Origin of the sequence: Acinetobacter sp. NIPH 2699 (assembly GCF_022549355.1) — a bacterium.
In the GTDB taxonomy this organism is placed as follows: domain Bacteria; phylum Pseudomonadota; class Gammaproteobacteria; order Pseudomonadales; family Moraxellaceae; genus Acinetobacter.
Map to the genome: position 1 here is coordinate 1 of NZ_JAKZGL010000006.1, position 115,343 is coordinate 115,343.

The 115,343-nt window shown below is 40.6% G+C and carries 113 protein-coding genes, 1 tRNA gene, 1 rRNA gene and 1 pseudogene (1 of these 116 running past the window's edge); 77 read left to right on the plus strand and 39 right to left on the minus strand.

Annotated elements, in window-relative coordinates; translation table 11 throughout:
* The 3 genes from rrf to MMP72_RS07740 form a co-directional block, all read left to right on the plus strand.
* Nucleotides 1-90, plus strand: a 5S ribosomal RNA gene (gene rrf, locus MMP72_RS07730); the annotation flags it as partial.
* A 247-nt stretch (nucleotides 91-337) separates the two neighbouring features.
* Nucleotides 338-2,116, plus strand: a complete 1,779-nt coding sequence (locus MMP72_RS07735) for an SLC13 family permease (protein ID WP_241316085.1) — start codon at nucleotides 338-340, stop codon at nucleotides 2,114-2,116.
* A gap of 223 nt (nucleotides 2,117-2,339) precedes the next feature.
* Nucleotides 2,340-3,503 (plus strand): acyl-CoA dehydrogenase family protein, encoded by a 1,164-nt coding sequence (locus tag MMP72_RS07740; protein ID WP_241316087.1) that lies wholly within the window; start codon nucleotides 2,340-2,342, stop codon nucleotides 3,501-3,503.
* A gap of 17 nt (nucleotides 3,504-3,520) precedes the next feature.
* On the opposite strand, the pseudogene MMP72_RS07745 reads toward MMP72_RS07740, so the two are convergent.
* Nucleotides 3,521-3,924, minus strand: a pseudogene (locus MMP72_RS07745) (hypothetical protein).
* Between the two features lie 35 nt (nucleotides 3,925-3,959).
* Nucleotides 3,960-4,559: a TetR/AcrR family transcriptional regulator gene (locus MMP72_RS07750; protein ID WP_241316089.1), complete on the minus strand. Its 600-nt coding sequence runs from the start codon at nucleotides 4,557-4,559 to the stop codon at nucleotides 3,960-3,962.
* Nucleotides 4,560-4,751: 192 nt separating this feature from the next.
* Between MMP72_RS07750 and MMP72_RS07755 the strand changes: the two genes are divergently transcribed.
* The 6 genes from MMP72_RS07755 (at nucleotide 4,752) to MMP72_RS07780 (ending at nucleotide 13,132) form a co-directional block, all read left to right on the plus strand.
* Nucleotides 4,752-6,557: an acyclic terpene utilization AtuA family protein gene (locus MMP72_RS07755; RefSeq protein ID WP_241316091.1), complete on the plus strand. Its 1,806-nt coding sequence runs from the start codon at nucleotides 4,752-4,754 to the stop codon at nucleotides 6,555-6,557.
* A gap of 21 nt (nucleotides 6,558-6,578) precedes the next feature.
* On the plus strand, nucleotides 6,579-7,460 hold the full coding sequence (locus MMP72_RS07760) for an SDR family oxidoreductase (protein WP_241316094.1): 882 nt from the start codon (nucleotides 6,579-6,581) through the stop codon (nucleotides 7,458-7,460).
* Between the two features lie 2 nt (nucleotides 7,461-7,462).
* The gene (locus MMP72_RS07765; protein ID WP_241316096.1) at nucleotides 7,463-9,076 is read left to right on the plus strand and encodes a carboxyl transferase domain-containing protein; all 1,614 of its coding nucleotides are present in this window, start codon (nucleotides 7,463-7,465) and stop codon (nucleotides 9,074-9,076) included.
* A gap of 43 nt (nucleotides 9,077-9,119) precedes the next feature.
* Nucleotides 9,120-10,280, plus strand: coding sequence for an acyl-CoA dehydrogenase family protein (locus tag MMP72_RS07770; RefSeq protein ID WP_241316098.1), 1,161 nt, complete (start codon nucleotides 9,120-9,122; stop codon nucleotides 10,278-10,280).
* 10 nt (nucleotides 10,281-10,290) lie between these two features.
* Nucleotides 10,291-11,118, plus strand: coding sequence for an enoyl-CoA hydratase-related protein (locus MMP72_RS07775; RefSeq protein WP_241316100.1), 828 nt, complete (start codon nucleotides 10,291-10,293; stop codon nucleotides 11,116-11,118).
* A gap of 67 nt (nucleotides 11,119-11,185) precedes the next feature.
* Nucleotides 11,186-13,132 (plus strand): acetyl/propionyl/methylcrotonyl-CoA carboxylase subunit alpha, encoded by a 1,947-nt coding sequence (locus tag MMP72_RS07780; RefSeq protein ID WP_241316102.1) that lies wholly within the window; start codon nucleotides 11,186-11,188, stop codon nucleotides 13,130-13,132.
* Nucleotides 13,133-13,164: 32 nt separating this feature from the next.
* Here MMP72_RS07780 and MMP72_RS07785 read toward each other — a convergent pair whose 3' ends face one another.
* From MMP72_RS07785 to rplM, 12 genes are all read right to left on the minus strand, one after another.
* Nucleotides 13,165-13,632: a hypothetical protein gene (locus MMP72_RS07785; RefSeq protein WP_241316105.1), complete on the minus strand. Its 468-nt coding sequence runs from the start codon at nucleotides 13,630-13,632 to the stop codon at nucleotides 13,165-13,167.
* 124 nt (nucleotides 13,633-13,756) lie between these two features.
* Entirely contained in the window at nucleotides 13,757-14,686 is a 930-nt protein-coding gene (locus MMP72_RS07790) for a lipase chaperone (RefSeq protein WP_241316106.1), read from the minus strand.
* A gap of 15 nt (nucleotides 14,687-14,701) precedes the next feature.
* Entirely contained in the window at nucleotides 14,702-16,048 is a 1,347-nt protein-coding gene (locus MMP72_RS07795) for a sphingomyelin phosphodiesterase (RefSeq protein WP_241316108.1), read from the minus strand.
* Nucleotides 16,049-16,404: 356 nt separating this feature from the next.
* Nucleotides 16,405-16,824, minus strand: a complete 420-nt coding sequence (locus MMP72_RS07800; RefSeq protein ID WP_241316111.1) for a roadblock/LC7 domain-containing protein — start codon at nucleotides 16,822-16,824, stop codon at nucleotides 16,405-16,407.
* A 23-nt stretch (nucleotides 16,825-16,847) separates the two neighbouring features.
* Nucleotides 16,848-17,390: an ATP/GTP-binding protein gene (locus MMP72_RS07805; protein ID WP_241316113.1), complete on the minus strand. Its 543-nt coding sequence runs from the start codon at nucleotides 17,388-17,390 to the stop codon at nucleotides 16,848-16,850.
* A gap of 8 nt (nucleotides 17,391-17,398) precedes the next feature.
* Complete coding sequence (locus MMP72_RS07810; protein WP_241316115.1) at nucleotides 17,399-18,367, minus strand: hypothetical protein; 969 nt, start codon at nucleotides 18,365-18,367, stop codon at nucleotides 17,399-17,401.
* Nucleotides 18,368-18,519: 152 nt separating this feature from the next.
* Nucleotides 18,520-18,879: a roadblock/LC7 domain-containing protein gene (locus MMP72_RS07815; RefSeq protein WP_241316116.1), complete on the minus strand. Its 360-nt coding sequence runs from the start codon at nucleotides 18,877-18,879 to the stop codon at nucleotides 18,520-18,522.
* A gap of 383 nt (nucleotides 18,880-19,262) precedes the next feature.
* A complete protein-coding gene (locus MMP72_RS07820) occupies nucleotides 19,263-19,922 on the minus strand; it encodes a hypothetical protein (RefSeq protein ID WP_241316117.1) in 660 nt (219 codons plus the stop codon).
* Nucleotides 19,923-19,937: 15 nt separating this feature from the next.
* Nucleotides 19,938-20,363 carry a ClpXP protease specificity-enhancing factor gene (locus MMP72_RS07825; RefSeq protein ID WP_241316119.1) on the minus strand — a complete coding sequence of 142 codons (426 nt, stop codon included), beginning with the start codon at nucleotides 20,361-20,363 and terminating at the stop codon, nucleotides 19,938-19,940.
* Between the two features lie 14 nt (nucleotides 20,364-20,377).
* Nucleotides 20,378-21,034 (minus strand): glutathione S-transferase N-terminal domain-containing protein, encoded by a 657-nt coding sequence (locus tag MMP72_RS07830; RefSeq protein ID WP_241316120.1) that lies wholly within the window; start codon nucleotides 21,032-21,034, stop codon nucleotides 20,378-20,380.
* Between the two features lie 133 nt (nucleotides 21,035-21,167).
* On the minus strand, nucleotides 21,168-21,554 hold the full coding sequence (rpsI, locus tag MMP72_RS07835; RefSeq protein ID WP_241316121.1) for a 30S ribosomal protein S9: 387 nt from the start codon (nucleotides 21,552-21,554) through the stop codon (nucleotides 21,168-21,170).
* 12 nt (nucleotides 21,555-21,566) lie between these two features.
* Nucleotides 21,567-21,995, minus strand: coding sequence for a 50S ribosomal protein L13 (gene rplM, locus MMP72_RS07840; protein ID WP_005056027.1), 429 nt, complete (start codon nucleotides 21,993-21,995; stop codon nucleotides 21,567-21,569).
* A 265-nt stretch (nucleotides 21,996-22,260) separates the two neighbouring features.
* Between rplM and MMP72_RS07845 the strand changes: the two genes are divergently transcribed.
* From MMP72_RS07845 to MMP72_RS08020, 36 genes are all read left to right on the plus strand, one after another.
* Nucleotides 22,261-22,899, plus strand: a complete 639-nt coding sequence (locus MMP72_RS07845) for a hypothetical protein (protein WP_241316122.1) — start codon at nucleotides 22,261-22,263, stop codon at nucleotides 22,897-22,899.
* Nucleotides 22,900-22,986: 87 nt separating this feature from the next.
* Complete coding sequence (gene pdxA / locus MMP72_RS07850) at nucleotides 22,987-23,970, plus strand: 4-hydroxythreonine-4-phosphate dehydrogenase PdxA (protein WP_241316123.1); 984 nt, start codon at nucleotides 22,987-22,989, stop codon at nucleotides 23,968-23,970.
* 62 nt (nucleotides 23,971-24,032) lie between these two features.
* Nucleotides 24,033-24,845 (plus strand): 16S rRNA (adenine(1518)-N(6)/adenine(1519)-N(6))-dimethyltransferase RsmA, encoded by an 813-nt coding sequence (rsmA, locus tag MMP72_RS07855; protein WP_241316124.1) that lies wholly within the window; start codon nucleotides 24,033-24,035, stop codon nucleotides 24,843-24,845.
* Nucleotides 24,845-25,684, plus strand: a complete 840-nt coding sequence (locus tag MMP72_RS07860; protein WP_241316125.1) for a symmetrical bis(5'-nucleosyl)-tetraphosphatase — start codon at nucleotides 24,845-24,847, stop codon at nucleotides 25,682-25,684. The genes rsmA and MMP72_RS07860 overlap by 1 nt, the downstream gene beginning before the upstream one ends.
* Nucleotides 25,685-25,846: 162 nt before the next feature.
* Nucleotides 25,847-27,133: a glycosyltransferase family 1 protein gene (locus MMP72_RS07865; RefSeq protein ID WP_241316126.1), complete on the plus strand. Its 1,287-nt coding sequence runs from the start codon at nucleotides 25,847-25,849 to the stop codon at nucleotides 27,131-27,133.
* Nucleotides 27,134-27,154: 21 nt separating this feature from the next.
* Nucleotides 27,155-27,706 carry a phosphatase PAP2 family protein gene (locus tag MMP72_RS07870; protein WP_241316128.1) on the plus strand — a complete coding sequence of 184 codons (552 nt, stop codon included), beginning with the start codon at nucleotides 27,155-27,157 and terminating at the stop codon, nucleotides 27,704-27,706.
* Nucleotides 27,707-27,802: 96 nt separating this feature from the next.
* Complete coding sequence (gene iscX / locus MMP72_RS07875; RefSeq protein ID WP_241316141.1) at nucleotides 27,803-28,003, plus strand: Fe-S cluster assembly protein IscX; 201 nt, start codon at nucleotides 27,803-27,805, stop codon at nucleotides 28,001-28,003.
* A 109-nt stretch (nucleotides 28,004-28,112) separates the two neighbouring features.
* Nucleotides 28,113-28,544: a nucleoside-diphosphate kinase gene (ndk, locus tag MMP72_RS07880; protein WP_241316143.1), complete on the plus strand. Its 432-nt coding sequence runs from the start codon at nucleotides 28,113-28,115 to the stop codon at nucleotides 28,542-28,544.
* A gap of 121 nt (nucleotides 28,545-28,665) precedes the next feature.
* Nucleotides 28,666-29,901, plus strand: coding sequence for a 23S rRNA (adenine(2503)-C(2))-methyltransferase RlmN (gene rlmN, locus MMP72_RS07885; protein ID WP_241316145.1), 1,236 nt, complete (start codon nucleotides 28,666-28,668; stop codon nucleotides 29,899-29,901).
* A 17-nt stretch (nucleotides 29,902-29,918) separates the two neighbouring features.
* The gene (gene pilW / locus MMP72_RS07890; RefSeq protein WP_241316146.1) at nucleotides 29,919-30,719 is read left to right on the plus strand and encodes a type IV pilus biogenesis/stability protein PilW; all 801 of its coding nucleotides are present in this window, start codon (nucleotides 29,919-29,921) and stop codon (nucleotides 30,717-30,719) included.
* Nucleotides 30,710-31,501: a helix-turn-helix domain-containing protein gene (locus MMP72_RS07895; protein ID WP_241316147.1), complete on the plus strand. Its 792-nt coding sequence runs from the start codon at nucleotides 30,710-30,712 to the stop codon at nucleotides 31,499-31,501. The genes pilW and MMP72_RS07895 overlap by 10 nt, the downstream gene beginning before the upstream one ends.
* A 22-nt stretch (nucleotides 31,502-31,523) precedes the next feature.
* Nucleotides 31,524-32,639, plus strand: a complete 1,116-nt coding sequence (ispG, locus tag MMP72_RS07900; protein WP_241316148.1) for a flavodoxin-dependent (E)-4-hydroxy-3-methylbut-2-enyl-diphosphate synthase — start codon at nucleotides 31,524-31,526, stop codon at nucleotides 32,637-32,639.
* A gap of 7 nt (nucleotides 32,640-32,646) precedes the next feature.
* Complete coding sequence (gene hisS / locus MMP72_RS07905) at nucleotides 32,647-33,939, plus strand: histidine--tRNA ligase (protein ID WP_241316149.1); 1,293 nt, start codon at nucleotides 32,647-32,649, stop codon at nucleotides 33,937-33,939.
* Nucleotides 33,940-33,963: 24 nt separating this feature from the next.
* A complete protein-coding gene (locus tag MMP72_RS07910; protein ID WP_241316150.1) occupies nucleotides 33,964-34,662 on the plus strand; it encodes a tetratricopeptide repeat protein in 699 nt (232 codons plus the stop codon).
* Nucleotides 34,662-35,804, plus strand: a complete 1,143-nt coding sequence (bamB, locus tag MMP72_RS07915) for an outer membrane protein assembly factor BamB (protein WP_241316151.1) — start codon at nucleotides 34,662-34,664, stop codon at nucleotides 35,802-35,804. The genes MMP72_RS07910 and bamB overlap by 1 nt, the downstream gene beginning before the upstream one ends.
* Nucleotides 35,805-36,216: 412 nt before the next feature.
* Nucleotides 36,217-37,626, plus strand: a complete 1,410-nt coding sequence (gene der, locus MMP72_RS07920; protein WP_004669600.1) for a ribosome biogenesis GTPase Der — start codon at nucleotides 36,217-36,219, stop codon at nucleotides 37,624-37,626.
* 315 nt (nucleotides 37,627-37,941) lie between these two features.
* Nucleotides 37,942-38,556 (plus strand): beta-ketoacyl synthase chain length factor, encoded by a 615-nt coding sequence (locus MMP72_RS07925; RefSeq protein WP_241316152.1) that lies wholly within the window; start codon nucleotides 37,942-37,944, stop codon nucleotides 38,554-38,556.
* Nucleotides 38,541-39,362 carry a lysophospholipid acyltransferase family protein gene (locus MMP72_RS07930; RefSeq protein WP_241316153.1) on the plus strand — a complete coding sequence of 274 codons (822 nt, stop codon included), beginning with the start codon at nucleotides 38,541-38,543 and terminating at the stop codon, nucleotides 39,360-39,362. Before MMP72_RS07925 ends, MMP72_RS07930 begins: the two co-directional genes overlap by 16 nt.
* Nucleotides 39,346-39,606 (plus strand): phosphopantetheine-binding protein, encoded by a 261-nt coding sequence (locus MMP72_RS07935; RefSeq protein WP_005206340.1) that lies wholly within the window; start codon nucleotides 39,346-39,348, stop codon nucleotides 39,604-39,606. The genes MMP72_RS07930 and MMP72_RS07935 overlap by 17 nt, the downstream gene beginning before the upstream one ends.
* Before the next feature lie 11 nt (nucleotides 39,607-39,617).
* Nucleotides 39,618-39,866: an acyl carrier protein gene (locus MMP72_RS07940; RefSeq protein WP_241316155.1), complete on the plus strand. Its 249-nt coding sequence runs from the start codon at nucleotides 39,618-39,620 to the stop codon at nucleotides 39,864-39,866.
* Nucleotides 39,863-40,414: a septation protein IspZ gene (locus MMP72_RS07945; RefSeq protein WP_241316158.1), complete on the plus strand. Its 552-nt coding sequence runs from the start codon at nucleotides 39,863-39,865 to the stop codon at nucleotides 40,412-40,414. The genes MMP72_RS07940 and MMP72_RS07945 overlap by 4 nt, the downstream gene beginning before the upstream one ends.
* A gap of 6 nt (nucleotides 40,415-40,420) precedes the next feature.
* Nucleotides 40,421-42,088 (plus strand): AMP-binding protein, encoded by a 1,668-nt coding sequence (locus MMP72_RS07950; RefSeq protein WP_241316160.1) that lies wholly within the window; start codon nucleotides 40,421-40,423, stop codon nucleotides 42,086-42,088.
* 10 nt (nucleotides 42,089-42,098) lie between these two features.
* Nucleotides 42,099-42,839, plus strand: a complete 741-nt coding sequence (locus tag MMP72_RS07955) for a glycosyltransferase family 2 protein (protein WP_241316162.1) — start codon at nucleotides 42,099-42,101, stop codon at nucleotides 42,837-42,839.
* A complete protein-coding gene (locus MMP72_RS07960) occupies nucleotides 42,839-43,771 on the plus strand; it encodes an acyltransferase (RefSeq protein ID WP_241316165.1) in 933 nt (310 codons plus the stop codon). Before MMP72_RS07955 ends, MMP72_RS07960 begins: the two co-directional genes overlap by 1 nt.
* Nucleotides 43,772-43,796: 25 nt before the next feature.
* The gene (locus MMP72_RS07965) at nucleotides 43,797-45,338 is read left to right on the plus strand and encodes an aromatic amino acid ammonia-lyase (RefSeq protein WP_241316384.1); all 1,542 of its coding nucleotides are present in this window, start codon (nucleotides 43,797-43,799) and stop codon (nucleotides 45,336-45,338) included.
* A gap of 9 nt (nucleotides 45,339-45,347) precedes the next feature.
* The gene (locus MMP72_RS07970) at nucleotides 45,348-45,776 is read left to right on the plus strand and encodes an acyl-CoA thioesterase (protein ID WP_241316166.1); all 429 of its coding nucleotides are present in this window, start codon (nucleotides 45,348-45,350) and stop codon (nucleotides 45,774-45,776) included.
* 37 nt (nucleotides 45,777-45,813) lie between these two features.
* A complete protein-coding gene (locus MMP72_RS07975; protein ID WP_241316385.1) occupies nucleotides 45,814-46,449 on the plus strand; it encodes an outer membrane lipoprotein carrier protein LolA in 636 nt (211 codons plus the stop codon).
* The gene (locus MMP72_RS07980; protein WP_241316168.1) at nucleotides 46,424-48,733 is read left to right on the plus strand and encodes a hypothetical protein; all 2,310 of its coding nucleotides are present in this window, start codon (nucleotides 46,424-46,426) and stop codon (nucleotides 48,731-48,733) included. Before MMP72_RS07975 ends, MMP72_RS07980 begins: the two co-directional genes overlap by 26 nt.
* Nucleotides 48,734-48,757: 24 nt before the next feature.
* Nucleotides 48,758-50,053, plus strand: a complete 1,296-nt coding sequence (locus MMP72_RS07985) for an NAD(P)/FAD-dependent oxidoreductase (RefSeq protein ID WP_241316170.1) — start codon at nucleotides 48,758-48,760, stop codon at nucleotides 50,051-50,053.
* Nucleotide 50,054: 1 nt separating this feature from the next.
* The gene (locus tag MMP72_RS07990) at nucleotides 50,055-50,609 is read left to right on the plus strand and encodes a DUF3261 domain-containing protein (RefSeq protein WP_241316172.1); all 555 of its coding nucleotides are present in this window, start codon (nucleotides 50,055-50,057) and stop codon (nucleotides 50,607-50,609) included.
* Nucleotides 50,606-51,799, plus strand: coding sequence for a beta-ketoacyl-[acyl-carrier-protein] synthase family protein (locus MMP72_RS07995; protein WP_241316174.1), 1,194 nt, complete (start codon nucleotides 50,606-50,608; stop codon nucleotides 51,797-51,799). Before MMP72_RS07990 ends, MMP72_RS07995 begins: the two co-directional genes overlap by 4 nt.
* On the plus strand, nucleotides 51,800-52,231 hold the full coding sequence (locus MMP72_RS08000; protein WP_241316176.1) for a 3-hydroxylacyl-ACP dehydratase: 432 nt from the start codon (nucleotides 51,800-51,802) through the stop codon (nucleotides 52,229-52,231).
* A gap of 14 nt (nucleotides 52,232-52,245) precedes the next feature.
* The gene (locus MMP72_RS08005; RefSeq protein ID WP_241316178.1) at nucleotides 52,246-52,971 is read left to right on the plus strand and encodes a 3-ketoacyl-ACP reductase FabG2; all 726 of its coding nucleotides are present in this window, start codon (nucleotides 52,246-52,248) and stop codon (nucleotides 52,969-52,971) included.
* A complete protein-coding gene (locus MMP72_RS08010; RefSeq protein ID WP_241316180.1) occupies nucleotides 52,971-54,194 on the plus strand; it encodes a beta-ketoacyl-ACP synthase in 1,224 nt (407 codons plus the stop codon). The genes MMP72_RS08005 and MMP72_RS08010 overlap by 1 nt, the downstream gene beginning before the upstream one ends.
* A gap of 18 nt (nucleotides 54,195-54,212) precedes the next feature.
* Nucleotides 54,213-54,647 carry a hypothetical protein gene (locus tag MMP72_RS08015; protein ID WP_004802690.1) on the plus strand — a complete coding sequence of 145 codons (435 nt, stop codon included), beginning with the start codon at nucleotides 54,213-54,215 and terminating at the stop codon, nucleotides 54,645-54,647.
* Between the two features lie 22 nt (nucleotides 54,648-54,669).
* On the plus strand, nucleotides 54,670-55,323 hold the full coding sequence (locus MMP72_RS08020) for a 4'-phosphopantetheinyl transferase superfamily protein (RefSeq protein WP_241316182.1): 654 nt from the start codon (nucleotides 54,670-54,672) through the stop codon (nucleotides 55,321-55,323).
* Between the two features lie 97 nt (nucleotides 55,324-55,420).
* Here the strand turns inward: MMP72_RS08020 and secF are convergent, their stop codons facing one another.
* The 7 genes from secF to queA form a co-directional block, all read right to left on the minus strand.
* On the minus strand, nucleotides 55,421-56,389 hold the full coding sequence (gene secF / locus MMP72_RS08025) for a protein translocase subunit SecF (RefSeq protein ID WP_241316184.1): 969 nt from the start codon (nucleotides 56,387-56,389) through the stop codon (nucleotides 55,421-55,423).
* Nucleotides 56,390-56,399: 10 nt separating this feature from the next.
* Nucleotides 56,400-58,301 carry a protein translocase subunit SecD gene (secD, locus tag MMP72_RS08030; RefSeq protein WP_241316186.1) on the minus strand — a complete coding sequence of 634 codons (1,902 nt, stop codon included), beginning with the start codon at nucleotides 58,299-58,301 and terminating at the stop codon, nucleotides 56,400-56,402.
* A 51-nt stretch (nucleotides 58,302-58,352) separates the two neighbouring features.
* Entirely contained in the window at nucleotides 58,353-58,682 is a 330-nt protein-coding gene (gene yajC / locus MMP72_RS08035; protein WP_241316188.1) for a preprotein translocase subunit YajC, read from the minus strand.
* 101 nt (nucleotides 58,683-58,783) lie between these two features.
* The gene (tgt, locus tag MMP72_RS08040) at nucleotides 58,784-59,911 is read right to left on the minus strand and encodes a tRNA guanosine(34) transglycosylase Tgt (RefSeq protein ID WP_241316190.1); all 1,128 of its coding nucleotides are present in this window, start codon (nucleotides 59,909-59,911) and stop codon (nucleotides 58,784-58,786) included.
* 129 nt (nucleotides 59,912-60,040) lie between these two features.
* On the minus strand, nucleotides 60,041-60,610 hold the full coding sequence (locus MMP72_RS08045) for a LemA family protein (RefSeq protein WP_241316191.1): 570 nt from the start codon (nucleotides 60,608-60,610) through the stop codon (nucleotides 60,041-60,043).
* 88 nt (nucleotides 60,611-60,698) lie between these two features.
* Nucleotides 60,699-61,727, minus strand: a complete 1,029-nt coding sequence (locus MMP72_RS08050; protein ID WP_241316192.1) for a hypothetical protein — start codon at nucleotides 61,725-61,727, stop codon at nucleotides 60,699-60,701.
* A gap of 175 nt (nucleotides 61,728-61,902) precedes the next feature.
* The gene (gene queA / locus MMP72_RS08055; protein WP_241316194.1) at nucleotides 61,903-62,940 is read right to left on the minus strand and encodes a tRNA preQ1(34) S-adenosylmethionine ribosyltransferase-isomerase QueA; all 1,038 of its coding nucleotides are present in this window, start codon (nucleotides 62,938-62,940) and stop codon (nucleotides 61,903-61,905) included.
* Between the two features lie 180 nt (nucleotides 62,941-63,120).
* On the opposite strand from queA, the gene MMP72_RS08060 reads away from it, so the two are divergent.
* The 15 genes from MMP72_RS08060 to MMP72_RS08130 all read left to right on the plus strand — a co-directional run bounded on the left by MMP72_RS08060 (nucleotide 63,121) and on the right by MMP72_RS08130 (nucleotide 75,539).
* Nucleotides 63,121-63,207, plus strand: a tRNA-Leu gene (locus tag MMP72_RS08060).
* 179 nt (nucleotides 63,208-63,386) lie between these two features.
* Nucleotides 63,387-64,757 (plus strand): integrase arm-type DNA-binding domain-containing protein, encoded by a 1,371-nt coding sequence (locus tag MMP72_RS08065; RefSeq protein WP_241316196.1) that lies wholly within the window; start codon nucleotides 63,387-63,389, stop codon nucleotides 64,755-64,757.
* Nucleotides 64,758-65,338: 581 nt separating this feature from the next.
* On the plus strand, nucleotides 65,339-66,214 hold the full coding sequence (locus MMP72_RS08070; RefSeq protein ID WP_241316198.1) for a hypothetical protein: 876 nt from the start codon (nucleotides 65,339-65,341) through the stop codon (nucleotides 66,212-66,214).
* Between the two features lie 117 nt (nucleotides 66,215-66,331).
* Entirely contained in the window at nucleotides 66,332-66,568 is a 237-nt protein-coding gene (locus MMP72_RS08075; RefSeq protein ID WP_121930650.1) for a transcriptional regulator, read from the plus strand.
* A 15-nt stretch (nucleotides 66,569-66,583) separates the two neighbouring features.
* Entirely contained in the window at nucleotides 66,584-66,901 is a 318-nt protein-coding gene (locus MMP72_RS08080) for an AlpA family phage regulatory protein (protein ID WP_241316200.1), read from the plus strand.
* On the plus strand, nucleotides 66,898-67,545 hold the full coding sequence (locus tag MMP72_RS08085) for a hypothetical protein (RefSeq protein WP_121930648.1): 648 nt from the start codon (nucleotides 66,898-66,900) through the stop codon (nucleotides 67,543-67,545). The genes MMP72_RS08080 and MMP72_RS08085 overlap by 4 nt, the downstream gene beginning before the upstream one ends.
* Nucleotides 67,542-67,880 (plus strand): hypothetical protein, encoded by a 339-nt coding sequence (locus MMP72_RS08090; protein WP_228200051.1) that lies wholly within the window; start codon nucleotides 67,542-67,544, stop codon nucleotides 67,878-67,880. Before MMP72_RS08085 ends, MMP72_RS08090 begins: the two co-directional genes overlap by 4 nt.
* A complete protein-coding gene (locus tag MMP72_RS08095) occupies nucleotides 67,873-68,415 on the plus strand; it encodes a hypothetical protein (protein ID WP_121930647.1) in 543 nt (180 codons plus the stop codon). The genes MMP72_RS08090 and MMP72_RS08095 overlap by 8 nt, the downstream gene beginning before the upstream one ends.
* 4 nt (nucleotides 68,416-68,419) lie before the next feature.
* Nucleotides 68,420-68,755: a CHC2 zinc finger domain-containing protein gene (locus MMP72_RS08100; RefSeq protein ID WP_121930646.1), complete on the plus strand. Its 336-nt coding sequence runs from the start codon at nucleotides 68,420-68,422 to the stop codon at nucleotides 68,753-68,755.
* Nucleotides 68,752-71,289, plus strand: a complete 2,538-nt coding sequence (locus MMP72_RS08105) for a DUF927 domain-containing protein (RefSeq protein ID WP_241316201.1) — start codon at nucleotides 68,752-68,754, stop codon at nucleotides 71,287-71,289. Before MMP72_RS08100 ends, MMP72_RS08105 begins: the two co-directional genes overlap by 4 nt.
* A 62-nt stretch (nucleotides 71,290-71,351) precedes the next feature.
* Nucleotides 71,352-71,999 carry a hypothetical protein gene (locus MMP72_RS08110; protein ID WP_121930644.1) on the plus strand — a complete coding sequence of 216 codons (648 nt, stop codon included), beginning with the start codon at nucleotides 71,352-71,354 and terminating at the stop codon, nucleotides 71,997-71,999.
* Nucleotides 72,000-73,018: 1,019 nt separating this feature from the next.
* Nucleotides 73,019-73,504: a hypothetical protein gene (locus tag MMP72_RS08115; protein WP_241316204.1), complete on the plus strand. Its 486-nt coding sequence runs from the start codon at nucleotides 73,019-73,021 to the stop codon at nucleotides 73,502-73,504.
* A gap of 177 nt (nucleotides 73,505-73,681) precedes the next feature.
* Entirely contained in the window at nucleotides 73,682-74,266 is a 585-nt protein-coding gene (locus MMP72_RS08120) for a recombinase family protein (protein WP_241316205.1), read from the plus strand.
* Between the two features lie 3 nt (nucleotides 74,267-74,269).
* Nucleotides 74,270-74,761: a hypothetical protein gene (locus MMP72_RS08125; RefSeq protein WP_241316207.1), complete on the plus strand. Its 492-nt coding sequence runs from the start codon at nucleotides 74,270-74,272 to the stop codon at nucleotides 74,759-74,761.
* Nucleotides 74,762-75,176: 415 nt separating this feature from the next.
* A complete protein-coding gene (locus MMP72_RS08130; RefSeq protein ID WP_241316209.1) occupies nucleotides 75,177-75,539 on the plus strand; it encodes a hypothetical protein in 363 nt (120 codons plus the stop codon).
* A 15-nt stretch (nucleotides 75,540-75,554) separates the two neighbouring features.
* On the opposite strand, the gene MMP72_RS08135 is transcribed toward MMP72_RS08130, so the two are convergent.
* Nucleotides 75,555-75,704, minus strand: a complete 150-nt coding sequence (locus tag MMP72_RS08135; RefSeq protein WP_241316210.1) for a hypothetical protein — start codon at nucleotides 75,702-75,704, stop codon at nucleotides 75,555-75,557.
* Between the two features lie 165 nt (nucleotides 75,705-75,869).
* Between MMP72_RS08135 and MMP72_RS08140 the strand changes: the two genes are divergently transcribed.
* From MMP72_RS08140 to MMP72_RS08175, 8 genes are all read left to right on the plus strand, one after another.
* Nucleotides 75,870-77,144, plus strand: a complete 1,275-nt coding sequence (locus MMP72_RS08140) for a HAMP domain-containing sensor histidine kinase (RefSeq protein WP_241316212.1) — start codon at nucleotides 75,870-75,872, stop codon at nucleotides 77,142-77,144.
* Between the two features lie 83 nt (nucleotides 77,145-77,227).
* Entirely contained in the window at nucleotides 77,228-79,975 is a 2,748-nt protein-coding gene (gene glnE / locus MMP72_RS08145; protein ID WP_241316214.1) for a bifunctional [glutamate--ammonia ligase]-adenylyl-L-tyrosine phosphorylase/[glutamate--ammonia-ligase] adenylyltransferase, read from the plus strand.
* Nucleotides 79,976-80,000: 25 nt separating this feature from the next.
* Nucleotides 80,001-80,927 (plus strand): branched-chain amino acid transaminase, encoded by a 927-nt coding sequence (locus tag MMP72_RS08150; protein WP_241316216.1) that lies wholly within the window; start codon nucleotides 80,001-80,003, stop codon nucleotides 80,925-80,927.
* A gap of 155 nt (nucleotides 80,928-81,082) precedes the next feature.
* Nucleotides 81,083-82,243, plus strand: a complete 1,161-nt coding sequence (locus MMP72_RS08155; protein WP_241316218.1) for a nucleotide sugar dehydrogenase — start codon at nucleotides 81,083-81,085, stop codon at nucleotides 82,241-82,243.
* Nucleotides 82,244-82,413: 170 nt separating this feature from the next.
* A complete protein-coding gene (locus MMP72_RS08160; RefSeq protein ID WP_241316220.1) occupies nucleotides 82,414-83,169 on the plus strand; it encodes a glycosyltransferase in 756 nt (251 codons plus the stop codon).
* Between the two features lie 26 nt (nucleotides 83,170-83,195).
* The gene (locus MMP72_RS08165; RefSeq protein WP_241316221.1) at nucleotides 83,196-84,191 is read left to right on the plus strand and encodes a Stealth CR1 domain-containing protein; all 996 of its coding nucleotides are present in this window, start codon (nucleotides 83,196-83,198) and stop codon (nucleotides 84,189-84,191) included.
* 15 nt (nucleotides 84,192-84,206) lie between these two features.
* Nucleotides 84,207-84,965, plus strand: coding sequence for a glycosyltransferase family 25 protein (locus MMP72_RS08170; protein WP_241316223.1), 759 nt, complete (start codon nucleotides 84,207-84,209; stop codon nucleotides 84,963-84,965).
* Between the two features lie 76 nt (nucleotides 84,966-85,041).
* Nucleotides 85,042-85,953: a capsular polysaccharide synthesis protein gene (locus tag MMP72_RS08175; protein ID WP_241316225.1), complete on the plus strand. Its 912-nt coding sequence runs from the start codon at nucleotides 85,042-85,044 to the stop codon at nucleotides 85,951-85,953.
* 14 nt (nucleotides 85,954-85,967) lie between these two features.
* Here the strand turns inward: MMP72_RS08175 and MMP72_RS08180 are convergent, their stop codons facing one another.
* The 3 genes from MMP72_RS08180 to MMP72_RS08190 all read right to left on the minus strand — a co-directional run bounded on the left by MMP72_RS08180 (nucleotide 85,968) and on the right by MMP72_RS08190 (nucleotide 89,947).
* Nucleotides 85,968-87,893 (minus strand): acyltransferase family protein, encoded by a 1,926-nt coding sequence (locus tag MMP72_RS08180; RefSeq protein ID WP_241316227.1) that lies wholly within the window; start codon nucleotides 87,891-87,893, stop codon nucleotides 85,968-85,970.
* A gap of 56 nt (nucleotides 87,894-87,949) precedes the next feature.
* Nucleotides 87,950-88,840, minus strand: a complete 891-nt coding sequence (locus tag MMP72_RS08185) for a lipopolysaccharide biosynthesis protein (RefSeq protein WP_241316229.1) — start codon at nucleotides 88,838-88,840, stop codon at nucleotides 87,950-87,952.
* Between the two features lie 198 nt (nucleotides 88,841-89,038).
* Nucleotides 89,039-89,947 (minus strand): glycosyl transferase, encoded by a 909-nt coding sequence (locus MMP72_RS08190; protein WP_241316387.1) that lies wholly within the window; start codon nucleotides 89,945-89,947, stop codon nucleotides 89,039-89,041.
* A gap of 266 nt (nucleotides 89,948-90,213) precedes the next feature.
* Between MMP72_RS08190 and MMP72_RS08195 the strand changes: the two genes are divergently transcribed.
* Nucleotides 90,214-91,050 (plus strand): glycosyltransferase family 25 protein, encoded by an 837-nt coding sequence (locus MMP72_RS08195; RefSeq protein WP_241316231.1) that lies wholly within the window; start codon nucleotides 90,214-90,216, stop codon nucleotides 91,048-91,050.
* An 11-nt stretch (nucleotides 91,051-91,061) separates the two neighbouring features.
* On the opposite strand, the gene MMP72_RS08200 is transcribed toward MMP72_RS08195, so the two are convergent.
* The 4 genes from MMP72_RS08200 to MMP72_RS08215 form a co-directional block, all read right to left on the minus strand.
* The gene (locus MMP72_RS08200) at nucleotides 91,062-91,943 is read right to left on the minus strand and encodes a lysophospholipid acyltransferase family protein (RefSeq protein WP_241316233.1); all 882 of its coding nucleotides are present in this window, start codon (nucleotides 91,941-91,943) and stop codon (nucleotides 91,062-91,064) included.
* A gap of 5 nt (nucleotides 91,944-91,948) precedes the next feature.
* On the minus strand, nucleotides 91,949-92,170 hold the full coding sequence (locus MMP72_RS08205; protein WP_241316235.1) for a hypothetical protein: 222 nt from the start codon (nucleotides 92,168-92,170) through the stop codon (nucleotides 91,949-91,951).
* A gap of 106 nt (nucleotides 92,171-92,276) precedes the next feature.
* Complete coding sequence (gene aspS / locus MMP72_RS08210; RefSeq protein WP_241316236.1) at nucleotides 92,277-94,055, minus strand: aspartate--tRNA ligase; 1,779 nt, start codon at nucleotides 94,053-94,055, stop codon at nucleotides 92,277-92,279.
* Between the two features lie 128 nt (nucleotides 94,056-94,183).
* Entirely contained in the window at nucleotides 94,184-94,951 is a 768-nt protein-coding gene (locus tag MMP72_RS08215; protein ID WP_241316238.1) for a DUF4184 family protein, read from the minus strand.
* Between the two features lie 135 nt (nucleotides 94,952-95,086).
* On the opposite strand from MMP72_RS08215, the gene znuD reads away from it, so the two are divergent.
* Together znuD and MMP72_RS08225 are read left to right on the plus strand one after the other, a co-directional pair.
* On the plus strand, nucleotides 95,087-97,150 hold the full coding sequence (gene znuD / locus MMP72_RS08220; protein WP_241316240.1) for a zinc piracy TonB-dependent receptor ZnuD: 2,064 nt from the start codon (nucleotides 95,087-95,089) through the stop codon (nucleotides 97,148-97,150).
* 117 nt (nucleotides 97,151-97,267) lie between these two features.
* A complete protein-coding gene (locus MMP72_RS08225; protein ID WP_241316242.1) occupies nucleotides 97,268-98,731 on the plus strand; it encodes a phospholipase D family protein in 1,464 nt (487 codons plus the stop codon).
* 35 nt (nucleotides 98,732-98,766) lie between these two features.
* Here MMP72_RS08225 and MMP72_RS08230 read toward each other — a convergent pair whose 3' ends face one another.
* On the minus strand, nucleotides 98,767-99,213 hold the full coding sequence (locus MMP72_RS08230) for a hypothetical protein (protein ID WP_241316244.1): 447 nt from the start codon (nucleotides 99,211-99,213) through the stop codon (nucleotides 98,767-98,769).
* 230 nt (nucleotides 99,214-99,443) lie between these two features.
* Between MMP72_RS08230 and MMP72_RS08235 the strand changes: the two genes are divergently transcribed.
* Nucleotides 99,444-99,935 (plus strand): RcnB family protein, encoded by a 492-nt coding sequence (locus MMP72_RS08235; RefSeq protein WP_241316246.1) that lies wholly within the window; start codon nucleotides 99,444-99,446, stop codon nucleotides 99,933-99,935.
* 152 nt (nucleotides 99,936-100,087) lie between these two features.
* Nucleotides 100,088-100,453: an RcnB family protein gene (locus tag MMP72_RS08240; RefSeq protein WP_241316248.1), complete on the plus strand. Its 366-nt coding sequence runs from the start codon at nucleotides 100,088-100,090 to the stop codon at nucleotides 100,451-100,453.
* A 38-nt stretch (nucleotides 100,454-100,491) separates the two neighbouring features.
* On the opposite strand, the gene MMP72_RS08245 is transcribed toward MMP72_RS08240, so the two are convergent.
* Both MMP72_RS08245 and MMP72_RS08250 read right to left on the minus strand, forming a co-directional pair.
* Nucleotides 100,492-100,989: a phosphate-starvation-inducible PsiE family protein gene (locus tag MMP72_RS08245; protein WP_241316251.1), complete on the minus strand. Its 498-nt coding sequence runs from the start codon at nucleotides 100,987-100,989 to the stop codon at nucleotides 100,492-100,494.
* 204 nt (nucleotides 100,990-101,193) lie between these two features.
* Nucleotides 101,194-101,883, minus strand: coding sequence for a glutathione S-transferase N-terminal domain-containing protein (locus tag MMP72_RS08250; RefSeq protein WP_241316253.1), 690 nt, complete (start codon nucleotides 101,881-101,883; stop codon nucleotides 101,194-101,196).
* 105 nt (nucleotides 101,884-101,988) lie between these two features.
* On the opposite strand from MMP72_RS08250, the gene MMP72_RS08255 reads away from it, so the two are divergent.
* Nucleotides 101,989-102,885 (plus strand): LysR substrate-binding domain-containing protein, encoded by an 897-nt coding sequence (locus MMP72_RS08255; RefSeq protein WP_241316255.1) that lies wholly within the window; start codon nucleotides 101,989-101,991, stop codon nucleotides 102,883-102,885.
* 70 nt (nucleotides 102,886-102,955) lie between these two features.
* On the opposite strand, the gene MMP72_RS08260 is transcribed toward MMP72_RS08255, so the two are convergent.
* The 3 genes from MMP72_RS08260 to MMP72_RS08270 all read right to left on the minus strand — a co-directional run bounded on the left by MMP72_RS08260 (nucleotide 102,956) and on the right by MMP72_RS08270 (nucleotide 107,435).
* Entirely contained in the window at nucleotides 102,956-104,737 is a 1,782-nt protein-coding gene (locus tag MMP72_RS08260; RefSeq protein WP_241316257.1) for an acyl-CoA dehydrogenase C-terminal domain-containing protein, read from the minus strand.
* 160 nt (nucleotides 104,738-104,897) lie between these two features.
* Nucleotides 104,898-106,700: an acyl-CoA dehydrogenase C-terminal domain-containing protein gene (locus tag MMP72_RS08265; protein WP_241316259.1), complete on the minus strand. Its 1,803-nt coding sequence runs from the start codon at nucleotides 106,698-106,700 to the stop codon at nucleotides 104,898-104,900.
* Between the two features lie 327 nt (nucleotides 106,701-107,027).
* The gene (locus tag MMP72_RS08270) at nucleotides 107,028-107,435 is read right to left on the minus strand and encodes a heavy-metal resistance (RefSeq protein ID WP_241316261.1); all 408 of its coding nucleotides are present in this window, start codon (nucleotides 107,433-107,435) and stop codon (nucleotides 107,028-107,030) included.
* 130 nt (nucleotides 107,436-107,565) lie between these two features.
* Between MMP72_RS08270 and baeS the strand changes: the two genes are divergently transcribed.
* From baeS to MMP72_RS08285, 3 genes are all read left to right on the plus strand, one after another.
* Entirely contained in the window at nucleotides 107,566-109,236 is a 1,671-nt protein-coding gene (gene baeS, locus MMP72_RS08275) for a sensor histidine kinase efflux regulator BaeS (protein ID WP_241316262.1), read from the plus strand.
* Between the two features lie 46 nt (nucleotides 109,237-109,282).
* A complete protein-coding gene (locus MMP72_RS08280; protein ID WP_241316264.1) occupies nucleotides 109,283-109,969 on the plus strand; it encodes a response regulator in 687 nt (228 codons plus the stop codon).
* A gap of 154 nt (nucleotides 109,970-110,123) precedes the next feature.
* Nucleotides 110,124-111,242: a LuxR C-terminal-related transcriptional regulator gene (locus MMP72_RS08285; protein WP_241316266.1), complete on the plus strand. Its 1,119-nt coding sequence runs from the start codon at nucleotides 110,124-110,126 to the stop codon at nucleotides 111,240-111,242.
* Nucleotides 111,243-111,410: 168 nt separating this feature from the next.
* Here the strand turns inward: MMP72_RS08285 and MMP72_RS08290 are convergent, their stop codons facing one another.
* The 4 genes from MMP72_RS08290 to MMP72_RS08305 all read right to left on the minus strand — a co-directional run.
* Nucleotides 111,411-111,782, minus strand: a complete 372-nt coding sequence (locus tag MMP72_RS08290) for a hypothetical protein (protein WP_241316268.1) — start codon at nucleotides 111,780-111,782, stop codon at nucleotides 111,411-111,413.
* Between the two features lie 637 nt (nucleotides 111,783-112,419).
* Nucleotides 112,420-113,013 (minus strand): L,D-transpeptidase family protein, encoded by a 594-nt coding sequence (locus MMP72_RS08295; RefSeq protein ID WP_241316270.1) that lies wholly within the window; start codon nucleotides 113,011-113,013, stop codon nucleotides 112,420-112,422.
* 15 nt (nucleotides 113,014-113,028) lie between these two features.
* The gene (locus MMP72_RS08300; protein ID WP_241316272.1) at nucleotides 113,029-114,471 is read right to left on the minus strand and encodes a protein adenylyltransferase SelO family protein; all 1,443 of its coding nucleotides are present in this window, start codon (nucleotides 114,469-114,471) and stop codon (nucleotides 113,029-113,031) included.
* A 169-nt stretch (nucleotides 114,472-114,640) separates the two neighbouring features.
* On the minus strand, nucleotides 114,641-115,343 hold the 3' portion of the coding sequence (locus tag MMP72_RS08305; RefSeq protein WP_241316274.1) for an acyl-CoA desaturase. It continues 467 nt past the right edge of the window; the window shows 703 of its 1,170 coding nt (coding positions 468-1,170); its start codon lies off the right edge, out of view — the gene reads right to left on this strand; it ends in the stop codon at nucleotides 114,641-114,643.

Below are 115,343 nucleotides of genomic sequence, written 5' to 3' on the forward strand. Positions count from 1 at the left end.
CACCTGATCCCTTCCCGAACTCAGAAGTGAAACCTCTTCGCGCTGATGGTAGTGTGGCACTTGCCATGTGAGAGTAAGTCATCGCCAGCTTTTAATTCTAAAACACCCCTTAACTAACGTTAAGGGGTGTTTTTTATCGGCTAAAAGAATGAAAAACAGTCTCATCATCAGATAAATGAAAGAAAAATAAACCACAGGGGTATCACACTCGAAATGGTCAAATGATTTGCTTTTCTATATCTTAAATTTGAATAAGGTTATCACCAATCAAGTTTTGTATATTGCTTTTTCATATATAGACTGCATTTTCTCTTATAACTTGTGGAATAGGTTACAGATGGGTTGGGAAGGTTGGCTATCTTTAGCGCTTACCATTGGTGGGTTACTCACGTTAATATTTTCTCGGTTAGCGCCGCATGTTGTGATGATGACGATTCTCACGATCCTAAGTGTGACAGGGGTTTTGACAGCAACTGAGGCATTAGCAGGATTTAGTAATTCAGGACTAATTACGGTTGCAGCGATGTTTGTCGTGGCAGCAGGGATTTCTAACTCAGGTGGAATTGATCTGTTTGTCAATAAGCTGCTTGGCAGCCCTAAAACTGAACGTATGGCATTATTACGCTTCTTCTTACCAATCGCTCCACTGGCTGCTTTCTTAAATAACACGCCTGTCGTGGCAACCATGATTCCCGCATTAAATACGTGGTCAAAAAAGATCGGGATTTCTCCTTCAAAGTTAATGATTCCACTGAGTTACACTGCAATTTTGGGTGGTACTGTCACTTTGATTGGTACCAGTACCAACTTGGTGGTCAATAGCCAATATCAGGCGATTACGGGAGAAGCAGGATTCGGTTTATTTGATATCACGATTATTGGTTTGCCTGTTGCTTTATTGGGTATGGCTGCAATGTATTGGTTTGCGCCGATTCTTTTACCTGATCGTAAAGAAGAGGGGGTGTTCTCAAATCTGCGTGAATTTACTTTGGAGGTGGTTGTTAGCCCGAATGGTCCATTGGTTGGAAAGTCGGTGACTGCTGCTGGGCTAAGAAATTTAAAACGTGTGTATTTAGTTGAGATTGAGCGCCAACAAACTGTGCTTACTGCCGTTTCATCAGATGAAATCTTATATGGCGATGATCGACTCGTATTTGCTGGTGATACAGAAGCAATTACCGAATTATTAAAAATTAAAGGACTTGAAGCTCTACATAACTTGGATCATAAATCATCCTTGGAAGAACAAAAGTCAGGTCGTTGTTTGGTTGAAGCTGTAGTTTCACCACATTGCGATGCTATCGGAAGTTCAATTCGGGATGATCAGTTCAGAAATCGTTATGGTGCAGTTGTATTGGCTGTTGCTCGTAATGGTGAACGTGTAAAAGGGGGGTTGTCGAATATCAATTTACAAGGTGGCGATACCTTATTGCTAGAAGCACGTCCAGCTTTCGTATCACGTCAGAAATATAATAAAGATTTTTTATTGATTAATGAGCTGGATCATGAACAGCCTAAACATGAAAAAGCTTTATTATCTTGGATCATTTTAATTGTTGCCGTATTGTGTGCTGGTTTTAGTGTTTTATCTATGTTGAATGCGGCCTTGCTTGCAGCAGGAGCAATGCTATTTACAGGTTGTATTTCAGTTCGGCAGGCTGAAAAAAGTTTGGATTTGACCGTCTTAATTACCATTGCCGCTTCTTTTGCTTTAGGTGCTGCTTTATATAAAACAGGTGTGGCAGAAATTCTAGCCAATATGATTGTGCATTTGAGTGCTGGCGATGCAATTCTATTGCTCATTTTAACCTATTGTACTGTATCGATCGTTACTGAGTTTATTACCAACAATGCTGCTGCTTTACTTACCTTGCCTGTCGTTCTCGAAATGACGATGCAAGCAAATTTGAACCCTATTCCTTTTGTGATTGCGGTGATGATGGCAGCATCAGCAAGTTTCGCCACGCCTTTTGGTTATCAAACTAACCTTATGGTTTTAGGGCCTGGTAAGTATCGTCCTATCGACTTCTTGAAAGTGGGTATTCCTATGAATTTATTCATTGGTAGCATCACGATTATGCTGATTATTTGGGTTTTCCCTCTTAATGCAATTTGATACCTTTTAATCTGAAAAAGACCTAAGCACTGCTTCAAAAAGCAGTGCAAGTCAATCGTGTAGAGCCGCCGATCATAGATCCTTACAATCACATTTAAACTAATCTAATTAAAAAAATAACCAATTATTTTGCCAAGCGCTTGCTTGGTTTTGGTGGTTTTGATACCTTAGTGCTCATATAAATATTTAAAAACGATGATCAATAATTGCTAGGAAGCACAGTATGCAACTTAATCCGATGTACTATAATGAACAACATCAAGCCTTTGCTGATAATGTCCGTCGATTTGTGCAAAAAGAAATGGCGCCATTTGTAAATGAATGGGACGAAGCTGAAACTTTTCCAAGAGAACTTTATAAAAAAGCGGCAGAGATTGGCTTACTTGGTCTAGGCTTTGGTGAGGAATATGGTGGTATTCCTGATGCTGATCCATTCTATTCTCTATTGGCTGGTGTCGAAATGGCGAAAGCAGGATCGGGTGGGGTACATATTTCGTTGATGGTACATACCATTGGTGCTCCACCGATTCAGCATTTCGGTAGTGAGGAATTAAAAGCCAAAGTATTGCCAGGTATTATCTCAGGGGAGAAGATTTCTGCTTTAGCCATTACTGAGCCAGGTGGTGGTTCAGATGTAGCAGCTTTACAAACCAAAGCGATTCGTGACGGTGATGATTATATTGTTACTGGTGAGAAGACCTTTATTACCTCTGGTATCCGTGCGGATTACTATACGGTTGCTGTGAGAACTGACCCAACTAAAACTGGGGCTGAAGGTATTTCAATGCTGTTGATTGATGCGCATAGTGACGGTATTACTAAAACGCCATTAAAGAAAATGGGTTGGTGGGCTTCTGATACAGCGCATTTGCATTTTGATCAAGTACGTGTGCCTGCATCGAATTTGCTGGGTAAGGAAAACTCTGGTTTTAAAGTAATTATGAATAACTTTAATATGGAGCGTTTTTTCTTGGGCGTGGTTGCTTATGGTTATGCGCAGGTTTGTTATGAAGAAGCTTTGGATTGGGCACAACAGCGTAAAACGTTTGGTAAACGTTTGATCGATCATCAAGTGGTTCGTCACAAGTTAGTGGATATGGCAACACAATTGACCACAACGCGTGCCTTGCTTGAAGAGACGGCTTGGAAAATGACGCAACCGCAATTACAAGGGGCAGAGTTGGTTGCTCAAATTTCGATGTTGAAGAATGTAGCAACGCGCACCATGCAATTCTGTGCTGATGCTGCCGTACAGACTTTAGGTGGTATGGGCTTTATGCGTGGAACCAAGTCCGAGCGTATTTACCGTGAAGTGAAGGTCAATATGATTGGCGGTGGTGCTGAAGAAATTATGAAGGATTTGATTAGTAAACAGTTGGGTTATTGATCTTTATATGTGGGAGACTATTTTATTGACTCAATCCAATAGTTTCCTTTCCCTTCTGGGTGAACTGCGATATACCAAAGTGATGAATCTTTAGCGTATACGAAAAATTGAAATCCCTGATCCTGCATTTCCTTTTTTGTACCTCGATTTACACTACTTATTTTAATTGGAATTGCGCCATGATCGCTAAAATACTGTAGGTCTGTTGGTGAAAAAGTAAAAGAGCCTTTACCTTTATTCAAGTCTAGATCATTGTTTCAACAATATTTTTTGTGCTTGGTGGTAAAATTGGAGGTAACCAACCTCGTTCAAAAGCATGTTCAGCTTTCGCATGCTGCAAATCTGTAAATTTGGTTGTAACGATATCATCTGCACAACCGAGTATTAGACTGGAAAGTAATATTATAGTTATGCGTTGCATATATTCTGCTCAGGAAACTAAAATGAAATTATTCATTATTTCACTGCCATTTCCCAAATCATTTCAGTTAGTTCATCAATTTTGACTTTTCCTTCTGATCTATACCACGTTACAGACCAAGAAATAGAGCCACCGACTAAACGACGCCAGATAAAAGCATCATGTTTGATCTTGCCTTTAGTACGTAACTTTTCGATGACATCGAGCCAAACTTGCTCATATTCATTGCGCATTTTAAGTAGATATTCTTGTTTTTCTTTAGAAAGGGCAAACCATTCATGTACCAATACAGCCATGGCAGCGCCAGTATCACCAGTAATTGAAATCAGTTCAGCTTTGATTAAATCACGGAGTTGTTGCTCGGGATCATTTGAGCGTTCAGCCGCTTCTTTTAAACGAGCAAAGTTATAAATGATGGTTTGCTCCATCACGGTCGCTAAAATTTCGTCTTTGCTTTTGAAGTGATGGAATAGGCTGCCCGATTGAATGCCAATGAATTCACCGAGCTGGCGGACGGTAGTTTTGTCATAACCCTGTTTATAAAACAAATACGCGGCACCAAGCAGTAAACGTCCACGAGGGCTGTCATCAAAACAAACAATTTTGGGTATTTGTTCAATTGAGGTTGCAATCATGCCAGTCCGTTATCCCGTTAAATCGAAGTGTATTGTAACAAAATTCATTTCATGAATTGTCTTATCTTTTTATAACAAGCATTTGCTTATAAAAGTCCATTTTTGCCAATACAGCATATCATTATGTACTTTACAAACCAAGCACTTGCTTGGTAATGTTGAGGTGTTTCTGAAATAACAATGAGAAAGCTCATGACAAGCGTCAAACAGGATGACCAAAAAGTGGTAAAAATTGGGTGTGCTTCAGGCTTTTGGGGGGATACCAATACCGCGGCTTTCCAATTGGTTCACCTTAGTGATATCAACTATTTAGTTTTTGATTATCTGTCTGAAATTACCATGTCGATCATGGCAAAAGCAATGATGGCTGATCCAAGTCATGGCTATGCATTGGATTTTGTCAGTCGAGTGATGTCTCCTTTAATCAATAAAATTGCTGAGAAAAAAATTAAAGTTATTAGCAATGCAGGTGGTGTCAATCCATTGGCATGTCGTGATGCTTTACAAAAAATCATTGATGAGAAAGGCTTAGATCTTAAAGTTGCAGTGGTACTTGGTGATGATGCTTTGCCAAAACATGCTGAATTATTAAAACAAAATGTGCAGGAAATGTTTAATGGTGAGCCTTTGCCAGATCATGTTGCCAGTAGTAATGCCTATCTCGGTGCAGTCGCGATCCGCGATGCCTTGGACTTGGGTGCGGATATTGTGATTACGGGGCGTGTGGTGGATTCTGCTGTTGTTCTTGCTCCATTATTACATGAGTACAAATGGTCGTTGGATGATTATGACAAGTTGGCACAGGGTTCACTGGCAGGGCATGTGATTGAATGTGGTGCGCAATGTACAGGCGGTAATTTTACCGATTGGCGTTTGGTTGAAGGCTTTGACAATATGGGCTTTCCAATTGTGGAAGTGAGTGCCGATGCATCATTTATTGTCACCAAGCCAAAAGGTACTGGCGGATTAGTTTCGACAGCCACAGTTGCCGAACAGATTGTTTATGAAATTGGTCATCCACAAGCCTATCTTTTACCTGATGTAACGGCTGATTTTAGCCAAGTCCATTTAGAACAAGTAGGTGAAGATCGTGTCAAAGTGATAGGCGCAGTAGGTCGTGCACCAACATCTCAATATAAAGTCAGTGCGACCTATGCTGATGGTTATCGTGTCTTGGTCAGTTTCCTTATTGCTGGACGTGAAGCACCAGCAAAAGCGCAAGTGATTGCGGATGCGATCATCAATAAATGTGAACGCGTTTTAGCATTGCGTTCAGTGCCAGCATTTAGTGAAAAATCAGTCGAAATTCTAGGCATTGAAAGTACTTATGGTGCACATGCCAAAGTCAAAGATAGCCGTGAAGTGGTGGTGAAAATTGCAGTTAAACATATCTTTAAAGAAGCCTGCATGTTCTTTGCATCTGAGATTGCTCAAGCTTCTACAGGGATGGCACCAGCTTTGGCAGGGATTGTGGGTGGTCGCCCTAAAGCATCCTCAGTGGTGAAATTATTTTCGTTCCTAATTGATAAAGATCAAATCAAGGTTGAAGTTGACTTTGCTGGGCAACGTCATCCAGTCGAAATTCCTACAGGACAAGCTGCACAAGATATTGCACTCCACTCCGTCGGTGAAATTGCAACTTATCAAGGTGATGAGATTGAGGTGCCTTTAATTGAAGTTGCACATGCGCGAAGTGGCGATAAGGGCAATCATAGCAATATTGGTGTGATCGCACGTCAAGCGGAATATCTCCCTTGGATTCGTGCCGCCCTAACTGAAGCAAATGTTGCGGAATATATGCAGCATGTTTTAGATCCTGAAAAATCTAAGGTGATTCGTTACGAGTTGCCTGCGATGCATGCATTGAATTTTATGTTGGAGAATGCGCTCGGTGGTGGAGGGATTGCCAGTTTACGTATAGATCCACAAGGTAAGGCATTTGCACAGCAATTATTGGATATGCCTGTGAAAATCCCAGCAAAGTTGTTAGAAAAATAAAGTAAAAGGATGTAGAGCAAAATGAGTTATCAATCAATTTTCAGAACTGATGCATTTGCCGACAAAGTGATTATTGTCACGGGGGGAGGCTCTGGTATTGGGCGCTGTACTGCACATGAGCTGGCATCTTTGGGTGCGCAAGTGGTGATTACGGGACGCAAAATTGAAAAGCTAGAAAAAGTCAGCCAAGAAATTATTGAAGATGGGGGTAAAGTCCATTTCATCGTCTGTGATAACCGTGACGAAGAACAAGTTAAAAATATGATTGCTGAGGTGCTTGAAAAATTCGGCAAGCTGAATGGTCTAGTGAATAACGCGGGTGGTCAGTTTCCTTCTGCACTCGAAAATATTTCTGCCAATGGCTTCGATGCCGTGGTTCGGAATAATTTACATGCGACTTTTTACCTAATGCGTGAAGCCTACAATCAATGGATGGCAAAGCATGGCGGTAGTATTGTCAACATGACCGCAGATATGTGGGGCGGTATGCCAGGTATGGGGCATTCTGGTGCGGCACGTTCAGGCGTGGATAATCTGACCAAAACCGCTTCGGTAGAATGGGGTAAATCAGGCGTACGTGTCAATGCAGTCGCACCGGGTTGGATTATTTCCTCTGGTATGGATAATTACAGCGGTGATTTTGCCAAAGTGATTATTCCAAGTTTAGCCAGTAATGTGCCTTTAAAGCGTATGGGCACTGAGTCTGAAATTTCCTCAGCCATTTGCTACTTACTTTCTGATGCGGCTGCTTTTGTTTCAGGGGTAACTTTACGTATTGATGGGGCTGCCTCACAAGGGACACGGATGTATCCATTGGCAGATGCCAGCAATAATGAAGCATTTAATGGTTTCCATCGTGCGTTTATTCCAGATATTTTTAAAAACCAAGCTGAAGGAGAATAAGGATGACCATTCTCCAATCTGAAATAGCCGTGGGTAGTGAGCAATACCAGCAAAACCGAGAGGCTTTACTCGCTCAGCTTGCCGACGTTCGTGCTGTACAGCAAAAAAGCATTGATAAATCATACGCTGCGAAGCCTAAGTTTGATAAGAAAGGCAAAATCTTGCCGCATGAGCGTGTACGTTTATTGCTTGATGCAGATTCACCATTTGTCGAGCTATGTGGCTTAGTCGGTTACAACATGCATGATGATAAAGATGGTTCCGAAGCTGGTGGGGGCATCATTGCTGGGATCGGTTTTGTAAGTGGGGTACGCGCTTTAGTCTCTGCCAGTAATAGTGCTATTAAAGGTGGCACCATGTCGCCGATGGGCGTTCAGAAAACTTTACGGTTGCAAAAAATTGCGCTTGAACAAAAACTACCGATGGTGACATTGACCGAGAGTGGCGGGGCAAACTTAAATTATGCAGCAGAAGTGTTTACCTATGGCGGGATGACGTTTGCCAATCAAGCACGATTATCTGCAGCAGGAATTCCACAAGTCGCAGTTGTACATGGCAATGCAACCGCTGGTGGTGCATACCAACCGGGTTTGTCTGACTATGTGATTGCCGTACGTAAGCAAACTGAAATGTTGTTGGCAGGTCCACCTTTGTTACTCGCTGCAACTGGTGAAGTGGCAACTGCTGAGGAGCTCGGTGGTGCAGAAATGCATACCCAAGTATCTGGTGTGGCGGAATATTTAGCTGAAAATGATGCCGATGGTATTCGTCTGGCACGAGAAATCTTTGAGCATCTGAATTGGAAAGAACAAAGCACTCGTCCCGATCAAGCGTACAAAGAACCTCGTTATTCAGCAGAAGAGCTGTTAGGCATTATCCCGCAAGATCCAAAACAACCTTTCGATATGAAAGAGATTGTTGCACGCATCATTGATGATTCGGATTTCCTAGAATTTAAACAAGAATACGATGCTTTAACCGTATGTGGCTGGGCAAAAATGGGTGGTATGCATATTGGTATCATTACCAATAATGGCCCGATTACTCCACAAGGTGCGGTCAAGGCTGCGCAGTTTATTCATCTCTGTGAACAGACCCAACGCCCACTTTTATTCTTGCACAATACTACGGGCTTTATGGTCGGAACCGATGCTGAACAAAACGGCATTATTAAACATGGTTCCAAGTTGATTCAGGCTGTTGCCAATGCCACTGTGCCTAAAATTTCGATCATTGTCGCTGGCTCTTATGGGGCAGGTAATTATGCGATGTGTGGGCGTAGTCTTTCACCGCAATTTATTTTTGCATGGCCAAACTCGCATGTTGCGGTCATGGGGGCAGCGCAGGCGGGCAAAGTCTTGCGGATCGTGGCTGAGGGTAAACAGAAAGCTTCAGGCATGGAACCTAATCCGCAGATGCTGGATTTCCTTGAGCAAAGTACCTCGATGAAGTTAGAACAACAATCGACGGCCTTATTCAATACGGCAATGTTGCATGACGACGGCATTATCGACCCACGAGATACCCGTAAAGTATTGATCTTCTTGTTACAGACCATTTATGAAGCACAGCAACGTGAGTTAAATCCAACAAGATTTGGCGTATCACGTTTCTAATTCAACACAAAATTTAGGCAATAAAAATATTTAGGAAAAAACCATGAAATTTACCGCAGAGCATGATGCCTTACGCCGTACCACACGCCAGTTTGTAGAAAATGAATTGAATCCCTTTATTCCTGAGTGGGAAGAAGCAGGGCGTTTCCCAATTCATGATGTATTTAAGAAAATGGGAGATTTGGGTTTATTAGGCATTTGTAAACCTGAAGAAAATGGCGGTTTGGGTTTAGATTATTCTTATAACCTTGTGGTCGCAGAGGAGTTGGGCCGTGCTGCATGTGGCGGTGTGCCGCTTGCGATTGGTGTGCAAACTGATATGGCAACACCTGCGTTGGCTCGCTTTGGTCGTAAAGAACTTCGAGATGAATTTCTCAATCCAGCCATTCTGGGTGAATATGTCGCCGCGATTGCTGTTTCAGAGGTACATGCGGGTTCTGATGTGGCTGCGATTAAAACCACAGCTAAAAAAGACGGTGGTGACTATGTCATCAACGGCAGCAAAATGTGGATTACCAACTCGCTCCAAGCGGATTTCTTTTGTCTACTTGCCAACACTTCGGATGATAAACCGCACGTCAATAAGTCGATGATCATTGTGCCTGCCAAGACAGCAGGGATTAGCTTTTCCGAGCCACTCAATAAGTTGGGCATGCGTTCGACCACGACCGCTCAAGTTTATTTTGACAATGTGCGCGTACCACAGCGTAATCTAGTTGGTGCGGAAGGCATGGGCTTTATGATGCAGATGATGCAGTTCCAAGAAGAACGGATGTGGGCTTGTGCCAATGCAGTCGGTGGTATGGAAAAAGTGATTCAGCAAACCATTGATTATGCGAAAGAGCGGACGACTTTTGGTCAGCCATTGATTAATAACCAGTATGTGCACTTCCGTTTTGCAGAGCTGATGACTGAAGTTGAAGCATTGCGAGCACTGACGAATCAAGCCTGTGAACAACATATTGCAGGGGAAAATGTCACCATGTTGGCATCAATGGCAAAACTCAAAGCAGGGCGTTTAAGCCGTGAAGTAGCAGATAGCTGCCTGCAATATTGGGGGGGGAATGGTTTCATGTGGGATAATCCAGCATCGCAATTGTTCCGTGATGGGCGTTTAGGCTCGATTGGTGGTGGTGCGGATGAGATTATGCTGGGGATCATTTGTAAACTCATGGATATCTTGCCGAAGAAACAGAAGAACTAGGAGAAGAATGATGACACTTTCAGCTTCTCTTGCGCGTTTAGATGTCGATGACAGCATTCAACTTGAACAAGAAGGCAGTATTTTAACGCTTTGGCTGAATCGTCCTGAGAGTCGTAATGCCATGAGTTTAAACATGGTCAATACCATTCAACAGGTCTTTGCGCATATCTCTGATGATGCTTCGATCCGAGCCGTGATTCTGCGCGGTAAAGGCGGTCACTTCTGTGCAGGAGGTGACATTAAGGATATGGCGGCACTTCGTGTAGAAGCTGCCAATGCAGGTAGCTTACAGCCTTATGTTGATTTTAATCGCCGCTTTGGTGCCATGATTGAATATGTGGATCAAGCACCGCAAACTGTGGTGGTCGTGCTTGAGGGTGCAATATTGGGCGGTGGTTTTGGTTTGGCTTGTGTCTCTGATATTGCGATTAGCCGTAATGATGCCCAATTTGGTTTGCCCGAAACGGGACTAGGCATATTGCCTGCGCAAATTGCACCTTTTGTGGTGAAACGTATTGGTTTGACTCAAGCACGTCGTTTGGCATTATTGGGTTTACGTTTTAACGGTGAGGCCGCATTAACGTACGGGGTGGTGCATCAAGTCGCTCAAAATGATGCCGAACTAGAACAACAGCTTGCTGAAACGATCCAACTGATTAAGCGTGCTGCACCATTGGCCTCTCGCGCAACTAAAGCCTTATTACATCGCACTTTAAATGAACCTTTAACTGTACTTTTGGATGATGCTGCACAGCAGTTTGCACAAGCGGTCGGTGGTGCAGAAGGCCAAGAGGGCACGATGGCATTTATTCAAAAACGTTTGCCAAATTGGACGTGAACAGTGAAATAGCAAAGCATCGCTTTGCCACTGTGCAAGCGAAAAGCTATGCTTTGAGGAACATAAAATGAAATTTTCAAAAGTATTAGTGGCCAACCGTGGCGAAATTGCGGTGCGGGTGATGGAAACGGCCAAAGCAATGGGCTATCAAACCGTTGCTGTATATTCCGATGTTGATGCCAATGCCCGACATGTTCAGGTTGCAGACGAAGCTGTGTATATCGGTGCATCTAAAGTTTCAGAATCTTATCTGTCGATTGCCAATATTATTGAAGCCTGTCAAAAGACAGGTGCTGATGCGGTCCATCCAGGATATGGTTTTTTGTCAGAAAATACTGACTTTGCACAAGCCTGCAGTGATCATGGTATTACTTTTATTGGTCCGAATGCCGCAGCAATTCATTTGATGGGTAGCAAGCGATTATCCAAAATTGCCATGATTGAGGCTGGTGTGCCGTGTGTACCGGGTTATGAAGGTGACCAACAGGATATTGAATACCTTGCTGAACAGGCAGAAAAAATCGGTTTCCCTTTAATGGTGAAAGCATCGGCTGGTGGTGGTGGGCGCGGTATGCGTTTGGTACACCAAGCTGTTGACGTATTGGAGGCTTTGAAAACTGCACGTTCTGAAGCTGAAAATGCTTTTGGTTCAGGTGAGCTGATTATTGAAAAAGCGGTCATCGCACCTCGCCATGTTGAGATACAAGTGTTTGGGGATACGCATGGTCATTATGTGTATTTGTTCGAACGTGATTGTTCGATTCAACGCCGTCATCAAAAGGTGGTTGAAGAAGCACCGTGTCCAGTCATGACCCCTGAATTACGCAAAAAAATGGGTGAGGCTGCGGTTGCTGCGGCCAAAGCTTGTGATTACATCGGTGCGGGTACGGTAGAGTTTCTACTTGATCAATCAGGCGAATTTTATTTCTTGGAAATGAACACGCGTTTGCAAGTTGAACACCCCGTGACAGAAATGATTACAGGGCTTGATTTGGTTGAATGGCAATTACGAGTCGCCAATGGTGAAACTTTACCATTACAGCAACATGAACTGACCTTAAATGGTCATGCGATCGAAGTACGTTTGTATGCTGAAGATCCGCGTCAGGATTTTTTACCGCAAACAGGCAAAGTGTTACGTTGGCAACCTGCGGAGTTGCCGAATGTTCGTATTGATCATGGCATGTTGGAGCAAGGTGAAATTAGCCCATTCTATGACCCGATGGTGGCTAAAGTGATTGCCTATGGCAAAACACGTCAGGATGCAATTCGCCTACTGGCAAGAGCGGTCGATGATTGCGTGCTTTTGGGAGTGAATAGTAATAAACAATTCCTGTCTAATTTGTTACGTCATCCGATTATTGTCGCTGGGGATACCAATACCGCATTTATCCAGCAGCATTTTCAGGATGATGTGAGTCTGCATCAGCAAGTGTTAGAGCTTGAGACTTTGGCTGTTGCTGCCGCATTATTTACTCAACAAAATCAGTCCAATCAAGCGTGGCAAACCGGCGTTTCAGTTCCGTTCCCATTAAGATTGAAATATGCTGACCAGCAACTATTGTTGCATGTTCAGTCAAATCATTATCAAGTCACGGTTCAACTATGCGACCAACATGCTACGGTTGATTTGATCGATATTGTTGACGGGACAATTGTCTATCAAGCCAATGGTATACGCCGTAAGCTGAATTATGTTTTGGATCAGAATCAACTGTATTTAGATGCAGGCAATGGCAACATTGTGATTGAAAATAGCACCTATGCAGCGCCTGAAGCCGCAGAGGTTATTGGTGATGGCAAAATCCGTGCACCTATGGATGGTGCAATCGTTAATCTTTTGGTCAATGTCGGTGATATGGTGAGCAAAGGGCAGACCTTATTGGTGTTGGAAGCAATGAAGATTCAGCAACAAATCAAGTCTGATGTTGATGGGGTTGTTGATGAGTTAATTGGCCAAGTCGGACAACAAGTGAAAAAACGGCAATTACTGTTAAATGTTTCGATTGCCTAATCCATATTGAATAAAAAGCTAGGTCAATCGACCTAGCTTTTTAATAAGGCGAATACAGGTGCTAATGAGCCTGTAGTATTTCCTTTTAATTCCTGTATCGCAAATTCTGCTAAAGCTTGTTCATGCGCCAGTAAATATTTTAGAAAATCTTGGGTATCGGCATCTGCATGTTGATTCATGCGTTCAAAGGTCGCCATAAATGGTTTTGTCCCTTGTTTGAGTAAGCGCATCGCGAGTTTCCAAGGGAGCTTTGCCATTACAATACCCGATGCTTTGGCCTGTAGTTTGATATGAGGTCGAATCGAGGCAGTTCTCCCTTGTTCTTTTAAAAACAGTTGGAGTTTTTGCAGTGTTTGGGTTTCCAGTTGCGCCAATATCTGCCATTTGTGTTGTTGGTCAACTGAACGCGAGTACTTGGCTGCATTGAGAAAAATCAATTCACCCAATATTTCCGATTCAAGTGCAATATTGAGATCTTGTTGATAATTTGGATAAGTCATTCCTTTGATTTCCATAAAAATTAAGCGTGATTGTGCAAGGTGAATGTCTGTCTGTGGATCAGTATAAGTAAAAAATCCCAGAGGTGAAATAGTGACCATCCCGATCAATGGGATGGTACTTATTTTATGGGAACATGGTTGATCTTAATGTTTCTAGGCGCTGTTGATACTGTTGCTGCCATTCGGCCTCGGAGAGCTGATTTTTCAACGGTTGCATGTCTTGTTGTAATTGTTGTAATGCTTGCTGGTATTGATTCACTTGTTGCTGTTGTTGTATTTCACGTTGATCTCGACGTTGAATGTCTTGTCGTTCCTGTTCCGTGAGATAACGTTGCTGCAAGATCTGTTTTAAACGTTCAGTCTCGGCAGAATTGTTGTGGTTTTGATTGAGTAATTCAATGGATTGTTCATACAGTCCAATTTTGCTTTGTTGTTGAGTTGCATCTGGATATCGACGTTGCAATTCCTCGAAAGCTTTTAAACGTTGTTCTGCATTCAGATCTTTATTTTGCTTAATCTCTGCATAAGCAAATTTGTAATCCGCATAATTACGCTCTTGCCCAAAACCAAGCATCGCTTCAGCTTTTCCCAGCGTTTGTTCTCTTAATTTCCATAACGCATTGAAACGTTCTTGCGGAGATAAAGAGGTTGAAAGCACTGTACTTTGCATGTGCTGTTCATATTGCGGCATGCGTTTTAATAAATTTTCAACCAAATGCGCAAATTCTTGGTCAGGATAATCTGCCAATGCTTTTGCTAAAGCCGCATTACAGTCTTGTACATGACAATTCGCTTTAAAGTTATTCAAAAATTGAGTGATATTTCCAGGTTGCTTCTGAAGCACTTGTAATTGTCTCAATAAGGATTCTTGAAAAAGCTCATATGTGGTTTTATTCTGCATAGTCTCATCTGTCGAATGCATTGTTGAATCATCAGAGATTGGCATGGTTTGGCTTTGTTGGATTGCAGCGGAAGAGGTGCTGCTCTTCCAAACTACAATCCCGACCAAGACCAATAAAACAATAACGATTGTCAGTAATAGTCTTTTATTCATCCACAGTATTCCGTTTTATGGATTGTAGTTAAAATGTCCCATTACAGGGAAATGGTCAGAAAGATCCCATGTCATAAACAGTGAGTCTGCGGTAGAACGTAAAATACGAACATCATTACGCGATTGAATCGGTTGGCGATGTGTATTTGAAGAAACCACATAATCCAAATATTCAACCGTCGTGCCACCTGAACCTGCGGCACCAGCCAGTTTGTTGATACGAGGATCAAATGTAGATTCGGTATAACCCGTGCTGACGGGTGCAGTCGCGTTCAGATTGGTAAGCATGTCTTGATAATCTTGCGGCCATAACAGCTTGTTGACATTAAAGTCTCCGCCCATCAACACAGCATCAAAACTCGGGATATTTTGTTGGTTGATTAACTGACGAATTTGCTGGAACTGAACTTGGCGTAACGCACGTGCTTCGGTGGTATCAAACGAAGCGGTATGCGTTGAGGTCACATGATATGCTTTACCGTTTTTGATAATTTCGGCATACAACACGCCTTTATCCGCAAAACAATCTGTCCCTGTACAATCTGGATAAATCTGTTGTGCTGTTTTCACAATAGGATAACGACTGACGATCACGAGACCACTATCAAATAAGTTATAACCTGAACCGACTGGGATATGTGTTTGATATGGATATTGTTGTGCCAGTTGATTCAACATCCCTGTACGAGAAGATGCAAATGCTTCTTGCATTAAAATCACATCATAACCATTTAAATGATTTGGAAGTTCTGCCAAACGCTCACTAATTTTACTTGCAACCATGGGTAGAGCGTAAATATTGTATGACAGTACTTTTAATTCATCTGCACTGCTTGAGATCGGTTCTTGGACAGTATTTTGATGGATGGTGTAATGAAAATCATCATAACCGCCTGTATATACTGCTTTAACCGCAGCCTGTGCCGATAAGCCTGCATAAGTGGTATTGATGCGATGAACATTGCGATCAGTATACCAAGGTGATGTAGTAGATGCCGTTTGGATGCCGTGCTTGATGGTACTTCCAGACCAAGTCCCCGTCATCGATTGTTTGAATGTTACTTGTGAGTTTCCACTCGAAACAATCGTATCAAAATTATAAGTCTGTCCAGATTTTAATCCTGAATAACGATTCATGCGCAGCACACGTTTGGTTTCATAAGGCGCAATTTGAGTTGCTTCTTGTGCCCACTGGTTTCCTTGTTCTAATGTTTGACTACCAGTATGGTTGACTTGTATTGATACAGTTTCAGGTGTGGTATTGGTAATGAACACATAAGAATCTGCCAGTGTATCTTGCATGGCAAAAGTACCCATCAGTAGTGTTGTTGCTACACTGAATTTAATATTTTTCAGCCCCATTTAATGTTTCTCCTTGTTGATAGTGCATTGCGTTGATGAATATCTTCAATCAAGCAATCTTGTTGATTTTCATTTTTGAAAATTAGTGTTGTTATTTGTTCGAAAATTATCATAATAAAATTTTGTTGCTAAATCATGTAATTTTTAAACCGTTCGTCTGATTCAGGAAAAAGCAATCTATATAGATGATTTTGAAATAGTCATTCGCTAATATTTTTTTTATTGCTGCGATAAACTTGATGGGAGGTATAGGTTCGAATATGAAAATTTATTATCTATTAATAGATTTTTTACACAAATAAAAAATCTGACAGGGTGATTGTCCCCTGACAGATTGAGTAAGGTAAATGAGAGGATTAAGCTTGATCTGCTGCGCTGATGGTCGCACTGGCTTGTTTGAGGCTATATAGCAATTGCCCTAGAAGAACATCTTTATTGCTTAAAGTCACCATGACCATTGGGTGGTGAGGTGCAGGAATTGACGTAATGATCGCTTTACCATTTTCTGCATCTAAAGTAATACTTTGACATCCTGTGAGTTGGATTTCATTGAGAAAAGCACTGACCATTGCCAGTATTGAACTACTTACCGCTGCGAGTTTGCTACTGTTATATGGATTTTTTTTATAAATTGAAGCAAGCTCAAAACCGTCAGTAGAGCAAAGCATAATATAGTCAATGCCTCGAATATTGATCAAAATGTCATTGGCTTGCGCTTTGGCCAGTTGAATCAGTTCTTTCGGCGCGGTACGTTGTTGGCTGGGAATACTGAACATAATTCTTCTCTTTTATAAAGTGATTAATTGGTAGCTTTTAAATTGACTTCTAGTGCGGCAATAAGTGATTCAATCATGAGTAAGATATGTTCTTGTTTGCGGGCATCTATAAAAAATAGTGGGTATTGATAGTTATTTTGGATTAACCAATCTCGATAGATCGAGGTGGATTGTCCTTTGTTTTCATCGACGTGTGTAATGCCAATGGAGATGTTTTGCGTATAGTCTTTAAATCTATCTAAATAGCCCTCAAGTTCTTCAAGTGGAACTTTACTATTGTGATCCACAAGAAGGACAACGCCTAATGCACCTTGGCAAATAACGGGCCAAATAAAGTCAAAACGAGTTTGTCCCGGTGTGCCATAAAGACCGATTTTGACCCCATCATCCAGTGTGATTTCACCGTAATCAATTCCTACCGTTGTTTCTACTTTATTATGTGCTTGAGTATCGGTATTGAATGCTTCAGTGGCAAGTACGGGAATTTCTGAAAGAGATTTGATCGCTTCAGTTTTTCCTGAACCCATACTTCCTGCGAAAACAATTTTATATTGTTGAAGTATCATATCATTCCTTAAAGACCAAAACGGCGTCTAATCTTGCCGAAAAATTTATTTAAAAAACCGTGTTGTTCTATCGTTTGTTCAGCAGCCTCTGTTTGTAAATAATGACTTTCCGAGGCTGAGACGATGCTGCCGTTGTTCGAAATAATGCAAGCAGCAATAAATTGTTGAACGGCTTGAATCGGTAGTTCTAATTGAGTAGCAACCTGATCAAGCTGAGCGCCTTGGATAAAACAAGCTGAAAGTTGCAGGGCTTTTTTTCGATCATTGTGTTGAGCAGGTTGTGGCCAATAATCTATTTTGTAATATTCATTTTCGTTAGGGGCTAAGCGTTGAAACTCTACAGAATGCCAAAACAGATTCCATAGCCAGTCTTGTAAGTTATATTCAACTTTACGCGACACTTTGGTGAAGTCAGAGGTTGTGGCAAAGTCATAATTAAAACTATGGTTGGTCTGGGTGTGGGTACGTGTGGGTTCTAGCCAAGCAATTTGGCTGCGAGTATCAATAATTGCTAAAGTGCCATGATCATCAAAGAGATGTAGGCGAGCATTTTCAGGATTTAACATATCTGTTAAAAACTTTTGATTGATTGCATCGTGTGTCGAGGCTACCTCGACTGTGGGTTGCTGTAATTGTTGATGAGATAAATAACTCAACAGGCGGAGATGAATCCAATTCTTTAATGCATCGGTGTGTTGGAACGGTAGAAACAGTGTGTTGTGTTGGTCGATGTGACAAGAACCTTGTCCCTTTGAAACTTTTAAACAAGGGAGTTGTTTTTGTTCTAAAATACGTTGGATCCCCTCGGTATCAAAAAAGTTTTCATTTATTAATAATAAGTCTATATTTGGATCGGCAATATTAATCCAATTAATGCCAAATTCGTGAGGTATTGTTTTTCTAAGTTCTAATTTTAATTCATCTGAAACTTTTAAACTTATACCTGAAATTGCGATATTAATGCAATGCCCATTCATAGTATCACTTTAATATTGTTAAATATCGGATTGAGCAATATTAGTCTTTTATAGAAAGACTAATATTAGACCTCTTATATTGTTTTTTTAATTTAGATAAAATAAAAATAAATATAGGAAGTCTAATATATTAAATGTTTTTCTATTGCGAATTAAGCAAAGTCTAACTCTTTCTCAAAAGTTTTGAGTTCGTGACGAGCCATTGCAAGGTTGGATTTACTACGGTCTAGTACAACATAAAGGAATAGATTGCCATTGCTTTCGAGTGGACGAATTAAGTGGTATGCCTTACCAAGGGTAATTAAGATATCTTCGATATCATCATTTAGTTTCAGTGAGTTAGCAACACGGCGTTTTGCCCGTACAACCTCAGTATTACCTGCAGCTGCAAGTTCTAGATCAAGTGAGCCCCCACCTTGTGTTGCCAGCGCTAAGCCACTTTCAGTGTCTACTAGTGCTGCTGCAACGAAACCATCAATGTTTGATAAGCTTTCTAATGAAATTTTAGCCATGATATTATCTCTACTAATACATTCTTGTTTATAAGTTTATATACGCTACTTTTGTTTTAATTGGTTTTCAAAAGTAGTTAATTTCATTATAGGAAACTATTTGATTAAATCAATCATGCTTTAGCCTAATTTAAATAATAGAAATGTTAGTAATTGACAATTTTTGTCAAGTAAACAGATTATAATATTAATTGAGGATTATATTTTGATATAAATGTGATTTCATTCACAGTAATTGGGCGATTTTCTTGTTTTTCTGTATTGTAAATAAATGTAAAAGTAATTTAATTAGAATTTTTAAATTAATAATTAAATTTAATATAAACAAGTATTGAATAGGACAGAGAAAGTTATTAGGCTTTCTCTATCCATGAATTAAATATCTAGATAGAAACTAATTGGCTGTAAGCGCAATATAAAATCATGAGAATAACCAGCGCGACCAAAGGCGCAACAATATAAGACCATGTTGGTGTGGCTGGAGGGGTAACTTCTAATACTGTTTCATCATGCGTATTGGGTTGTGCTTGATGAACCAGTTGATTAAATTCTTGCATGGTTGCTTCAAGAGAGATTTCTTGTTGTTCAACTGGCTTAGAACCTAATAGTTCGGTTAATTGGTTGGTTGACCATACCCAGTCTTCTGCTTGTCCAGATAAATGCTCAATTTGCCCTAACAGTAACTCTGTTAGACCTGCTGGACCAAAACTTCCTGTTTGATCCAATTGTCTTAATTCGGTGAATTGTAACGATAACACCTCAGTGAGACTGGTTTCTAATTCTGATGCGCTGAGTGTTGATTGATTGTGTGCTGAGGTTGTTAGGTGTCGGGTAATTTCTTGGATATACAGTGGATCAGAGCTTTGAACCTCTTGATATAACTTTTGAGAATTTTGTTTCCAAAGGCTGATCAATCGGCCAAGCGCAAGCGCATTGATTTCATCAATATGAAGTTGCTTTTCTTTTTGAGAATATTGAGTAAAAAGTTGTGGTTTTTGAATTTTAATTTGTTCAGAAAAATATTGAACTAAGTCAAATGCCATCAGGGATATCCTCGTTTAATCTAGAATTCTAAGAGAAGGTTTCTTTTTACTTGGTTCAGTTTTTTGCTTTGGTTCATCTATTTGAGCTGTTGTCGTTTCTTGAATGTCGGTATATTCAGAAGGATCGAAGAATAAACCTTGTCCATTTTCTTTTGCATAGATACCCAATACTGCCTGAATGGGTACATAGATTTCTTTTGATACGCCGCCAAATCGAGCAGAAAAATGAATCGCCTCATTGCTGATATTCAGTTGGTGTACCGCATGTGGTGCAAGATTCAAAACTATTTGACCATCTTTCACAAATTGTAGCGGAACATCCGTATGTGGCTGTGTTGCATCGACCAGTAAATAAGGTGTCAGCTGATTATCGCAAATCCATTCATAAATGGCACGAGCAAGATATGGGCGTGTCGGTGTAAAAGTTATTTGCTCAGACATAATTAAAAAACTTATTAAATCGTAGAAATCAATTCATTGTAGCTGTTTTTTTCTTGAGCTGTCATTGATTTAGTGAACGATGGTCGGCTAAAGATACGATGACAATACAAGAAAATAGGTCGGCAGTGCTGTGCAGGCAGTTCAACCCCCATACTTTTTAATCTGAGAAAAATTGGCGCGAGCATACAATCTAAAATGGAAAAGGTTTCAGACATAAAAAACGGAAAATGCTGGAACAAGGGCGTTAAGGAAATAAGGGTATCTCTGAGTTCTTTTTGTGCTTTTTGTTTTTGCTTTGGATCGAGTGTATCGCTATGTCGCAACATCTGATCGGCGAGCTTGAACCAGTCTTGTTCAAAGCGCCAGATATATTGACGCTGTTCGGCTCTGGTCATTGGGGCGTCAGCATATAACTTATTTTGACGGTAGCGATCATCTAAATATTCAGCAATGACATTTGGTGAAAATAACTTTAGATTTTGTTCGATCAGCATGGGGAGTTGATTATACGGATTCAGATCCGCTAAATCTTCATCTTCATGGTCGGTTATGATGAGATGATATTTGATCTGCTTTTCTGCTAATAATAAGCGAATCCAGTGTGAACGGAAATCATCTGCATGACTATAAAGGGTAATGCCCTGAACTGGGGTATTCTCAACCGACGACATATGACAAAGCTAGAGATATAAACGGTTCAGCATACTAAAAAACGCTAGAAAAAGCACCCATGAAATATCATCGTGACTATAAATAAAAAAACCTCGGAGAAATCCGAGGTTTTTTGTCCAATTCGAAAAACGATTAACGTTTAGAGAATTGAGGACGTTTACGCGCTTTACGTAAACCAAGTTTCTTACGTTCGACTTCACGAGCATCACGAGTAACGAAACCAGCTTGACGAAGAGCAGGTTTTAGATCTTCATCAGCAGCGATCAATGCACGAGTAATACCGTGACGGATAGCGCCAGCTTGACCACCAATACCACCACCTTTAACAGTGATGTAAAGGTCGAATTTTTCAGTTACTTCTAAAAGCTCTAAAGGCTGACGCACAACCATACGAGCAGTTTCACGACCGAAATATTGCTCAAGTGTACGGTTGTTAATTACGAGTTTACCTGTACCAGCTGATAAGAAAACACGTGCAGTTGCGGTCTTACGGCGACCTGTACCATAATTAGTAGCCATGTGCTGTATCCCTTAGATGTCCAAAACTTGTGGCTGTTGAGCAGTATGAGGATGCTCAGTACCAGCGTACACTTTCATTTTTTTGATCATTGCATAACCAAGAGGACCTTTTGGTAACATACCTTTAACAGCTTTTTCTAAAACTGCTTCAGGTTTGTGAGCAATTAACTTCTCAAAGTTAGTCTCACGGATACCACCAGGGAAACCAGTATGGCGATAATATTTTTTATCAAGTGCTTTTTTACCAGTCACTTGAACTTGCTCAGCATTGATAACAACGATGTAATCACCAGTGTCAACGTGAGGAGTATAAGACGTTTTATGCTTACCGCGTAAACGACGAGCGATTTCAGTCGCAAGGCGACCTAAAGTTTTGCCAGAAGCATCAACAACATACCAGTCATGTTGAACTTCAGCTGGCTTAGCGCTGAGAGTTTTCATTAAACCACTACCTATTATAGTTGGTTTGGACGGTGAAATCTGTCCAAACAAAAGGAGACGGAATTTTACATGAATTTATAAACACGCACAACAAGAATTCACTCAAGATACTAGAATTTGCTGCAATGTGACTGATTTGGTCAACAACAGGACTTTAATTTTAAGCGCTATTATTTGCCTTGTGGCAAAGATGGGTTTGCCCTATGATTTTATATTAATTAATTGAAATAAATAGAAGTATTAACCTCTTCTTTAGGTGAATTTGATGGAGTTGTCGTTTTCTACAAAAATGATTGTAGTCACAATATTAATCGGTGTTTGTTCAGCGCAGACAAATGCACGGCGACTTTATAAATGGGTAGATCAGAGCAGTGTGACCAATTATTCAGAATTTCAACCTAGAGAGGGAACGTCCAAGAAGCTTGAAGTGCTTGAAAGTCGTGGAACGGGTGGCTATGTTGACCCTGCGATGGCAGTCACTGCTGAAATGAAAGCAATTGAGATTCCTTTGGATCAGACCCATCTTCAAGACCCATCTACAGGTGGGGCTGTATCATCAACTCAACCTCAACCGCCCACCACGCAAACCATTGTGAAGCAAGGCATGCCGACGACGCCATATTTGCCTCCAACTGTTACCGTTGTTACGCCATCTGTAGATAAAAAAGAAGCACAGCCTACCCAGCATGTACAGATGATTGAAAATAAAGAAATCGCGACCAATCCACTGGTCGAGAAGCCAAATAGTGCAGTGATTATGACTGAGAAAAAAGCAGATTTGACTGGGGTTGCGCAAACAGAGAAAAAAACACCATCAAAAATCAATCCTTGGACACGAACTCCGAATTTTGTACCTTCGAATTTAGTACCGCAAAATTTACCTAAAAACGCGACCAGTCAATAATGTGATCGAATTATAAATAGGAAATGCTATAGCTGATTTTAGATTTTGGTTACACTAGCTAGAAATCAAGAATGATTGGCGGTAGGTATGCTCCCTTTATATGTCACTTCAGGTGAACCAGCAGGCATTGGACCTGATATTTGTTTAGCTTTGGCTGAGCGAGTGGATGAACGTCCAATTGTGGTCTTGGCAGATAGGGAGATGTTACAGCAGCGTGCTGATCAGTTGAAAATCTCTGTTGAATTGGTTGAGTATCAAGGACAGCGCCAATCCAGTGAAAAAGGGCAACTTTTTGTTGAGCATGTCCCTTTAACTGAACAAGTTGAACTGGGGCAGTTAAATCCAGCACATGCTGCCTATGTTTTGGAGCAGTTGCGCCGTTCTGCCGATTACGCAATGGCAGGGGCGAGTGTGGGTGTTGCGACAGCACCTGTGCAGAAATCCATTATCAATGATGCAGGCATTGCCTTTAGTGGTCATACCGAATATTACCAAGAATTTGCGGGTATTGATCGTGTGGTGATGATGCTGGCGACCAAGTCATTGCGTGTCGCCTTAGCCACCACGCATTTAGCCTTACGGAATGTACCTGATGCAATTACCAAAGAACGTTTGCATCAAGTGATTGATATTCTGATTCATGATTTAAAAACAAAATTTAAAATTATTCAGCCTAGAATTTTAGTGTGTGGGCTAAATCCTCATGCAGGTGAGGATGGTTATTTGGGGCGAGAAGAAATTGAAGTTATCAATCCTGTTCTGGAAAGCTATCGAGCGCAGGGTATTCAGATGAGTCTGAGTCTGCCTGCCGATACCTTATTTACCCCTGAAAACCTGAAAGATGCGGATGCAGTTTTGGCAATGTATCACGATCAAGGTCTACCTGTGTTAAAATCACAGGGCTTTGGTGAAGCGGTAAATATCACTTTAGGCTTACCCTTTGTTCGAACCTCAGTCGATCATGGTACAGCCCTTTCTCTTGCAGGTACTGGACAAGCAAAAGCATCGAGTTTGCATGTGGCAGTAGATTTAGCACTTGATTTAGCTCGAACCTCCCTCGCGAAGTTTTAGTCACCTCTTACCCTCTTTATCAACGAGGGGAGAATTAAGTTTGGAATATTGAGTATAAATATATGTATCAAATTAATGCCCTAAACCCTAAAGATGAAGGGCATCAGGCTCGAAAACGTTTTGGTCAGAACTTTTTACATGATCAACGTGTCATTGCCAAAATTGTACGCTCGGTAAATCCTCGTACGGGTGAAAATATTGTTGAAATTGGTCCGGGTTTGGCTGCATTGACCTCTCCGTTAATTGGTGAGTGTGACGCTCTCACTGTCGTGGAACTGGATCGCGACTTGGCCGCTGGCTTACCTGCGCGCGTGCCGCACCCTGAGCGTTTGACCATTATTGAAGCGGATGCATTGAAATACGATTTCACTCAATTATTTCAAGACGGTCGTCCACTTCGTGTCGTCGGAAATTTGCCTTATAACATTTCAACGCCTTTATTGTTCCATCTCTTGGAATTTGGTGACAAAGTCAAAGATATGCATTTCATGTTGCAAAAAGAGGTTGTGGATCGTATTACCGCTGTACCTAACACCAAAGAGTATGGTCGTTTGTCGGTGATGATTCAGTATTTCTGCAAACCAACATTTTTATTTGAAGTACCACCAGGTTCATTTAATCCACCGCCAAAGGTGACTTCGGCTGTATTCCGTTTAGAGCCTTATGAAACCAAGCCGATTGTTGCAAATAATGAAAAAGCTTTAGCACGTCTGGTTGGGCACGTCTTCACGCAACGCCGTAAAACGTTACGAAATAGCTTGAAAGGAATGCTGGCTGAAGATGGTTTTGAAAAAGCAGGCGTTGATCCAATGGCACGTCCAGAGACCTTAAGCTTGGCTCAGTTTGTCGCGTTATCTGATCAAATGGTGCAGTAATGTCTAAGCGCTATAATTATGTCATTGGTGATGTGCAAGGTTGTTTCGAAGCACTTAAGGCATTATTGAAAGAAATTCGCTTTGATCCTGATCAAGACTTTTTATGGTTTGCTGGTGATTTGGTGGCGCGTGGTGAAAACTCAGTTGGCGCATTACGCTTTGTTAAAAAGCTCGCTGATCGCGGTGCTGCCGCAACGGTTTTAGGCAATCATGATTTGACCTTGATTGCTTGCGCACGTGGCTTTAAAAAAGTCAAAGACAAGGATCGAATCCAAGACATTATTGATGCGATTGATGGCGATGAGCTCATCGACTGGTTGCGTAAGCAACCGTTGTGTTTACTGCCCAATCAACACACGATTTTGACGCATGCCGGTGTTCCTTTGTTGTGGGATGCTGAGCAAACTGAACGTCATGCTCGTGAAGTACAAGATGTTGTGGGTCATGATGATTTAACTGTGCTCGATCATTTTTTGGCAGAAATGTTTGGTACACAACCTGATGTTTGGTCTAATGATTTAATGGGTATGGCACGTCTGCGTTGTATCACCAATTATTTAACCCGTATGCGTCTGACCGATGTGGATGGTCGTCTTGAGTTTAGTTTTAAAGAGGGCTTAGACGCGCCAATGCCAGAAGGGTTTCAGCCTTGGTTTGATTTTGAAAGTCCGACTGCGCAAACCCACCAGATTCTTTTTGGACATTGGGCGGCTTTACATGGGAAAACCATAACTTCAAAAATACAGAGTGTTGATGGTGGTTGTGTTTGGGGGCAGCAGTTGATTGCTTACCGTTTAGAGGATCAGCAGTTATTTAAGGTCGATAATCCATTGGTTTGATGTCAATTCAATAGCTGCTCATGTTTTGATGCTCTGTCTCTGTTCGAGATAGGGCTTTTTTATTTTAACACTGTCAAAAAACTGTCATCTATTGATCATTAAAGTGTCAAAAAATATTTATATGCTTAAAGCATGAAAATAACGACACAAATGGATGGCGATATGCAAAGTACATACGCGACATCTCTATTAAAGCAAGAACAGTTTCCTGAAAGTGTAAAATTTTACTTTAAAAGGAAACAACTTAAAGATCAACAAAATGAATTATCTGAGCTTCAAGATTTAGTTCGTCCCCGTTTAAGAATCGCGATTGTGACTGAAACATGGCCACCAGAGATCAATGGTGTGGCGTTATCGATGATGCAATTATGCCAAGGTTTACAACGTCTAGGTCATAAAATCTTATTGGTCCGTCCGACACAAAAAGAAGTGTGTACAGAATTTCATCCTGATCAAGAATGCTTTGTTCTTGCACAACCGATCCCGAAGTACCCAAGCGTTCAATTTGGTTGGCCACAATATTTAAAGGTTTCAAAAGCCTTTGAAAAGTTTGCACCAGATGTGGTGCATATCGTGACTGAAGGGCCTTTGGGACTTACCGCTTTACAAGCGGCTAAATCTAAAAAAATCGCTGTATCAAGTGGTTTTCATTCTGCGTTTCATGACTTTAGTCGTTTCTTTGACTTGGCTTTTTTAGTAAAACCGATTCAACGCTATTTAACGTGGTTCCATAACAGCACCGATGTCACCTGCGTGCCGAGTCAATATACGGAGCAAGCCTTACGTGGTTTCGGTGTGACCTGTCCATTGGTGGTGGTTGGACGAGGTGTGGATACTGCAAAATTTTCACCAAAATATCGTTCAGCACAATTACGTCAACAATGGGGTGTCGATGCTGATACTCGCGTAATGCTCTATGTGGGGCGCTTATCGCCAGAAAAAGAAGTCGATGTGCTGATTAAAAGTTTCCACGCGCTGCAAGCACAGCAAGGCACAAATTTTAAGTTTGTGATCGTGGGGGATGGGCCAGATCGTGCTCGTCTAGGTAAATTAACCACCTCAAAAGATGTGATTTTCATGGGTAGCCTGAGTGGTCGTGAGCTATCGGCTGCATATGCAAGTGCGGATGTTTTTACCTTTGCCAGTCAAGCAGATACTTTTGGCAATGTGGTACTCGAAGCGATTGCCAGTGGTTTGCCTGTCGTGGCTTATGATTATGTTTGTGCACATCAGCATGTCAAACAAGAGATTACAGGGTGGTTGGTTCCATTGGGGAACACAGCCGATTTAATTCAAGCTATTTGTCATTTACCTGCGCTCCCGCAGTTGAGACAAATGGGCTTACTTGCCAGTGAAAGCGTACAACAATCTAGCTGGCAATTTCCTGTACAACAATTAGAACAAGCACTTTATCAGGTAGCAAGGGAGTCTCCCATGACCTCTACCTAATTTCTCAAATAGGAGAAGATGATGAACTTTCAAAATGCAAAAATAAAAATACTCGATCTCGATTTAAAAGGTTGTCTATACCTTAACCATCTTTCACAGTCACAACGCATCGCCTTATTTTTTAAAACAATTAGTCGTTTAGGTGATGGGCCATTTTGGTATGTGATGTTGTTGTCGGTATGGGTGATGCAAGGCTTGGCTTATGGTCTGCAAATTCTGTATTTGATTGCGGCTGGTTTGGTGGGAACCTTAATCTATAAATTTTTAAAACATAAAACCACGCGTCCAAGACCTTATCAAGTCCACCAAGTGATTGTCTTGGGCGAGCGACCATTGGATCACTTTAGTTTTCCATCAGGTCATACCTTACATGCGGTGATGTTGACGATTACATTGGGTTATATTCAACCTGTTTTACTGATGCTGATGTTGCCATTTACGCTCCTTATCGCATTGTCACGCATGGTTCTCGGGTTGCATTATCCAAGTGATGTGATTGTGGGGGCAATGATTGGTGCATCCGTTGCCAGTGCCATTATTTTACTCGCGCCAAGTTTTAATATTCTTTTATAAGCTATTTACCAGAGAATTTAGCAACACAACACTATCTCTTAAATCTGATGATTTGTTAAAGTAGCTCTAATCATATTTATTTACTCAGGTTGTTATATGGGCTTACGTTGGACAGATACGATGGATATCGCGATTGAATTGGTCGAGGCGCATCCAGAGGTGGATCCGCAATGGATTCGTTTTACCGATCTTCATGCGTGGGTTTGCGCATTACCAGATTTCAATGATGATCCGACTAAATCGACAGAAGGTTTGCTTGAAGCGATTCAAATGGCATGGCTGGATGAGGTTCGTTAGAAATTCATCCGAAATCGTTGAACTTTTACAGATTCAAGCTGATTATTCGCGATGACATCGGTATAATGCGGCAAATTTTTTAGTGTTTAGACCATAATAGGAGCCAACCATGGCGATTGAACGTACTTTATCTATCGTAAAACCAGATGCAGTTGCTAAAAACAACATCGGCGACATCTTTGCTCGTTTCGAAAAAGCGGGTTTGAAAATCGTTGCAACTAAAATGAAACAGCTTTCTCAAGCTGATGCAGAAGGCTTTTATGCTGAGCACAAAGAACGTGGTTTCTTTGGTGACTTAGTTGCTTTCATGACTTCTGGTCCAGTGGTTGTTTCAGTACTTGAAGGCGAAAATGCAGTGCTTGCTCACCGTGAAATCTTGGGTGCAACCAATCCTAAAGAAGCTGCACCGGGTACAATCCGCGCTGATTTCGCTGTAAGCATCGATGAAAATGCTGCGCACGGTTCTGACTCAGTTGCTTCTGCTGAGCGTGAAATCGCTTACTTCTTTGCTGATAACGAGATCTGCCCACGCACTCGTTAATCCAAAGTATTCAAGCCAGATAAGTGGTATACTACTTATCTGGTTTTTTATTTTTTATAGATTGTATTGTGTAAATAATGCACAGTGTTTTCTAGTGCTGATATTGTTTAGGTAAATTCACATGAGTTCTGCAGTCGTCGTTTCATCAGTAAATTCAGATGAAAAACAACAGTCATTCAATACGCCTGTCGTTCAAGCTGCCGACAATAAAGTAAATTTACTTGGCATGTCGCGAGTTGAATTAGAAAAATTCTTTGAAGACATGGGCGAAAAAAAGTTTCGCGCCGGTCAGATCATGAAGTGGATTCATCAATATTTCGTCACTGATTTTGCTGAGATGACCAATATCTCGGGGAAATTGCGTGAAAAACTCGAAAAAATTTGTGAAATTAAAGCCCCAGAAGTGGTTCATCGCAACTATTCAAAAGATGGGACACGTAAGTGGGTATTCCGTGTGGGCGAGGGTGACGGATCTTTAGTTGAAACGGTATTGATTCCTGCGGAAGACAAAACAGGCTCTCGTAAGACTTTATGTATTTCTTCACAAGTGGGTTGTGCATTAGATTGCTCATTTTGTTCGACTGGTAAACAAGGTTTCCAACGTGATTTAACCCCTGCTGAAATCATCGGGCAGCTTTGGATGGCCAATTATTCTTATATGGAAGAAGTGCCTGTGGCAGAGCGTGAGCGCACTGTCACCAATGTGGTGATGATGGGCATGGGTGAGCCATTATTAAACTATGATGCCGTCCTCAGCTCAATGCGCTTGATGCTGGATGATTTTGCTTATGGTATGTCTAAACGCCGTGTGACTTTGTCAACCTCTGGTGTTGTTCCAAAAATTGATCAGTTAATCCAAGATATTGATGTGGCATTGGCGATCTCATTGCATGCGCCGAATGATGAATTACGCAATGAATTAGTCCCCATTAATAAAAAATACCCATTACAACAATTGATTGCTGCATGTCAGCGATATTTGGCCAAAGATGGCAATGAAAGTGCGCGTAAACACGTGACGATTGAATATGTCATGTTGGAAGGGGTCAATGATCACGCTGAACATGCGCAACAACTGGTGAAATTGTTAAAGAATTTACCAAGTAAAATTAACCTCATTCCGTTTAATCCATTTCCGCATGCACCTTATGGACGTTCGAGTCGCAATCGAATCATTGCTTTCCAAAAAACTTTGTCTGATGCAGGATTTGTGTGTACGATTCGTCAGACACGTGGTGATGATATTGATGCAGCGTGTGGACAATTGGTGGGACAAGTTGCTGACCGTACTCGTCGCGCCGAACAGTGGAAAAAGAAAGTGGCGCAACGACAAGAAATTTTGCGCACACAAGGATAAAACTTGGGGATAAAGCGTTGAATACAACTCGACTAAAAACGATTATAGCGACAACAGTTGTACTTGCTGTATGGGGCTTAACAGCTTGCCAAACCACATCATCGACCAAAAATCCTGAAAAGGCCGTGCAGGTTCGTAGCCAATTAGCCGCAGAATATATTCGTAACGGTGATCTGGATGCAGCTAAACGTTCGCTTGACCAAGCTTTAAAAATCAATTCCCGTGATGCAAATGCCAATATGATGATGGGTATTTTACTGCAACAAGAGGGCAGTAAACTCAATATGGAAAAAGCAGACGCATATTTTAAGCGCGCAATTTCTGCTGAACCGAATAATGCACAAGCTCGTAATAATTACGGTACATATTTGTATCAAATGCAGCGCTATAATGAAGCGATTGAGCAGTTCACCCGTGCGGGTGCAACCTTAGGTTATGATCAGCGCTTTCAGGCGTTGGAAAATCTAGGGCGGATCTATTTAATCATAGGTGATGTTGCGAATGCTGAAAAATCATTCAAACAGGCACTACAAGCAAATCGAAATGCAACCATTTCAATGTTAGAGTTGTCGGAAATTTTCTATTTGCAACAAAACAATAGAGACGCAGCACAGTTATATGAACAATATGTTCGTAATGTGGGACAAAAAAACCAAGGTGCACGTGCGCTTTGGCTGGGTATACGCATTGCTCGCGCGAATGCGGATCAATTGGGAATGCAAGTGTTGGTCAATCAATTACGTGCTTTATTTCCAGAAAGTCTAGAATATCAACGTTATTTGCAATTACAGTACAGTACTGAGGCCGTATGGAAATAAATCCAAATTCACATCAGCCAACTGGCTCAAACTCTCCTTCGTCAACTTTGGGAAATATTCAACGACCTGGTGAGTATTTGCGTCAAATTCGTATTGCACAAAAGAAAGAACTTGATGAGATTGCACGTGCAATGAATATGCCCGTCAAAACTTTGAAAGCATTAGAGCAAGATGATTATACGTCATTGCCAGAAGCGACGTTTATCAAAGGTTATTATCGTGCTTATGCAAAATATTTAAATGCAGATGCGAGCGCGATCATTCAGCGCTTTGATGAGATCTATGCAAATGATACTGGATTGAAAGCAAGCCATGCGTTGAATAACTCACCGATTAAAATCATGGGGAAACTTTCAGGTTCGAACAGTGTTCGCAATCGTCAATGGTTAAAGCGTATCGTGATTCTTGCGATTGTGGTTTTGCTTGGTTGGTTCGCTGTGATGGCTGTGCAAAACTGGTCATCAAGCACGAAAGATGACATTGATGTTCCACAGATCACCAATTCAAATATTGAAATTCTCCCAATGGCGAATACCGTCGCAACATCAGGTGACCAGCTTGTCTTGAATTTTAGCCGACCAACGTCCGTACATATTGTGGATTCAACAGCTAAAGTTTTAGCAACAGGTCGTCAAGCATCGACGTTAACCTTGACCGGTGAATCACCTTTCCAAATCCGTTTGGATGATGCGACCGCTGTATCACTCAGTTTAAATCAAGAACAGATTTCCTTGCGTCCTTATACTGTAAATGGTAAAGCTGAATTCCGTTTGTCTCGCTAATGCTAAAAGGTAGAGCTATACGATGATCGTGAACCCAATTAAGCGTCGCCCAACACGTAAAATTCGTGTGGGGTCGGTGTATGTCGGCGGTGATGCCCCGATTAGTGTTCAGAGTATGACCAATACTGAAACCTGTGATGTAGATGCGACTGTCGCGCAAATCGAGCGTTGTGCAGAAGCTGGTGCAGACATTATGCGTGTTTCTGTGCCTTCGATGGAAGCCGCAGAGGCTTTCGGTGCGATTCGTAAACGTGTTTCTGTGCCCTTAGTGGCAGATATTCATTTTGATCATCGCATTGCTTTGGCTGTGGCGGATTATGGCGCAGATTGTCTCAGGATTAATCCGGGTAATATTGGCTCTGATCAAAAAGTACGTGAAGTGGTTGCCGCTGCCAAACATCATGGTATTTCAATTCGTATTGGGGTGAATGCAGGGTCATTGGAAAAAGATTTACAAGCGAAATATGGCGAACCAACTGGACAGGCTTTGCTTGAATCGGCCATGCGTCATATTGATATCCTTGATCGTTTAAACTTTCATGAGTTTAAAATCAGTGTAAAAGCATCGAATGTATTCTTAACCATGGATGCTTATCGTTTGTTGTCACAACAGATTGATAATCCATTACATTTAGGTGTGACTGAAGCAGGGATTTATCGTACAGGTACGGTGAAATCAGCAATTGCGCTTGGTGGATTACTGATGGAAGGGATCGGCGATACCATGCGAATTTCGCTTGCTGCTGAACCTGAAGATGAAATCAAAATTGGCTTTGATATTTTAAAATCTTTGAGTTTGCGCTCAAATGGAATTAACTTTATTGCTTGCCCGAGTTGCTCACGTCAAGAGTTTAACGTGATTCAAGTGATGCAAGCATTAGAAGAGCGTTTAGAAGATATTCGTACACCGATGGATTTATCTGTGATCGGATGTAAAGTGAATGGTCCGGGTGAAGCCAAAGAAGCCGATATTGGTATTGTTGGTGCCTCGCCACGTTCACTGGTCTATCGAAATGGTGAGAAAAGCCATTTAATTGACACCAATCAGTTGGTTGATGAAATTGAATCAATGGTTCGTCAACGCGTTCAAGAGATTGAAGAAGCTAAATCTAAAGAAATTATTCGTACAAGTTTTTGAGTAGGTCATGAGTTCAATCGTCGCGATCAAAGGTTTTAATGACACCCTTCCAACGCAAACTGCGGCTTGGAGAAGTCTGGAACAACAACTTGCATCTTTAATGGATGCATACGGTTATCAACAAATTCGGCTACCTATCGTAGAACAAACGGGTTTATTTAAACGTGCCATTGGTGATGCAACCGATATCGTTGAAAAAGAAATGTATACCTTTTTTGACAAAGGAACGCCGCCAGAATCACTGACCTTGCGTCCTGAAGGGACAGCAGGCTGTGTACGTGCCATGTTGGAACATAACTTATTGCGTGGTGCTACACCGCGTGTTTGGTATGTCGGCCCCATGTTTCGCTATGAAAAACCCCAAAAAGGTCGCTATCGCCAGTTTCATCAGTTTGGTGTAGAAACCTTTGGTGTCGCTACGCCTGATATTGATGCGGAAATCATTTTAATGACCGCACGCTTGTGGAAACGTATGGGCGTGGCAGACAAAGTGCAGCTTGAAATCAATACATTAGGCGAAACCGATGAACGTGCTGAATATCGTGCCGCATTGGTTGAGTTTCTAAATCAGCACAAAGATGCGTTAGACGAAGATTCACAACGCCGTCTCAGCACCAATCCATTACGTATTCTGGACTCTAAGAGTGAATCGACTCAAAAGATTTTAGAACATGCGCCAAAGTTGCATGATTTTCTGAAAGAAGACTCAATCAATCACTTTGAACAATTAAAGCAATACTTAACCGATGCTGGAATTGAATTTGTGATTAACCAAAAACTGGTACGAGGCTTAGATTACTACAACAAGACGGTTTTCGAGTGGACCACCACCATGTTGGGTTCACAAGGAACGGTCTGTGCGGGTGGTCGTTATGATGGTCTGGTTGGCCAGTTGAAGGGCAAAGCGGATCAATCTGTGCCTGCTGTTGGTTTTGCGATGGGTATGGAGCGTTTGCTGCTGTTACTCGAGCAAGTAGAGCAAGTGAAAATTGTACGTGACTGTGAAGTGTTCTTATTGGCTGAACCTGCTTATCAAGCAAAAGCACTGCTATTGGCTGAGCAAATTCGTGATCAACTGGAAGCAGTAAATAGCCCAATTCGCCTTAAAACAGGCTCTCAAGGCAGTATGAAAAGCCAAATGAAAAAGGCAGATCAATCTGGTGCGATCTATGCCGTGATTTTGGGTGAGCGCGAGTGGGAATCACAACAGCTTTTGGTGAAGGAGCTTGCAACTGCTGAGCAGTCACAAGTTGCTTTAACAGCGCTTACGTCATTTTTTATCGAGAAATTTAAACAATAAAATATTTAGGAAAAGGACAATCACATGAGTTTAAGTGATGATGAACAATTCGACCAATTTAAGTCGTTTGCCAAAAAATATGGTTCTGCAATCATTAGCGGAATTCTCATTGCCTTGATTGCCTTTTTCGGATGGGAATACTGGCAAAAGAAAACGCTTGCTGAGTCTCAGAACCAAACGGCGAAAGTACAAAAGTTGATGGATGAGGCGCAAGCGATCTCGGGTCAGCCGAATGCATTTGAGACCATCTCTGAAGCAGCCGATAAAATTGTGAAAGAAGATGCGAATTCAGTACAGGCGTTGCAAACACAATTTCTTCTAGCAAAGCTCGCTTATGACAAAGATGATTATGTTGCGGCTGAAAAAGCATTAAAGAAAGTTGAAAATTCAACAGTCAAAGATGCAGGGTTGGTGCAAATTGTTAAACTACGTTTAGCAGATGCACAACTCGCGCAGAAGAAATATGACGAAGCGTTAAAGACCTTGGACAAGGTGGTTGAGCCAACCTTTCAAGCGACAGTAGATGAACTTCGTGGTGATATTTTTGTTGCGAAAAAAGAAACTGAATCAGCACGTAAAGCGTATCAGAGTGCGTGGGATAGCTTGATCGAGCGTAAGAAAGAGCGTCAGCTTTTACAAATTAAACTCGAAAGTGTTGGCGTTTTAGTAGATGATCCTGAAGTTGAGCGCCCGATCTTAGATACCAATGTGGATGAGTCTTAATGCAGAATAAACTAAAACTACCATTGGCAATCGCTATTGCCTCAGCTTTATTCGTTGGATGTTCGAGTAATAAAGTTAAGCCAGTGAAACCCAATCCATTGCCAAAAATCACGCAAGAACAGAGCTTAAACCTTGTCTTTTCGCAAAGTGTTTCTTCTACCAATGCGGCTGAATCTTTACGTTTACAGCTCGATACAGACAATGGTGTGATTTTCACGCCTGATCCAGATGGGCAAGTCTCAGCTTATAACGGTAAACAACGTCTTTGGAAAAGTAAGATTACCAAACAAGAGCTAACGGCTGGTGTTGAAGCAGGCGAAGGGATTGTGGTTGTTGGTAATCGAAAAGGGCAGTTGTTTGCTTTAGACCAAACCACAGGTGAGCAAAAGTGGACAACACAATTGTCTGGTGCCATTTTATCTCCATCCTCAATACAGTTAGGTCGTGTGATTACACTGGCAAATGATGGAACTGTATTTGCACATGATGCTGTTTCAGGACAACAGGTTTGGGCTTATAAACTGCCAAATATTCAGTTTAGCTTGCGTGGTCAAGCTGCTCCTGTACCTTTGGATGAGCGCACAGTACTCATTGCTTCAGCCAATGCGTATATCTATGCAATCGATGTGATTAGCGGTATACCTCAGTTCCAACGTCGTGTTGCCATCAGTGAAGGTCGTTCAGATATTCAACGTTTGATTGATATCAATGGTGATCCAGTGGTTGCAGGTCAATATTTAGTGACCAGTAGCTTTCAAGGGCAAGTGACTGTGACTGATTTAGCGACACAACGTGTGGTGTGGAGCGAAGATGCGAGTAGTACCAACCGTCCAGAAGTATCTGAAGATAAAGTATTTATATCAACAGTTGATGGTAAATTGAATGCCTACGATCTCGCTACAGGCGAGTTGGTTTGGCAGAATGAAAGCTTATTGAATCGTAAGTTAAGTAACCCTGTGATGTTGGGACAAAATCTCGTGGTCGGTGATTTAGATGGTGTTTTACATCTGATTGAGCCTGCTTCGGGTAAGCTGATTGGTCGTGCAAAAACGCGTGGAGATGTCCGTTCACTACGTGTGATTGATGATCAGCTTTATGTCGCTACACGAAAAGGTGCATTAAGCATTTGGCAGAATCGTTAATTTTATCCAAGCTTGTGGTAAAATAGCTGATTAGCAATTGCTAGACAAAACATCTATCGGGGTATTTGATTATCAAAGCCCCGAATTTTTATTTTATTTACTTGAGTTCGGTATCAAATTTTAATTGAAATGTGATACTCGGAAACGTCATCCACAATTGTTTGAGACAGGACTACATTTATTAAATGAAGTTTCTGTGGCAAGTTAAGAAACTCGACGGTAGTGAACCTTGCGGAGCTATAGTCGCTCTTCATGTGGATGACAATGGTTTTGCCTACTTTTCCCGGAATGAGAAACAACGTTTCGCAAGGTAGGTCGAGCTGAAGGCTTATCCCCAAATAGGGTGAGTACTCGGCAAGATCCCATTATGATCATTCATACCTCAAGGTTATTCTCTATATCAAGGTTAACTATGAAACCCGTTATTGCGCTCATTGGTCGTCCAAATGTCGGAAAATCAACGCTATTTAACCAAATCACAAAAAGTCGTGATGCTTTGGTTGCTGACTTCGCTGGTTTAACTCGTGACCGCAAATATGGTGATGCGGTTTTTCAAAATAAGTCGTTTATTGTCGTCGATACTGGTGGTATTGGTGAAAATGAAGGCGGTATTGATAGCTACATGGCAGAGCAGTCAAAAACGGCAATCAATGAAGCTGACATTATCGTTTTTGTGGTCGATGCTCGTGCAGGTCTATTGGCCTCAGACGAACAAATCGCACGTGAATTACGTACTTTAGGTAAAAAAATCTACCTTGTTGCCAACAAGGTAGATGGCGTTCATGCTGAAGCTGCTTTGGTTGAGTTTTACAAACTTGGTATGGGTGAGCCCTTACAAGTGGCTGCTAGTCACGGCCGTGGCGTACAGCAAATGCTTGAGGATGTCTTGGTTGATGTTCCAGAAGATGAAAGCGATGAAGCGCATGATAAGGCGACAGGCTTACGTTTAGCCATTATTGGTCGTCCAAACGTTGGTAAATCGACTTTGGTCAACCGTTTGCTCGGTGAAGATCGTGTGGTTGCATTTGATGAACCAGGCACGACACGCGATTCTATTTATATTCCGTTTGAACGTGATGGTCGTAAATACACCTTAATTGACACTGCGGGTGTACGTCGTAAAGGTAAAGTAGATGAAATGATTGAGAAATTCTCAATTGTGAAAACGCTACAAGCGATTAAAGATGCACATGTCATTGTTGTGGTTTTAGATGCACGTGAAGGTGTGGTCGAACAAGATTTACATCTGATAGGCTATGCGCTTGAAGCTGGACGTGCGATGTTGATTGCCATTAATAAATGGGACAACATGACTGAATACGACCGTAAACAATGTAAGTTGGATGTCGATCGTCGTTTTGACTTTATTCCTTGGGCGAAAGTGCATTTAATCTCTGCATTACATGGTACAGGGGTGGGGGAAATGTATCCAACTATCCATCGTGCTTATGAATCGTCACATTTGAAAGTTTCGCCTGCAAAATTAACCCAGATTTTGAATGATGCAACAGAAGCGCATCAGCCGCCAATGATTGGGGGTAAACGTATTAAAATGCGTTATGCGCACATGGGCGGACAAAATCCACCAACGATTGTAGTCCACGGCAATAAGGTTGACAAAACCCCTGCGGACTATCGTCGTTATCTCGAAAATGTGTTCCGTAAAGTATATAAACTGGAAGGAACGCCAGTGCGTGTTGATTTCAAAACCTCAGATAATCCATTTGAAGGTCGTAAATCTATGGTAGATGAGCGTGTTGCCGCACGTAAACGTCGTTATGTACAGAAGTTCAAAAAAGCTGAGAAAAAAATGAAGCGTTAATTCAAGATAAAATCATAAGCCCAAACTTTGTTTTGGGCTTTTTTATGATAATTTTTAGATCATTAAAGTTAATAATATTAACTTATGTTTAGAAAAACTTTACATTTTATTTGTTTCAAACGCATATTAAAAAACATCGATTTAAGTTATTGAAATGTAAATAAAATATTTTTTTGTTAAATTTAGTCACAGTGCTATAATGCGCCCACAAAAGATTATTGATGATGTGTTTATACATGAACACTGAACACTGAACACTGAACACTGAACACTGAACACTGAACACTGAACACTGAACACTGGACGATGCATTGCATGTTGAAACTCCATCTAACGCAGCCTCAGCGTATTGATGCACAGCAAAACTATGCTGCGTTGGACGCTATTCCTGCCATGCAGCGTCGACGTCTATCTGCCTTGGCAAAAATGGCATTAAGCAGCGCTTTGACAACCTTAAATGGCCAACATGTTGATTATATTGTTTGGGCTTCCCGATATGGGGACGAACAAAAAACCTTGCATATTCTCCAAGACGTATTACAACAACAAACACCATCACCAACACAATTTTCAACCTCAGTTCACAATGCAATTGCAGGCTTGTATTCGATTCTATGTCAGGATGCGACGCCCTCGACAAGTTTAAGCTGTGAATGGACGGAAGCATTGATTGAGGCTTATGCCATTTTAAAGTCAACACCCTCGGCACAACGTGTGTTGGTGGTGGCATATGATCAAGCTTTACCGAGTGTTTATAATGATGCCACTGAGTTCTCTGCATTTGCTTTGGCGACCGTCGTGAGTTTAGAAAATCCCAATCTGGAAGTTTTACAGCTCAGTGGCTCGGAATCATTAGAAAGTTTAGCTTTTTACCAGTTTTGGCAGGCTACAGAAGCAGGCCGATCTGTGTTGAGATGGAAAAAATGTTAAAGCTGAATCAGATTAAACAGAAAGCCAATTATGCTTGGCGTGTCGCAGCTACAGGTTTCAGCTTTGCAAGTTTTGGTGCGGGTGGGATTGGGATTGCAACGGTTGTGGCTCCCTTGGTTCATTTAAGCAGCCGTAATCACGTTGTGCGTCAGCAGCGCGCGCAGCAAGTCATTCATTACAGCTTCAAGGGCTTTACTGAAATGTTGGTCAAGCTTGGCGTGATGACTTATTCAGTCGAGGGATTGGAAAAGCTGCAAAGTAGCCGCCAAGAATTGGTCATTGCCAATCATCCAACCTTAATTGATGTCGTGGTGATGATTGGATTAATGCAACAAGCCAATTGTGTTGTTAAACAGTCCTTATGGTCTAATCCATTTACACGTGGTCCAGTACGGAGTGCGGGTTATATTTTAAATGCAGGTTCACAGCAGTTTATTGAAGACTGTGTGCTTCGATTAAAACAGCAGGGTGCAGCTTCATTACTGATTTTTCCTGAAGGAACTCGAACTGAAAAAGGTGAATGCCTGAATGAGTTCCAACGTGGTGCTGCAAATATTGCGATTCGTGCCAATGTGCCCGTACGTCCAGTTTTGATTACATGTATGCCATCCACCTTAACCAAAAATGAAAAATGGTATCATGTGCCCGCACAGCCTTTTCATATTGAGATTAAGGTGCTGGATGCAATAGAAGTCCAAGATATCTTGGCAGATTCAGAAGTTTCACCGAAACAGGTGCGTCAGTTGAATCAGGGTTTTTATCAAATTTTTAATAATGAGTTATCGAAAAATGAGCAATCTTGCTGATGAATTAAAGCAAATGATTATTGATGTTCTCGCGCTTGAGGATATTGGCATCAGTGATATTGAAACTGAAGCACCACTCTTTGGTGAGGGTTTGGGCCTAGACTCAATTGATGCGCTAGAGTTAGGCTTGGCATTGAAAAAACGCTATAACATTCATTTGAATGCAGAATCAGATGAAACCAAACAACATTTTAAATCAGTTCAAAGCTTAGTGGCTTTGGTTGAAGCACAGCAAGCTGGTTAAGGAGTAGATCAATGTTAACTCAAGAACAGGTGCTGGCAAAGTTAAGAGAGTGGATGCAGGATTTATTCGAAATTGAACCTGATGATATCCAACTTGATTCCAATTTATATGAAGATCTAGATGTAGACAGCATTGATGCTGTTGATCTTGTGGTTAAAATTAAAGAACTGACTGGCAAGCAAGTCAAGCCTGAAGATTTTAAAACCGTAAGAACAGTACAAGATGTTGTTGTGGTCATTCAGAACATGACGGCTGAATGAGACATCTATTTAGAGGGGGATTGATCACATTTTTTGTGTTGTACCCCTTTATTGTTGGATGGAGCCTGTCGCATGGACAGTTCATCTGGGTCAGTGTTTTACTCGTCGTTTTGGGTGTTAGTCGCTTGCTGAGCGCCAAAAAAGATTTGATGTTACCGCTGACTGGTTTAGCCATTATTTGTGGTGGATTAAGTCTGATTTTAAAAGATCATGCTTGGCTCAAGCTTTATCCTGTTGGCATGAGTCTCGGTGCGTTGATAATTTTTGCACTGACACTGTATCGACCACCTTCCATGATTGAGCGTTTTGCTCGTCTGGTTGAACCTGATCTGCCAGCCTCTGGCGTGGTGTGGACACGGAAAGTCACTGTGGTTTGGTGCCTTTTCTTTATGATGAATGCCGTGATTGCACTGACAACGGTATTTGCACCAATGAAATATTGGATCATTTATAACGGCTTTGTGTCTTACCTATTGATGGGGATATTATTCCTCGGTGAGTACATCTTGCGAAAAAGACATCAACGTTTAAATCAAACGACACCTTAAAATATTATGCCTATTTCTTTTTATAATGATGCTGATTCAGCGAATACATTGTGTATTACTTCTGAATTAAAAACAATTTCTCATGCCGATTTTTGGCAAGATGTCGCTGAACAAGCTGCAGCAATCAAGGGATTGAGCCAAGAGACTTGGGCATTGTGGGAACAAGATAGCTATCAGTTTCTGTTGTTATTTTTTGCAGGCTTATTGGCCAATAAAAAAATCATTTTACCTCCCAATCGTGTCCGAGATTTAGAACAACAATTTGCCCAGCAACAGATTTACTTTCTGAGCCGTCAGTCTGTTACTGTGAATGTAGATGAACGCTTTTCTCAACTGATTCGTATACAAGATGATGATTTCTTAAATCAGGCAGAGATCATGTTCTTTACCTCGGGTTCAACAGGCGAGCCGAAAAAGATCGAACGTACTTTAAAGCAACTCCTCAATGAAGTGATTGGCTTAGCTGGCAGTTTTCAGTTCAACCAGAAAAGCGTTGCCATTGCTACAGTCAGTCACCAGCATATTTATGGATTACTGTTCAAACTGCTTTTACCGTTGGCAACAGGACGTCATTTTTTTAATCCGCAACTGGCTTTTCCTGAAGATGTTATTCAAGCTCAACAGCGTTTAGCTCAACAAGGGTGGAGCAACTATCTGATTTCCAGTCCTGCTTTATTAAAACGCTGGACGCAGGATTTGGTCTTGCAGCAGTGCGAAATGGTGTTCAGTTCGGGTGGAAAATTAGATGCAGGTGTTCGACCACATTTGAATGTACCGATTGTTGAAGTACTCGGGAGTTCAGAAACTGGGGGGATTGCACATCGTCAATATGATGATGCCGCATGGACAGCTTTTAAGAATGTTGAGATTCAGATTGCTGCAAACACTCAACTCATGGTGCGAAGTAACCATGCGGGCGAGTCTGGCTGGATCATCACTGGTGATGCTGCTAAGTGGATTAATATCGACGATAAGCAATTCAAACTTTTAGGTCGTTTGGACCGCATTATCAAGTTGGAAGAAAAGCGCTTGAGTCTGGATGCGATTGAGCACAATCTGAATAATTTAGCGGAAGTAGAGCAAAGCCACACGCTACTACTTGAACATCAACATCGGCAAATTCTGGCAGCGATTGTGGTGCTCAGTGCAGAGGCTCAACAGCAGTTAATTCACTTAGGTAAAGCTGCTTTTGTAAAACAGTTGAAGCAGCAGTTACAGTCTCAGCTGGAAAGCATTGCCATTCCTCGACAATGGCGCTTTTTGAGTCAGATTCCACAAAATGCTCAGTCAAAACGCGATAAAAATTATTTAAAAGCATTATTTACACCGATGTTACAGCCAGTCGTGCTATCGCAATGGCAACAACAGGACGAGCAATATTTTAGCCTTGAGTTTCCTGCCGAACTGGAATGCTTTAAGGGGCATTTCCTGAATCAACCGATTTATCCTGGTGTTGGGCAGATCAGTTTTATTCAACAGTTTGCCAAGAGTAGCTGGTCTGACTTAAATGAGTGTCAGGGCTTGGAGCAGATCAAGTTCCAGAACCTGATACGTCCTTATGCAGTGATACAGTTAAAATTAACACGAAAACAGCATAAAATTAGCTTTGAAATTACCTCAGAGCAACAGGTCTTGGCTTCAGGGCGTCTATTGTTTGCGCTTGAACAGCTCTAGGAGTCCGCTGATGTTGAACTATGGCATTGTTATTCCTGTTTATAATCATCCGCACTATCTTGCTGATCTTGTGCAGTATCTGGAACAATTTCAATATCCGATTATCCTCGTCAATGATGGTAGTGATGCTGAATGTACGGCAGTTCTACATCAACTGGCACGACAGCATCCATTGGTTGATCTAGTAGAACATCAGACCAATCAAGGTAAAGGGCAAGCGGTTATTACTGGGCTGCAGCATGCTGCCCAGTTAGGGATGACGCATACGCTGCAAATAGATGCGGATGGTCAGCATTGCTGGGAAGATGTGCCGAAATTTATCGAACTTTCACAGCAACATCCCCAAGCGATGGTGATTGGACAGCCGATCTTTGACGATTCTGTGCCTAAAAAGCGTCTCTACGGTCGTTATATCACGCATTTCTGGGTGTGGTTAAACAGTTTGTCTTTCGAGATTAAAGACAGTATGTGTGGTTTCAGGGTCTATCCGTTGGCAAAAACCATAGCGATACTCAATGCTGCTCAATTTCAGCCTAGAATGGGTTTTGATAGTGAAATCTTGGTCCGCTTAAAATGGGAAAATACCTCCTTTGTGAATGTACCTACACGGGTAATTTATCCTGAACATGGCGTGTCACATTTTAATGTGTGGCGTGATAATCTGGGCTTAAGTCAGGCACATGCTCGATTATTTGCAGGTATGTTGCTGCGCTTTCCAAAACTGATTTGGCATAAGTTTAAGGCGGACTGATGACGACACCGCAAACTTCGCAGGACACATGGCATCAGATTAAGGAACGAGGCGGACTGTTGCCGCTGATGCTGATGCTTGGATTTTATCATTGTGGCGGCCGTTGGCTATGCCGTGTGGTACTGTATTTTATTATTATGTGGTATTGGCTCTTTGCGGTGACAGCACGACATGCCTCTTTACAATATTTACAACGCTTGCATCAATTCGCAGGATCTCAGTCACCGTTTGCAGTAATGCCGAGCTGGGTGAATAGCTATACGCATTTCATGCAGTTTGGTGAGTGTATTTTGGATAAGATTGAGGGATGGTTAGGGCATATTCCCGAGCAAAAACTGCAATTGTTTGGGCATGAGCACTTCCAGCAACATTACCAAAAAGGCGCGATTATTGTGGTGTCGCATTTTGGCAATATTGAATTGTTACGTGCGCTAAAATCGGAGCACCCACAAAAAATTAATGTACTTGTTTATCAAAAGCATGCCTCACAATTTAATCAGTTTTTAAAAAAAATTAATGATAAGGCTGATGTCAATTTAATCGCAGTGGATGAACTAGGCATTGAAACAGCCATGCTGTTACAGGAAAAGATGGAGCAGGGTGAGTGGGTGATTGTGGCGGCGGATCGAATTCCTGTGCAGTCGGATCGAGTGCAAAGCATTCAGTTTTTGGGAAATGAGGCTGCGTTGCCACAAGGGGCATGGATTTTGGCCAATTTACTGAAAGTTCCTGTGCTGGCAGTATTTTGTTATCGTGCCCAACAAAAGTTTCAGGTCCATATTCATGCGATTGCCGCGCAAGTGGATTTACCTCGAAAAACCCGATTAAGCAGCATGCAACAGATCACCCAAACCTATGTCACCGTATTAGAACAACATTGCTTACGGGCACCGTATCAATGGTTTAATTTTTATCAGTTTTGGACAAAATAACGTGAATGCAAGTCAAATTGAAGCAATGCTCAAGCCAGTCCTGATTGTTGGGGAACAGCCACTCAGTATTGAAGATGTGGTCGCAGTTGCTCGACAACAGCGTCAGGTTGCTTTACCGACAGCAATAGCTTGGCGTGAGTTGATTCAGCGTGGTGCGGATTTTCTGGATCAGCTCTTGCTTGATGAAGGTGTGATCTACGGAGTCACCACAGGCTATGGTGACTCGTGTCTGGTTGAAATTCCCATGCATCAGGTCAACGAATTGCCTTTGCATTTGTCTCGTTTCCATGGTTGTGGTCTAGGTGAAAATCTGGATTTGATCACTGCTCGTGCGGTGGTAGTGACTCGTCTTTGTTCACTCGCACGGGGTTATTCGGGTGTGTCTTTGGCCTTGCTGGAACGTTTGGTTTGGATGCTGAATGAAAATATCATTCCAGTGATTCCATCGGAAGGCTCTGTCGGGGCAAGTGGTGATCTGACGCCTCTGTCCTATATTGCAGGTGCTTTGGTTGGGGAGCGTGATGTCTATGCGCAAGGCAAGATTGTGCCGATTGCACAGGTCTATGCTGAGCAAGGCTTGGACGCATTGGTGTTACGCCCGAAAGAAGGCTTGGCACTGATGAATGGTACCGCGGTGATGACGGCGATTGCCTGCTTAAATTATAAAAAAGCAGAACAGGTGGCATTGGCCAGTACTTTGATTACCGCTTTAAATGTCTTGGCTTTAGAAGGTAATCCAAGTCATTTTGATGAAGTCTTATTTGCCCAAAAACCGCATCAAGGTCAGCAACTGATTGCACAGCAATTACGTGAATGGCTCAATAGTGAAGTACAAACGGCACCTCAAAGTCCTCGTTTGCAGGATCGTTATTCCTTACGTTGTGCTCCGCATATTATTGGGGTGTTTGAAGATTCAAAAACATGGTTGCGCCAGTTTATTGAAAATGAATTAAATTCCAGCAATGATAATCCGCTGATTGATCCTGTGAATTTACGGGTGCTGCATGGCGGGCATTTCTATGGCGGGCATATTGCGCAAGCCATGGATAGTTTGAAGATTATGATTGCCAATATTGCCGACTTGATGGATCGACAAATTGCACAGTTGGTCGACCATAAAATGAATCATGGTTTAGCACGCAATTTAACGGGTGCCAGTGCCGAGCGCTTACCCTTGAATCATGGTTTTAAAGCGGTTCAAATTGGAGTTTCGGCTTGGACGGCAGAAGCCTTGAAACATACCTTGGCAGCGTCTATTTTCTCACGTTCTACAGAATGCCATAACCAAGACAAAGTCAGTATGGGCACCATTGCCGCCCGAGATGCGACTCGGGTAATTACCTTGACGCAGCAGGTTCTGGCGGCGTTATGTTGTGCCAGTGTGCAGGCCGTGCATTTGAAAGGTGTTGAATCTCAATTAAGCCCGCCTTTAAAAGCTTTTGTTGAGTGGACCTTACAAAGTTTTGCATTACTGGAAGAAGATCGTCCTTTACAAACTGAACTACAACAGATTATTGATCGTTTCGACAACTTTGAATTGTTTAATCAATTCCAGCAACAGGTCTAGGAGCGACAGATGCACGCAGATGTAATCATTGAAATCCCGTTTCATGATGTCGATACCATGAATGTGGTCTGGCATGGACATTATTTAAAGTATTTCGAAATTGCGCGTTGTAAGTTATTGGAACAGTTTAATTATAACTACAACCAGATGAGAGCATCGGGCTATGCATGGCCTGTGATTGAAAGCCATGTGCGTTATGTACAGGGGATTGAGTTTGAACAGAAAATTAAAGTTCGCGCGATTTTAAAAGAATGGGAAAATCGATTAAAAATTGAATATTTGATTCTCGATGCAGAAACGGGACGCCGTTTAACCAAGGGCTATACCACACAAGTTGCGGTGAACATTGCCACTCGTGAAATGTGTTTTCAGTCACCGCAAATTTTATTGGATTGTTTAAATGCATGGGATGCGTTTAAGGAGCATCAGCATGGTTAATTCTGGTTTTCTGAATCTAAATCACCTTGTTGTATTGATGCAACAGCGTAGTTGGTGGCTATTACACAGTCTGGTTTTGAGTGTATTGTTCAGCTTGAGTGTTTCAGCATCGGCACATGCAGATCAGGTCTCGACGATTTTTAATCAGCTTGCTAAAAGTGAGCTCATTCGAGCCGATTTTGAACAGCAAAAGAAGCTGGCGAGTTTAAACAAAACTTTTGTTTCCAATGGCACACTGACCTTTGCGAAATCCAATGGCGTACTTTGGCAAATTAAACGACCTGTGCAAGCAGATTTGATCGTAACCCAAAAGAAACTCATCCAGAAAACACAACGAACCTATAGCCAGATTCAGATTGACCAATCACCCTATAGTTCGGTCGCGACCTTATTTCTGCAACTCATGTCGGGTGATGACAAAGCCTTGGCGAAGAATTTTAATGTGGTATCGGCCAATTACAGTCCGACAGGATGGAATATTGCGTTAACGCCTAAATCTTCGCTATTTAAAAAGTTGTTCCTGAGAATTGATGCGCAGGGACAACAGTATGTTAATAAGATCGTGATTCAAGAGCAGGCCAATAACAGCACCACGATTTTATTCCGTAATCAAACGACTCAACCGAATCAACTGATGGCTGCTGAAGATGCGCTTTTCCAATTGGCAAAATAAATTCACAGCCATCTGGTTAATTATTTTAACTCTGATTGGACTTGCGCTAACGGTGGCATGGGTCAAAAAAGAGATTCATATCCAGACCAATATTTTTGCTTTACTGCCTGCAACGCAACAAAATCCTGAGCTTGCTAAAACACAGCAATATATGAGTGATCAGCTCAATGAAAAAGTCTTTGTTGTTTTAGAAAGTCAGGATCAACAAGCCTTAGCTCAAGCAACCCAGTTGTTTCAGCAGAAACTACAACACAGTGATCTGTGGCAACCGCTTAGGCCGCAACTCGATTTAGAACAATTTTCCAAACAGTTATATCAGCATCGTGCAGGCTTACTGAGCCAGCAAGATCGGCAGTTCTTACAGCAACAGGATTATGAAGCACTGACTGAGCAAAGCTTGATGCAACTCATGAGTGTTGGGATGCCGATTACCGCGACCTCACTACAACAAGACCCTTTGTTGCTGTTTCCACGCTATATGTTGAGTGTGGCCAATCAGCTTTCAAGTAATGTCGAGCTGGAAGATGGTTTTGCAACCATTCATGATGAGCAAAAGACGTCACGCTTATTGGTTCTGGAATTAAAACAGAGTCCCTACAACATTGATTATCAGGAGCAGGTCAGCGCTTGGATTGAACAGTTGCAGCTTGAGCTGAACAGGTTGCAGGTTCAATCGCATTGGACTGGAACAATTCTATTTTCTAATTATGGAACGCAGTCGGCTAAACAGGAAATTTCGACCATTGGCCTCGGTTCGACATTGGGCTTAATCCTCTTGGTCTGGTTCGGCTTTCGTTCATTCAGGCCTCTCATTACTGAATTTATCGCCGTGTCGACGGGGAGCTTACTTGCATTTGCGGTGACGCATCTGGTGTTTGGCGAAATTCATCTGATGACGCTGGTCTTTGGTGCCAGTCTGATCGGGGTGTGTGTCGATTTCTCTTTCTATTTTATGGCAATGCAATCGCAGCATCGTAAACTGGATGGGTTTAGGATTCTCAAGCCGCTATTGCCGAGCTTATTTATGGGCTTAATGACCACGGTTGTTGCCTATATTTTTCTGAGCTTTACGCCGTTTCCTGCCTTTAGGCAAATTGCGGTTTTTTCAATTGTCGGGTTGGTCGCTGCTTGGATCACCAGTGTGTTGCTACTGCCGCGCTTACCTCCGCTTAATGCACAACCTGCAATTCGACGTTTAGCTTGGATTGGAATGGCCAGACAATGGTTTCAGCAACATCAAAAACTACGCTATGGCTTTATTTTGAGTATTTTGCTGATTGGAGGGGGCAGCCTATTTGCTTTGCAATCTAATGATGATATTCGGAACTTGCAAAGTATGGATGTCAAGCTGAAACAGGAAGATCAATATATTCGGTCCTTGTTTGCCCAGCAGCAAAGTAGTGATTATTTTGTTGTCCGTGCACACTCAAGTGCTGAGCTTGAGCAGCAGGAAGCACAATTGATTGGTCAATTGCAGCAATTGCAAGCTCAAGGACAGATTGAAGGTTTTCAAGCCTTGGGACAATGGATTCCTCCCTTAACTCAGCAACAACAAAATGTACAGCTGCTCCAGCAGATTCCTGCAACCGCACTGAAAAAATATGCAGAGAGCATGGGGTTAAATTTTGCAGATCTCGTGCAATGGCAACAACAATTACAGCTGCAACCTTTACTTACGGAACAAGTATTTCAACATCATCCCTTGGCATTTTTACAGCTCAGTCCTACTGAGCGTCTGGTCACGGTCCGTGGGGTTAAGGCGCAGCGATTACAGCAATTGGAATCCGCGCAGATTGATTTCCAACAACCTGTCAGCACGCTGTCTAGTGCTTTTGCACAGCATCGTCAGCAAGCGCAGCATTTATTGATCTATGCCTTATTTGGACTGGCACTGGGTCTGGGCTTGGTCTATGGCAAGCGCTCGATTATGCCTCTGGTTTTGCCAGTGACTTTAGCACTTGTTAGTACCTTTGCTGTACAGGCGTGGTTGGGGGTGGAAATTAACTTGTTCAGTATTATGGGAACCTTCTTGATCATTGGAATTGGTGTGGATTATGCGATTTTCTATCGGCATGGACATGACCATCCGCAAGTGGTTGGCATGGCGCTGTTTTTGTGTATGATGTCGACCTTATTGGGCTTTGGACTATTATCATTGAGTCATACTTATGCGATTCATTGTTTTGGTCTAACCGTTTTATTGGGTGTGATCTTTTCATTTGTTTATGCGACTTTGCTTACGCCAGCCGATCAGCACCATATTGTGAATTTAGAAGAGCATTAAAAGATCTAATTTTTAGGGGCAATAATGAATACGTTACAAACAGCCGATGTAGTGATTATTGGTGCTGGACCTTCTGGAAGTTCAGCTGCTGCTTTACTTCGTCAAAAAGGCTATGCGGTAACGGTAATTGAAAAACAATATTTTCCTCGCTTTTCGATTGGTGAATCTTTATTACCGCAGTGCATGGTCTTTTTGGAAGAAGCGGGCTTATTAGAAACTGTGCGGGCACATGTTCAATCCCGTGCATTCCAGTTTAAAAATGGCGCGGCATTTTTGTGTGGTGAAAAACGTAGCCATTATGATTTCACTGAAAAATTCAGTGCGGGACCTGGTACAACATGGCAAGTTCGCCGTGCTGACTTTGATCACTTGCTGGCCCAGCAAGCACAGCAATATGGCGCGGATATTCGTTTTGGACATGAAGTTGTTGCTATCGATGTTGAGGTGGAACACCCTGTTTTAACCATTTTGGATGAAACACAGCAGCGCTATCAGATTCAAGCCAAGTTTTTATTGGATGCCAGTGGTTTTGGTCGTATCTTACCGAAGTTTTTAGATTTAGAAAGCCCATCCAATTTCCCAGTGCGTCGTGCGTTGTTTACCCATATTGAAGATGGGATTGAAGATCGTGCTGATTTTGACCGTGACAAAATTTTAATTACTGTGCATGAAAAAGACCGTCGTGCTTGGTATTGGCTGATTCCTTTTGCTGATGGTCGAGCTTCCTTTGGTGTGGTGGCAGAGCAGGATTTCTTTGATCATTATCAGGTTGAAGATGCTGCTCAGAATGAACCAGACTTGTTGTTGAAACGGATTTTGGCAGATGATCCTGCATTATCTGAGGTATTAGCACAGGCGAAATTTGATACGCTTGTACGTACCTTGGTTGGTTATTCGGCAAACGTCAAACATTTGGCAGGTCGGAATTATGCCTTGTTAGGCAATGCAGGCGAGTTTCTCGACCCTGTATTTTCATCGGGTGTGACCATTGCATTGAAATCTTCCAGTCTGGCAATTCCTTTAGTTGATCGGGTGCTGCAAGGTGAACAGGTGGATTGGATGCAAGAGTACGAATTACCGCTGCGTAAAGGGATTAAAGTGTTCCGTGCTTATGTTGAGTCTTGGTACGAAGGCGAGTTTCAGGATGTGGTGTTTGCCAGTCATCAAAATGACAACATTCGTCGGATGGTTTCGTCATTACTGGCGGGTTATGCATGGGATGATCAAAATCCGATTCATAAAAATGCCAAACGCCGTTTAAGCATGTTGGCAGAGTATTGCCGTGAAGGCGTAGCGCAAGAGAAGGCCTTAGAGGTTTAATATGCAACGGATCTGGATAAACCTATTGTGCTGTAGCATGTTGCTGTTGAGTAGCTGCCAACTGATGCCACACGCACAGGGGTTGAAAAGCAGTCATTGGCCAGCACAGCAATATCAACGACAAGACCAAGTTGAAGTACAGTGGAAAGATAAAAGCTTTAGCTTTTTGCTGTATCAACAACAGCAAGGTCAGCAGCTCAGTCTGGTTGCTTTGGGTTTAACGGGGCAGCCTTTGTTTCAATTGTTGTTCGATGGACAACAGGTCAAGGTGCAACAACGGATTGATCAGATGCGTTTACTCCCTTTTGAGTTTGTGGTTCGAGATCTGTTATTTGCGACCTATCCTCAGTTTGCTCAGTTAGGACAACCGTCTGTTCGGGTACAACAATCAGCAACGCAACAGCAAATTTTTATTGCTGAAAAGGCGGTGTTAGCGATTCAAACACAAGGCAACACCATTGAGCTTGATAATCTACAAGTACCCTACCGCATGATCTTGAGTCCGATTGAAAATACCTTAAATGCAGAAATGTCTGAACAAACGGTGCAACCATGAATCACTCTTCATCTAAGTTGCAAGCAGTCGGTATTCCCATAAGTGTTGGGCTTTCTGCATTAGGTCAGGATATTCCGCAGATTCGCCAGCATTTGATTGAAGCGACGAATACATTGAGTCTGGAAGTTGGATTTTTAGCGGATCGCGCTGTTTGGGTTGGACGCTATGCAGAGGCATTGATTGACACTGTGCCTGAATCACTCGGTCGATTTGACTCGCGTAATCTACGTTTTGCTTTGACTGCGCTGCAAAAAATTGAGGTTGAGCTCCAACAACAGATTGTGGGGATTGATCCAAAACGTCTCAGTATTGTGATGGGAACTTCGACCTCAGGCATCTCTGATAGTGAGAAATTACTCACGCAGTATTTTAATGGGGATGAAACGCTTGAAATTTCACATCAGCCACAGGAAATGGGCTGTCTAGCTAAAGCTTTACAAGGCTATCTCGGTTGGCAAGGAGCGGCTTATACCATTTCGACGGCCTGTTCTTCCAGTGCCAAGGCATTTGCCACAGGACAACGTCTAATTCAGGCTGGCTTGGCTGATGCCGTATTGGTCGGTGGGGTGGATACCTTATGCCAACTCACTTTAAATGGTTTTAACAGTTTAGAAAGTTTATCGGCTGATGTTTGCCAACCCTGCGGCATCAATCGTGATGGCATCAATATTGGAGAAGCTGCAGCTTTATTTTTGCTGACTAAAGCCTCTGCACCGATCATGTTATATGGTGTGGGCGAATCGATGGATGCATGGCATATTTCTGCGCCGCATCCCGAGGGTTTGGGTGCAGCGACCGCTATGCAGCACGCGTTGGATAGTGCGGCGATTACAGCGCAGCAGGTGGGATATATCAATTTGCATGGAACTGCCACCCAACAAAATGATGCGATGGAAATCAAGGCTGTTCGACAAGTCTTTCAAGGCTCGAATGTGCCCTTAAGTAGCACCAAGCATAAAACCGGACATTGTTTGGGAGCAGCTGGTGCGATAGAAGCCTTTATCTGTACCCAACTCTTAAAAGATCAAAGCGGGTTGCCCTTACATCAACAGACCGATATTGATCCTGAGCTTGCTGATCAAAACTATGTCACAGATGCTCAGCAGACAGAGAACATTCGCTATGTGCTGAGTAATTCTTTTGCCTTTGGCGGCAGCAATATTAGCTTGTTATTTGGGGTGCAGCACTAAATGAAATTAGATGCGATTGAATATATTCCACATGAACAGCCTATGGTCTTTATTGATCATCTGCTAGAAGTCAAAGAAGGTTATGCGATTGCTGAATTGACCATTCGTCCTGAATTAATGTTCTGTGAAGCAGCGGGTTTACCGACTTGGGCAAGTATTGAAATTATGGCGCAAACCATTAGTGCTTATTCAGGTTGGATGGGACAACAATTACAGCAAGCACCGAAAGTGGGATTTTTGTTGGGAACACGAAAGTTACAGTTACCTTTTGCATATTTTGCACTTGGACAGACCTTAAGCATTCGAGTTGAACAGCAATATTTGCATGAAGGGTTGGGGCAGTTTTCTTGCGAGATTCTTGGCGGTGAGCAGGTGATCAGTGCCTTACTCAGTGTCTATGAGCCGACTGATCAATCGACATTGGCATTATAGTTTTGGGAACAACAATGAATAGAAGAATATTAGTCACGGGTTCAAGTCGTGGCATTGGTAAAGCAATTGCATTGCAATTGGCTCAGGCGGGTTTTGATGTGACCATTCACGCCCGTTCACGGGAGGCGGAAGCAGCTCAGGTGGTTGAGCAGATTCAAAAGCTTGGGCAAAACAGCCATTATTTATTATTTGATGTGAATGCACGTGAGCATGTCAAAAGCTTATTAGAGCAAGATGTAGAACAGCATGGCGCTTTCTATGGAGTAGTGCTGAATGCAGGTCTTACTCATGACGGTGCTTTCCCTGCATTGACTGATCAGGACTGGGATGAAGTGATTTCGACGTCTTTAGATGGTTTCTATAATGTTTTAAAACCTTTGATCATGCCAATGATCCATTTACGCAAAGGTGGGCGAATCGTTACACTTTCTTCGGTATCTGGCATCATGGGCAATCGTGGGCAGGTCAATTATAGCGCGGCCAAAGCGGGATTAATTGGAGCAACCAAAGCACTGGCTTTGGAGTTGGCCAAGCGCAAAATTACAGTGAACTGTGTTGCACCTGGTTTGATTGAAACTGAAATGGTGACAGAAGAAGTTAAGCAACATGCTTTAAAAATGATTCCAATGCAACGTATGGGGCAGGTCGATGAAGTGGCAAGCGTCGTGAAATTTTTATGTTCAGATGAAGCGTCTTATATTACCCGCCAAGTGATTTCAGTGAATGGGGGCTTAATCTAATGAAGCGTGTAGTTGTAACAGGCATGGCTGGCATTACATCTTTAGGTGAAACGGCCGATGAAATTTTTGCTCAATTCCATACAGGTAAAAGTGGCATTTGTTATATGTCTGAGTGGGAACAGTATCCAGACCTCAGAACGAAATTGGCAGGACCTGTAAAGACCTTTCAAATTGCCAAGCATTTTAACCGTAAGGTGACACGAGGTATGGGACGTGTCGCGTTAATGTCTGTTATTAGTGCTGAGAATGCCTTGCAAAATGCTGGATTAATTGGTCATGAGATATTGGGTAGCGGTGAGGCTGGCGTGGCCTTTGGCTCATCTGCAGGTAGTGTTGATGCAGTGCGCGAGTTTGGCAATATGTTAATTGATCAAGACATGAGTAAGATCAATGCCACCACTTATATCCGTATGATGTCGCACACCAGTGCGGTGAACATGACGGTTTACTTTGGCTTGAAAGGGCTAACTTTGCCAACGTCGAGTGCATGTACCTCTGGCTCAATGGCGATTGGTCAGGCCTATGAAGCAATTAAATATGGTAAACAAACGCTCATGCTTGCAGGCGGCGCAGAAGAGCTGAGTGCTGCAGGCGCCGCCGTTTTTGATGTTCTATTGGCGACCAGTGGTATGAATGATCATCCTGAAAAATCACCACGGCCGTTTGATACACAACGAGATGGTTTGGTGATTGGTGAAGGTGCAGGTTGTTTGATTCTTGAAGAATATGAACATGCCAAGCAGCGCGGGGCAACCATTTATGCCGAGATCATTGGCTATGCAAGCAATACCGATGGGCAGCATGTGACCAAGCCTGATAGTGAGCGGATGGGGCAATGCATGCAAATGGCGTTGAAAGATGCACAGCTTGATGCTAGTCAGATTGACTATGTCAATGCGCATGGCACTTCAACCGATCAAGGTGATATTGCTGAAAGTCAGGCCACAGCGCGGATATTGGGACGTAAACCCATCAGCTCATTAAAGAGTTATTTTGGGCATACCTTAGGTGCTTGTGGAGCAATTGAAGCTTGGTTAGGCATAGAGATGATGCAGCGTGGACAATTGGTTCCCACTTTGAATTTGGATGAAATTGATCCGCAATGTGGTGATTTAGATTATATTACTCAGCAAGTTAGAGTGAGCGATATCAATATTATGATGAGCAATAACTTTGCTTTTGGTGGGATTAATACCTCACTTATTTTTAAACGAACAACATAACAAGCAAGGGGCATAATAATGTCAATCAAACAATTATTCTTAGCAACTGTATTAACAGCTGGTTTCGCTGCATCTGTTCAAGCTGCAGATACAGTGCATAATCTGGATTTTAAAGCGGCGGTAGACCGCGCAGTTGCTGATGGAACGCTAGATGGAACGGTAAAGTTTTATCTTAAAGGTACCAAATCAGGTGGAAAAGTATTGGAACAAGATATCGTCACCAATCAAAAAACCAATGGTTTTGGTAAGTCTGCAGAAAAGTCATGTGATTGGGTGCTTCGTTCTGCACTAATCCAGTTAGACAAAGCTGCAAAAGCACGTGGTGCCAATGCCGTAACCAATATCGTCAGTTATTTTAAGAAAAATGAATCTCAAAACTCGACAACTTATCAATGCTATAAAGGCATGGCAGTGGCGAGTGTTGCGCTGAAAGGCGATATCGTTAAGTTCTAAGTGATTCGATAAGGTTAAGCCAATGACGATACGTACAATTGAAATCCATGTTCAGGCATTGGCTCAGCTTCTAAAACAGGATAAAGCCGACTTTACTGACTTAAGATCATTTAACCACTATAAAAAAGAGCAGATTCAAACTTATCGCAATTACCTTTTAGCCAAGAAATTGGATTGTGAAATTGAAGATTTAAACTTTTCCAAGCATGAGCAAGGCAAGCCTTTTTTAACCTCTCATTCGCTGCATTTTAATCATTCACATAGCCAGCAGTATTATGCATTGGCAATGAGTGAACCAGTGAAGGATATTGGTATTGATGTTGAAGAGCTAGATCGAATGGTTCGTTTTGATGCTTTGGCACAACATGCTTTTCATCCAGAGGAGTACCAAACTTGGCAGCAACACGGACAAAATCGTGAATATTGGTTTAAGGTTTGGACGACTAAAGAAGCGATTTTAAAAGCGTCAGGTCTAGGGATTCGATTGGATTTAAATAGCTTAAATACTCAGGTACATCCTTCCCATCATGGTGGGATGTGTACTCATCCATTGATTGGTACTTTTGCCTATCAGAATTTTATTTTAAATCATACGATTGTCGTAACTGTGGCATGGCGAGCAGAGCAGTCTTGTCGAGGTTTTCAGTTTCCCCAGATTCAAATGATTCAGCATTAGCCCGAACGCATCAAGCAACGAATGTTAATTCATCATTCCATATAAAAATGCCAGTGATCACACTGGCATTTGATTTGAATAGGACAAAGATCAAGATTTAAGGAATCTCATCTTCTTCAAATTCAGGTTTCACTTGTACGATGAAATCTTGACGATTTAAGCCACGCCATAATGCGTATGCGGTACCAATATAAATTGATGAATAAGTACCCACAAATACACCCACAATCATCGCCGCAGAGAACCAATGTAAGCCATCACCACCAAGGAAGAACATCGCTACTACAACAAGTAAGAGTGTCATAGAGGTATGAATGGTACGGCGTAGTGTTTCTGTTAAGGCAATATCGATAATTTCACGAGGTGATGCACCGCGAATTTTACGGAAGTTTTCTCGGATACGGTCAGATACCACAATATTATCATTTAATGAAAAACCAATAGTTGCTAACAAGGCCGCTAGAACGGTTAGGTCAAATGGCCATTGAAATAAAGCAAATGCACCAATGATAATAATAATGTCGTGGAATAACGACATGACTGCGCCCATCGCGAGTTTAAACTCAAAACGAACGGTGACATAGATCAACATCAGAATCAGTGCCAGCGCAACTGCTCCTGTTGAACGTACATAAAGTTCATTACCGACAGCACCACCTACAGCATCAACCTTGTGAACGCTGACCGTATTATTGGGTAACTGAACAGCCTTGGTAATGGTATTACTTAGGTCCTCAACCTCAAGATCTTCTTGTACTGGCATACGAACAATCAGGTCAGTATTACTTCCTAATGTTTGGACAACAGCATCTTTAAATCCAGCTTGACTGAGTGCTTGTGTAATCTGTGAGGGTTGAACTGCTTGTTCATAGTTCAACTCAGCAGACACACCACCTGTAAAGTCCAAACCGAGGTTTAGACCTTTGGTTGCAATAAAGAAAATACTCGCTATTGTGAGTAAGATTGAGATGATTGCAGCAGGTTTGGCAATCTTCATAAATGGGATGATTTTTAAATCATCCGGACGACCGTATTGCTTTGAATCTCGTTGAGTCAGATCAGTCATATGAATCTCCTTAAATACTCAACTTGGTCAAATTACGGCGTTTGCCATAAATGATTTGTACGATTGCACGTGTGACTGTAATCGCAGTAAACATTGAACACACGATACCAATCATGAGTGTTACAGCGAAGCCTTTGATCGGACCTGTACCAATGGCGAATAAGATAAATGCAACAAGGAACGTGGTTAAGTTCGAGTCAAAAATCGTGTTATAGGCACGATCATAACCCGCCACAATCGCTTGTTTAGGAGAGGCCCCCCAAAGTATTTCTTCTCGGATACGCTCACAAATGAGGACGTTGGCATCGACGGCCATACCAATGGTAATCACGATCCCCGCGATCCCGGGTAGGGTGAGGGATGCACCGAGCCATGACATTACAGTTAAAATCATTGCAAGGTTAAAAATAAGTGCAAAGTTGGCGATTAAACCGAATAAACGGAAGAATACAATCATCCAAATGGCGACTAAAATGAAGCCAATCTGAGTCGATTTCACACCTTTTTCAATGTTTTCTTGACCAAGACTTGGGCCGACTACACGTTCTTCAACGAAATACATCGGTGCAGCCAATGCACCTGCACGTAGCATCAGCGCAAGCTCAGCGGCTTCTTGTGGTGAATCTAGTCCTGTAATACGGAATTGTGAGCCTAGAACAGCTTGAATGGTAGCCGCATTGATGACTACTGATTCGGTATATGGGGTACGAACCTCAGTTTGGGCACCTGTTTCAGGATCTGTCATATAGCTGATTTTTTGTTTATTTTCGATAAACAAAACCGCCATACGCTTACCAACAGCATTACGCGTGCCATCAGCCATCAATTTGCCACCAGCACTGTCCAAGGTGATATTAACTTCCGCACCACCTGAGTCTTGGCTAAAGCCAGAACTTGCATTCTGAACACGTTCGCCAGTTAAAATACGGCTACGGTTAAGCAATAATTGACGACCGCTGTCCATCGATTCAAAAGCAAAGACTTCTGTTCCTGGAGGGACGGGCTGTCCATTATATTGACGTGTATAAGGATCAATATATTGATCGTTGCTATCGGCAACTAAGCGGAATTCTAAGTTCGCTGTACGACCTAAAACACGTTTTGCTTCAGCAGTGTCTTGTATCCCTGGCAACTCAACCACAATACGGTTGCTACCTTGGGTTTGTACCAGTGCCTCAGCAACACCCAATTCATTAATACGGTTACGTAACGTGGTTAAGTTCTGATTGACTGCATAAGACTGAATTTCTTGACGACGTGTGTCGGTATAATTCAGTCTCAGGCTTGCGCCTGTCGTCGCTGCAATTGCTTGCTGAGTAAACTCGTTTCCATTACGGCGTAAGAAATCGGCCGCTGCATCGCGGTCTGCATTCTCTGCAAACTGAATCGTAATGGTGTTGTTGTTTAAAGCAAGGTTATTGAACTTAATTTTGTTGTCACGAAATTGACGACGCAAATCAGTCGCAGATGTTTCCATACGCTGACTAATTGCTTTATCCATGTCAACTTCGAGCAAGAAATGTACACCGCCACGTAAGTCTAAGCCGAGCTTCATCGGTTTAGCCCCAATCTTTTGCAACCATTCTGGTGTTGTTGGTGCAAGATTGAGCGCAATAACGTAGTCTTCGCCTAAATCACGGCTGAGTATCGCTTTTGCTTTTAACTGAGCTTCTGATGAGTCTAAACGTAATAAAGCTGCATTATTAGAGAAACTATTATCGTGACTACTAATGTCGGCCGTTTTTAAAATTTGCTCAGCTTTTTGCACGACACTCTGATCAATCTGAGTACCAGCTTTGGCGCCCGAAATTTGGACAGCAGGCTCATCAGGATACAGGCTTGGAAGTGCATATAACGTACTGATCACAAATACCACGATGATCAGCAAATATTTCCATGCAGGGTAACGCATTCGCTTTCTTCTTAAATGAAAAAGTCGTGCTGAGGCACGACGATCTTATGATTAAAGGTTATTGAGTGTGCCTTCAGGTAACACTGAAATAACACTTGCACGTTGGATTTTAACTTCTACACCACGGCTCAGTTCAACTGTTGCAAAGTCACCATCTAAGCGAACGATTTTGCCCATTAAGCCGCCAGCAAATACGATTTCACTACCAAGACCAAGACTATCAACCAAGCTACGATGCTCTTTGGCACGTTTTGCTTGAGGACGCCAGATTAAGAAATAAAAGATCGCAACAAATACAGCGATCATTAATATGTTTGCCATTAGGCTAGGGCCTTGTTGAGCAGCATCAGCAGCGTGGGCAGTAGAAATGAAAAAGCTCATTTTGATTTCCTAAAGTTTAAAAAAGGTCAAAAAATTGACAATAAGTTCCAATTCGTTTTGCAATGTACCTTGTCTTGGCTTTGCGTGCAAATCCTGATGAATTAATTTGGACAAGGTGGAACTTCTAATCCACGACGTGCATAAAAGTCCTGTACATACGCATCAAATGTATCGTTATCCAGCGCATCACGCATCCCTTGAGTCAGGCGTTGGTAGTAACGGAGGTTGTGGATTGTGCCGAGCATTGATGCCAACATTTCTCCACACTTCTCTAAATGATATAAATAGGCACGACTAAAGTTTTTACAAGTGTAACAATCACAATGTGGGTCTAAAGGGCCTTGATCATGACGATATCGGCTATTACGGATTCGGACCAAACCATCAGTAACAAAATAATGACCATTACGGGCATTACGGGTTGGCATTACACAGTCAAACATATCCACACCACGACGAACCGCTTCCACGATGTCTTCTGGTTTACCGACACCCATCAAATAGCGTGGTTTGTCTTGTGGCATTTTGTTCGGTAAGTAATCCAGCACCTTGATCATTTCATCTTTGGGTTCGCCGACAGATAAGCCACCAATCGCATAGCCATCAAAGCCAATGTCTAACAAGCCTGCGAGTGATTCATCACGTAGATCTTCATACATCCCACCTTGAATAATGCCGAATAACGCATTTTTATTCTTTAGCTCATCATGATGGTGTGTTTTACAGCGCTTCGCCCAACGTAAAGAAAGCTGCAAAGATTTCTGAGCTTCTTCGTGGGTTGCAGGGTAAGGCGTACATTCATCAAAGATCATGACGATATCTGAATTGAGTACCTGTTGAATTTCCATTGAGATTTCAGGTGATAAAAATACTTTTGAACCATCAATCGGTGAACGGAAAGTCACGCCTTCTTCTTTGATTTTACGCATGGCACCCAAGCTAAACACTTGGAAGCCACCTGAATCTGTCAAAATAGGTTTATCCCATTTGATAAACTCATGTAGACCGCCGTGCTCTTTAATCACTTCCAAGCCGGGACGTAAATATAAATGGAAGGTATTGCCGAGGATAATTTGTGCTTGAATCTCTTCAAGATCACGAGGCAACATGCCTTTGACCGTACCGTAAGTACCAACAGGCATGAACACTGGGGTTTCAACTACACCATGTTCTAAAGTGAGTCGACCACGACGGGCGCGTCCCGACTGGCCTAATTTTTCAAATTTCATGTCATAACCTGAGTCAGATCGAAGCGCCACTTTGAGATAGCGCTAGGAGGCGAAAAAACAGTTCGCTGATCAAAAACGGCTATTTTCCTTGATTATGGCGTGCAGTTCTACTACTAAATGTAGTTAGAGTTAAAAATTCGGTTTATAGTCAAAATTACGATCAATCACAGGGTCGCGGAAAGGGCGAATTGCTTTCTTTGATAAAGTGATGGTGTTAACCAAATTGTTTGGAAAAACTTGGATGTGGTTATTAAACAATTCGACATTGCGGTTAAAAATCGTAATCGCTGCACCCACATTTTCATTCTGTTCTTGAATGTCATCCATCATCTTGCTATATAGCGCATCTGCTTTCAGTTCAGGATAATTTTCAACCACAACATTTAAACTACGCATCAAATCGGTATTTAATTTTTCGATGTGCTGTAACTTGGCAATATCAGTGTCATTAATATTGAGATTCATGATTTGCTGACGCAAAGCAGTCACTTGCTCTAGGGTCGACTTTTCAAAGACCGTATATTTGCTTAATGTATCTTCGAGTGCTTCCAGCGTTTTGACTTTTTGGCGCTCAAAATTGGCCACTTCTGCCCAAGCACGTTTGGTGGCATTGAAATATCGCACGATCGTGTTACGGATATGAATCCCCCAAACAATCAGTACAACAAAAATTCCCAAGAAAATGAGTAAACCTGTCATTGCCATTCCCCTTTATTTTTCCCTTCCGGAACTTTTATTGTTCCTCATCCATTGCACCACTTTAGTCGTGGCTCAAGGTTAGGGCGATTTATTTAATTAAATTGAGCATCAATTCTTGAAACCGTTGATATTGCGGCATGGTCATGGTACGCAGATGTCCACGTAGTGCTGGAATATCATTGATCTGATCACGCTTACTCGTTATTTGTAATAGGTTTTGTTCCCCAACGTAGCAAAGAATTTGCTCTTGATGATGATAAATTAAATCACCTTTAAAGTGTTGAAAAAAATCATGTAATTTTAAGGTGATGCTAGGACTAATGGTTTTGGCAAGTTCATGTTGGCTTTGTCCAAAAATTTTCAGATTGCGATTGACTGAAATATCACTGCTTTGCCACACACTACGATAAGGCTCAAAAAAACGTGAGCGTTGATTACTGATGGCAATCCCTAAAGCTGGCATTTGAAAAATAAATGCTCCCCATAAGTCCTTATGTATTTCTTTGCTGACCTGCTGATTTTTATCACCATTCTTTAAAATAGGCATTTCGCTGACATAGTGGTATTGGAAGATTAGTACCTGATGCTCAGTGACCCCATCATGCCAAGTCGTGGATGCGTACTGTGTAATTTCATTCGACTCAGTGCCACGATGGAACAATGGAAAAAATTGTTTAAGTCGACTGATTACTAGGGTTGGTTGAGCCTGAATTGGGAGATAAGGGGGGAGTTGCTGAAAGTTTAAATGATAACGTAGAGTCATCAAGCGTTGTTCTAGATACTCCGTTACTTGTATCAACGGTTGTTTGGGTTCATACAGCAAATAGGCTAAAAAACCAGAAAGAAATGCGCCTAAAAAACTCCAAATAAATTGAATATGTGGATGAATAAAATAGCCAAATACCAAACAACATACACTGATAATCGTAAGTAATAGGGGCAGTACATTAAAAAAGTGTAGGTCGTGTGCCTCTCCCCAAGGATGTAGCTTATCTAAGAGTTCTTGGTCGGTTGTTGATTTATTTCCAATATCCCATAGCCGAGCAATATTGCGAAAAACCTGAGCATTTTTTTTACGTCTGATATGAAGCGCTTGTTGTACGGTGTCGATCGGCATGGAGAGGATCAATTCATTATAATAGGTCGATGGTATCTAGATTATGCTTTAAATTTCAGAAACGAAGAAGTATGTAAGATCAATCTGTATGCCTTTTTATTCTAAATATCTTATTTTCCCTAAAGTCATTCTTTAGTGAATAGGCTAAACCTTGATTTAGCCTATTCTAATTTTTCTAAGCCTCAAGCTTATCAATCAGCATCGCATCGCCATAGCTAAAGAAACGATAGCGGTGTTCAACTGCATGTTGATATGCTGCCAAAATATTGTCTCGATTCGACAATGCTGAAACTAACATCAATAGCGTGGATTCTGGTAAATGGAAGTTGGTAATCAACTGATCCACGATACAGAACTGATAACCTGGGAAAATAAAGATTTGAGTATCGCCTGTCCAGGGTGCAATTTGACCTTGATTGGCTTGAGCAGCACTTTCTAAAGCGCGTGTTGCTGTTGTCCCCACCGCAATCACTTTATTACCGCGCGCTTTGGTCGCTAAAATCAGATCAATGGTTTCTTGTGGAACATCACACCATTCGCTGTGCATAATGTGGTTGCTAATGTCTGTAGTACGGACAGGCATGAATGTTCCTGCACCGACATGCAAGGTGACAAAGGTTTTTTGAATGCCATTGGCTGCTAATTTTTCTAATACATCTTGGTCGAAATGCAGACTTGCGGTCGGCGCTGCCACACTGGCAATCTTTTCAGGATCATGAAAAACTGTTTGGTAGCGTTCAGTGTCAATATCTTCGGCTTCACGATTGAAATAAGGTGGAATTGGTAATTGACCATATTGATCGAGCACCGACAAAATTGGTTGTGAGAATTTCACTACAAACAGATTTTCATGACGACCTTGTACTGTCACAGGAATTGCATCTTCCCCGATATACAGTTCTGCACCGGCTTTGGGCGAGTTGCTCGATTTGATGTGACAATGTGCTGTATGCGTATCCAACAGACGTTCAACTAGAACTTCGATCGCACCGCCAGTGGCACGTTTGCCTTTTAATCGTGCTTTCATGACTTTGGTGTCATTGAGAACCAGTAAATCACCATCTTCCAATAAATCTAAAATATCGGTAAAGGCCTGATCATGATAATGACCTTGGGCGTCGATATGCAGTAGGCGTGATGCGCTACGGCTTTCTAATGGGTAGCGAGCAATCAGTTCATCTGGGAGGTCAAAAGAAAAGTCGGAGAGTTGCATACATCTAAAACATTGCAAAAAATTGGGCGTAGTATAGTCTTTTTTGCATTTTCTCGCTGAGCTGGATGTTTATAGATAGAAAAATATCTGAATGATTTAAAAGTGAGCAATAAGTGATAGTTAGGGTTTGACAATAAAATCAAACAGGTTATCATACGCAACACAAAGCATCACACTCTTCCCGAGGTGGTGAAATTGGTAGACGCGGCGGACTCAAAATCCGCTGTCAGAGATGACGTGTCGGTTCGAGTCCGACCCTCGGGACCACTATAATAAAAACATACACCAACATATCGGTGATTCTCCTTTAAATCCAAGCATTTAATCAAAAACCAATACCTCTATATGCCATCATATACCACTATACAACGTGGAATAATAAGGATACATTTAAGGATATATTCACTGCGGTCAACTTCCGTATCCTTATTTTGAGTGAAACCCTTATGGCAAAACAGATTAAGCCACTTTCCTCTACCCAATGTGATGGGGCAAAACCAAAAGAAAAAGACTACAACCTGTATGACGGACAGGGCTTGATTTTATTTGTTCGAAAAAATGGTTCAAAGGTTTGGAGATTTAAATACAAACGTCCTAATGGTAAAGATGGATTAATGACATTAGACAACTACCCAGCCCTTACTTTAAAAGAAGCTCGGGAACGTAGAGCCATTTATTTAAATCAGTTAGCCAATAATATTGACCCTATTAATCAAATTAAAATTGAAGAAGCTAAAAACAGTGATGAGTTTAGTTTTGAGCGTATTGCACGAGATTGGCATGAGGCGTATGTGGCTACTGGCAAGTGGAATCAAGCCACGGCAAGAAAAGCCTTAAGCAACTTTGAAATGTATGTTTTCCCTGTCATTGGTAATAAACCGATAGATACGATTAAAACCCGAGATTTGTATAGCGTCCTGAGTAAGATTGAAGAAAAGGGCTTTTTAGAAATCGTCAGTAAGACACGACAAAGATTTTCGGGTATTTTCGCTTATGCCATTACTAAGGGTTACATTGATCTAAGCCCAGCCGTAGCTTTAAGTGATGCAATCACGATTACAAGAAAAACAAAGCACTATCCAAAATTGTCATTGGTACGGTTACCTGAGTTTTTCAGCCGTTTAAGAAATGACGGAGGCAATCCAATTACCAAGCTGTGCTTAGAGTTTGCCTTGCATACTTTTGCCCGATCCAGTGAGCTACGCTTTGCACGTTGGAGTGAATTTGATTTTGATAAAAAGATATGGACCATACCGCCTACAAGGGAATTAATTGCTGGATATAAAGATTCTCACAGAGGTGCAAAGATGAAAGAAAAGCATTTAATCCCTTTGTCCCCACAAGCATTAAAGCTTATTAAAGAAACGCAAGTTTATAGCGGTATTTCTTTAAATGTATTCCCTAATAGCGTAGACATGGGCGGTTTTCTGAGTGAAAACACTGCTAACGATATGATTAGGCGCATGGGCTACAGTACCCAAGAGGATGTATGTATTCATGGCTTTAGGGGCATGGCATGTGGTGCATTAATTGAAAGTACGTTATTTACTGAGGATGCAGTAGAGAAGCAAATGAGCCACCAAGAACGTAATGGCGTAAGATTGGCTTATATGCACCATGCGGAATTTATGGAAGAACGTAGAATGATGCTTTGTTGGTGGAGTGATTACCTAGAAGCCAACCAAGAGAAATTTATTAGCCCGATGGAATTTAGCCTTTCATTAATGGAGCAGGCAAAGCAGGGTGTAATTAATATTAAATATGCGAAGTTGATTAAGCTTAAATTGGCTGAAATGACAAATTCATTCATTGCTTAATTAGGCGAAAATAGCATACGCAAAAATAGCATTTAAATTGTGGAATTTGTCCAAACTCTAATTTTTATGTTTTATGGATATAGTGTTTTTTGAATGTTACAGGTGTTACAAGGTTACATTATTGTTTTATAAAGAATTAATTTAAAAAAGCTGTAACACTTTTTATTTTGTAGGTTACAGATTTGTTTTTATTGAATTATTTTAAATTCTAAAACCTTTATTTTGTTGCTGTAACCTACTTTTGAATAGAGTTTTACGGCATAAAATGAATGCATTAGACTTCATAAGATGCTGTTTTATAAACATTAAGTTTAAATTTTGGCTGTAACCACTTTTGTAACCTGTTTTTTTCTGAATTTTGAATCGGGCAAATGAGTTACAAAGTATGAACTTGCCAACCATATGAATACTGGGAAGTCTGAAAACTTGGATAAATATCTAATAAATTGACAAGAATGACAGTTTTTATAGCAGGCACTTGTACCTTGGGTTGGCAAAATAGATGATTTAAGTTTTTGTCGATGATATATGCCAATATAAGGCATTATATGGTTTTAGGATGCGCTGCAATTGGGGGGGGTATGATAGAAATTAATCCTTATGAGTTAGACCCTGAAGAAGCACGTCATCAATTTTATGATTACCAAGAGCGAATTTTTAGAAAAATTCATAGTGAAATGGATGATGTACAAGATGATATAACTTATATTCTTTATCATCATTATCACCCTAAAAATTTTAATAACATTGATCCAGATGTTCTAAAATTTCTTGAAAAGCATGGGCTTAAAAGAAGTTTAAAGGGGCGCGAAACTGATAAGGCAAATCCTGATTATTATTTAGCAGCCTATTTTGGTATGGAGACCGCTGAAAATTTTTTTAATAACTCCGTCAATATGGATTTTGATACTCAATTGAGCAATTTATCTTATGCTAAAAATCAGCTTGCAATTTTAAAGGTTTTATCTCCTACAGGAGAACCGAAGCATAAATCCAGAAATAAAACGGGTCAGTCAAAAGGTGCGAAAATAGCGAATAAAAATAGATATGCGCTTACTAGACAAAAGGCAGAAGTGGAGTGGAATAAATTCAAGCGTACAGTGCTAGATTGGGTGAAATTTAAAAATAACCTCGAACAATATGAAAAAGAAATAAATACAACGTTAAAAGAGTTTGAACAATCTTTTTTTAATACATTGACAGGTATGCGTTTAAAGGGATCGAGTGCTGAAACAAAGAATTTGTTAGATGAGAAATATACCGATAGTGTACAAAATCCGCCTTTAGTGATTGGGTGGATTAGGGAGCTTGAGGAATTACCTAATAAACAAAAAGAGCAAGCGGATAAAAAACGAAAGCAAAGACGAATAGATAAGATGATGGAAAATAGTCCATATGCTCCATTAGGGATTCAATTAAGGCGTGAAAAAAATAAAATATTGAAAGAAATTGATTGATTAAATTATAATAAAATCAAATATATAAAATATGACCACTTATTTTTTTAGCGGTATAGTATTTGTTCATGTTATCAAAAATCAAAATAGCCTCATAACCGATATGAGGGCTTATACATGCAAATTCATGCTTTACCTACTCACGCACAACCGCTACGAGTATCTCAAAAAACCACTTGTCAGATGCTAGACCTGACCGCAGAGGGTTTGCGCAAACTTATAGCAAAAGACCCAACATTTCCAAAACCTTACAAAGCTGGGCAGACACGCCAAGCCCCTGTTTATTTCGACTATGCAGAATTGGTGCAATGGCATAAAAGCCAAAAGCAAGCCAATGATGTGCAGTCTGTTTAGGTGGGGAAGATAGTCATGCTAGAACAACAACACATAAGTGAAGAGCTATCAGGTACAGAGCGCTTTTATCGTATGAGTGACCTTGCCAATATTCCTGAACGTCCAGCACGTATCCATCAATATAAATCGGGCATAAACAAGGGCAGAACCCGAGTGATTGGTGAACGTAGGGCAAGCAAAGGCTTGATAGGCGTATCTGAAAAAACTCTATGGGAATGGGTGCGAAAGGGTGAATTTCCACAGCCAATAAAACTTAGCTCAACTATTACTGTATGGCGTGCAACAGATATAGCTGGGTGGATGAAATCTAAAGAAATGGAGGCTAAATCATGAAAAATGAAGCTCCAAAAGAAATCAAATTCAGTCAAATCAATATTGGGAATAAGTTTAAGGCACAAGCCTATAATTATTTGGCGAAAGCTATTTCATATACTGCCAATAAAGGAAATAAATCACCATTTTGTCTATTGGTAACGTATGAGGTTTTACCCAATGAATCTCATTCAGCCTTTGCACACCAAGAATATGCCTTATTCAATCCTGAATTAAATTATATTCAAGATGGTTTTTTGTTTGTTGATGGGAAAATGATAGCAATTCAGATAGCTGAGTGTATTCCTATTTATGATGCAGAAATATTAATAGATTGGCGAAATAATGATGGGCGTTATACGTGGAAAAAAGCAATCGTTTTACCTTTGGATGTTATAGAAACCCTTTCTAATTATGCTGAGTTTGCACAGGACTATAACGATTATATTCATTTGGGCTATACGACCCTTAAAACGCCACGTTATGACAGTCCTTGTATAGGTATTGATGGGTATTTATTGAATTTGATTACCCATACGCTACGGGCTGATGCGAGAAAATACCATATTCAGGGGCAAGATAGCGTTGCCTTTCATTTGAGGACAGTTAAACGCCTAAATGATGCAGTAAAAACCAATACGAGTGCAGGAGGTTTACCAGTATGAACTTCCTAAAAACGTATAGATCAGACGTATTAGTATGCTCAATCCTTGCAAAACCTAAAAAATACCGATATTTTAAATATGCCCAACAGAAAGCAGTTGGGTTAGCTTTGGACGGCTATAAATTCTCACTAGACGCACAGTCCGTAAGGGCTTTTTTTGTGCGTACTATCTCTATGCATTCGCATATCTTTATGGCGAAGCTGGAGAGGGACACGTTTACGTGTGTAGGTAACCTAGTGAGCCTATCGTCCAACCCTTTTCAGCTTTGCCACCCTCATTTGGACGTGAACGGCAAGGCTTCTATTAATACACTAGGAGCGCATAATCATGCCTAATCAAACCGTTACTACTCAAAACAAAGTATTTCAAGTCCTTACAGAATTGGATAAACCAGTTAAAGATTATTTCTTTTGTTTAAAGGAAATTCAGGCACTGCATAACGCCGTGATTCACTTCATCGGCAACGAAAGCAACCCTCGATTTAAAAAAGATATTCAAACTGTGCATTCAGCTTTGTATGGTTCACTTCGAATTATAAGCTTATGGAATGTCCAACTGGATGAGCTAGCAGATGCAATTAGTGATATTGAAGAAACAGACGATCCAACAGCTTTAATTCAAGCTATTTACAACGATTTTCAAAAACTTGATGCTGATGTACAGCATTTAATAAATCTTGCCAAGATCGCTTGTGATAAGGCATTACAGATCAATCCAGTTGCTTTTAAAATTACTGGGATCAGTTTAAGCACTATTCAGCTTATGATCAGTGCAATCCAGCGCATGACGATTCAACTACAATCCGATATTTTTGCCGAATGCGATGTCTTAGGAGAGCTATACCCTACGATTTTTAAAGTAGAGGTGTAGTCTTATGAAGAAAGCGCACCCTACGCTAGGGAAATATCGAAATAATAATTCTGACAAGCCAAAGAAATTTGGCTTAAATCGGGCACTACTTCCTGATCCTATTGAATATCTAACTGCTAGTGGCTACGCCGTAAAAGGTCGTGGCGAATGGCGAGAAATGATTTGTCCTTTCCATGATGACAGTACCCCAAGCTTACGCATAAACAGCCGTAAAGGTTGTTTTAAATGTATGGCTTGCGAAGCCAAAGGCGGTGATTTGATAGCATTTCACCAATTGCTTACAGGCAAGTCTTTTATCGAAGCGTGTAAAGATTTGGGTGCATGGGAGAATCATGAATGACTGAATTTTTAGATTATCAGGAAGTTCAAGAACAAGCTTTTATCCATGCCCAAAAGCTAGCTGAGCGTGAAGTCAAAAATGGTTATCAGTTTGAGTACCTATTCAGCTATACCAATGGTCACGGCATGCCAGTGTATTGGAAAGTGAGAGCCAAAAACCACCATACTGGTGATAAATGGATACGTGTATTCTCCAGTGGCGAACGTGGTTTTAAATTTGGTGATCCTAATTTCAATGAGTTGTACCCAATAGGACAAGGTAAAAAGCCGTTATATGCCCTTGAACAGGTATTAAATATTACTGAAAAACAGTCGATTTATATTGTTGAGGGTGAACAAAAAGCAGACTTTATCAACTCATTGGGCTTAACCGCAACCACATGCGGTGGCAGTGGCAACACAGATAAAACCGACCTAAAACCACTTGCGAAGCATTCAATTGTGATTTGGGCAGACAATGACAAGGCTGGCACCAAGTTTTTTAATGAAATTGCCCAGCAACTTGATTTATTGGGTTGTGTGATTCGATATGTCGTTTTGGATGAGCTGAAATTGCCCGAGAAAGGCGATGTAATGGATTGGGCAGAGTTACGCAAGCAACAAGGGCTACATACCACGGCAAGCGATATAACAACCCTTAACACCGCAACTTATCAGCCACCATCACCAAGCAGTAATTTACCTGATGGTATGCTTGCTGAACCTATGGAATGGGATAACGGTAGTTTTGAGGTACATGATAAAGGCGTATTTTTCATTGAAAAGTTAAAAAATGGTGAATATCGGGAACGGTTTATTTCCAGTCCAATTTTAGTGACAGCCAAAACTAGAGATAACACCAGTAACAACTGGGGGCGTTTATTACAGTGGCAAGACGATGCTTTCATTCACCATACTTGGGCTGTTCCAAATGAGCTATTTCAAGGTGATGGTACAGAATCACGCAAAGCGTTATCCAATCAAGGCGTGATTATTACGCCTGACCGCAGAGGCAGAGAGCTTTTTCAAATCTATTTAATGAGCTATCCAGTCGATAAATTTGCCTTATGTGTGGATAGTGTTGGCTGGCATGGTCATCGCTATGTATTGCCAACTGAAACTTATAGTAATCCAGTCACTAAGCATGATGAAGTGATTGTTTATCAGCGTACAGATGGGTTAGATAACCGCTTTCAATTCAAAGGTGAATTAGAAACTTGGAAAAATGGCGTGAGCTTGTTGCTGGAAAGCCATTCTAAACTTGTATTTAGTGTAGCGTGTGCATTTGCTGGGCAATTACTTGAGCCATTAAATCAGCAAGGTGGTGGCTTTCATATCAATGGCACATCATCCAAAGGTAAAAGTACCGCTATTTACCTTGCTTGTAGTGTATGGGGACACCCTAAAGAGTATTACCGTACTTGGCGATCTACAGGCAACGCCTTAGAACAAACCGCCTTTATGCACAATGATGGATTTTTAGTGCTGGATGAAATTGGCGAAGCATCGGCTAAAGATATTGGACAAACCGTGTATATGCTTGCCAATGGTCAAGGTAAGGCACGTATGGCGAGAACAGCGATAACCAAAGCACCACAACAATGGCGTGTTTTGTTTTTATCCAGTGGCGAAAAGACTTTTAAAGAGGTTTTAAATGAGATCGGGCAAACGGCTAAACTAGGGCAAGAAATCCGATTGCCTGAAATTAGTTTAGATGCTTGTGAGCATGGTGTATTTGATCTTGTAGACTTTGCGCCTGATGCTTCACAGCAAGCCAATATGCTGTATGAAAATTCAATTAATGCTTATGGTGTGGCTGGTAAAGCATGGCTTGAATATTTGACCAATGATAAAGGTCGGATGACTGAAACCGCTTTAAGAATGTATCAGCAATACCAAACAAAGCTTACTCCAGACAATGCACAGGGTCATATTGCTCGTGTTGCTTCACGTTTTGCGGTTGTCGCCGTGGCTGGTGAGCTGGCAACGCAAGCCAATATCACAGGCTGGAAAAAGGGCAGGGCTTTAGAGGCAGTCACCAGCGTATTTAAGACCTGGTTAAATAGCTTTGAAATGGTCGGGGATTTTGAGGATCGGCAGATACTTCAACAAGTTCGGGCATTTTTTGAGGCGAATGGAAATAGCCGTTTTGATACCTTGATTGAGGGTAATAAGCGTGCGAGCTATGGCAATTCAGATCAAGTAGATGATTCAGGTGCTGATACGAAAAGCTTTAGGGAGAAAACCATATATCGAGTGGGCTATAAGGTGGTTAATGCCCAACAACGTGAAACCTTGCGTTACTTGTTCTTTAAAGAGCAATTTAAACAGGAGCTTTGCACTGGTTTTGACCCTAAAAAAGTAGCTAAAGTGCTTAAAAAACATGGCTGGTTAGATTGTGCTAATGGCAAAACAACCAAGCAGGAACGCACCCCTGAAAGTAAAAATCCAGTTTGGTTATATGTGTTCAACACATCAATGTTTAGCTATGACATTGAGAACGCCACTAATCCCTATATGGATGACGTAAACACAGGCACAACCATAGATATTTAACTCAATTTTAGGCTGTATGAGCATGAAACGCCGTTCAGCCTTTTTATTGGCGATCTTAAATCATGAATATTGCACAGTTAATCAGCCAAGTTTTACAGCACTATGGTGCAAGCCTTGAGCTAATCAATAATCAAACTTTGCGCTTACATCATTCTGATGGTATGCCCCAGCAATGCGCTGACTTTATACGCAAATATAAACCGCAGTTAATACGTCGTTTACTGCTTCAATCATGCTATGAACTACTGGAGCATATTCAACAAGAGGGTGCAGAAATAGAGCTGATAGACAATCAAACTATTCGCTTACATCATGCAGAACGTATCACAGACATGGATATACAGCGAGTAAAGCAGTCCAAAACGGAAATTATCGAAATACTGAGTAATTCGACTGCATCCAATTCCTCAATAATGGATACGGAGATACAGCAAGAAGTGATACAGACCTATTTTGACCGACTGGAGCGACACCGTAGCAACTTGCGTAAAATCAGTAATCCTGTAGAAAATGCCCTTGTGAAGCCTGAACATGTACGGCAAGACCTAATACAAAAATTTATGCTGAACCAAGATCAAGCCCAGCAATTTATAAATGCTTTAATTGAACAGAACATATTTAATTACGATAGTCGTTTTAGGTTTTACCTATTCCCGAACTTCACCCATTCAGCCATGACCGCTTTTCAGCATCACAATACTTTTGCCTAAGTAAACTAAAACAATCTAATTGTGAATTTGCGCCGTAGGGTGGCAAGGGCGAGGTTACTTATTCCGAGATTTTGGCACTGTTTTGTAATGTAGTCTTTAACTGGAGTAGATCGGACTTAAAAAGGCTTGAATTTTTATCCATATTTACTAGCTCACTCCATATTTTTATTTACTTTTATCTAAATCGATCTTTTTTTTACAAATGAGAAAGGAGGGCGGTGTCCGCCTAAGGCGAGTTGAGAGATTTTTCATGCCCCCCATACCCTAAATCGTAACCCATGTAACAAGATTCAAAGCCTCAATGTGTTACAGATAAATTTATATAAAACAATCTTGTAACCTATGTAACACTTGTAACCACTTAAAAATGGTAGATATGTGTGTCAGGGTAAATATAACTATGATAGATTGGACTTGTCTACTCTAAGATATTGATATATATAATATTATTTAAATAAAAGTTGGTTTATATATTATTGATATTCATAGATATTTATATATGGATAAGAAAAAATATATATAAAACAGTCTTGTAACCTATGTAACACCTGTAACATTAATAAAATTAGTCATTTTATATATTGGCAAAATCTACCATTTTTTAGAGTTACTAAGTTTTTTGCACCAATATTAATCATAAAAATGATACCCCTCCCATCGACTTTTGACCAAGAGAAAATTTCATGGGGGGACGGTCTTTAAATGGGTGTACCTTTTGGACTTTTGACCCCATTTCCCCTTGTAAGGTGAATAACTAGGACCATGCTGGTGGTCAGGTGGTCAGGTGGTCAGGTGGTCAGGTGGTCAGGTGGTCAGGTGGTCAGGTGACTGCATCACAGTCAAAAATTCTGGAAAGGTAATTCCCCTTGCCAAAGAGGACACCACGGCAAAAACATTAATGTGATTTTAAGAGTGAGCATAGGCAGTTACGGGCAAACAACTGGTTTTAAGAGTTACAGCATTAATCTTCATCGACTATACTTAATGATTATCCCTTATTTCAAAGAAGAGCATTTGATATGGATGGACTTCAATTACTTATTGAACAACAAAACGAATTTGAAGCCTATAAAAGTGAGAAAGCTAGACAATTGGAAGAGCATGTAAATCATCTAAAGTATTTGATTACAACTGAGTTCCTTTCTATCTGTCCTGATTTCGATCATGAGATTAAAGAAGAAAATATTTTATTGTTTAAGTACAAAGAATTAAATATTTCGATTCAAATAGTTAATCCTATAACTGAAAAACGCAATGAGAAAGAATATAACCTTGCTGAACGCTCCACAAAAAGATTAACTATTAAAGTAAGTATTCAACGTAAAAAGAATGCAGAGTCAGAATACTTTGAGGTACTTGATGTAACTCAGTATAAAAAAGATGGAGAGTATCTATATAAGTTTGACTCAAATACAACATCGAACTTTTTAGAATTGATTAATATGTTCTTTAAGCATGTAAAAAAGAATAAAGTTGAGTTTAAGCAAGATAGATTTCCTTACTAGTATGAGCATTAGCTTTCGATCCAGTCTAAAGAGCAACTCAATCTATCATTAGACTATACCCAAAAGAGAATTTGATAATTATATCTCACTGTCTATCATTTAACTTATTTACTTAGTTAAATGATAGATTTATCATAAGTCATATTAAATGATAGCTATATGATAAAGGCTAGTGATATGACAATTAGAATATATGTAAGAGCAAGTACCAAAGATCAAGATGCAGAGCGAGCATTGAATGATCTTATTTCATTTAGCCAAAGCTATGGCGATCAATACAACACGTACATAGAAAACTATTCAGGTACAAAGCTTGAACGCCCAGCATTAAATCATTTACTTGCAGAGGCGAATAAAGGCGATATTCTTTTAGTTGAAAGTGTGGATAGACTTAGCCGATTGTCACAAGATGATTTTGCTATTCTAAAAGATAAGATCAAAGCTAAAGGTTTACGTTTGATCGTTGCAGACCTTCCGACCACACATACAAGCAATGACGGTATGACAGGTGAGATATTGAATGTCATTAATGCCATGCTTATTGATCTACTGGCAACTATGGCGAAGTTGGACAATGACAAGCGCAAGGAGCGAATCAAACAAGGGTTGGCACGCTCAGGATATGTACCTACTGGTAAGAAAGCAGATGTAACTAAGCATGTTAGAATTAAAGATTTAAATACCAAAGGTTTAACTAAAGAAGAAATAGCGAAGGCTGTAGGGTGTGGCGTTGCAACTGTGTATAGAGCTTTGAAAGGATAGTGTATGGATGTTTGTAGTTTGGACTGGGGAGCTATAGCAGGTTTTGCAGGAGCTGTAGCAACAATAGGTACAGGAGCTATAGCTTTATATATTTCTAATCAATGGAGAAAGCAAAAGGGTAGTGAGGTTGTAGCTAATGAAGCTGAATCCTTGATTTTACTTCTTAATGAATACGAAGAAGAGTATATGACTGTTCATAGTAGTATTGTAAATAAAGAGAAAATAACATTAGAAATTAATAGATTAAAAGACTTAGCTCTAAAGGTAAGAAGACAGACACAATTTTTTTATCAGCTTACTAATGAGGAAGAGCAGTCAATTCTTGATTCAAAAAAAGACCTTACCAATTACTATAAAAAGTTAGAAAGGCTACAACAGATGAGTTTTAATGATGCAATTGCAGATAGGGATGGTGTACACCTAGCTGAGCATGTGGGGAACAGTCTTAAAACACTCAGGACGATATTAATTAAATACTTTAAGTATCAAAAATAAGGATACGATTAAGGATACATTTATTATGTATTTTATATAGTTTATTTATATCAGTATCTTATTGATATGACCGAGTCTGACCCTCGGACCAAGATTCAAAGACCCCAAGCTGGTATTAAAGGCTTGGGGTTTTTTTATGGCGATTAAAAATGTTAGTCTAAGAAGCCTATTTAATTTTTACTGTAGTACAAATTTTAGGTTGTGGTTACTTTTAGATGTAAATTTTTTGAAGAATAATGAGGGTCTGTTGTTATTTTAATCGTGTATTGCGTTATGTTGCGAAACAGTGTTTCTCATCGTTTAGAATAACTAAATTTCGAAGAATGCCTTGTACTGTTTAGGGTGGCTTGAGTTGAAAATGCTTAAGTCATCAGTATTTGTGCAATGTCAGCAGATCCTATGAAAAGGAGAAATAATGAAGCCGTATCAAAGAGCTGCACTTGCTTTGGCAGTACTAAAGCTAGAAACAAATAATACTAAACGCAATATTTATGATTATAGTCAGTCTCGTTACCCTCGTATTTCAGGTCATGCAAATAAAGAACGTATAAAGTTTTTTGATTATGATCGAAATACGTATTTTGAGGGGCGTTTTAATGGCAGTGAATATCGCCTTTATGATTACGGACATGGTGAATATATCTCAATAAAACAAAAAACGAATGGTTGTTATGAGGGCTATCATTATGGAAATGGGCGCTACTATTCAATTGCCGTTCAGGGCGATAAGGTGCGTTTTTACGACTATGGCACCTCGCTGTACTATAACTTTGCATAAAAAGATTTTTACGTTCTAATCATTTGATAAATTCCATTGTTTTTGTTTATCTTTGTTAAGAGCATTTAAGCCAGTATGATCGATAAGGAGGAGTGGTCTTTGGCCACTTCTTTGGTCATTGCTTGCAACCATGCTTTTCCATTCATATTTTTTAGCCCACTTCATTAAATATCCATGTTAAAATTTAATGAAATTTCACGTTTTGTTTCGAAATCATGAGAAGCATTTATTGCCTTTTATGTTAAACTTTGTTAATACTAGGTGATAGTTGTCACATTTTTCTTAATAAAACGTAAGCAACCGTATAATGATAATATTCGAGAGGCGGGCATGGCTATTCAATTATTAGAATTACAGCAGGCCGAAAAGTTAAGTGCTTGTAAGATTTCTTTGTCTTTAGGTCTAAACACTGAACAGAATTTAATTGAGCAGTTTCTGCAATTCAATTGTAAATTGATGCAGGCTAGTAGCGCATTGCTTGCTTTTCACCAAGAGCCGTATCTTTGGCATCGTTGCCCTGAAAAACTACAAGCAGTTGATTCTACTAAGATTGCAAAAAGTCTGAATACACTCTTTGTCAATGATGATCTGATAGATCATCAGCATCCGCGCTATCCGACCTTACTTGCTTTTCTTAACGTATTTAAACGAAAAGTTCAAAGTGCGATTGCACTGCCTCTTAGACATCCTGATCAAACCTCTTTGGGTTATGTGGTGCTCTTTGATGAGGATGTACAAGCGTTTAGCGAATTGCAAAAACAACTGTTACAAGCGCAATGTATTAATTTCATGCAACAGCTTGAGTTGAAATTTAATCATGATGAATTAAAAGAATTATACGAACAAGAAGCTGCCTTGAATGTGAGTAAAACCAAATTCTTTTCTATCATTTCACATGACTTACGTGCGCCTTTTCATGGCTTACTGGGCTTTTCTGAAATACTGGCAAAAGAGCGTGATACCTTAGATGAATCCAGTATTCAAAATATTGCAGACTATTTGCATGAGACCTCTCAATCAACCTATAACTTATTGGAAAGTTTGTTGAATTGGGCAATGGCAGAGGGCGGTCGTTTTGTTTATCACCCAATCAATTTTAAGTTGCGACAGATTACCAATATTGTCACTGATATCTTAAAAACATTGGCTTTGAAAAAGCATATCGAACTGGTGAATGAAGTCGATGAAAACCTAACTGTCTATGCCGATATGAATATGATTACTTCGGTGATTCAGAATCTTGTTTCAAATGCCTTGAAATTTACCGATGTAGATAGTGCTGGAAAAGTCTTTATTCGAGCGAAAATCAAAGATAACCATGTGGAAATTTGTATTAAAGACACTGGTCTCGGTATGACTCAAGAGCAGATAAAAGATTTATTTCAACCTCGCATCACTGTGAGTTTAAAAGGAACGGCTGGTGAGAAAGGCGCTGGTTTAGGACTGGCCTTGTGTAAACGGTTTGTAGAAATGAACCTCGGTGAAATTAGTGCCAGTTCGAAGGAGGGGGAAGGAACGCTGTTTACCGTGCTCTTGCCTGCTGCACGTGAACATGTCGATTCATGTGTTGAACAGCATAATAAAAGTCAAGAAAAATTAGCCTAAGAGATTTTAAAGATAAGCTTGTAACTGATATAACTAGAAAGGTCTACAGACCTCATTAAGATGACATTAGTCGAGCTTTTTTTATGAATGCAGAACAGCTACAAAAAACCTTAGTTGCCAGTCAGTATGCTGAACAAGTTTTAAATTTATACCAAATACAATTAGAACAAGATTATGCTGAAGATCAATTTCTTTGCTCACTCTCGACGGAAAGCATTTTTCAAAAAGTTCAAGCTACCCTTGCAGATATAAGCGATGAACAGTTGTGGATGAAAGCACTCCGTATTTTACGTGCCACTTTGATGTTCCGCTGGATTTGGCAAGATGCCAATCAATTGACTGATGTTGTCACGCTGACACGGGAGCTTTCTGACTTTGCCGATGCCAGTATTTGTGCTGCGAAAGCTTTTGCGCTTAGCCCTTTAATTGCCAAGCATGGTGAGCCGATCGGTTACTCAGGTCAAGTGCAAGACCTTATTGTCATCGGTATGGGGAAACTTGGCGCACAGGAACTCAACCTTTCTAGCGATATTGATTTGATTTTTGCCTTCGATGAGCAGGGCGAAAGCAATGGTCGTAAATGTATTGATGTGCAGCAGTTCTGTATTTTATGGGGACAAAAACTCATTTATTTGCTCGATCATATTACTGCGGATGGTTTTGTTTTTCGCGTCGATATGCGCTTGCGTCCGTGGGGGGGTGGTTCGGCGCTGGCCATTAGCCATATCGGCTTGGAAAAATATTTAAGTCAGCATGGTCGGGAATGGGAACGCTATGCTTGGATTAAAGCGCGTGTCGTTACGGGTGGAAAAGAGGGCGCAGATTTAATGGCAATGGCGCGTCCTTTTGTGTTCCGTCGTTATGTTGATTATTCCGCATTTGCTGCGATGCGTGAAATGAAGGCCATGATCGAACGTGAGGTGATGCGCCGTAATATTGAGGATGATATTAAGCTCGGTGCGGGTGGTATTCGTGAAATTGAGTTTATCGTGCAAGTATTCCAGTTGATTTATGGTGGATCGAGACGCGAACTACATGATCGCCAATGCTTGGTCAATTTGCAGCATTTGGCTCAGGCTGAATTGTTGGATCAGCAGGCAGTAAGTGATCTTGAAGATGCATATCTATTTCTAAGACGAGTGGAACATGCGATTCAAGCACTCAATGATCAGCAAACCCAATCTTTGCCAACCGAACCAGAACTCAGACAACGCATGTTAGATACTTTAGGCTTTGCAGATTGGTCATCATTTTTAAAGGTGCTGAATCAGAAGCGCGATAAGGTCAAAGTTCAATTCAAACAACTTATTCAAGAAAACGAATTTTCTGAACCTGTTGATGATTTTGAGCAGTTGGAACAGCAGCTCAATGCAGTCTTGGATGTTGATGCGCAAAACCTGATTCAGAACTTTTGGCATGGGCAAGCATTACGTAAAATTCCAGCCAGTGCCTTAGGGCGGTTAAAGAAATTCTGGCCACATCTGATTGAAGCAATCTTACAGTCAGATCAACCTCAGGTTGCTTTGTTGCGTTTGATGCCTTTGATAGAGTCGGTACTGCGCCGCACCGTGTATCTGGTGATGTTGATGGAAAGTCGTGGTGCTTTACAACGATTGGTGAAAATGGCAACGGTGAGTCCATGGATTTGTGAAGAGTTAGCTCAGTATCCTGTGTTGTTGGATGAATTTTTGTCGATGGACTTTAGTTTACCGCAACGTCAAGATTTGGAAGATTCTCTGCGCCAGCAATTACTGCGTATCGAAATTGATCAAGTTGAAGATCAAATGCGGGTGTTGCGTTTATTTAAAAAGAGCAATGTACTCACGGTTGCTGCCAGTGATGTCTTGGCTGAAAGTCCATTGATGAAAGTCTCAGATGCCTTGACGGACATTGCAGAAGTCAGTGTTCAGGCAACCTTGAACTTGGCGTATCAAGCAGTCGCTGAGCGTCATGGATACCCCGTCAGTAATTCTGGGCAGCGTTGTTGTTTAGATGCCAAAGGCTTTGCTGTGATTGGTTATGGCAAGCTCGGTGGAATTGAATTGGGTTATGGTTCTGATCTAGATTTGGTGTTTATCCATGCTTTTGAAGAGCAAAGCGAAACGGATGGCAGAAAGCGTATTAGTGGTGCTGAGTTTGCGATTCGAGTGGCACAGAAATTTATGTCACTGATGACTACCCAAACCCTAGATGGGCGTGTCTATGAAATTGATACCCGTCTAAGACCATCAGGTGAGGCAGGAATGTTGGTTACTAGCCTCAAAGCCTTTGAGCAATATCAACAAAAACATGCATGGTTATGGGAGCATCAGGCCTTGGTGCGTGCTCGTTCGATTGCAGGGGATATACAGCTTTGTCAGCAGTTTGAAGCGGTTCGGTGCAAAATTCTTACCCAAATCCGTGATGAAAATGTGGTGCGTGAAGAAGTGATCAAAATGCGCCAAAAAATGAAAGATCATTTGGGCTCATCTTCTGAGCAAAAAAAACATGGCATTTTTCATTTAAAACAGGATGCGGGTGGTATCGTTGACATTGAATTTATGGCACAGTATGCAGTGCTTGCATGGAGTGGGACGAATACAGATCTCGCCCATTTTTCCGACAATGTAAGAATTTTAGAGGATGCTGCTCAAGCAGGCTGCTTATCCAGTGAAGATGCCACAGCATTAATACACGCTTATCTCCGTGAACGAGCTGAGAGTCACCGTCTAGCGCTTGCAAATCAATCAATGCAAGTCAATGCTGCGGATTGGCGCGATACCCGCGAGATCGTTTGCAAGTTATGGCAAAGATTAGTTGATCCAACTGCAATAGCATTGGAAAGTGAATAATAGTGTAAAAAATGGAGTATGTGCGATGAGTTTGGCTGATCGTGATGGTTTTATTTGGCAAGATGGAAAAATGGTTGATTGGCGTGATGCAAAGATTCACGTCCTAACACATACACTACATTATAGTATGGGTGTGTTTGAGGGTGTTCGTGCCTATGAAACCCCGAATGGTACAGCAATCTTCCGTTTGCAAGATCACACCAAACGCTTATTAAATTCAGCAAAAATTTATCAAATGAAAGTTCCATTTGATCAAGCGACTTTAGAACAAGCACAAATTGATGTCGTGCGTGAAAATAAATTGGTGTCATGCTATTTACGTCCATTAATTTGGATCGGTTCTGAGAAGTTAGGTATCGCTGCAACGGATAATACCGTTCATGCAGCGGTTGCGGCATGGTCTTGGGGAACATATCTCGGTGACGAAGCGATGGCGCATGGTATTCGTGTGAAAACTTCATCGTTTACTCATCACCATCCAAACGTAACCATGTGTAAGGCAAAAGCATGTGGTAACTACACCGTGTCAATCTTGGCGCATCAAGAAGTTGCACGTGCAGGTTATGACGAAGCAATGTTGCTTGACCCACAAGGTTTCGTCTGCCAAGGCGCAGGCGAGAATGTCTTCTTGATTAAAGATGGTGTGTTACATACCCCTGATTTAGCTGGTGGTGCATTAGAAGGGATTACCCGTCAAACGGTGATGACCATTGCCAAAGACCTCGGTTATGAAATCGTTGAACGTCGTATCACCCGTGATGAATTCTATATTGCTGATGAAGCATTCTTCACTGGTACTGCTGCGGAAGTGACCCCAATTCGTGAATATGATGACCGTGAAATCGGTTGTGGTTCACGTGGTCCAATCACCACTGAAATTCAAAAGACTTTCTTTGATGCGGTTCAAGGTCGCAATGACAAATATGCGCATTGGCTGACTTATGTGAAATAAGTACATCGCTGTCGATTAAGCGAAGCTCAGGCTTCGCTTTTTTATTACCTTGTGTTTTAGATTGAGTTGTCAACAGATTGCAATCAAAGCATCATCAATCTTTCATTGAACTGGACTACGTTGATCTCTAAGAGTAATTAGAAAATAGAGAAACAATGAAAATTACCGTGGTCGGAGCAGGTTATGTGGGCTTATCCAATGCCTTATTATTTTCCAAACAACATGATGTGATCGTACTCGACATTGATAAAACAAGAATTAATCAGATCAATCAAAAAGTATCTCCAATAAGTGATGCCTGTATTCAAAGCTACTTATCTGAATCTCATCTTGAAGCGACATGTGACAAAGAACTGGCATATCAGCATGCAAAATTAATTATCATTGCGACACCGACCAATTACAATCCTGAAACCAATTACTTTGATACCTCAAGTATCGAAACAGTGATCGCGGAGATTCAAACAATAAATCCCAAAGCCCTCATGTTGATTAAATCCACAGTACCCGTGGGGTATACGGCTGAAATTTCTAACAAACTCAATTTGAAGAACTTAATTTTTTCGCCAGAGTTCTTAAGAGAAGGGCAGGCATTACAGGATAATTTGTATCCGTCACGGATCATTGTCGGTGAAAAATCTAAGCGAGCTGAGAAAATTGCCAAGTTGTATCTTAAAGCAACCATCAAAAAAGATGCTGTGCTGTTATGTGTCGATTCGACGGAAGCAGAAGCGATTAAGCTTTTTTCTAATACCTATTTGGCGATGCGTGTGGCTTTCTTTAATGAGTTGGATACCTATTGCCTAAAAAATAAATTGAGTGCGTTAGATATTATTAAAGGCGTTGGTTTAGACCCGCGTATCGGTGATCATTATAACAATCCGTCCTTTGGTTATGGGGGCTATTGTTTGCCTAAAGACACCAAGCAGTTGCTCGCCAATTATCATGAAACACCACAGGAATTGATTTCTGCGATTATTCGCTCTAATCAAACCCGTAAACAGGCGATTATTGAAGATATTTTGAGTCGGGGCGTGACATGTGTTGGGGTTTATCGGCTCACGATGAAAGCAGATTCTGATAATTTTAGAGAGTCTGCGGTACATGATGTTTTGCAAGGATTGGCGGATGCAGGCATCAAGATTATGATCTATGAGCCGACTTTAGTGGCGAAGGAATACATGGGACATCCTGTTGAAGCCAATTTACAAAAATTCAAATCGGCTTCTGATCTTATTATCGTGAATCGTATGGTATCGATGTTTAGTGATGTGATGGAAAAAATTTATAGCAGAGACTTGTTTGGGGTGAATTAGGGTTCAGTTCAATAAAACAGCGTGTGAATAATCCTAATTGTTTGACGAATTTATAATAATCAATTTAATCATGCCTATGCTAAGATAGCTTAATTCGGTGCATACTATTTAAGGCTTTGTAGCATCAAGAAGCAAAGTAAAAATATTATCTCAGGCATTAAGGTTATCAGATGGTCGACACTCAACAAAACTCAACAACACACGAAGAAAATATCATTTTGTGTATGAAATGGGGAACAAAATACGGTGCTGAATACGTCAATCGTTTGTATAACATGGTCAAACGCCACCTGACTTTACCTTTTAAAATGGTTTGTCTCACCGATCGTACTGAAGGAATTGATCCCAATGTACAATGTTTTCCAATCCCATCTTTAGATTTGCCAGCAGGTGCACCTGAGCGTGGTTGGAATAAGCTTTCGACCTTTGAACCTGATCTATATGGACTCAAAGGTAACGCATTGTTTTTAGATTTAGATGTAGTGATCGTTGATAATATTGATTGCTTCTTTCAGGAAAAGGGCGAATTTCTGATTATTCATGATTGGAAACGCCCATGGCGAATCACAGGTAATAGTTCAGTTTATCGCTTTAAATTGGGTGCTTTTCCCGAAATTTTACCGTATTTCCGTGAGCATTTTGATGAGATTCGGCAAAAATTCCGTAATGAACAAGCCTATCTGTCGTGGTTTGTTGATGAGCACGGAACATTAAGTTATTGGAATGAAGATTGGTGTAAAAGTTATAAATACCATTGTCTACAAAAAATTCCACTCGCCTATTTTAAGCCGCCTGTAAAACCAAAGGGTGCAAAAATTATTATTTTTCATGGTGAGATTAATCCACCTGATGCAGTCAATGGTGGTGGTGGGAAATGGTATCGCTATGTATTGCCATCAGATTGGATTAAAGAGGCTTGGCAGTAATTGCTAGGCGGAAAAGAGCTTGATTTATGAAAGATACAATACAACCTATTGATATCGTGATTGCTTGGGTTGATGGAAATGATCCTAAATTAAAAAATAAACGTCAGCAATTTATAAATCAATCCGCGCCTGAAAATGCTTTGGATGCAACTCGCTTTGCCAGTAATGATGAAATTTATTTTTGTATTGCATCAATCCTAAAGTATGTACCGTATTGTAGAAAAATCTATGTGGTGACTGATCAACAATCACCACAATGGTTAGATCAATTTGAGCAGCAAAATCTTTGTGGAAAAGGCAAAATTAGGATTGTGGATCATACTGAGTTATTTAGCGGTTACGAATTTGCGCTGCCTACGTTTAACTCTTTAAGTATCGAAACGATGCTATGGAATATTCGAGGGTTATCGGAGCATTTTATTTATCTAAATGATGACTTCTTTTTTAATAATTTCTCGAATATTCATGATTTTTTAGATGCCGATCGTATGGTGATCTATGGGCATTGGCAGAGTAGTCTTGTAAAAAAAATCAAATATATTCTTAGAAAATTTGTGCAAAATAAATTTGGAAAAATAGCACAGCCTAAATACTCGATGGCGCAAATGTTGAGTGCTGATATTGTTGGTTTATCTCGATATTTTGAAATTCATCATCGTCCACATATATTGAGTCGAGTACTGTTAAGCAACTATTTTGAAAAAAATATGCAACAATTGCAGAAGCAAATTAGCTTTAAATTTAGAAATATTGATCAAGTTTTACCAGTTGGCTTGTCCAATCATTTAGCCATCCAAACTGATCAAGCAATTCTCAAAGATGATGTTGAAATTGCCTATTTAAAAGATGATCGTAATTTGGAGTCATTTATTCAAGCACTGTCAAACCAACACATTAAATTTGGTTGTATCCAAAGTTTAGATCAACTACCGCAGAGTGATGAAGAACATATACGTCTCGCACTCACTCATAAATTTAGAGATGTTTTGCCTAGTCAAATCCAAGCGACTATTGCAGGATAAGCGAAGGAAAATCGGATGAAAGTTGTTACTTATCTCATTAATCTAGAGGGTAGTGATCAGCGTTTAGCAAGTGCAACAGCTCAGTTGCAGCAAGCGGATTGGGTATTTACCCGTTTTCCTGCCTATGATGGACGTGGCAAAGCACTGTCTGAGTTTGAGAATTATGATGATGTTGGTGCTCAGAGAGTTTTAGGGCGTAGTCTGATTAATTCTGAGCTGGGGTGTTATCTCAGTCATTATGGTTGTGCTGAAAAATTTCTAGAGACAGATGCGGATTATCTAGTTGTTCTTGAAGATGATATCCAAGTTTTACCGAACTTTAAGCAAAATCTTGATTCACTATTAAACTACCTAGATCAGCATAAACAACTTGATTGGTTTGTGGTGAATCTAGCTGCGAAAAAGAAAAAACTTGCAAAAGACATAGTCCAGATTCATGAATATACAATTTGGCATGCTTATTATTTTCCAATTCGTGGTGTGGGATTAGTTTGGTCAAGAAAAGGTGCTGAGGAGTTTGTAAAACTTGGAAAAATCATGCAAGTGCCCGTCGATATCTTCTTCCAAAGCTGGTTAAGTAAAAATGGTAAAGGATTGGGAGTATGGCAGCCTTTTGTACAACCCGCAGGCTTAGACAGTGATATTTTAGGAACTGTTGCCACGCAGGGAATTAAGCGTAAAACTTTGGAAAATCGCAGTGCTTCACATGGGATTAAAAAGCAAAAACGGATGTGGCGTGACCGTTTTTATGCAATTCGACATTTGATTTCTTGATAATGAATGATCTTTAAGAATAACTTTAGTGAACGATCATGACTAAAGTTATTTAGTTTATAGCTGGGCAATATTTATGAAAATTTTTAAAAAATTATTTTATTTGGCAAAATTTTACGTGATGTATTCTAATAAGATTCGACATAAGAATAAAAAAATTGATAATTATGCCGGTATGTTGACGTTCAATCCCATAGAAAAAGATATCATTTTACCGAAAAAAATATGGATGTATTGGGAAAATAGTATTCCTGAGTTCGTTGAAAAGTGTATTGATAGAATGCGCGAAAAGAATCCTGATTATGAGGTTCTTGTACTCAAACCAGATAATGTAAATCAATATAGTCAAATCGATTTTAGTTTACTTAAAGATGCAACTGCTCAACAGAAAGCAGATTTACTTAGATTTGATCTTATGTATCATCATGGTGGTATTTGGTTGGATGCAAGTATTATTCTATATGATAGTTTAGACTGGATTTCTGACATCATGGTTAAAAACAAAACAGATAATTTTGCTTATTACCGCCGTAAAAATACGACAAATTTAAATTTTCCAGTGTTGGAAAATTGGTTGCTTGCCAGTGTTGGTAATAATATGTTTTTTAAACAATGGTACGATGAACTATATTTGGCAATTAAAAAAACACCCAAAAAATATATACAGAATATTAAAGTAACAGAATCAAATACCAAGGATCTTTTTCAAGAGATCAGCAATTTAGAGTACTTAGTTGCATATGTTGCTTGTCAAAAAGTTATGAGGAAAAACTTTCCAAGTATTACATTGATTGATTGTGATGAAAATGCGTTCTATTATCAGGTTAAAAATAGATGGGTTAAAGAAAAAATCTTAATTAATATGGCGATTAATTATCCAGCAGATGAATATCCGAAACTGATTAAACTGGCTGGGAAAGAGCGTAATTATCTATGCCAGTATTATAACAAAGGTATGTATTTTGAAGGCTCTCTTATTGATATTTAATCTGTTGCTATAAGCTACTCCAATATGAACTGTTGTAATAATTTATATTTTGCTTGCTGTTCAAAGTATTGTGCAGATGCAAGTGAACCAGCGATGGAAATATGTCGGCCATCAAAAGAATAAGGTAGTAGAGGGGTTGCCATTTGGTCTGGACGGAATAGCTCTTGTTGCTTTAGTAGCAGGGTATTTGAGTGTTTTACTACCATATTATCAATAACTTTAGCTGCATATTTTTGTTGTGTAGCTTTTTCATTCTCTAGATAGCTTTCCAAAGAAAGTTCTTTTTGTAACCACATAGCTCTTCTAAACATCAAACTAATGTTTTTATCAAAAACATGTGGCTCTTCCATTACAATTACTTTTTTATGATGTTGTTCAGCAATGGCTAATACTTCTGCAAATGTGTTTTGTTGTTCCATTCTCACCACTTCAGACCAACGACCAGCGAAAATGAGTACGTCATATTTATCTATGTTCTGAGCTAAATATTGGCGATTAAATAGACATTGTTGGTAGGATATAGAGGAGGTATTCCCTGTGAACTGTTTATCGAAGCTTGGATAGCACCAATTAGTTGAAATCACTTGAATATTCAAATTCAGTTTTTTTCCAATATGATCCCAAAATGGATTGTTGTGACCTGCAAAGGAGTCGCCAAAAAGTAATGCGGATTGTGCATGATCTTGTTTTGACGCAAGAAAACATTCTAGCCCTTGCTGACCAACATTTAGGCTGCGATTATCTTTAATATTGTAAAAACACCAACCATTTTCAACACTTGGCATTTGCATTTTTTCAAGGTTACTAAGGTAGGTTGGGTTTGCTCGACTTTTAACACCATCTTCACCGATATATTTATAAATCGGATAACTAATAACTAAAATAATAAAGAATAATAAGTAAGCATATTTCCTATTCAATTTCTGTAAGAAATTACGACTGTTTTCGATATATGTATAACTTAACCACCCCAATATAAAGGATAAAATGATAGCTAGACTGATATTAATTAAATTGTGTGTAATGATAAAATAATTAAGTAGGAAGAATACTGGCCAGTGCCACAAATAGATAGAGTAGGATGCACTACCAATATTTTGGATTAGCTTTGTTCGTGTAAGAATTGAGTCTTGACGGTTTGCTACTAAGATTAGCATTGTGCCAATTACAGGCAGTAATGCAGCATATCCTGGCCAAGGGGTATTTTGATTTAATACAACAAGGCTAACGATTATGCATACAAAACCAACCCCTTCATTAATTTTTTGTAAGGGCACAGATAGTTGGAGGTTTCTAGAGTAACAATATACTAAACCACCAGCGATTAACTCCCATGCACGAGTGGCCAACTTATAAAATGCATACATTGGATCATTAGGTGTAATATTAATGGATAAATACAACGAGCTGAAGAAGAGTAAGCTGAGTAATATTCCAATATGCTTCAGCTTCTTATCTAATTTTGCGTAAAAAACCAGCAATATTGGAAACAAGATATAGAATTGCCACTCTACGGCTAATGACCAAGTATGTAAGAGTACTTTGTCGTGAGTATCTGGTGCAAAATAATCCCCAGCTTGTCGATAATAAAGCTCATTGGAGAGAAAAGTGAGGCTATATCGAGCATCTTTAGCAAAAACTTTAAAGTCTTCAGGGATAAAAATGAACCAACCGAGAACAGTTAAAAATAAAATAACAAACAGTAACGCGGGAAATATTCGAATAATTCGAGCGAGATAAAAGTCTGTAAAAGAAAAGAGTCTTTTTTCTAATTTTTCAATAATAATTTTTGTCATTAAGTAACCAGAAATGACAAAAAAGATATCAACACCAAGATATCCTGCTGAAAAACCAAAGACTTGGAAGTGAAAAAGTACGACTAAAATTACCGCATAAGCCCTTAATCCATTAATATCAGTCCTAAAATTTTTGACGCTCATGCAACAATGATTTCTAAAAAAGGGTAATTATATGGGTTATTGGGTTAGAGAGGGAATTAGATTGTATTGATTTTTTTAAAGGACTTTATAGCACTTTGTGGTGAAAGATTATAAACCTGAATATTCTTTTCAGTAAAAAACTGTGCAGCGGCATCAAATGCTGGAAGGATTAAATGTAAATATTGATCTAGCATAGTTGGCTGCTTATTTTCACTATTTTCATAAAAACGTGGTTGTGAAAAATTATTCATATCTAGACCAGCGATATAAATTTCTTTGAAACCAATTGCATATGCAATTTGTAATGCAACGTAAGGAACTGTTAAATAATCAAAGACTGCATTGAATATATTAGTTGAGAAACCAAATTGACCATATACGTGGAAATATGATTTTTCTGGGTCAATCTTCTGTTTTTTCCCCATAAATGGTTCTACAGTTTTGTCTTGGAAAATCGTCTCTATTATTTTGATCTGGCACTTGATTTGACTAGGCTCAATTCTTTTTAAAATAATATCTAGACAACGTGGGGTCGTAAAAAATACACAATCACTTTCAAGTACTTTTAAAACAAGATCAAATCGTTTGGATGTAAAGTTAAAATCAATAATTACATAATATTTAAAGTGAATATAATCGAGTGAAATAGCGCCATTGACGCCTATATAGTCATAGTCTGGATTGGAAAAAAAACGGTGATCCATCTCTTTGATTGATGGTCCTGTTGCAACTAACACACAGGTTTTTTTGTCACTTTCAAATGGCTTTGTATGATCAGCAATCAACCTTTTATTAAAGAATAACTTTTCTAGGTCACCCTCATCATTGCGAATCGTTTTGTAGTATGGCCAATAACGGCGGTTATGTTTATATGCTTTGGAATGGAAAGACTTATATAGGAATTTTAAAATATTTTTGGTGATTTGATTAAAAAAAAACTGTTGCATTGAAGGTACTCAGGAATAAGTTTATCGCCATAAAATTGGAGGTAGACCATGATTAACAAACTAATTATATTATATCTTTAATATGAAGAGTGATCAGTAGGTCAAAAATCAGTATGGAATATTTCAATAAGCATACGACACTAAACCATGAACAAATAAGGGGGGAGGGATAGTGTCGGCTTAAAAAGTTATATTGATTTAATCATCTAAAGAAAACTTCTTTTTATCTTTAAATAGGGATTTAAGGTATTTGAGTGAACGATTGAACCAATTCTTATCATCTTCAGGACGAGTTACCTTATTACCATGATAATTGACTTGGGTTGCCTTTTGAAATGCTCCATAAGGCTCTACAAGATAATTTTCCAGTTTAAAGCCATGATCCAAAGCCTCCTGATAGTATTGATCAAATAATTCAATTAAATCTTGTCTCGGATGTGGCATGATTTTACCATCAAACCAATGTTTTTGACCTGCTGCCTCAAGGCGTGGTAGCGCATATTTATGACTAAATTGCGTTCCCATGTCGGAGTAGTGCAAAATTTTAATTTGCTCAACTGCTAAGCCTTCACCATCAATATTATTGTATGAATCTTGATAAGATTGAACAAGTTCAGGTTTGTCTTTCAAGAGTTGCATTAATTGTTTATGGCTGTTTGGATCCGATTGAATATTTTTCAACGAAGGAAGATATTGCTTTGCTTTTTCACAATCCCAGACACATGTACAAAGTCGAGCCGTACTTTTACCACCTTTAGCGATGACGATTGCATCATTATTCATCGGATGTGACCATAATTCAGCTATATCACATAACACAATGACATCTGCATCCATATAGATCGAACGCCCTTCAAAGTTTGATGACTCTGGAATAGCCCAGCGGAAACCAGAAAATGGTGTTGCCCATTTCTCAGTATGCCAGCCTTCATTGGATTGTGGATTGGTATACCACGGACTTTGTGGATCGTGGCTGAGTTGCATCCAAACAATTTCGATTTGGTGTTGAGTGTGTTTACGAATGCTGTAATCAAGCACCATCATTTGTTCTAAATCACAGTTATTGGGATCACAACCAACAAAAATTTTAATTACTTCACTATTCATATCTGCAATACACTTCATAATATATAAATCAATGCAGTATGTAGAAATGGATCTCTAAAATGCACTGCATGACGAATTAAAGCTATCATTGTAAGTCTATATTTCCAACATGGCTAGCCTTGATCTGTATTGAAAAAAATAGAGTGAGCTGGATACATGGAATAGTTTCTTAGGGGATACAAATGAGATGTATTTTGTTGTTGAATTTACAATATATTATATGAATAATACTTTAGGTTTACTCTCTTATTATATTGTGTCCTGCTGTGGTTGATGAAGATTATACTATGAAAAATTTTGTGATAAGTCTTTCAAATGAGTCTCAACGTAGGGAGCATATTTATACTGAATTTGGTAAAGAAGGCGGGGCATTTGAGTTTTTTGATGCCATTACACCTGAGACTTTATCTAAAACTGCAATTGATTTTGGGATAAATATAGAGACTACAGACTTACACCCAAATGAAATTTCTTGTGTATTCAGCCATGTAGTTTTGTGGCAAAAAGCAATAGATGAACAGTTAGACTATATTGCCATTTTTGAGGATGATATTTATTTAGGTAAACATGCCCAAGCTTTTTTGAAGGATTCTCTTTGGATTCCTGAACGTTGTGAAATAATTAAATTAGAAACGCTATATCGTAAAGTATTTCTTTCTAGAAAATATGAGACTTTACAATTAGAACATCAACGTAAGTTAATGGTTTTAAATGGCCCGCATATGGGAGCTGGTGGTTATATCTTGTCACGTAAAGCCGCTGAAAAACTATTAGATTTTACTATTAAACTTCCAAAACTAATACCGATAGATCATATTATATTCAGAGTATATCCAGAAGTAATGAATGAGAAAGTCTATCAGTTATCACCTGCTTTATGCATTCAGGACGTTATTTTAACGAATGGTGATACAAACTTTCCTAGCTCCCTTGAAGACGTTCGAAATATTCGTAAAGGCGAGAGCAAAGTTAAAAAGAAATTAAGTTTACTTGCTAAAACTCAACGGGAGCTCAGCCGTCCGTTCTTACAAATATTTTCTTTTATCCAAAATGGAATCTGGTTTTTTCAGGGGAAGAAGGTGGCTAAAATTAAATTTAAATAGTGCTCTAATCGCTATTTAATCGATTTCTTATACAGCTCATCTGAGGTTTTTTCATCCCTAAACCGCTTATACCCCCACATATATTCGCTAGGAAAGCGGTTGATCATCTGTTCAACTGCTTTATTTAATGCAGTCGTTGCAACCTCGATATCTTGATCATAAAGCTCTGGATCATTCAGGTCATCACAATACACCTCAAAACCTTCGCCATCTTCACGACGGAAGCAGCTTAAACCGACTAAACGGCATTGGGTTTTTTGTGCCATTTTACTGGCCAGAGTGCTGGTCAAACAGGGAATCCCAAAAAAGGGAACGACCACACCGCCAGAAGGTTGTGGAACATGGTCGGGTAGAATGACACTAAAGCCACCTTGTTTGAGATTTTTAAACAGTGCTTTCACACCATTGGCATCGGTAGGAACAAGGGAGGCATTGAGTCGTTGGCGAGCATGTAAAGCAAAAGCATTAAAACCACGATCTTTCATGGGCTTATACATGATGGTTGGGATACCATATTGATGGACCCAAGCATTCATCATTTCCCAAGTTCCGAGGTGCGGTGTAATAATCAATGCACCTTTGGGATCATTGAGTGCATCGGTTAAGACTTCTAAATGATGCACCGTATGAATCTGTTGGATACTCCACTCAGGTGGCATGGCCCAACATTTTCCAGATTCGATATAACTTAGACACTGTTTTGTGACACTTTCTCTCGCAAGTTTTTCTCGCTGTTCTTCATTTAGATCAGGATATGCTAAACCAAGATTAACTCGTGTTTTCCACAACATACTTTTATTTGGGTTTTGATTGAGCAAGTATGCCGCCACTTTTGCGATACTACGCAAAAATGGCAAAGGCAGAATACGAAGAAGTGTGCGGGACAAAAACATTTTAATTAGTCTTTTTTATCTGCATTGCCTTTGAGCACCATATAAATGAGCGAGGCAAAAATGAGTAATGCGCCCGCTAAGCTGCTGATGCAAAAGTATAAAATTCGTTGGTAAGTGGTCATATTGAAGAGTTCATTCGACAAGATGTAACGCATAAGAAACCATTGCGCAAGTGAAAACACAATAATGACAATTGTGTGTCGACGCACATCTGGACGCATGGCCATGGGCAGATACCTTCAATAAAAAACTGGTTTATTATGCCATTAAAGAGAATCAATCTCAATTTACTAAAAAGGCGCTGTTGACAGCGCCTTTCCTTTGCTTAACGCATTAAGCTTCTTTCTTTTGTTGTTCGCGTAAACGAATACCCAAATCACGCAATTGATTTGCTTCAACGGGTGCAGGTGCTTGAGTCAATGGACATTCAGCAGTCTTGGTTTTCGGGAATGCAATCACATCACGAATAGAAGAAGCGCCTGTCATTAACATCACAAGACGATCTAAACCAAATGCCAAACCACCATGTGGAGGTGCGCCATAACGTAATGCATTCAACAAGAAGCTGAATTTTTCTTCTGCTTCTTCATCAGAAATACCTAAAGCTTCAAAAATCGCTTTTTGCATTTCTAAATTATAAATACGCAACGAACCACCGCCGACTTCAGTACCGTTGAGGACCATGTCGTAAGCGACAGAAAGTGCAGCACCTGGGTTGTTCTTCACTTCTTCAACACTTGATTTTGGGAGTGTGAATGGGTGGTGAACCGACGTCCATTTACCATCATCTGTTTCTTCAAACATTGGGAAATCAACCACCCAAAGTGGTGCCCATTCACAAGTCGCAAGATTTAAGTCATGACCAATCTTCACACGAAGTGCACCAAGTGCATCGTTGACGACCTTAGCTTTATCCGCACCAAAGAACACGATGTCGCCATCTTGAGCGTCAACACGTTCTAATAGTTCAAGTACGATGGGTTCGATGAATTTAACGATTGGAGATTGAAGACCTTCAATACCTTTTGCCAAATCATTGACTTTGATATAGGCCAAACCTTTTGCACCGTAGATGCCTACGAATTTGGTGTATTCATCAATGGCACTACGCGGTAATGATGCTGCACCCGGAACACGTAAAGCAACAATACGACCTTTAGGATCTTTTGCAGGGCCTGCGAAGACTTTGAACTCAACGTCTTGCATCAGATCAGCAACATCAATGAGTTTCAATGGAATACGCATGTCAGGTTTGTCTGATGCATAGTCACGCATTGCGTCAGCATAAGTCATACGTTGGAATTTATCGAATTTAACGCCAAGAAGTTCATCGAACATCTTCACGGTTAATACTTCCATCAAATCCATAATGTCATCGTCACTCATGAACGATGTTTCAACGTCGATTTGGGTAAATTCAGGCTGACGATCCGCACGTAAGTCTTCATCACGGAAACATTTGGCGATTTGGTAGTAACGATCAATACCACCCACCATCAGTAATTGTTTAAATAACTGTGGGGACTGTGGAAGCGCGTAGAAGCTACCATTTGAAACACGACTCGGCACCAAATAGTCACGTGCGCCTTCTGGCGTTGCACGGGTGAGAATCGGTGTTTCAACGTCTAAGAAACCATTGTCTTCGAAATAATTACGAATTAAGTTGGTTAACTTAGAACGAAAACGTAGACGATCTAACATTTCTGGACGACGAATATCCAAGAAACGATATTTCAAACGAATTTCTTCAGAAATATTGGTATTTTCATCATTTAAAGGGAAAGGCGGTGTTTCTGAAGCAGCAAGTACTTCAATGTCTTTGCCTAAAACTTCAATTTGACCACTCACCATATTGGCATTTTCAGTGCCTTCATAGCGACGACGAACGCGGCCTGTAATTTTTAAAACAAATTCTGAACGTGCTTTATCCGCAGTTGCAAATGCTTCTGGGGTATCTGGGTCAATGACCACTTGCACGAGACCATCACGGTCACGCATATCTAGGAAAATTACACCGCCATGGTCACGGCGACGATGAACCCAACCGCATAAAGTCACTGTTTGATCGATTTGGGCTTCTGTTAAAGAGCCACAGTAATGAGTGCGCATCATATTGAATTATTTATCCAAACTATATTGGCTGTAGAAGGTGAATGCGTAAACAGCGCAGCACCGATGAAAGGGGAGATTATGCCTTGTTGAGCGGATTGTCTCAAGTCTTAAGCTTGTTTATTGGCATTTCACGAATGCCGAGGAGATTTTCGATCTAAAAACAACAAAAGTAAGCAAGATACCGTGAAGATCGTCAGCCCTGTTTGAGTAAATTCATTGATTGATTTGCCAATGAAAAAATAAGATTCTTTCATCCAAATCTCGGAAGCGATATGACGACTATAATCCAAGACCGATAAAAGCCCGCCAAGGGTTGAAATGATGAGGCTGATCCATACAAAAAATTTAATTTTCTTGGGAACAACCTTGTTTTGCTTATGCTTTTGGTAGTAACTCAGACACATCCAAAAGATAAATGGCAGTGCCATAATGGATGAGCCGATCTGCAAAATGAAATGTAATGGATAGCTAGAGCCAAACAATGATATTTTCTGAGCAAGCATGGTTTTAAATGCAAAAGTACGGAAATCTAAATGGGTGAGACCATCCCAAATCAGATGAGTTGCAGTTCCCACGATAATCGCAAAACAACTCATCAAACTAAAAGTGATTGCGGCATCAAATGATTTAATATTTAAAGCATGTTGTATGCCTAAAAAACGATAGATGACTGGACGATAGAGTAAATACCAGAGTATGCAAAAGAAAAGCCCAATTGGAAGATTGGGAAATAAAATACCGCTCCATTGATGGGTCAGTGCAAAATTTTCTGGTGTAAATAAACGATACAAGTCAGGTGTCATACAGCCGATGGCTAAAGCTGCGATGGGCAGATGACCTTTACTAAGTTTTGATAATGGTGGCGCAAGCACTGCATGAGACAGGGTAAAAGGCATATCGTTAGAAAACGAGTTTTTTAAAATAATGGAGCGACAGTGTAGCAAATGTTTTTTTCAGCTATGTTTTTTATTGCAAATTAAATGAAATGTTATAGTATAACAACCAATATTTAAGCTGATCCGAGACACGGTATGTCATTTTCAAAAAGTATTTTGACTTTATCTATATTAGCGGCTGTATCTGTATCATCATTTGCAGCAGAAAATGAAAAAGCACAAACCTTAGATACGATACGCATTAAAGCGCATCCGCTTGAACAAACTTCACAGGACTTTGCGGTTGCAGATACGGTGATTGATCAAAAAACCTTAGCGCAAGGTGCTGTTACGATTGGGGATGCATTAAGCAACCAAGTTGGAGTTTACTCTAACCAGTTCGGTGCGGGTTCAAGCCGTCCTGTGATTCGTGGGCAAGATGGCGCACGTGTTAAAGTGCTGCAAAATTCATCTGAAAATATTGACGTTTCAACCCTTTCACCTGACCATGCGGTGACTGTTGATCCAGCATTGGCAACGCAGGTTGAAGTGATTCGTGGCCCATCAACGCTATTATTCGGTGCTGGAACAGTTGGTGGTTTGGTCAATGTAACCGATAGCAAAATCCCAACACAAATGCCAGAAAAAGGCTATGAAGGCCATGTTGGTCTACGTTACAACACCGGCAGTGATGAAAAACTAGCAAGTGCTGGTGTCACTGTGGGATTGGGGGATCAAGTTGCCTTGCGTGTTGAGGGTTTAAAGCGTGAAGCCAATGATTACATTGCACCCAATTATTTCCATGAAGGCGAAAAGGAACGTCGTGTTGACAACACCTTTGCTGAAGGTCAAAGCGTGAATGTTGGTTTATCTTGGATTTATGATCGTGGTTTTACAGGTATTTCATACAGTAACCGTCAAGACAAATATGGACTACCTGGACATAGCCATGAATATGAAAGTTGTGATGCACATCTAAGTGGTCGACCGCATTTACATTGTGGTGAGCACGATCATGGGCATGATGACCACGACCACGACCACGACCACGACCACGCACATGGTGGTCCGTGGATTGATCTAAAATCTGAACGTTATGATTTCCGTACAGAGTTGGATGATCCATTTGCAGGCTTTAAAAAGATGCGTGCTCAAGCGAGCTATACTAACTATCGTCATGATGAGCTTGAAGAAGATAGCATAACGACCCGATTTAAAAATAAAGGTTATGATGGACGTTTTGAACTGGTACATAATCCGCTTGGTGCTTGGGAAGGGGTGATTGGGACTCAATATGGTCAGCAAAAATTAGAATTGACGGGTGAAGAAGCATTTTTAGCGCCAAACACGACCAAAAAATGGAGTGTATTTGCCTTAGAGCATGCCCAATTTAATGATGTGCATGTCGAGTTAGCTGCGCGAGCAGATCAACAAAAAATTGAGATTGATGATTCAAGCAAAAAAGATTTTGATGGCTCCGCATTTTCGTTCTCGGGTGCGGCCAACTGGGAGTTTGCACCAGACTATAAGTTGTCTTTTGTTGCCTCACATCAACAACGTCTACCATTGGCACAAGAGCTATATGCAAATGGCAAACACTTTGCGACCAATACCTATGAACTGGGTAATGATCAGTTGAAGAAAGAGAAGTCAAATAACGTAGAACTTGGTTTCCATTTTGACAATAACAAATTTGATTACCATGTACATGTCTACCATAACTGGTTTGACGACTATATTTATGCCCAAACTTTAGATCGTTATGAAGATTTCCGTTTGGTTGAATATACGCAAGATAAAGCACGTTTCTACGGTGCTGAAGCAGAAGCCGGTTATCAACTTTCATCCATCTATAAAGTCAGCTTATTTGGTGACTATGTCCGTGGCAAGATCGACAATGACAATGCGCCACGTGTACCTGCAGGACGTCTAGGAACTAAAGTTAATGCAGACTTTGGTGATGGATATAGCGGTTCTGCTGAGTACTATCATGTGTTCCAGCAAGATAAAATCGCAGCATATGAAACGGATACCCAAAGTTATAATATGTTGAATCTTGGTGTGGCATATTCAGGGCAATATAGTAATGTTGGGGACTATAGGGTATTCCTCAATGCCAATAACCTTTTGGATGAAAAGGTATATCAGCATGCTTCATTCTTATCGACCATTCCGCAAGTTGGACGTAACTTTACGGTGGGGGTGAACTTTAGCTTCTAAGCTAAAGGAAAATTGATCATAAAAATTTGATTTTTTAAACGATCACCAAATTAGCATTGAAAAATCAAAGCATAAGCTCTAGCCTTAAACTATTAGGCTAGGGCTTTTTCTGTTTATATGCGTATCTTCCAACGAATCCATCAAAAATTAAACTGGTCAGGTCGGCGTTACATGGCAGTCATATTGAGTATTTTGGTGATTGGGTATCTTGCTTCTGCAATTTACCACACAGTAAAACCACTCCCGAAAGGACTGGATTTTACTGGTCAACTACGTCATGCCAATGTGAAATTTTTAGCCGATCAAACCTATATTGACCGCAACGGTCAGCAACAAGTGGATCAGCAGATTTTCAAGGAAGTGTTTCGGCTGATTGAGGATGCCAGAAGCACGATTGTGTTGGATATGTTTCTCTTCAATCAAGAAGTAGGCGCATCTAAAGTCAAGCAGATTCCATTGATGCAACGATTGACCGATGCATTGATTGTCAAACGTCAGCAAAATCCAAACATTCAAATTGTGGTGATTACTGATCCGATCAACTCTGTGTATGGTGGTCTTGCTCCAAAGCATTATGCCCAACTGCGTGAAGCCAACATTGACGTAATTGAAACAGATTTAAAACCATTACGTGCATCAAATCCGTTGTGGTCTGGTTTTTGGTATATCTGTTGTCAAGATGTGGGTAATAATTCTGAGAAAGGCTGGCTCAACAATCCGTTTGGTGAGCAAAAGATCACGCTGCGTAGCTATTTAGCATTGTTTAATTTTAAAGCCAATCATCGTAAAACCTTAGTGGTGGATACTGAAGCAGGCTGGAAAAGTCTCGTGACTTCTGCAAATCCGCACGATGGAAGTTCGCATCATAGCAATGTGGCATTAGTGGTCGATGGTGCTACGGCAATAGATATGCTGAAAACTGAACAAGCGGTTGCACAAATGTCGCAAGGCGGTAGTCCAATCGTGATCATGGGCGGGTTAACAGAAGACAAAAGCTTGCCACAAGTTCAGGTGCTGACTGAAAAAGCAATTTATGATGCTGTTTTGGAGATGATTAACACCGCAAAGCAGGATGAGCATTTAGATATTGCAATGTTCTATTTGTCGGAACGGAAGATTATTACGGCCTTAAAGCAGGCACAACAGCGTGGTGTTCAGATCCGTATGATCCTTGATCCGAATAAAGATGCATTTGGCCGCCAAAAGAATGGTATGCCAAATCGACAAGTGGCTTCTGAACTGAATGCAGTGGGTATACCGATTCGCTGGTGTGATACACATGGTGAGCAGTGTCACAGTAAAATGCTACTCAAATACAATGCGCAACAGGCTGAGTTGATATTAGGTTCTGCTAATCTCACTGCCCGTAATTTAAAAAATTATAATCTTGAAACCAATATGCGAGTGATTGGTTCAGCACAAGCGCAAGTGTTTAAGGATGCTGGACAGTATTTTGATTCTTCTTGGAGCAATGACCATACTCGTCAGATCAGTGTCGATTATGCAAAGTATGCTGACGAATCGAAATCGAAATATTGGCTGTATCGCTTGATGGAGTGGTCGGGTTTATCGACTTTTTAAAGAAAAAACAAAAGAGGCGTAATGCCTCTTTTTTATTATGGATTTGGTGGCACTAATGCATCTAAATCTTTATCACTTAACGTTTCTAATTCACTGAGATCCGTTTTGATGGCCCATTGCTTTTCATCATCGACAGGATTGGGTAAACGGCCTTCTAACCAGTCACAGACCACATCAGGCGAAAAGTCTGCATGATTACACTGAATCACCCACGCTAAAAAGTCTTTCGCCTCACCATTCATATAGGGTGGCGGTGATACAGGGAAGAATTGTGTCGGTAAACGTTCATTGGTCGATAAATAATTGAGTACATGACCCAGTTCTTGAACCGTTTGCCATGCTAAAGCGTGTTCTACATCAATGTTGAATTTAAACCACCATGCATGTTGACCATCTGTACCATGCGCCACGATACGTGATTCTTGTACGCTTGGAATTTTGCAAAAGAATTGATAGAGACGATCAAAATTCATTTCAGACACAGATATAGCCTCAAAACGGAAAAAAGAATTCTAGCATATTCCTGTTCTGGTTAAACGTTCATCTCGACTGTTGTGGCGTATGGTGCTTAGGCAAGTAAAGTTCAAATATACACAGCAAAAGCATCTCCTTATTTCATCCTCAATCTGTGCTAAAAGTATAGAATGATAACAATCATTGCTGCTTTTTTGCTCTAAAATAAAACAATGATCGCTCATATGGGGAGAGGGCAATGCTGCAATTTAAATATTATCGTTATGCTTTAATTGGCGTATTGAGTTGTTTCCCTGCAATCTTGTATGCGGATAATGCGTGGGGTGGCTATAGTGGGGTTGAACGTCGTTCACATCATCAAACTTCGCCGTCTTATCAAGCGCCTGCACAAGATCCATTTGCATTTTCAAATCAGCGCTATACGCCTACCGCACCACCGAAAGGGTATTACTATCAACCTTACCAAAATAGTCATCCCTATCCGCGCTATCCACAGCCAAGAGTGCGCATAGAGTATTATCCAGATACTCAGACTGAGTACAGCTATAGTCGAGAGTCTTTTGTAGTTGGCAATGCCTTGCCGAGTGAGTTTCGCAACGAACGTTACGTGGTTCGAGATTGGGGCTATTATTCATTAAGAGAACCACCAAAAGGTCGACATTGGGTGGTGGTCGATGGTCGTTACTTTCTGGTCACTGATGACAACTTCACCATTGAGATTATTCGCTGATATGTAGAAATGGTTGAGATTTGCTTTGGCGATAAATCTCCACAATTTCTTGGATATGATTACAAAGCTTTGCAATGTCATTTGTTTTATTCATGGTTTCTCCTAGAGTTTCTTTTAATCTGAATTCAGTTTAAAGAACAGAGGATTAAATAATGAAAAAGGCATTGGTAGTACTCGTTTCAACGATCATGCTCGGTATGTCTGCATGTGTAGTTGCGGAACCATCAAATCGTGTGAAAATTGATAATAAGGGTCGTTACGATCAACGCTATGACCACCGCCAAGATCATCGAAAACCACCGCATTGGTCAAATGCCAACAAGGGGCATCATTCTGGTCAACGCATTACGTTTAAACGTGGAGAGCGTTTACCGTCACAGTTCCGTAGTAGCCGTTATGTCGTATCAAACTATCGTCAGCATCGTTTGTATCAGCCACCTCGCGGTTATCAATGGATGCAAGTGCAAGGTCGCTATGTATTAGTTGATTCTCAATACCGTGTTTATCGTGTTGCCTAAACAAAATAAGATTTCAAGCAGGCTTCAGCCTGCTTTTTTTATGCCAATTCATCATCTTGAGGTTGCGGGGTTTTATTGACCGGTAATTGTTGTTCATGATCTTTACCACGGATCACAGAAGGATAGTTCCATGATGCAAAACGAACCACCAAGATAGCAAATGCCAAGATCAAAATAGAACCTGTAATAATGACTAAATCCATGGATGCTTTATGGTTGTGTTGAATATCGGCAATCAGTAGACGAGTAAGTGCCGTAATCGCAATATAAATCAGAAAGCGTACGGGCATATGATTAGTTTTAAAGTAGATCCCAACCATGGCACCGAGTTCTAGGTAAATGAACAGCAGTAGAATATCGTCAATGGTTGCGTATTGTTTGACGGTCAAAATTTCAATGACTGTATGTACGGCTGACCAAGCGATCATACAGCCGATAATAAACAGGGCTAAATAATGAAAAGCTTCCACAGCATAGTGACCTAAACGATCAAATAGGCGTTGTAAGTTCTCAAGATTATCTTTGGGATTCGACATAGAAGCTAAGCATTCTCAATATAATGATTAGAATATAATGCAAGTTTCGTGCTGATTTTATTAAAGCCATAAAAAATGACCTAAACTAAATGATTTAGATCATTTTTATAGGGGCTAAGAACGTGGTTCAGCCAGCGCAGTTCATCATCTTGCTTGAGCTGAGATTGCTTTGTTAATGGCAAACCATCTGAGATTTGAGTGTTGTTAAGTGATTTGCTCAAGTGAAATATGACCTAAAAAGTGACCAGAGCTTTGGGCTGGTTGCTGCTGTTCAATGGCATGGGCAAACTTCACCGCAGCTTGCTCTTGTAACTGTTGATCAAGACGCTGGCAATTGGGAAACTGATTGATATCAATCACATTGTGATATTTTAACCAGCGGGCTATCCCGGCATAGTAAGCATCAACAAATGATATTTGAGTACCCATCAGCCAGATTTTATCGGTGAGCATGCGTTCTAAAGCAGTAAATGCCTTTTCAACTTGCGCCGTTCCGTAGTCATGCAATGTTTGTGTGGCATCGGAAGATGATGCATGTTCAAGGCTGTACCATAGAGGGCTAAAAGCATTGAATAGGGTGGTATTTAGAAAAGCCAGTTTTTGATTAAACTGATTAAATTGCGTTGCTCCCTGTTGATAATGAAAAGCGCTATTTGAACTTGTTGCCATAATATGATTCAAGATCGCCATACTTTCTGTAATAACCTGACCATTGCTATCCAATAGGGTCGGCGTTTCACCTAATGGATTGATGCGGTGGTAGGCTTCAGTATCACTCTGAGCAGGCATCTCGATTCTGCATAATTGATAAGGCTGACCGGACCATTCCAATGCAACAATGGAACCAAATGAACAACCAGAAGGGACACCATAAAATAGGGTTAAAGTTGACATCATCATTACTCTACTGTGGAAGATAACCTGATGTTAAGACGGCAGCAAAGTTTCGAGTAGTCAGGTAATATGCAACTTATAGTCTACATATATGGACATTAAGCCATGCTCCTCAGACAACATTTAAATGACGTTTTTCTGTTTGTGGTTGCAGTAGAGCATCAAGGATTTTCTGCCGCGGCCAAGCAGCTTAATTTACCGAAATCTACCATCAGTAAGCGGGTTGCAGCCTTAGAACAGAAGTTGGGCCTCACCCTGATTCACCGAAGTTCACGGAGTTTTGTGCTCAGTGAAGCAGGAAAACTGTTTTATCAACATGCTAAAAATGCAGTGGATGAATTTCGTTATGCAGAAGAGAATTTATTGATGCAGCAGCAGGAACCGAGTGGTGTCGTTCGGTTGAGTGCCTCAGTGCCTGTTGCACAATATATTTTGTCTGATTGCTTGCCTGAACTGGCTGAGCGTTATCCAAAACTATTGCTACAACTCGAAGTGACGGATCGCTATGTCGATGTGATGAGCGAAAATTTTGATATTGTCATTCGTAGTCATTTTCAGCCATTGGTAGATTCTGGATTGATTCAGCGTGTGCTGACACATGACAAGATTATTGCGGTTGCTGCACAGACATATGTGATGAAAGCTGAGCCAATTGGTTGCCCAAATGATTTAGTTCATCACCAAGGTTTATGGTCTGATTTACAGATGAATCCGTGGCATTTCCAGCATCTGAATGGTGAAAAGCAGACGGTTCGCCCAAATGTCCGTTTTATGGCAAATGAATCAGAGGTTTTAAAAGGTGCGGTGAAGCGGGGAATTGGTATTACACTTTTACCAGAAAGCTTTTGCATCAATGAATTGTCGGATCGAAGTCTGGTCAATGTTTTGCCTGAATGGACAGCAGGTAGTGTGACCACCAGTTTATTGATGCTGACAAGACGTGGTTTATTGCCCAGTGTCAATATAACGGCTGATTTTCTGGTCGAGAAATTAAAAAGATAACAGCTTGATATTTGAATATGTTGAAAGAAAAAAGCGCCTGAAAATTCAAGCGCTTTTTTTACTTAGAAAATTAAGCTTGATTCGTGAAGTAATCTTCGCTGAAGTTCATGATCAAGTCAGAACCCGCTTTAACTTTTGCTAAACGTGCATCCAATTCAGGCAAGATACGTTCTACAAAGTATTGCGCTAAAGCCAATTTGTTTTGGTAAAAATCACCAGATTTGTCTTTTGCCGCAGCAGCGATTTTTGCAAACATATAAGCAAAGCTGAGTAAACCTACTGCATGTAAGTAATCCACCGCAGCAGCGTTCGGGAAGTCTACATTTTCAGCCGCTTGTTCGATGATGAACTGAGTGATCGCTTCAATTTCTGTTGCCGCATCTAAAGTGGCATCTTTGATGAAGTTCAAGTCGGTGTCTAATGCATTGGCAAAGTCACGGATTTCAGTGATGTATTCCGCGATAAATGCACCGCCACATTTAATGGTTTTACGACCGATCAAATCTTGAGATTGAACGCCGTTGGTACCTTCGTAAATTTGAGCAATACGAAGATCACGGATACATTGTTCCATACCCCATTCACGGATATAACCGTGACCACCGAAGACCATTTGCGCATCTAAAGTTGCTTGGAATGCAGTATCTGTGAGGTATGCTTTTGCAATTGGCGTTAACAATGCAACACGGTTGTTGGCTTGCTTTACTGCTTCAGGATCAGTCGAGAACTTGGTGATATCCAGTTGTTGACCGACATAGACCGCAAATGCACGAGAAGCTTCGTTGTTGGCACGTACATTGAGTAACATACGACGCACATCACCATGTACTAAAATGCTGTCAGCAGGCTTGTTTGGCGACTGAACACCCGCAGCGCTACGACCTTGTAAACGATCAGTCGCATATTGCGCTGCGTTTTGGTAAGCAAATTCAGAAGCACCAAGACCTTGGATACCCATCGACAAACGTTCATAGTTCATCATCACGAACATCGCTGCAAGACCTTCGTTTTCTTTGCCAACGAGGTAACCTTTCGCGCCGTCAAAGTTCATCACACAAGTCGCAGATGCTTTGATCCCCATTTTATGTTCGATTGAACCAGGACCAACTGGGTTACGTTCACCAAGAGAGCCATCTTCATTCACAAGGTACTTTGGTACGATGAATAATGAAATACCACGTGAACCCGCAGGTGCATTAGGTGTTTTAGCAAGAACAAGGTGAATGATGTTTTCTGCTAAATCGTTATCACCACCTGTGATGAAGATTTTAGTACCAGTAATGTTATAAGTACCATCTTCGTTCGGTTCAGCTTTAGTTTTAATAATGCCTAAGTCTGTACCCGCATGCGGCTCGGTTAAGCACATAGTGCCTGACCATTCGCCTGAATAGATTTTAGGTAAGTAGGTTTCTTTTTGCTCTTGAGATGCATAGCTGTTGAGTGCCATACCGGCACCCACAGAAAGAAGCGGGTAGAGCATGAATGATGGGTTGGTTGCGAATAGCATTTCATCAGAAAGTACAGTCAGCATTTTTGGCATTGCCTGACCGCCCCATTCTTCTTCAGCACCTAAACCGATCCAACCGCCTTCAGCGTATTGACGGAATGCTTCTTTAAAGCCTGCTGGCGTGAAGACTTCACCATTTTCCCAACGCGCGCCTTCTTCATCACCTGTACGGTTAAGTGGGTGAGTGACGTTTTGAGCAAATTTAGCCATTTCTTCTAAAATTGCTTCGGCTGTTGCGGCATCTACATGAGCAAGTTTCTCATTAGATTGCCAAAATTGTTCTGCTTTAAATACATCATTTAAGATGAATTTCATGTCTGCTAAAGGCGCATTGTAAATTGGCATAATCGTTCCTTTTTACGCACAGTTCATGTGCAAAGTGATCAAATAAAACGAACAAATAAATGAATGGTGTAAATTTAGCACTGATTAAACAAAAAAAGGACGGTCAAAACTGACCAGTCCTTTTTTTGTGATGAACGTTGCATCCCATTCTAATCTATGATTAGAACGCGAAGTGTTCCGCATCAAGTTCAAACAATGGCTCAACGCCAGTTGAAAGTACATCTACATGCGAACGAACACGTGGCAAGATTTTCTTGAAGTAGAAACGAGCCGTGGTAACTTTTGCATTGTAGAAGTCGACCTCAGTTGTACCTTCAGCCAATTTCTCTTGTGCAACAAGCGCCATACGTGCCCATAAATAAGCAAGCGTTACATAGCCAGAGAAGTATAAGTAGTCAACAGCAGCCGCACCCACTTCGTCAGGATTTTGCATTGCGCGCATACCAATTTGCATGGTGATATCGCCCCATTCTTTGTTGGCAGCAGCCAATGGCGCAACAAATTCTTGCATCGCAGCATTGTCTTTGTTTGCTTCAACAAATTTATGGATGATCTTGGTGAAGTCTTTCAACATTGCACCTTGAGTTTGCAATACTTTACGACCTAACAAGTCAAGTGCTTGAATCTCAGTAGTACCTTCGTATAAGCAAGCGATACGTGTATCACGTACGATTTGCTCCATACCGTGTTCAGAGATGAAGCCGTGACCACCAAATACTTGTACACCGTGCTTCGCAGATTCAGAACCTGTTTCAGTCAAGAATGCTTTCGCAATCGGTGTTAACAAAGACAAGATGTTGTCAGCAAACTTACGCTCTTCTTCAGTTTCGCCTTTTTCAACGATATCTGCGTATTGAGCAAGTAAGTAAACCAGTGCACGACCACCTTCAGCAAATGACTTTTGTGTTAAAAGCATGTTGCGAACAGCAGGGTGAACAATAATTGGATCAGCATCTTTTTCAGGTGCTTTCGGACCAGAAAGCGAACGCATTGCTAAACGATCTTTCGCATACGCCAACGCGCCTTGGAAAGAAGATTCAGATGCAGATAAACCTTGAACAGCAGTACCGATACGTGCTGTGTTCATGAAGGTGAACATACAGTTCAAACCACGGTTTTCAGGTCCAATTAAGTAACCTTTGGCTTGGTCAAAGTTGATGACACAAGTTGCGTTACCATGGATACCCATTTTGTGTTCAATAGAACCACAACGAACCGCATTACGCTCGCCAACAGAACCGTCAGCGTTCACGTGGAATTTCGGTACGATGAATAAAGAGATCCCTTTAGTACCTTTAGGTGCACCCGGTAAACGAGCAAGTACGATATGGATGATGTTTTCAGCCATGTCGTGTTCACCAGCAGAGATAAAGATTTTCTCGCCAGAGATCGCATAGCTACCATCTGCATTTGGTTCTGCTTTAGAACGGATAATACCAAGGTCTGAACCTGCATGAGATTCGGTTAAGCACATGGTACCTGTCCAAACACCTGAAACGAGGTTTGGCATGTAGATGGCTTTTTGTTCGTCAGAACCGTGGTGCTCAAGGGTACGAACTGCACCATGAGAGAGGCCTGGGTACATGCCCCAAGACCAGTTTGCTGTACCCACCATTTCAGAGATTGAAATCCCCAAAGAGTTTGGTAATGCTTGACCGCCAAATTCTTCATCAGCAGAAAGAGAAGGGAAGCCAAGTTCGATATATTTTTGATACGCTTCTTTAAAGCCTGTAGGCGTAGTCACAACACCGTCATTCCAAGTACAACCTTCACGGTCGCCCACTTGGTTTAAAGGAGAAAGTTCATTCTCACAGAAATCAGCCGCTGCTTCTAAATATTGATCAACCAATTCACGGCTTACGTTGTCTTGGAATGCAGGAAGTTTTGCGTAGTGTGCTTCAGCATTTAATAATTCGTGCAATACGAACTGCATATCGCGTAAGGGTGCTTTGTATTGTGGCATAGCGGGTTCCTCAATACTGGTGAAACCAGAGTTAGAATCTTAGTCAATGATAAATGTGCCCAATGGCACCATTTTGTACCGCTAATCGTGCAACAAGTTATAGTTCGGTACAAGCTCTTGCAGGTCATTTCTTAGTGACTGCTAAGTCAAAGTTTGTTAGGTCACCTGCTCAAGCCATTAGATTGTAGCGTTTTTATTATTTTTTACGTCAACTGCTTGTTGAAAATCGTAAGCAGCTGTGTATGACAGGGTGAGCCTTCATTTATTGATGATAATCAATGGTTCAAATAGAAAAGGCGCTTTAAGCGCCTTTTGAAGAAATTTGGTTTAGGTGGTCGGGTTCGTTTGACGCTTAAATTGTGATTTGTCTGGCGTGAAACGTACTTCACATTTGCCTTGAATGGTGCGTTGTTGCCATTGGACGTTAACGGTTTGTCCTACTTTTTTACCTTCACAGGCTTTTTCAATGAGTGCGCGTTGTTGTTGGCGATCTTGGCGAATTTTTTCCTGTTGTTGCTGGCGTTGCTCACGTTTTGCTTGCCATTCAGCACGTTGTTCAGGAGTAAGTTGTTGGCGTTGTTTATGATTACGGTGTTCGCCATCTTTTTTCATTTGATGTTTGCCATGATGCTGCTTTTCGTCAGCATGTTTGTTTTGTGGTGTTGATTGGCACGCGGTTAACGCAAAAACCGAACCGAGGAGTGTGGTCATAAATGCAACTTTTGTCTTGTTCATTGTTTTATCCAGCAAATAGGTTGTGATTTGATGGTTAAAGATTAGATAATAAAAATGAAGAAACAATGGAGAGTTTTTTTGAACCATGTTGGTTACAATCCATAAATAGAACACTATTGAGACTAAGCTTTTGAATGTTCGTCGTGTCCCGATTGCCTTACGTTTATTTCTGACTGTGCTGCTGACCACTTTGCTGATCGCGACGATTAGCTTGGGTGTGTTGCATTGGACCATGCAAAAGAACTTTGCACGTTATGTTGCTGATGTGGAAATGCAGAAGCTAGATCGACTCATTGCCAATTTAGGCAATGTATACACGATGTATCATGATTGGGGCAATGCAATTCAGGCGCAAATTTTACAGATTGAAGGAACTGCGGCACCTGACGACTATGACCGTCTATCGCAATGGTGGTTACGCCGACAATATGACATTGCACTACAACAGCGCTATTTTAATGAGCATACTTTATTAAACCTTGCCCCAACATTGACTCAAAATAATACTGAAATAAGAAATCGTCAGATTTTTAATGAAGAAGAACTCAGTGTTTTAAAGCAAAACCTACCTTCAGAATATCAACCATTTGAAGGTTTGCGTTTCCCGCTCAGTCAGAGTCAGTTTCGTTTAAAGAAAGAAGCTTCGAACAATGCACAGGAACGTAAACCGAATAGTTCGAATGAGCAGGGAAAAAAGCGTTTTGTTTCGATTCCTGATCGCTTGGGGCTGAGTTCTCGATTGTCTTTATATAATGAAAAACAGCAATTTATTGTGGGGGAACCAACCACAGATCAAATTTCGTATCGTCCGATTATGGTTGAACAAAAGGTGGTTGGTTATCTTGGCTTAAAGCCTGTACTCGACCAAGATGATGCATCGAGTATCAATTTCTTTAGTAATCAAAAGCGTTATTTGTTTTTAGTATACGTCTTAACAGTCTTATCGAGTATGGTTGCTGCGTTGTTGATGGCGACCTATTTTAAAAAGCCAATTCAACGCTTGCTCAAGGCAACCTTAGAATTGACTAGAGGGAATTATCAGCATCAGGTGTTGATTAAAAGAAATGATGAGTTGGGTGATTTGTCCAATCAACTGAATCATTTAGCAGATATTCTACATCAGCATGAACAGTCTCGTCGTCAATGGGTGGCAGATACGTCTCATGAACTGAAAACGCCTCTAGCCGTGCTACAAGCGCAAATTGAGGCAATGCAAGATGGCATCCGTAAAGCCACACCTGAGCATTTGGCTGCGATGATGCGACAAGTGGAAAGTTTAAAGAAGTTGACCCAAGATTTGGCCGATTTGGCACAAGCAGAGGCACAACAATTGAAGTGTTATTTTGCTGAGGTCAACCCATGGGAGATCGTGCTTCAAGAACTCGATAATTTTAAATCAACCTTTGAGCAGCATCAGCTTGACGTTTCATTTGTTGGTGAGGGTGCTGTTTTATCTTTGGATCGTGATCGTTTTAAACAGATTATCGTCAACTTATTTGGAAATTGTGTTCGCTACACTGAACAAGGTGGAAAAATACAGATTCACACTCAACAAAATGAGCAACAATGGATACTGTATGTGGATGATAGTCCATTCGGTGTCAATGATGAGCAGTTGGCACGTTTAGGAGAACGCTTCTATCGCGTCGATGACTCGCGTACCCGCAGTACAGGTGGAACGGGGTTAGGCTTGGCACTTTCATGTAAGTTGGTACAAGCATTGGGTGGTTCACTGACTTTTGAGCATTCACCATTAGGCGGATTGCGTTGTGTGCTGACTTTTCCAAAACAAATGAAATAACATTAAGATCCTCTATTGGTTGAGGATCATGAATAGGATGAAGACCATGAAACATATTATGTTGGTTGAAGATGAAGTTGAACTGGCACAGTTGGTTCGTGATTATTTAGAAGCGGCTGGTTTTGAAGTCAGTATGTTTCATGATGGTCAAGATGCTTATACCCAGTTTCAGCAACGCAAGCCAAGTTTGATGATTCTGGATTTGATGGTGCCACGTATGGATGGCTTGACCATTTGCCGTAAGGTACGTGAGCAATCTGACTTGCCGATTATTATGGTGACTGCGCGTACCGAAGAAATTGATCGTGTCTTGGGCTTAAATATGGGTGCGGATGACTATATCTGTAAACCTTTTAGTCCTAAGGAATTGGTTGCGCGTGTTCAAGCCGTTTTACGCCGTTTAGAACGCAAGGCTGAACCTGAACAAAATGATTTATTCCGTATTGATAAAGCACAGCAACGGATTTGGTATCAACAAAAAGCCTTAACCTTGACCCCGACAGAATTCCGTTTATTGGAGCTGTTTTTAGAACACTTGGGTCAGGTGTATTCACGTGCCCAGTTATTGGATCACATCAACCCTGATAGTTTTGATGTGGCAGATCGTGTGATTGATAGTCATATTAAGAATCTGCGTCGCAAGATTTCAGATGCTGCTGAAACGGGGAATCGTCATGAATGGATTCAAGCCGTGTATGGCGTAGGCTATCGTTTTGAATATCCTGATGAATAACAGGATATGGAATGTTAGGGTGTGATGAACACCCTATAGGTCAATTTATAAGAATATATTGTGTTACAAGTTGATATGAATGTTAATTAGCTTTTAAAAATTGTTTGTATTAAAAATAAAATTAGAAGAAGTGTTTGATAAACAGAGGGATAGGATGTTATCAGAAGATGAAAACAATATTATTGGCAGAATTTATGATGCAGCATTAAATCCACAATTATGGCCAGATGTACTAAAAAATATTGTCGAGATGACAGCAAGTAAAACAGCGATTTTTACAGCATTAGATCAGCTTAATCCAGATTATGATTTTGTATTCACGCATCAAATTCCAATAGAAGGTTTAAATGCTTATCAAGATGAACACATCAAAGTGATTGATATGAAGTTGCATACGCAACTGTGGCAACAGGTAGGTGTGGGCGGAATTGTAAAGCAAAACCTTGCAAGCTATGCACAGATGCCACAATATTCAGATCAATATATTTTTTATGAAAAATGTTTAAAACCGACCAATATTATCCATATCGGTGCTGTTTTATTAGAGGAGGGTAAACATCGATGGTCAGTTTTAGCTGTTCATCGTTCACCACAATGCCGTGCCTTTCGCGATGATGAATTAGAAACCTTGACCCGTTTGGCCACGCATTTACGTCGAGCATTACAGATTCATCGGCAACTTAGTTCAGTAAAACAGGAAAATCGAGAGCTTTATCAGATTTTAGATTGCCTAAAAACAGGTGTGATTATTCTAGGTGAAGATAAACAGATTTGTTATAGCAACCCCAAGGCCACACAAATTTTAGAACATTCATCATTATTATTTCCAGATCAATATAATCGCTTAAAAACACTTTTACATTTTCAGAATCAACTGAATGAAGCAATTGATAGTGCTTTATATCCACAAGTTACGGCCAATACTTTTCAATATGGTGGTGTGATTGGTTTGTATGAACAGCCACAAGATACACCTTTGATGTTGACTGTTGTGCCATTATCTAACGTGAAGTTGGCTGCAATATCTGATATTTCACACCAGCGTGTTGCTGTTTTTTTGACAGAAACGTCCAAACAAAAGCTTTTGGCGAAGCCGTTTATGCATGACTGCTATGGATTGTCTAAACGTGAATTGCAAATATGTGAATTATTTTTGAATGGATATAATTTGGAACAAATAGCAGAGTATTGTGAAATCTCTCTGCAAACAGTACGGACATATTTAAAAAAATTTTTTCCAAAACACATTGTTCATCGCAAACAGAGTTTTTAAGATTTTTGATGGGATTGACTCTGGATTTTGAGCATATTCCTTAGCAATTTAGCTTACGCCATACCTAGCTCAGATCGGCAAGATTTTTAGTACGAAGGGGCGTTGTGATGAGGCAATAAGTAATTCAGTTCACCTCTCTATCAAGAAATGAACTGAATTAAAGCACTGTTAGACACCGCATTTTTCTAAAACGACACCTTGAGTCTTCTCATATTTACCATTGTGTTTATCAATGCTATCTGCCCGAACTTTAACACCTGATTCTATCTTTTTCTTAAGGTAGTCATCACCACACATTAATCTTTTCATTTGATCTATTACCGAGAGCATTTGTGTTTGTGGGTATGAATCAAAATCTCGATGCATGGTGAAAACTTCTATATTTGATTTTTTCCCGACATAAGTTAACTCCCATCCTTTAGGGATTGACATGACTTCATTAAAGTATTTTTCAATAATTTTTCCTTCAAATTCTTGAGCATAAGCCACTGAAGGTAGATTAAAAAATATAAAACAGAGTGGAAGAAGAAATTTTTTCATTAGTTTTCCTTTGCTAACGGGGAGGATAAATACGATTTTTTTAGAACTCTTTTAGTAATTCCCATTACATCGTTCCAAAACAATTTACTTATATGAGTATTAAATAAATGAGGAGCAAAAAACATTCCCAAATGGGGACATTTTGAAAAAATTAAGGGAGGGTTTAGAGTTCTGATGAATAAGTGAGATTGTTTTATCCTGTGAATAACCACAATGTTATCCACAGAAAATGTGGATAGTTTCTTATCGGTTTTGAAGAAATTATGTTCTATCTGGCAATAGGATTGAAAAATCAAAAACATTCGCTTATCTTGTCGTGATTTATAAATATCAAAGTGCTTTGATTGCTATCTATTCGATATTGAACGTTATCCAGTAGATAACCCTTGCACCGCTACAATCGCGGCTCATATCTACAGAAAATGTGGATAGTTTTCTATAGGTTTTGAAGAAATTATGTTCTGTTTGGCAATAGGACTGAAAAATCAAAAACATTCGCTTATCTTGTCGTGATTTATAAATATCAAAGTGCTTTGATTGCTATCTATTCGATATTGAACGTTATCCAGTAAATAACCCTTGCGCCGCTATAACCGCGGCTCATATCCACAGAAAATATGGATAGTTTTTGACGAAACTACGGATGAATGATGATCTTGGTGTTGTTATCGACAAGTTGCCAGATTTCATCCATATCAATATTCCGTACAGCGATACAGCCTAAAGTCCAATCACCTTGCGGCATATAGGTTGCACTAGAAGGAATGGAGGTACGTTCTTTGGGAACTGTGCCGTGAATCATGACATCACCGCCTGCTGATCGATTATGCTGTTTCGCATAAGCAAGGTCCGTTTGATTGGGATAAGAAATATGCAGTGATTTATAAAAAGCACTTTGTGGATTTCGCCAATCAATCGAATACACTCCTTCAGGTGTTTTTCCATCGCCTTCAAATTGTTTATGTCCAATAGGATCAAAACCTAAACGCATTGGATAATCACGTATGATCTCATCATGGTGTTTAAGTTGAAGACGACGTTTTTCTTTAAAGACTTCTATCTCTGTAATCGGCTTAGTCTGTTTAAGTTGTCGTATTTCTTCAGTCGATAGTGCTGGAGGCACAAGCACTTGCTGCGGTGAAATGGAACTTGGGATATATTGTCTATACTGATAAATCGCCACCCCTATGATGATAAGGACAATAGCGCATAGCGTCAGCCAAACTTTCATAAATCCCAACCTCTTTTAAGATGAACAACTCACGACAACCTCAGGCACATCGCTCGGCAATGGTGCGATATCTTGTTCGGTTTCTAAATCAATTTGTTTTTGATAAGGCCGATCGAGCAATTTAAACAGACGCTCAACCTCGCTGAAATCGCCACGTTCAGCTTGTTCAATGGCTTTCTGTGCCATGTGGTTACGCAAAACATAATGTGGATTGACCTGTTGCATTGCTTGGTCCAATTCATCGGTATCTTGATGTTGGCGAATATTTTGATAGCGTGTTAGAAAATCATCAAATTGCTGCACATGAATGCAATCATCTCTTAAGGCTTTGTAGTCTTGTTGCTGCAAACGAATAAAGCTTTGGGTGTAATCCAGTTGCTCCGTTTGCAAAATTCCGAGGAAAGCAAAACTGCAATCTAAACTGTCTTTATGAAAATGGGGCAGTCCCATTTTTTGACATAAACCTTGACCATAATATTGTAAAAAGGTCGGTTCAAATTGTGCTAAGCATTGCGCCAAATCATGTTTGAATTGTTCTTTATCTTCAGGCTTCGCCAATGGAATGAGTGTATTCAACCATGTCCAAAGATTCCAATGTCCAATACTGGGCTGATTTTGATAGGTGTATCGACCTTGATAATCTGAATGGTTGTTGATCCAGTTTGGTCGGAAGCGTTCCAAAAAGCCATAAGGACCAAAATCAAGTGTTGAGCCTGTAATATTGAGATTATCAGTATTCATAACCCCGTGTGCAAAACCCACCAATTGCCATTTGGCGATCATCATTGCGGTTCGCTCAATCACTGCTTGAGCAAAAGCAAGAACTGGATGTTTAGCATCTAAACATTCTGGATAATGCCATTCGATACACTTTTGAGTGAACTCGGGTAAAAGTTCAGGCGCGTATTGATTGATCCATTCAAAATGTCCGAAACGGATGTGACATTCGGAAGTACGTAATAACATTGCCCCCAGTTCTAAGGTCTCACGTTGAACGCCTTGCGTCGAGGTGGTAAAACCGACAGCATGGCTTGAGGGGATACCCAAGGCATTGAGTGCATGACCAGCTAAATATTCTCGAATCACCGAACGAAGTACGGCACGACCATCTCCCATACGAGAGTAGGGTGTTGAACCAGCGCCTTTTAAATGTAGGTCGATGGTTTGTCCTTGCTGATTTAAAATTTGCCCAATCAACAAACCACGACCATCTCCAAGCTGTCCTGCCCATTGCCCAAACTGATGGCCTGCATAGACCATTGCCAATGGTGGAAATTCAGCAAAGGTTTTTTGTCCACTACAAATTTCTACCCAGTTGGCTTTATCTTCCTCACTCCACTGTAGGTCATTTGCTAATGCCTCATTGAAATGTCCAGCTTTAGCACCGCGTAAAGGACTCGGTTGCTGCTGATGATAAAGCTTTGGATCGAGGGATGAGTAGCGTGGATTAAAATGCATTAGATTAAGATCTTGGTGGAGGTGAATAAAGACTATAGCAAATTTTGATATGAGCTGCGATTGTAGCAGCGCAAGGGCGATTGTAGCGATGCAAGGTAATCGAAGCTATGCAGAATTTAACTGGCATAAAAAATGGCCTCATAGAGAGACCATTTTAAAAATCATTGATTTATTCAGAAACAGGCGCTTTTTTGATATTGCGCATTAATGTTTCTAAACATTCACGATGGTGGCTTAAACGATGTTCAAGCAATTGGAAATCGACTTTAAGCTTGTGATCGATTTGATGGATTCTTTCAGCCATCGCTGCTTTTTTCGCTTGAAGCTCTTGCTCTTTCAACTTAGCCCAGTCATTTAATGTATGGGTAAATGCTTCATATTCTTGAGCAATACGTTGTTTCATTTGCACGATGTCAGTATTCACGTCATGCCCATAAATCGCCAAATCCTGCTCAGCATATTTAAAGCGCATCGCAAGCTCGGCTTTTTTGATATTAAAGCTTGGAATACGACGTAAATTTTTAGCTAAACCCAGTTTAGAACTGGTCCAAATTAACCATTTTGTTGGGTCATATTGCCACCATTTTACACCGTTACGATAATCGTATTGGAAAATATGGTGATAGTTATGATAGCCCTCACCCCAAGTGAAAATAGCCAAGACAAAGTTGTCACGTGCGGTATTTTCATCGGTATAAGGACGTTTGCCCCACATATGACACAGTGAGTTAATGAAGAACGTAACATGGTGGCTAATGATGAGGCGGAGTAAACCACCCAGTAAAATCACGCCCCAAATATCGCCGACAGCCCAACCAATACCACCTAGGACACCAACATGAACCGCAATCACCAAAGGGACATAGTATTTA

Bases quoted from the DNA above. Each gene is read 5' to 3' on its own strand.
- MMP72_RS08100 (WP_121930646.1), top strand. From the start codon at position 68,420: ATGAAGAAAGCGCACCCTACGCTAGGGAAATATCGAAATAATAATTCT.
- rlmN (WP_241316145.1), top strand. From the start codon at position 28,666: ATGAGTTCTGCAGTCGTCGTTTCATCAGTAAATTCAGATGAAAAACAA.
- MMP72_RS08255 (WP_241316255.1), top strand. From the start codon at position 101,989: ATGCTCCTCAGACAACATTTAAATGACGTTTTTCTGTTTGTGGTTGCA.
- MMP72_RS08120 (WP_241316205.1), top strand. From the start codon at position 73,682: ATGACAATTAGAATATATGTAAGAGCAAGTACCAAAGATCAAGATGCA.
- MMP72_RS07830 (WP_241316120.1), bottom strand. From the start codon at position 21,034: ATGTCGTCGGTTGAGAATACCCCAGTTCAGGGCATTACCCTTTATAGT.
- queA (WP_241316194.1), bottom strand. From the start codon at position 62,940: ATGCAACTCTCCGACTTTTCTTTTGACCTCCCAGATGAACTGATTGCT.
- MMP72_RS07985 (WP_241316170.1), top strand. From the start codon at position 48,758: ATGAATACGTTACAAACAGCCGATGTAGTGATTATTGGTGCTGGACCT.
- MMP72_RS07965 (WP_241316384.1), top strand. From the start codon at position 43,797: ATGCTCAAGCCAGTCCTGATTGTTGGGGAACAGCCACTCAGTATTGAA.
- MMP72_RS08090 (WP_228200051.1), top strand. From the start codon at position 67,542: ATGAACTTCCTAAAAACGTATAGATCAGACGTATTAGTATGCTCAATC.
- MMP72_RS08000 (WP_241316176.1), top strand. From the start codon at position 51,800: ATGAAATTAGATGCGATTGAATATATTCCACATGAACAGCCTATGGTC.
- MMP72_RS08185 (WP_241316229.1), bottom strand. From the start codon at position 88,840: ATGCAACAGTTTTTTTTTAATCAAATCACCAAAAATATTTTAAAATTC.
- MMP72_RS07785 (WP_241316105.1), bottom strand. From the start codon at position 13,632: ATGACTTATCCAAATTATCAACAAGATCTCAATATTGCACTTGAATCG.
- MMP72_RS07795 (WP_241316108.1), bottom strand. From the start codon at position 16,048: ATGGGGCTGAAAAATATTAAATTCAGTGTAGCAACAACACTACTGATG.
- MMP72_RS07845 (WP_241316122.1), top strand. From the start codon at position 22,261: ATGGAGTTGTCGTTTTCTACAAAAATGATTGTAGTCACAATATTAATC.
- ndk (WP_241316143.1), top strand. From the start codon at position 28,113: ATGGCGATTGAACGTACTTTATCTATCGTAAAACCAGATGCAGTTGCT.
- MMP72_RS08065 (WP_241316196.1), top strand. From the start codon at position 63,387: ATGGCAAAACAGATTAAGCCACTTTCCTCTACCCAATGTGATGGGGCA.
- MMP72_RS07820 (WP_241316117.1), bottom strand. From the start codon at position 19,922: ATGGCATTTGACTTAGTTCAATATTTTTCTGAACAAATTAAAATTCAA.
- MMP72_RS08095 (WP_121930647.1), top strand. From the start codon at position 67,873: ATGCCTAATCAAACCGTTACTACTCAAAACAAAGTATTTCAAGTCCTT.
- bamB (WP_241316151.1), top strand. From the start codon at position 34,662: ATGCAGAATAAACTAAAACTACCATTGGCAATCGCTATTGCCTCAGCT.
- yajC (WP_241316188.1), bottom strand. From the start codon at position 58,682: ATGAGCTTTTTCATTTCTACTGCCCACGCTGCTGATGCTGCTCAACAA.
- MMP72_RS07765 (WP_241316096.1), top strand. From the start codon at position 7,463: ATGACCATTCTCCAATCTGAAATAGCCGTGGGTAGTGAGCAATACCAG.
- MMP72_RS08240 (WP_241316248.1), top strand. From the start codon at position 100,088: ATGAAAAAGGCATTGGTAGTACTCGTTTCAACGATCATGCTCGGTATG.
- MMP72_RS08155 (WP_241316218.1), top strand. From the start codon at position 81,083: ATGAAAATTACCGTGGTCGGAGCAGGTTATGTGGGCTTATCCAATGCC.
- MMP72_RS07990 (WP_241316172.1), top strand. From the start codon at position 50,055: ATGCAACGGATCTGGATAAACCTATTGTGCTGTAGCATGTTGCTGTTG.
- tgt (WP_241316190.1), bottom strand. From the start codon at position 59,911: ATGAAATTTGAAAAATTAGGCCAGTCGGGACGCGCCCGTCGTGGTCGA.
- MMP72_RS08170 (WP_241316223.1), top strand. From the start codon at position 84,207: ATGAAAGTTGTTACTTATCTCATTAATCTAGAGGGTAGTGATCAGCGT.
- MMP72_RS08205 (WP_241316235.1), bottom strand. From the start codon at position 92,170: ATGGCCATGCGTCCAGATGTGCGTCGACACACAATTGTCATTATTGTG.
- MMP72_RS08280 (WP_241316264.1), top strand. From the start codon at position 109,283: ATGAAACATATTATGTTGGTTGAAGATGAAGTTGAACTGGCACAGTTG.
- MMP72_RS07930 (WP_241316153.1), top strand. From the start codon at position 38,541: ATGGAAAAAATGTTAAAGCTGAATCAGATTAAACAGAAAGCCAATTAT.
- MMP72_RS07770 (WP_241316098.1), top strand. From the start codon at position 9,120: ATGAAATTTACCGCAGAGCATGATGCCTTACGCCGTACCACACGCCAG.
- MMP72_RS07995 (WP_241316174.1), top strand. From the start codon at position 50,606: ATGAATCACTCTTCATCTAAGTTGCAAGCAGTCGGTATTCCCATAAGT.
- hisS (WP_241316149.1), top strand. From the start codon at position 32,647: ATGAGTTCAATCGTCGCGATCAAAGGTTTTAATGACACCCTTCCAACG.
- MMP72_RS08215 (WP_241316238.1), bottom strand. From the start codon at position 94,951: ATGCCTTTTACCCTGTCTCATGCAGTGCTTGCGCCACCATTATCAAAA.
- MMP72_RS08045 (WP_241316191.1), bottom strand. From the start codon at position 60,610: ATGACAGGTTTACTCATTTTCTTGGGAATTTTTGTTGTACTGATTGTT.
- MMP72_RS07935 (WP_005206340.1), top strand. From the start codon at position 39,346: ATGAGCAATCTTGCTGATGAATTAAAGCAAATGATTATTGATGTTCTC.
- glnE (WP_241316214.1), top strand. From the start codon at position 77,228: ATGAATGCAGAACAGCTACAAAAAACCTTAGTTGCCAGTCAGTATGCT.
- MMP72_RS08075 (WP_121930650.1), top strand. From the start codon at position 66,332: ATGCAAATTCATGCTTTACCTACTCACGCACAACCGCTACGAGTATCT.
- MMP72_RS07740 (WP_241316087.1), top strand. From the start codon at position 2,340: ATGCAACTTAATCCGATGTACTATAATGAACAACATCAAGCCTTTGCT.
- MMP72_RS08260 (WP_241316257.1), bottom strand. From the start codon at position 104,737: ATGCCAATTTACAATGCGCCTTTAGCAGACATGAAATTCATCTTAAAT.
- iscX (WP_241316141.1), top strand. From the start codon at position 27,803: ATGGGCTTACGTTGGACAGATACGATGGATATCGCGATTGAATTGGTC.
- MMP72_RS07955 (WP_241316162.1), top strand. From the start codon at position 42,099: ATGTTGAACTATGGCATTGTTATTCCTGTTTATAATCATCCGCACTAT.
- MMP72_RS08290 (WP_241316268.1), bottom strand. From the start codon at position 111,782: ATGAAAAAATTTCTTCTTCCACTCTGTTTTATATTTTTTAATCTACCT.
- MMP72_RS08270 (WP_241316261.1), bottom strand. From the start codon at position 107,435: ATGAACAAGACAAAAGTTGCATTTATGACCACACTCCTCGGTTCGGTT.
- MMP72_RS08050 (WP_241316192.1), bottom strand. From the start codon at position 61,727: ATGCCGATCGACACCGTACAACAAGCGCTTCATATCAGACGTAAAAAA.
- MMP72_RS08165 (WP_241316221.1), top strand. From the start codon at position 83,196: ATGAAAGATACAATACAACCTATTGATATCGTGATTGCTTGGGTTGAT.
- rsmA (WP_241316124.1), top strand. From the start codon at position 24,033: ATGTATCAAATTAATGCCCTAAACCCTAAAGATGAAGGGCATCAGGCT.
- MMP72_RS08160 (WP_241316220.1), top strand. From the start codon at position 82,414: ATGGTCGACACTCAACAAAACTCAACAACACACGAAGAAAATATCATT.
- MMP72_RS08190 (WP_241316387.1), bottom strand. From the start codon at position 89,947: ATGAATAGTGAAGTAATTAAAATTTTTGTTGGTTGTGATCCCAATAAC.
- MMP72_RS07800 (WP_241316111.1), bottom strand. From the start codon at position 16,824: ATGTTCAGTATTCCCAGCCAACAACGTACCGCGCCGAAAGAACTGATT.
- secD (WP_241316186.1), bottom strand. From the start codon at position 58,301: ATGCGTTACCCTGCATGGAAATATTTGCTGATCATCGTGGTATTTGTG.
- MMP72_RS07750 (WP_241316089.1), bottom strand. From the start codon at position 4,559: ATGATTGCAACCTCAATTGAACAAATACCCAAAATTGTTTGTTTTGAT.
- MMP72_RS07945 (WP_241316158.1), top strand. From the start codon at position 39,863: ATGAGACATCTATTTAGAGGGGGATTGATCACATTTTTTGTGTTGTAC.
- MMP72_RS08285 (WP_241316266.1), top strand. From the start codon at position 110,124: ATGTTATCAGAAGATGAAAACAATATTATTGGCAGAATTTATGATGCA.
- MMP72_RS07780 (WP_241316102.1), top strand. From the start codon at position 11,186: ATGAAATTTTCAAAAGTATTAGTGGCCAACCGTGGCGAAATTGCGGTG.
- MMP72_RS08265 (WP_241316259.1), bottom strand. From the start codon at position 106,700: ATGCCACAATACAAAGCACCCTTACGCGATATGCAGTTCGTATTGCAC.
- MMP72_RS08005 (WP_241316178.1), top strand. From the start codon at position 52,246: ATGAATAGAAGAATATTAGTCACGGGTTCAAGTCGTGGCATTGGTAAA.
- MMP72_RS08235 (WP_241316246.1), top strand. From the start codon at position 99,444: ATGCTGCAATTTAAATATTATCGTTATGCTTTAATTGGCGTATTGAGT.
- MMP72_RS07925 (WP_241316152.1), top strand. From the start codon at position 37,942: ATGTTGAAACTCCATCTAACGCAGCCTCAGCGTATTGATGCACAGCAA.
- MMP72_RS08225 (WP_241316242.1), top strand. From the start codon at position 97,268: ATGCGTATCTTCCAACGAATCCATCAAAAATTAAACTGGTCAGGTCGG.
- MMP72_RS07805 (WP_241316113.1), bottom strand. From the start codon at position 17,390: ATGATACTTCAACAATATAAAATTGTTTTCGCAGGAAGTATGGGTTCA.
- MMP72_RS07950 (WP_241316160.1), top strand. From the start codon at position 40,421: ATGCCTATTTCTTTTTATAATGATGCTGATTCAGCGAATACATTGTGT.
- MMP72_RS07825 (WP_241316119.1), bottom strand. From the start codon at position 20,363: ATGTCTGAGCAAATAACTTTTACACCGACACGCCCATATCTTGCTCGT.
- MMP72_RS08130 (WP_241316209.1), top strand. From the start codon at position 75,177: ATGAAGCCGTATCAAAGAGCTGCACTTGCTTTGGCAGTACTAAAGCTA.
- MMP72_RS08010 (WP_241316180.1), top strand. From the start codon at position 52,971: ATGAAGCGTGTAGTTGTAACAGGCATGGCTGGCATTACATCTTTAGGT.
- MMP72_RS07755 (WP_241316091.1), top strand. From the start codon at position 4,752: ATGACAAGCGTCAAACAGGATGACCAAAAAGTGGTAAAAATTGGGTGT.
- MMP72_RS08150 (WP_241316216.1), top strand. From the start codon at position 80,001: ATGAGTTTGGCTGATCGTGATGGTTTTATTTGGCAAGATGGAAAAATG.
- MMP72_RS07960 (WP_241316165.1), top strand. From the start codon at position 42,839: ATGACGACACCGCAAACTTCGCAGGACACATGGCATCAGATTAAGGAA.
- pdxA (WP_241316123.1), top strand. From the start codon at position 22,987: ATGCTCCCTTTATATGTCACTTCAGGTGAACCAGCAGGCATTGGACCT.
- MMP72_RS08125 (WP_241316207.1), top strand. From the start codon at position 74,270: ATGGATGTTTGTAGTTTGGACTGGGGAGCTATAGCAGGTTTTGCAGGA.
- MMP72_RS08020 (WP_241316182.1), top strand. From the start codon at position 54,670: ATGACGATACGTACAATTGAAATCCATGTTCAGGCATTGGCTCAGCTT.
- MMP72_RS07760 (WP_241316094.1), top strand. From the start codon at position 6,579: ATGAGTTATCAATCAATTTTCAGAACTGATGCATTTGCCGACAAAGTG.
- MMP72_RS08070 (WP_241316198.1), top strand. From the start codon at position 65,339: ATGATAGAAATTAATCCTTATGAGTTAGACCCTGAAGAAGCACGTCAT.
- MMP72_RS07860 (WP_241316125.1), top strand. From the start codon at position 24,845: ATGTCTAAGCGCTATAATTATGTCATTGGTGATGTGCAAGGTTGTTTC.
- MMP72_RS07810 (WP_241316115.1), bottom strand. From the start codon at position 18,367: ATGAATGGGCATTGCATTAATATCGCAATTTCAGGTATAAGTTTAAAA.
- MMP72_RS08200 (WP_241316233.1), bottom strand. From the start codon at position 91,943: ATGTTTTTGTCCCGCACACTTCTTCGTATTCTGCCTTTGCCATTTTTG.
- MMP72_RS07865 (WP_241316126.1), top strand. From the start codon at position 25,847: ATGCAAAGTACATACGCGACATCTCTATTAAAGCAAGAACAGTTTCCT.
- MMP72_RS08250 (WP_241316253.1), bottom strand. From the start codon at position 101,883: ATGTCAACTTTAACCCTATTTTATGGTGTCCCTTCTGGTTGTTCATTT.
- MMP72_RS07870 (WP_241316128.1), top strand. From the start codon at position 27,155: ATGAACTTTCAAAATGCAAAAATAAAAATACTCGATCTCGATTTAAAA.
- MMP72_RS08015 (WP_004802690.1), top strand. From the start codon at position 54,213: ATGTCAATCAAACAATTATTCTTAGCAACTGTATTAACAGCTGGTTTC.
- MMP72_RS07775 (WP_241316100.1), top strand. From the start codon at position 10,291: ATGACACTTTCAGCTTCTCTTGCGCGTTTAGATGTCGATGACAGCATT.
- znuD (WP_241316240.1), top strand. From the start codon at position 95,087: ATGTCATTTTCAAAAAGTATTTTGACTTTATCTATATTAGCGGCTGTA.
- MMP72_RS07970 (WP_241316166.1), top strand. From the start codon at position 45,348: ATGCACGCAGATGTAATCATTGAAATCCCGTTTCATGATGTCGATACC.
- MMP72_RS08245 (WP_241316251.1), bottom strand. From the start codon at position 100,989: ATGTCGAATCCCAAAGATAATCTTGAGAACTTACAACGCCTATTTGAT.
- MMP72_RS07895 (WP_241316147.1), top strand. From the start codon at position 30,710: ATGGAAATAAATCCAAATTCACATCAGCCAACTGGCTCAAACTCTCCT.
- MMP72_RS08115 (WP_241316204.1), top strand. From the start codon at position 73,019: ATGGATGGACTTCAATTACTTATTGAACAACAAAACGAATTTGAAGCC.
- aspS (WP_241316236.1), bottom strand. From the start codon at position 94,055: ATGATGCGCACTCATTACTGTGGCTCTTTAACAGAAGCCCAAATCGAT.
- MMP72_RS08295 (WP_241316270.1), bottom strand. From the start codon at position 113,013: ATGAAAGTTTGGCTGACGCTATGCGCTATTGTCCTTATCATCATAGGG.
- MMP72_RS07940 (WP_241316155.1), top strand. From the start codon at position 39,618: ATGTTAACTCAAGAACAGGTGCTGGCAAAGTTAAGAGAGTGGATGCAG.
- MMP72_RS07815 (WP_241316116.1), bottom strand. From the start codon at position 18,879: ATGGCTAAAATTTCATTAGAAAGCTTATCAAACATTGATGGTTTCGTT.
- MMP72_RS08175 (WP_241316225.1), top strand. From the start codon at position 85,042: ATGAAAATTTTTAAAAAATTATTTTATTTGGCAAAATTTTACGTGATG.
- MMP72_RS08140 (WP_241316212.1), top strand. From the start codon at position 75,870: ATGGCTATTCAATTATTAGAATTACAGCAGGCCGAAAAGTTAAGTGCT.
- MMP72_RS07910 (WP_241316150.1), top strand. From the start codon at position 33,964: ATGAGTTTAAGTGATGATGAACAATTCGACCAATTTAAGTCGTTTGCC.
- MMP72_RS08105 (WP_241316201.1), top strand. From the start codon at position 68,752: ATGACTGAATTTTTAGATTATCAGGAAGTTCAAGAACAAGCTTTTATC.
- MMP72_RS08110 (WP_121930644.1), top strand. From the start codon at position 71,352: ATGAATATTGCACAGTTAATCAGCCAAGTTTTACAGCACTATGGTGCA.
- MMP72_RS08300 (WP_241316272.1), bottom strand. From the start codon at position 114,471: ATGCATTTTAATCCACGCTACTCATCCCTCGATCCAAAGCTTTATCAT.
- secF (WP_241316184.1), bottom strand. From the start codon at position 56,389: ATGACTGATCTGACTCAACGAGATTCAAAGCAATACGGTCGTCCGGAT.
- MMP72_RS07980 (WP_241316168.1), top strand. From the start codon at position 46,424: ATGCGCTTTTCCAATTGGCAAAATAAATTCACAGCCATCTGGTTAATT.
- MMP72_RS07975 (WP_241316385.1), top strand. From the start codon at position 45,814: ATGCAACAGCGTAGTTGGTGGCTATTACACAGTCTGGTTTTGAGTGTA.
- rpsI (WP_241316121.1), bottom strand. From the start codon at position 21,554: ATGGCTACTAATTATGGTACAGGTCGCCGTAAGACCGCAACTGCACGT.
- rplM (WP_005056027.1), bottom strand. From the start codon at position 21,995: ATGAAAACTCTCAGCGCTAAGCCAGCTGAAGTTCAACATGACTGGTAT.
- MMP72_RS08135 (WP_241316210.1), bottom strand. From the start codon at position 75,704: ATGAAGTGGGCTAAAAAATATGAATGGAAAAGCATGGTTGCAAGCAAT.
- MMP72_RS08085 (WP_121930648.1), top strand. From the start codon at position 66,898: ATGAAAAATGAAGCTCCAAAAGAAATCAAATTCAGTCAAATCAATATT.
- MMP72_RS08080 (WP_241316200.1), top strand. From the start codon at position 66,584: ATGCTAGAACAACAACACATAAGTGAAGAGCTATCAGGTACAGAGCGC.
- ispG (WP_241316148.1), top strand. From the start codon at position 31,524: ATGATCGTGAACCCAATTAAGCGTCGCCCAACACGTAAAATTCGTGTG.
- der (WP_004669600.1), top strand. From the start codon at position 36,217: ATGAAACCCGTTATTGCGCTCATTGGTCGTCCAAATGTCGGAAAATCA.
- MMP72_RS07735 (WP_241316085.1), top strand. From the start codon at position 338: ATGGGTTGGGAAGGTTGGCTATCTTTAGCGCTTACCATTGGTGGGTTA.
- MMP72_RS08180 (WP_241316227.1), bottom strand. From the start codon at position 87,893: ATGAGCGTCAAAAATTTTAGGACTGATATTAATGGATTAAGGGCTTAT.
- MMP72_RS07790 (WP_241316106.1), bottom strand. From the start codon at position 14,686: ATGAATAAAAGACTATTACTGACAATCGTTATTGTTTTATTGGTCTTG.